The 110,540-nt window shown below is 62.1% G+C and carries 121 protein-coding genes and 5 tRNA genes (2 of these 126 only partly in view); 89 read left to right on the plus strand and 37 right to left on the minus strand.

Annotated elements, in window-relative coordinates:
* A protein-coding gene (locus tag J2R99_RS13435) for a class I SAM-dependent methyltransferase (RefSeq protein WP_307154947.1) crosses the window boundary here: on the plus strand, nt 1-114 show its end. It extends 588 nt beyond the left edge of the window; only the last 114 of its 702 coding nucleotides appear in the window; its start codon lies off the left edge, out of view; it ends in the stop codon at nt 112-114.
* Nucleotides 115-143: 29 nt separating this feature from the next.
* Here the strand turns inward: J2R99_RS13435 and J2R99_RS13440 are convergent, their stop codons facing one another.
* Nucleotides 144-1,550, minus strand: coding sequence for an aminotransferase-like domain-containing protein (locus J2R99_RS13440; RefSeq protein WP_307154949.1), 1,407 nt, complete (start codon nt 1,548-1,550; stop codon nt 144-146).
* Nucleotides 1,551-1,632: 82 nt separating this feature from the next.
* Here J2R99_RS13440 and J2R99_RS13445 point away from each other — a divergent pair, with 82 nt between their 5' ends.
* Nucleotides 1,633-1,860: a DUF1127 domain-containing protein gene (locus tag J2R99_RS13445; protein ID WP_307154950.1), complete on the plus strand. Its 228-nt coding sequence runs from the start codon at nt 1,633-1,635 to the stop codon at nt 1,858-1,860.
* Between the two features lie 113 nt (nt 1,861-1,973).
* On the opposite strand, the gene J2R99_RS13450 is transcribed toward J2R99_RS13445, so the two are convergent.
* The 5 genes from J2R99_RS13450 to purC form a co-directional block, all read right to left on the minus strand.
* Nucleotides 1,974-2,414: a hypothetical protein gene (locus J2R99_RS13450; protein ID WP_307154951.1), complete on the minus strand. Its 441-nt coding sequence runs from the start codon at nt 2,412-2,414 to the stop codon at nt 1,974-1,976.
* Nucleotides 2,411-3,094, minus strand: a complete 684-nt coding sequence (purQ, locus tag J2R99_RS13455; RefSeq protein ID WP_307154952.1) for a phosphoribosylformylglycinamidine synthase subunit PurQ — start codon at nt 3,092-3,094, stop codon at nt 2,411-2,413. Before purQ ends, J2R99_RS13450 begins: the two co-directional genes overlap by 4 nt.
* A gap of 16 nt (nt 3,095-3,110) precedes the next feature.
* Nucleotides 3,111-3,851: a DUF4336 domain-containing protein gene (locus J2R99_RS13460; RefSeq protein ID WP_307154953.1), complete on the minus strand. Its 741-nt coding sequence runs from the start codon at nt 3,849-3,851 to the stop codon at nt 3,111-3,113.
* A 109-nt stretch (nt 3,852-3,960) separates the two neighbouring features.
* Nucleotides 3,961-4,194, minus strand: a complete 234-nt coding sequence (gene purS, locus J2R99_RS13465) for a phosphoribosylformylglycinamidine synthase subunit PurS (protein WP_307154954.1) — start codon at nt 4,192-4,194, stop codon at nt 3,961-3,963.
* Between the two features lie 156 nt (nt 4,195-4,350).
* Nucleotides 4,351-5,115 carry a phosphoribosylaminoimidazolesuccinocarboxamide synthase gene (purC, locus tag J2R99_RS13470; RefSeq protein ID WP_128291678.1) on the minus strand — a complete coding sequence of 255 codons (765 nt, stop codon included), beginning with the start codon at nt 5,113-5,115 and terminating at the stop codon, nt 4,351-4,353.
* A 200-nt stretch (nt 5,116-5,315) separates the two neighbouring features.
* On the opposite strand from purC, the gene J2R99_RS13475 reads away from it, so the two are divergent.
* Together J2R99_RS13475 and J2R99_RS13480 are read left to right on the plus strand one after the other, a co-directional pair.
* A complete protein-coding gene (locus J2R99_RS13475) occupies nt 5,316-5,639 on the plus strand; it encodes a DUF1476 domain-containing protein (protein WP_307154955.1) in 324 nt (107 codons plus the stop codon).
* The gene (locus J2R99_RS13480) at nt 5,636-6,430 is read left to right on the plus strand and encodes an HpcH/HpaI aldolase family protein (protein WP_307155715.1); all 795 of its coding nucleotides are present in this window, start codon (nt 5,636-5,638) and stop codon (nt 6,428-6,430) included. The genes J2R99_RS13475 and J2R99_RS13480 overlap by 4 nt, the downstream gene beginning before the upstream one ends.
* Nucleotides 6,431-6,501: 71 nt before the next feature.
* On the opposite strand, the gene J2R99_RS13485 is transcribed toward J2R99_RS13480, so the two are convergent.
* The 4 genes from J2R99_RS13485 to purB all read right to left on the minus strand — a co-directional run bounded on the left by J2R99_RS13485 (nt 6,502) and on the right by purB (nt 11,671).
* Nucleotides 6,502-8,106, minus strand: a complete 1,605-nt coding sequence (locus J2R99_RS13485; RefSeq protein ID WP_307154956.1) for an inorganic phosphate transporter — start codon at nt 8,104-8,106, stop codon at nt 6,502-6,504.
* Between the two features lie 148 nt (nt 8,107-8,254).
* Entirely contained in the window at nt 8,255-9,673 is a 1,419-nt protein-coding gene (gad, locus tag J2R99_RS13490) for a glutamate decarboxylase (RefSeq protein WP_307154957.1), read from the minus strand.
* Nucleotides 9,674-9,773: 100 nt separating this feature from the next.
* Nucleotides 9,774-10,322 carry an RBBP9/YdeN family alpha/beta hydrolase gene (locus J2R99_RS13495; protein ID WP_307154958.1) on the minus strand — a complete coding sequence of 183 codons (549 nt, stop codon included), beginning with the start codon at nt 10,320-10,322 and terminating at the stop codon, nt 9,774-9,776.
* 41 nt (nt 10,323-10,363) lie between these two features.
* Nucleotides 10,364-11,671 (minus strand): adenylosuccinate lyase, encoded by a 1,308-nt coding sequence (gene purB / locus J2R99_RS13500; protein ID WP_307154959.1) that lies wholly within the window; start codon nt 11,669-11,671, stop codon nt 10,364-10,366.
* A gap of 229 nt (nt 11,672-11,900) precedes the next feature.
* On the opposite strand from purB, the gene J2R99_RS13505 reads away from it, so the two are divergent.
* The gene (locus J2R99_RS13505; RefSeq protein ID WP_307154960.1) at nt 11,901-12,521 is read left to right on the plus strand and encodes an HAD-IA family hydrolase; all 621 of its coding nucleotides are present in this window, start codon (nt 11,901-11,903) and stop codon (nt 12,519-12,521) included.
* A 310-nt stretch (nt 12,522-12,831) separates the two neighbouring features.
* On the opposite strand, the gene J2R99_RS13510 is transcribed toward J2R99_RS13505, so the two are convergent.
* From J2R99_RS13510 to pcaD, 10 genes are all read right to left on the minus strand, one after another.
* A complete protein-coding gene (locus J2R99_RS13510; RefSeq protein ID WP_307154961.1) occupies nt 12,832-13,320 on the minus strand; it encodes an Lrp/AsnC family transcriptional regulator in 489 nt (162 codons plus the stop codon).
* A gap of 46 nt (nt 13,321-13,366) precedes the next feature.
* Entirely contained in the window at nt 13,367-14,422 is a 1,056-nt protein-coding gene (locus J2R99_RS13515; RefSeq protein WP_307154962.1) for a P1 family peptidase, read from the minus strand.
* Between the two features lie 84 nt (nt 14,423-14,506).
* Nucleotides 14,507-15,646 (minus strand): branched-chain amino acid ABC transporter substrate-binding protein, encoded by a 1,140-nt coding sequence (locus J2R99_RS13520; RefSeq protein ID WP_307154963.1) that lies wholly within the window; start codon nt 15,644-15,646, stop codon nt 14,507-14,509.
* A 145-nt stretch (nt 15,647-15,791) separates the two neighbouring features.
* On the minus strand, nt 15,792-16,157 hold the full coding sequence (locus J2R99_RS13525) for a DUF6867 family protein (RefSeq protein WP_307154964.1): 366 nt from the start codon (nt 16,155-16,157) through the stop codon (nt 15,792-15,794).
* Nucleotides 16,154-16,897, minus strand: a complete 744-nt coding sequence (locus J2R99_RS13530) for an ABC transporter ATP-binding protein (RefSeq protein WP_307154965.1) — start codon at nt 16,895-16,897, stop codon at nt 16,154-16,156. The genes J2R99_RS13525 and J2R99_RS13530 overlap by 4 nt, the downstream gene beginning before the upstream one ends.
* Nucleotides 16,894-17,907 carry an ABC transporter ATP-binding protein gene (locus J2R99_RS13535; protein ID WP_307154966.1) on the minus strand — a complete coding sequence of 338 codons (1,014 nt, stop codon included), beginning with the start codon at nt 17,905-17,907 and terminating at the stop codon, nt 16,894-16,896. Before J2R99_RS13535 ends, J2R99_RS13530 begins: the two co-directional genes overlap by 4 nt.
* Nucleotides 17,907-19,358 (minus strand): high-affinity branched-chain amino acid ABC transporter permease LivM, encoded by a 1,452-nt coding sequence (gene livM / locus J2R99_RS13540; RefSeq protein WP_307154967.1) that lies wholly within the window; start codon nt 19,356-19,358, stop codon nt 17,907-17,909. Before livM ends, J2R99_RS13535 begins: the two co-directional genes overlap by 1 nt.
* Nucleotide 19,359: 1 nt before the next feature.
* Nucleotides 19,360-20,286, minus strand: a complete 927-nt coding sequence (locus J2R99_RS13545) for an ABC transporter permease subunit (RefSeq protein ID WP_307154968.1) — start codon at nt 20,284-20,286, stop codon at nt 19,360-19,362.
* A gap of 169 nt (nt 20,287-20,455) precedes the next feature.
* Entirely contained in the window at nt 20,456-21,712 is a 1,257-nt protein-coding gene (locus tag J2R99_RS13550) for an outer membrane protein (RefSeq protein ID WP_307154969.1), read from the minus strand.
* 237 nt (nt 21,713-21,949) lie between these two features.
* Nucleotides 21,950-22,735 (minus strand): 3-oxoadipate enol-lactonase, encoded by a 786-nt coding sequence (pcaD, locus tag J2R99_RS13555; protein WP_307154970.1) that lies wholly within the window; start codon nt 22,733-22,735, stop codon nt 21,950-21,952.
* A 235-nt stretch (nt 22,736-22,970) separates the two neighbouring features.
* Here pcaD and J2R99_RS13560 point away from each other — a divergent pair, with 235 nt between their 5' ends.
* From J2R99_RS13560 to J2R99_RS13600, 9 genes are all read left to right on the plus strand, one after another.
* Nucleotides 22,971-23,891 (plus strand): AAA family ATPase, encoded by a 921-nt coding sequence (locus tag J2R99_RS13560; protein ID WP_307154971.1) that lies wholly within the window; start codon nt 22,971-22,973, stop codon nt 23,889-23,891.
* Nucleotides 23,888-25,102 carry a vWA domain-containing protein gene (locus J2R99_RS13565; RefSeq protein WP_307154972.1) on the plus strand — a complete coding sequence of 405 codons (1,215 nt, stop codon included), beginning with the start codon at nt 23,888-23,890 and terminating at the stop codon, nt 25,100-25,102. The genes J2R99_RS13560 and J2R99_RS13565 overlap by 4 nt, the downstream gene beginning before the upstream one ends.
* Nucleotides 25,103-25,113: 11 nt before the next feature.
* On the plus strand, nt 25,114-25,440 hold the full coding sequence (locus tag J2R99_RS13570) for an XdhC family protein (protein WP_307154973.1): 327 nt from the start codon (nt 25,114-25,116) through the stop codon (nt 25,438-25,440).
* Complete coding sequence (locus J2R99_RS13575; protein ID WP_307154974.1) at nt 25,440-26,135, plus strand: XdhC family protein; 696 nt, start codon at nt 25,440-25,442, stop codon at nt 26,133-26,135. The genes J2R99_RS13570 and J2R99_RS13575 overlap by 1 nt, the downstream gene beginning before the upstream one ends.
* The gene (locus tag J2R99_RS13580) at nt 26,132-27,754 is read left to right on the plus strand and encodes an NTP transferase domain-containing protein (RefSeq protein ID WP_307154975.1); all 1,623 of its coding nucleotides are present in this window, start codon (nt 26,132-26,134) and stop codon (nt 27,752-27,754) included. The genes J2R99_RS13575 and J2R99_RS13580 overlap by 4 nt, the downstream gene beginning before the upstream one ends.
* 43 nt (nt 27,755-27,797) lie before the next feature.
* Entirely contained in the window at nt 27,798-28,148 is a 351-nt protein-coding gene (locus J2R99_RS13585; protein ID WP_307154976.1) for a c-type cytochrome, read from the plus strand.
* A gap of 102 nt (nt 28,149-28,250) precedes the next feature.
* Complete coding sequence (locus tag J2R99_RS13590; RefSeq protein ID WP_307154977.1) at nt 28,251-28,532, plus strand: usg protein; 282 nt, start codon at nt 28,251-28,253, stop codon at nt 28,530-28,532.
* Between the two features lie 90 nt (nt 28,533-28,622).
* Nucleotides 28,623-29,015 carry a Cu(I)-responsive transcriptional regulator gene (gene cueR, locus J2R99_RS13595; protein WP_307154978.1) on the plus strand — a complete coding sequence of 131 codons (393 nt, stop codon included), beginning with the start codon at nt 28,623-28,625 and terminating at the stop codon, nt 29,013-29,015.
* Nucleotides 29,012-29,416, plus strand: a complete 405-nt coding sequence (locus J2R99_RS13600; protein WP_307154979.1) for a c-type cytochrome — start codon at nt 29,012-29,014, stop codon at nt 29,414-29,416. Before cueR ends, J2R99_RS13600 begins: the two co-directional genes overlap by 4 nt.
* A gap of 18 nt (nt 29,417-29,434) precedes the next feature.
* On the opposite strand, the gene radC is transcribed toward J2R99_RS13600, so the two are convergent.
* Both radC and map read right to left on the minus strand, forming a co-directional pair.
* Nucleotides 29,435-30,148 carry a RadC family protein gene (gene radC, locus J2R99_RS13605; RefSeq protein WP_307155716.1) on the minus strand — a complete coding sequence of 238 codons (714 nt, stop codon included), beginning with the start codon at nt 30,146-30,148 and terminating at the stop codon, nt 29,435-29,437.
* Entirely contained in the window at nt 30,145-30,948 is an 804-nt protein-coding gene (map, locus tag J2R99_RS13610) for a type I methionyl aminopeptidase (protein WP_307154980.1), read from the minus strand. The genes radC and map overlap by 4 nt, the downstream gene beginning before the upstream one ends.
* Nucleotides 30,949-31,100: 152 nt before the next feature.
* Between map and J2R99_RS13615 the strand changes: the two genes are divergently transcribed.
* From J2R99_RS13615 to J2R99_RS13630, 4 genes are all read left to right on the plus strand, one after another.
* Nucleotides 31,101-31,850, plus strand: coding sequence for a competence/damage-inducible protein A (locus tag J2R99_RS13615; protein WP_307154981.1), 750 nt, complete (start codon nt 31,101-31,103; stop codon nt 31,848-31,850).
* A gap of 24 nt (nt 31,851-31,874) precedes the next feature.
* Complete coding sequence (gene gpt / locus J2R99_RS13620) at nt 31,875-32,372, plus strand: xanthine phosphoribosyltransferase (protein WP_307154982.1); 498 nt, start codon at nt 31,875-31,877, stop codon at nt 32,370-32,372.
* Between the two features lie 22 nt (nt 32,373-32,394).
* A complete protein-coding gene (locus J2R99_RS13625; RefSeq protein WP_307154983.1) occupies nt 32,395-33,843 on the plus strand; it encodes a TrkH family potassium uptake protein in 1,449 nt (482 codons plus the stop codon).
* A gap of 50 nt (nt 33,844-33,893) precedes the next feature.
* Nucleotides 33,894-33,980: transfer RNA gene (locus J2R99_RS13630), tRNA-Leu, on the plus strand.
* A 241-nt stretch (nt 33,981-34,221) separates the two neighbouring features.
* On the opposite strand, the gene J2R99_RS13635 is transcribed toward J2R99_RS13630, so the two are convergent.
* The 3 genes from J2R99_RS13635 to J2R99_RS13645 all read right to left on the minus strand — a co-directional run bounded on the left by J2R99_RS13635 (nt 34,222) and on the right by J2R99_RS13645 (nt 37,468).
* Nucleotides 34,222-35,910, minus strand: a complete 1,689-nt coding sequence (locus J2R99_RS13635; RefSeq protein WP_307154984.1) for a PRC-barrel domain-containing protein — start codon at nt 35,908-35,910, stop codon at nt 34,222-34,224.
* A 139-nt stretch (nt 35,911-36,049) separates the two neighbouring features.
* Nucleotides 36,050-37,186, minus strand: coding sequence for an FAD-dependent monooxygenase (locus tag J2R99_RS13640; RefSeq protein ID WP_307154985.1), 1,137 nt, complete (start codon nt 37,184-37,186; stop codon nt 36,050-36,052).
* A gap of 45 nt (nt 37,187-37,231) precedes the next feature.
* The gene (locus J2R99_RS13645) at nt 37,232-37,468 is read right to left on the minus strand and encodes a zinc-finger domain-containing protein (RefSeq protein ID WP_307154986.1); all 237 of its coding nucleotides are present in this window, start codon (nt 37,466-37,468) and stop codon (nt 37,232-37,234) included.
* A 172-nt stretch (nt 37,469-37,640) separates the two neighbouring features.
* Between J2R99_RS13645 and J2R99_RS13650 the strand changes: the two genes are divergently transcribed.
* The 5 genes from J2R99_RS13650 (at nt 37,641) to J2R99_RS13670 (ending at nt 40,736) form a co-directional block, all read left to right on the plus strand.
* The gene (locus tag J2R99_RS13650) at nt 37,641-38,405 is read left to right on the plus strand and encodes an alpha/beta fold hydrolase (RefSeq protein ID WP_307154987.1); all 765 of its coding nucleotides are present in this window, start codon (nt 37,641-37,643) and stop codon (nt 38,403-38,405) included.
* A 240-nt stretch (nt 38,406-38,645) separates the two neighbouring features.
* On the plus strand, nt 38,646-39,491 hold the full coding sequence (gene cysE, locus J2R99_RS13655) for a serine O-acetyltransferase (RefSeq protein ID WP_307154988.1): 846 nt from the start codon (nt 38,646-38,648) through the stop codon (nt 39,489-39,491).
* 62 nt (nt 39,492-39,553) lie between these two features.
* Nucleotides 39,554-39,766 (plus strand): DUF3126 family protein, encoded by a 213-nt coding sequence (locus J2R99_RS13660; protein WP_092816236.1) that lies wholly within the window; start codon nt 39,554-39,556, stop codon nt 39,764-39,766.
* A 29-nt stretch (nt 39,767-39,795) separates the two neighbouring features.
* Nucleotides 39,796-40,212 (plus strand): DUF6949 family protein, encoded by a 417-nt coding sequence (locus J2R99_RS13665; RefSeq protein WP_307154989.1) that lies wholly within the window; start codon nt 39,796-39,798, stop codon nt 40,210-40,212.
* The gene (locus J2R99_RS13670; protein ID WP_307154990.1) at nt 40,209-40,736 is read left to right on the plus strand and encodes a gamma carbonic anhydrase family protein; all 528 of its coding nucleotides are present in this window, start codon (nt 40,209-40,211) and stop codon (nt 40,734-40,736) included. The genes J2R99_RS13665 and J2R99_RS13670 overlap by 4 nt, the downstream gene beginning before the upstream one ends.
* Before the next feature lie 125 nt (nt 40,737-40,861).
* Here the strand turns inward: J2R99_RS13670 and J2R99_RS13675 are convergent, their stop codons facing one another.
* Nucleotides 40,862-41,527, minus strand: coding sequence for a transglutaminase-like cysteine peptidase (locus J2R99_RS13675; RefSeq protein ID WP_307154991.1), 666 nt, complete (start codon nt 41,525-41,527; stop codon nt 40,862-40,864).
* 228 nt (nt 41,528-41,755) lie between these two features.
* Nucleotides 41,756-42,421, minus strand: coding sequence for a PilZ domain-containing protein (locus J2R99_RS13680; protein ID WP_307154992.1), 666 nt, complete (start codon nt 42,419-42,421; stop codon nt 41,756-41,758).
* 219 nt (nt 42,422-42,640) lie between these two features.
* On the opposite strand from J2R99_RS13680, the gene J2R99_RS13685 reads away from it, so the two are divergent.
* Complete coding sequence (locus J2R99_RS13685; RefSeq protein ID WP_307154993.1) at nt 42,641-43,336, plus strand: rhomboid family intramembrane serine protease; 696 nt, start codon at nt 42,641-42,643, stop codon at nt 43,334-43,336.
* 113 nt (nt 43,337-43,449) lie between these two features.
* On the plus strand, nt 43,450-43,878 hold the full coding sequence (locus J2R99_RS13690; protein ID WP_307154994.1) for a CBS domain-containing protein: 429 nt from the start codon (nt 43,450-43,452) through the stop codon (nt 43,876-43,878).
* 9 nt (nt 43,879-43,887) lie between these two features.
* Here the strand turns inward: J2R99_RS13690 and hisI are convergent, their stop codons facing one another.
* Together hisI and folE are read right to left on the minus strand one after the other, a co-directional pair.
* Nucleotides 43,888-44,295, minus strand: a complete 408-nt coding sequence (hisI, locus tag J2R99_RS13695) for a phosphoribosyl-AMP cyclohydrolase (RefSeq protein WP_307154995.1) — start codon at nt 44,293-44,295, stop codon at nt 43,888-43,890.
* A 19-nt stretch (nt 44,296-44,314) separates the two neighbouring features.
* The gene (folE, locus tag J2R99_RS13700; RefSeq protein WP_307154996.1) at nt 44,315-44,935 is read right to left on the minus strand and encodes a GTP cyclohydrolase I FolE; all 621 of its coding nucleotides are present in this window, start codon (nt 44,933-44,935) and stop codon (nt 44,315-44,317) included.
* 123 nt (nt 44,936-45,058) lie between these two features.
* Here folE and J2R99_RS13705 point away from each other — a divergent pair, with 123 nt between their 5' ends.
* From J2R99_RS13705 to thrS, 3 genes are read left to right on the plus strand one after another with little or no spacing between them, the layout of a single operon-like run.
* Nucleotides 45,059-45,556 carry an iron-sulfur cluster assembly scaffold protein gene (locus J2R99_RS13705; RefSeq protein WP_307154997.1) on the plus strand — a complete coding sequence of 166 codons (498 nt, stop codon included), beginning with the start codon at nt 45,059-45,061 and terminating at the stop codon, nt 45,554-45,556.
* A gap of 4 nt (nt 45,557-45,560) precedes the next feature.
* On the plus strand, nt 45,561-45,914 hold the full coding sequence (gene yidD, locus J2R99_RS13710; RefSeq protein ID WP_307154998.1) for a membrane protein insertion efficiency factor YidD: 354 nt from the start codon (nt 45,561-45,563) through the stop codon (nt 45,912-45,914).
* Nucleotides 45,915-45,951: 37 nt separating this feature from the next.
* Nucleotides 45,952-47,943: a threonine--tRNA ligase gene (thrS, locus tag J2R99_RS13715; protein ID WP_307154999.1), complete on the plus strand. Its 1,992-nt coding sequence runs from the start codon at nt 45,952-45,954 to the stop codon at nt 47,941-47,943.
* 17 nt (nt 47,944-47,960) lie between these two features.
* Here the strand turns inward: thrS and J2R99_RS13720 are convergent, their stop codons facing one another.
* A complete protein-coding gene (locus tag J2R99_RS13720) occupies nt 47,961-49,094 on the minus strand; it encodes an RgsD C-terminal domain-containing protein (protein ID WP_307155000.1) in 1,134 nt (377 codons plus the stop codon).
* Between the two features lie 77 nt (nt 49,095-49,171).
* Here J2R99_RS13720 and J2R99_RS13725 point away from each other — a divergent pair, with 77 nt between their 5' ends.
* Nucleotides 49,172-49,783, plus strand: a complete 612-nt coding sequence (locus J2R99_RS13725; RefSeq protein WP_307155001.1) for a nitroreductase family protein — start codon at nt 49,172-49,174, stop codon at nt 49,781-49,783.
* 9 nt (nt 49,784-49,792) lie between these two features.
* On the plus strand, nt 49,793-50,410 hold the full coding sequence (locus J2R99_RS13730; RefSeq protein WP_307155002.1) for a flavin reductase family protein: 618 nt from the start codon (nt 49,793-49,795) through the stop codon (nt 50,408-50,410).
* On the opposite strand, the gene J2R99_RS13735 is transcribed toward J2R99_RS13730, so the two are convergent.
* Nucleotides 50,376-51,296, minus strand: a complete 921-nt coding sequence (locus J2R99_RS13735; RefSeq protein WP_307155003.1) for an HpcH/HpaI aldolase/citrate lyase family protein — start codon at nt 51,294-51,296, stop codon at nt 50,376-50,378. The two genes, J2R99_RS13730 and J2R99_RS13735, sit on opposite strands and share 35 nt — an antisense overlap.
* A gap of 111 nt (nt 51,297-51,407) precedes the next feature.
* Between J2R99_RS13735 and J2R99_RS13740 the strand changes: the two genes are divergently transcribed.
* Complete coding sequence (locus tag J2R99_RS13740; protein WP_307155717.1) at nt 51,408-52,550, plus strand: DUF2336 domain-containing protein; 1,143 nt, start codon at nt 51,408-51,410, stop codon at nt 52,548-52,550.
* A gap of 3 nt (nt 52,551-52,553) precedes the next feature.
* Here the strand turns inward: J2R99_RS13740 and J2R99_RS13745 are convergent, their stop codons facing one another.
* The gene (locus tag J2R99_RS13745; RefSeq protein ID WP_307155004.1) at nt 52,554-53,333 is read right to left on the minus strand and encodes an NAD kinase; all 780 of its coding nucleotides are present in this window, start codon (nt 53,331-53,333) and stop codon (nt 52,554-52,556) included.
* Between the two features lie 144 nt (nt 53,334-53,477).
* Here J2R99_RS13745 and cutA point away from each other — a divergent pair, with 144 nt between their 5' ends.
* Nucleotides 53,478-53,843: a divalent-cation tolerance protein CutA gene (cutA, locus tag J2R99_RS13750; protein WP_307155005.1), complete on the plus strand. Its 366-nt coding sequence runs from the start codon at nt 53,478-53,480 to the stop codon at nt 53,841-53,843.
* Nucleotides 53,840-54,364 carry a P-loop nucleotide/nucleoside kinase family protein gene (locus J2R99_RS13755; RefSeq protein ID WP_307155006.1) on the plus strand — a complete coding sequence of 175 codons (525 nt, stop codon included), beginning with the start codon at nt 53,840-53,842 and terminating at the stop codon, nt 54,362-54,364. Before cutA ends, J2R99_RS13755 begins: the two co-directional genes overlap by 4 nt.
* A gap of 20 nt (nt 54,365-54,384) precedes the next feature.
* Here the strand turns inward: J2R99_RS13755 and J2R99_RS13760 are convergent, their stop codons facing one another.
* The 3 genes from J2R99_RS13760 to J2R99_RS13770 form a co-directional block, all read right to left on the minus strand.
* Nucleotides 54,385-56,559, minus strand: coding sequence for a putative bifunctional diguanylate cyclase/phosphodiesterase (locus tag J2R99_RS13760; protein ID WP_307155007.1), 2,175 nt, complete (start codon nt 56,557-56,559; stop codon nt 54,385-54,387).
* Between the two features lie 158 nt (nt 56,560-56,717).
* Nucleotides 56,718-58,367, minus strand: a complete 1,650-nt coding sequence (locus J2R99_RS13765) for an alpha-amylase family protein (protein WP_307155008.1) — start codon at nt 58,365-58,367, stop codon at nt 56,718-56,720.
* 28 nt (nt 58,368-58,395) lie between these two features.
* Entirely contained in the window at nt 58,396-59,988 is a 1,593-nt protein-coding gene (locus J2R99_RS13770; protein ID WP_307155009.1) for an alpha-amylase family glycosyl hydrolase, read from the minus strand.
* A 298-nt stretch (nt 59,989-60,286) separates the two neighbouring features.
* Between J2R99_RS13770 and J2R99_RS13775 the strand changes: the two genes are divergently transcribed.
* The 11 genes from J2R99_RS13775 to J2R99_RS13825 all read left to right on the plus strand — a co-directional run bounded on the left by J2R99_RS13775 (nt 60,287) and on the right by J2R99_RS13825 (nt 73,337).
* The gene (locus J2R99_RS13775) at nt 60,287-61,402 is read left to right on the plus strand and encodes a transporter substrate-binding domain-containing protein (protein WP_307155010.1); all 1,116 of its coding nucleotides are present in this window, start codon (nt 60,287-60,289) and stop codon (nt 61,400-61,402) included.
* Between the two features lie 181 nt (nt 61,403-61,583).
* Complete coding sequence (locus J2R99_RS13780; RefSeq protein ID WP_307155011.1) at nt 61,584-62,807, plus strand: hydantoinase/carbamoylase family amidase; 1,224 nt, start codon at nt 61,584-61,586, stop codon at nt 62,805-62,807.
* A gap of 14 nt (nt 62,808-62,821) precedes the next feature.
* Nucleotides 62,822-63,073, plus strand: a complete 252-nt coding sequence (locus J2R99_RS13785) for a hypothetical protein (protein ID WP_307155012.1) — start codon at nt 62,822-62,824, stop codon at nt 63,071-63,073.
* A gap of 219 nt (nt 63,074-63,292) precedes the next feature.
* Nucleotides 63,293-63,436, plus strand: coding sequence for a hypothetical protein (locus J2R99_RS13790; protein WP_307155013.1), 144 nt, complete (start codon nt 63,293-63,295; stop codon nt 63,434-63,436).
* A 3-nt stretch (nt 63,437-63,439) separates the two neighbouring features.
* Complete coding sequence (kdpF, locus tag J2R99_RS13795) at nt 63,440-63,529, plus strand: K(+)-transporting ATPase subunit F (RefSeq protein ID WP_307155014.1); 90 nt, start codon at nt 63,440-63,442, stop codon at nt 63,527-63,529.
* A 9-nt stretch (nt 63,530-63,538) separates the two neighbouring features.
* Nucleotides 63,539-65,260: a potassium-transporting ATPase subunit KdpA gene (gene kdpA, locus J2R99_RS13800; RefSeq protein WP_307155015.1), complete on the plus strand. Its 1,722-nt coding sequence runs from the start codon at nt 63,539-63,541 to the stop codon at nt 65,258-65,260.
* A 95-nt stretch (nt 65,261-65,355) separates the two neighbouring features.
* A complete protein-coding gene (kdpB, locus tag J2R99_RS13805; protein WP_307155718.1) occupies nt 65,356-67,392 on the plus strand; it encodes a potassium-transporting ATPase subunit KdpB in 2,037 nt (678 codons plus the stop codon).
* Nucleotides 67,393-67,400: 8 nt separating this feature from the next.
* Complete coding sequence (gene kdpC / locus J2R99_RS13810) at nt 67,401-68,012, plus strand: potassium-transporting ATPase subunit KdpC (protein ID WP_307155016.1); 612 nt, start codon at nt 67,401-67,403, stop codon at nt 68,010-68,012.
* The gene (locus J2R99_RS13815; protein WP_307155017.1) at nt 68,009-70,708 is read left to right on the plus strand and encodes an ATP-binding protein; all 2,700 of its coding nucleotides are present in this window, start codon (nt 68,009-68,011) and stop codon (nt 70,706-70,708) included. The genes kdpC and J2R99_RS13815 overlap by 4 nt, the downstream gene beginning before the upstream one ends.
* Nucleotides 70,705-71,397 carry a response regulator gene (locus J2R99_RS13820; protein WP_307155018.1) on the plus strand — a complete coding sequence of 231 codons (693 nt, stop codon included), beginning with the start codon at nt 70,705-70,707 and terminating at the stop codon, nt 71,395-71,397. Before J2R99_RS13815 ends, J2R99_RS13820 begins: the two co-directional genes overlap by 4 nt.
* A gap of 806 nt (nt 71,398-72,203) precedes the next feature.
* On the plus strand, nt 72,204-73,337 hold the full coding sequence (locus J2R99_RS13825) for a 1-propanol dehydrogenase PduQ (RefSeq protein ID WP_307155019.1): 1,134 nt from the start codon (nt 72,204-72,206) through the stop codon (nt 73,335-73,337).
* Between the two features lie 303 nt (nt 73,338-73,640).
* Here the strand turns inward: J2R99_RS13825 and J2R99_RS13830 are convergent.
* A tRNA-Thr gene (locus tag J2R99_RS13830) sits at nt 73,641-73,716 on the minus strand.
* A 472-nt stretch (nt 73,717-74,188) separates the two neighbouring features.
* Between J2R99_RS13830 and J2R99_RS13835 the strand changes: the two genes are divergently transcribed.
* Complete coding sequence (locus tag J2R99_RS13835; protein WP_307155020.1) at nt 74,189-74,620, plus strand: BA14K family protein; 432 nt, start codon at nt 74,189-74,191, stop codon at nt 74,618-74,620.
* A 6-nt stretch (nt 74,621-74,626) separates the two neighbouring features.
* Here the strand turns inward: J2R99_RS13835 and rlmB are convergent, their stop codons facing one another.
* Nucleotides 74,627-75,439: a 23S rRNA (guanosine(2251)-2'-O)-methyltransferase RlmB gene (rlmB, locus tag J2R99_RS13840; protein WP_307155021.1), complete on the minus strand. Its 813-nt coding sequence runs from the start codon at nt 75,437-75,439 to the stop codon at nt 74,627-74,629.
* A gap of 165 nt (nt 75,440-75,604) precedes the next feature.
* On the opposite strand from rlmB, the gene J2R99_RS13845 reads away from it, so the two are divergent.
* The 44 genes from J2R99_RS13845 to J2R99_RS14060 form a co-directional block, all read left to right on the plus strand.
* Nucleotides 75,605-75,689, plus strand: a tRNA-Tyr gene (locus J2R99_RS13845).
* Nucleotides 75,690-75,708: 19 nt separating this feature from the next.
* Nucleotides 75,709-75,782 (plus strand) — tRNA-Gly (locus J2R99_RS13850).
* A gap of 229 nt (nt 75,783-76,011) precedes the next feature.
* Nucleotides 76,012-77,187 (plus strand): elongation factor Tu, encoded by a 1,176-nt coding sequence (gene tuf / locus J2R99_RS13855; RefSeq protein ID WP_307155022.1) that lies wholly within the window; start codon nt 76,012-76,014, stop codon nt 77,185-77,187.
* 192 nt (nt 77,188-77,379) lie between these two features.
* Nucleotides 77,380-77,455 (plus strand) — tRNA-Trp (locus tag J2R99_RS13860).
* A gap of 132 nt (nt 77,456-77,587) precedes the next feature.
* Entirely contained in the window at nt 77,588-77,785 is a 198-nt protein-coding gene (secE, locus tag J2R99_RS13865) for a preprotein translocase subunit SecE (protein ID WP_092816647.1), read from the plus strand.
* A gap of 19 nt (nt 77,786-77,804) precedes the next feature.
* Complete coding sequence (gene nusG / locus J2R99_RS13870) at nt 77,805-78,335, plus strand: transcription termination/antitermination protein NusG (protein ID WP_307155023.1); 531 nt, start codon at nt 77,805-77,807, stop codon at nt 78,333-78,335.
* A 169-nt stretch (nt 78,336-78,504) separates the two neighbouring features.
* Nucleotides 78,505-78,933, plus strand: a complete 429-nt coding sequence (rplK, locus tag J2R99_RS13875; protein ID WP_092816651.1) for a 50S ribosomal protein L11 — start codon at nt 78,505-78,507, stop codon at nt 78,931-78,933.
* Nucleotides 78,934-78,937: 4 nt separating this feature from the next.
* Nucleotides 78,938-79,636 (plus strand): 50S ribosomal protein L1, encoded by a 699-nt coding sequence (gene rplA, locus J2R99_RS13880; protein ID WP_307155024.1) that lies wholly within the window; start codon nt 78,938-78,940, stop codon nt 79,634-79,636.
* Between the two features lie 328 nt (nt 79,637-79,964).
* The gene (rplJ, locus tag J2R99_RS13885) at nt 79,965-80,483 is read left to right on the plus strand and encodes a 50S ribosomal protein L10 (protein ID WP_307155025.1); all 519 of its coding nucleotides are present in this window, start codon (nt 79,965-79,967) and stop codon (nt 80,481-80,483) included.
* A 51-nt stretch (nt 80,484-80,534) separates the two neighbouring features.
* Nucleotides 80,535-80,915, plus strand: coding sequence for a 50S ribosomal protein L7/L12 (rplL, locus tag J2R99_RS13890; RefSeq protein ID WP_307155026.1), 381 nt, complete (start codon nt 80,535-80,537; stop codon nt 80,913-80,915).
* A gap of 150 nt (nt 80,916-81,065) precedes the next feature.
* Nucleotides 81,066-85,220, plus strand: a complete 4,155-nt coding sequence (gene rpoB / locus J2R99_RS13895) for a DNA-directed RNA polymerase subunit beta (protein WP_307155027.1) — start codon at nt 81,066-81,068, stop codon at nt 85,218-85,220.
* 102 nt (nt 85,221-85,322) lie between these two features.
* On the plus strand, nt 85,323-89,540 hold the full coding sequence (gene rpoC / locus J2R99_RS13900; RefSeq protein ID WP_307155028.1) for a DNA-directed RNA polymerase subunit beta': 4,218 nt from the start codon (nt 85,323-85,325) through the stop codon (nt 89,538-89,540).
* A 988-nt stretch (nt 89,541-90,528) separates the two neighbouring features.
* Entirely contained in the window at nt 90,529-90,900 is a 372-nt protein-coding gene (rpsL, locus tag J2R99_RS13905; RefSeq protein ID WP_026381892.1) for a 30S ribosomal protein S12, read from the plus strand.
* A gap of 11 nt (nt 90,901-90,911) precedes the next feature.
* Entirely contained in the window at nt 90,912-91,382 is a 471-nt protein-coding gene (rpsG, locus tag J2R99_RS13910; protein WP_307155029.1) for a 30S ribosomal protein S7, read from the plus strand.
* Between the two features lie 21 nt (nt 91,383-91,403).
* Nucleotides 91,404-93,494: an elongation factor G gene (fusA, locus tag J2R99_RS13915; RefSeq protein ID WP_307155030.1), complete on the plus strand. Its 2,091-nt coding sequence runs from the start codon at nt 91,404-91,406 to the stop codon at nt 93,492-93,494.
* A 41-nt stretch (nt 93,495-93,535) separates the two neighbouring features.
* Entirely contained in the window at nt 93,536-94,711 is a 1,176-nt protein-coding gene (tuf, locus tag J2R99_RS13920; protein ID WP_307155022.1) for an elongation factor Tu, read from the plus strand.
* A gap of 62 nt (nt 94,712-94,773) precedes the next feature.
* Entirely contained in the window at nt 94,774-95,082 is a 309-nt protein-coding gene (gene rpsJ / locus J2R99_RS13925; RefSeq protein WP_307155031.1) for a 30S ribosomal protein S10, read from the plus strand.
* A 27-nt stretch (nt 95,083-95,109) separates the two neighbouring features.
* Nucleotides 95,110-95,835 (plus strand): 50S ribosomal protein L3, encoded by a 726-nt coding sequence (rplC, locus tag J2R99_RS13930; RefSeq protein ID WP_307155032.1) that lies wholly within the window; start codon nt 95,110-95,112, stop codon nt 95,833-95,835.
* Nucleotides 95,835-96,455 carry a 50S ribosomal protein L4 gene (gene rplD / locus J2R99_RS13935; protein ID WP_307155033.1) on the plus strand — a complete coding sequence of 207 codons (621 nt, stop codon included), beginning with the start codon at nt 95,835-95,837 and terminating at the stop codon, nt 96,453-96,455. The genes rplC and rplD overlap by 1 nt, the downstream gene beginning before the upstream one ends.
* Nucleotides 96,452-96,745: a 50S ribosomal protein L23 gene (locus J2R99_RS13940; RefSeq protein WP_307155034.1), complete on the plus strand. Its 294-nt coding sequence runs from the start codon at nt 96,452-96,454 to the stop codon at nt 96,743-96,745. Before rplD ends, J2R99_RS13940 begins: the two co-directional genes overlap by 4 nt.
* Before the next feature lie 3 nt (nt 96,746-96,748).
* Complete coding sequence (gene rplB, locus J2R99_RS13945; protein ID WP_307155035.1) at nt 96,749-97,585, plus strand: 50S ribosomal protein L2; 837 nt, start codon at nt 96,749-96,751, stop codon at nt 97,583-97,585.
* A 36-nt stretch (nt 97,586-97,621) separates the two neighbouring features.
* The gene (gene rpsS / locus J2R99_RS13950) at nt 97,622-97,900 is read left to right on the plus strand and encodes a 30S ribosomal protein S19 (protein WP_092816569.1); all 279 of its coding nucleotides are present in this window, start codon (nt 97,622-97,624) and stop codon (nt 97,898-97,900) included.
* Between the two features lie 2 nt (nt 97,901-97,902).
* Complete coding sequence (rplV, locus tag J2R99_RS13955) at nt 97,903-98,283, plus strand: 50S ribosomal protein L22 (RefSeq protein WP_092816571.1); 381 nt, start codon at nt 97,903-97,905, stop codon at nt 98,281-98,283.
* A 17-nt stretch (nt 98,284-98,300) separates the two neighbouring features.
* Entirely contained in the window at nt 98,301-98,999 is a 699-nt protein-coding gene (gene rpsC, locus J2R99_RS13960) for a 30S ribosomal protein S3 (protein WP_307155036.1), read from the plus strand.
* A gap of 41 nt (nt 99,000-99,040) precedes the next feature.
* The gene (gene rplP / locus J2R99_RS13965) at nt 99,041-99,454 is read left to right on the plus strand and encodes a 50S ribosomal protein L16 (protein WP_092816575.1); all 414 of its coding nucleotides are present in this window, start codon (nt 99,041-99,043) and stop codon (nt 99,452-99,454) included.
* 10 nt (nt 99,455-99,464) lie between these two features.
* Nucleotides 99,465-99,668: a 50S ribosomal protein L29 gene (gene rpmC / locus J2R99_RS13970; protein WP_307155037.1), complete on the plus strand. Its 204-nt coding sequence runs from the start codon at nt 99,465-99,467 to the stop codon at nt 99,666-99,668.
* Nucleotides 99,669-99,678: 10 nt separating this feature from the next.
* Entirely contained in the window at nt 99,679-99,924 is a 246-nt protein-coding gene (gene rpsQ, locus J2R99_RS13975; protein WP_092816579.1) for a 30S ribosomal protein S17, read from the plus strand.
* Nucleotides 99,925-99,984: 60 nt separating this feature from the next.
* On the plus strand, nt 99,985-100,353 hold the full coding sequence (rplN, locus tag J2R99_RS13980; protein WP_092816581.1) for a 50S ribosomal protein L14: 369 nt from the start codon (nt 99,985-99,987) through the stop codon (nt 100,351-100,353).
* A 13-nt stretch (nt 100,354-100,366) separates the two neighbouring features.
* Nucleotides 100,367-100,684 carry a 50S ribosomal protein L24 gene (gene rplX / locus J2R99_RS13985; RefSeq protein WP_092816583.1) on the plus strand — a complete coding sequence of 106 codons (318 nt, stop codon included), beginning with the start codon at nt 100,367-100,369 and terminating at the stop codon, nt 100,682-100,684.
* Entirely contained in the window at nt 100,677-101,249 is a 573-nt protein-coding gene (gene rplE / locus J2R99_RS13990; protein WP_307155038.1) for a 50S ribosomal protein L5, read from the plus strand. Before rplX ends, rplE begins: the two co-directional genes overlap by 8 nt.
* A gap of 44 nt (nt 101,250-101,293) precedes the next feature.
* Complete coding sequence (rpsN, locus tag J2R99_RS13995; RefSeq protein ID WP_092816586.1) at nt 101,294-101,599, plus strand: 30S ribosomal protein S14; 306 nt, start codon at nt 101,294-101,296, stop codon at nt 101,597-101,599.
* Nucleotides 101,600-101,609: 10 nt separating this feature from the next.
* On the plus strand, nt 101,610-102,008 hold the full coding sequence (gene rpsH, locus J2R99_RS14000) for a 30S ribosomal protein S8 (RefSeq protein ID WP_092816588.1): 399 nt from the start codon (nt 101,610-101,612) through the stop codon (nt 102,006-102,008).
* Nucleotides 102,009-102,036: 28 nt separating this feature from the next.
* Nucleotides 102,037-102,570: a 50S ribosomal protein L6 gene (gene rplF, locus J2R99_RS14005; protein WP_307155039.1), complete on the plus strand. Its 534-nt coding sequence runs from the start codon at nt 102,037-102,039 to the stop codon at nt 102,568-102,570.
* A 39-nt stretch (nt 102,571-102,609) separates the two neighbouring features.
* The gene (rplR, locus tag J2R99_RS14010; RefSeq protein WP_307155719.1) at nt 102,610-102,957 is read left to right on the plus strand and encodes a 50S ribosomal protein L18; all 348 of its coding nucleotides are present in this window, start codon (nt 102,610-102,612) and stop codon (nt 102,955-102,957) included.
* 62 nt (nt 102,958-103,019) lie between these two features.
* A complete protein-coding gene (gene rpsE / locus J2R99_RS14015; RefSeq protein WP_092816594.1) occupies nt 103,020-103,604 on the plus strand; it encodes a 30S ribosomal protein S5 in 585 nt (194 codons plus the stop codon).
* Nucleotides 103,605-103,606: 2 nt separating this feature from the next.
* Nucleotides 103,607-103,795 (plus strand): 50S ribosomal protein L30, encoded by a 189-nt coding sequence (gene rpmD / locus J2R99_RS14020; RefSeq protein WP_170130574.1) that lies wholly within the window; start codon nt 103,607-103,609, stop codon nt 103,793-103,795.
* A 31-nt stretch (nt 103,796-103,826) separates the two neighbouring features.
* A complete protein-coding gene (gene rplO, locus J2R99_RS14025) occupies nt 103,827-104,333 on the plus strand; it encodes a 50S ribosomal protein L15 (protein WP_307155041.1) in 507 nt (168 codons plus the stop codon).
* Between the two features lie 40 nt (nt 104,334-104,373).
* Nucleotides 104,374-105,711: a preprotein translocase subunit SecY gene (gene secY / locus J2R99_RS14030; RefSeq protein ID WP_307155042.1), complete on the plus strand. Its 1,338-nt coding sequence runs from the start codon at nt 104,374-104,376 to the stop codon at nt 105,709-105,711.
* Nucleotides 105,708-106,364: an adenylate kinase gene (locus J2R99_RS14035; protein ID WP_307155043.1), complete on the plus strand. Its 657-nt coding sequence runs from the start codon at nt 105,708-105,710 to the stop codon at nt 106,362-106,364. The genes secY and J2R99_RS14035 overlap by 4 nt, the downstream gene beginning before the upstream one ends.
* A 184-nt stretch (nt 106,365-106,548) precedes the next feature.
* Complete coding sequence (gene rpsM / locus J2R99_RS14040) at nt 106,549-106,917, plus strand: 30S ribosomal protein S13 (RefSeq protein ID WP_092816613.1); 369 nt, start codon at nt 106,549-106,551, stop codon at nt 106,915-106,917.
* A gap of 22 nt (nt 106,918-106,939) precedes the next feature.
* Nucleotides 106,940-107,329 (plus strand): 30S ribosomal protein S11, encoded by a 390-nt coding sequence (gene rpsK, locus J2R99_RS14045; protein ID WP_307155044.1) that lies wholly within the window; start codon nt 106,940-106,942, stop codon nt 107,327-107,329.
* Between the two features lie 82 nt (nt 107,330-107,411).
* Complete coding sequence (locus J2R99_RS14050; RefSeq protein WP_307155720.1) at nt 107,412-108,428, plus strand: DNA-directed RNA polymerase subunit alpha; 1,017 nt, start codon at nt 107,412-107,414, stop codon at nt 108,426-108,428.
* Between the two features lie 50 nt (nt 108,429-108,478).
* On the plus strand, nt 108,479-108,904 hold the full coding sequence (gene rplQ, locus J2R99_RS14055; protein ID WP_307155045.1) for a 50S ribosomal protein L17: 426 nt from the start codon (nt 108,479-108,481) through the stop codon (nt 108,902-108,904).
* A 202-nt stretch (nt 108,905-109,106) separates the two neighbouring features.
* Nucleotides 109,107-110,540: the 5' portion of a DegQ family serine endoprotease gene (locus tag J2R99_RS14060; RefSeq protein ID WP_307155046.1), read on the plus strand. It continues 15 nt past the right edge of the window; the window shows 1,434 of its 1,449 coding nt (coding positions 1-1,434); its start codon is at nt 109,107-109,109; the stop codon falls past the right edge of the window.

Genomic DNA, 110,540 nt, shown 5'->3' on the forward strand with positions numbered 1-110,540 from the left:
CTCGACCTTTGCAATCCCGAGAAGGATGCCGGCATCCTCAGTGCGGCCGGGTTCCAGGGTGTCAGTCTGTTTTTCGCCGCCTTCACCTGGCGCGGCTGGGTTGGCTATGCCTGAGCCTGCCCCGCCGGGCCGACGGCTCTGCTTCAATTGTAGCTGTCGTAGGCGGCCGGGCCTTGATCGAGAAGGCGGCGGAGCGTGCGGAAACCCTCGGCCGTGCGATCGATGTCCGGCACGGTGGTAAAACCGACGCGCACGCCATGGAAAGAGGTGTCGGAGCGGACCGGCTTGTACTCGTCCTCCTCGTCGATGCGGATGTTCTCGCCCAGAGCGGCGTTCTTGAACGTGCCGGAAAGCCAGGGCTCCGGAAGATTGAGCCACAGGAACGGGGAAACATCGTCCAGATAGACGTCGAGGCCTGAGAAAATCTCGCGCGCCAGGGCGACCCGCCGCGCGATCTCTGCCTGTGTTTTCGCCATCAACTCGAAAGCCTCGCCGGAGGCGATCAGCCGAGCGACGAGCTCGGCCATCAAGAACGGCTTTCCGCCAGTCAGCATCTTGTGGGCGATGTTGATGCGATTGGCGAAATGCGGAGGGCAGGCGACGAAGCCGCCGCGCAGGCCGGCCGCGACGGCCTTCGACAGGCTGCTCACATAGAAGACACGCTCGGGTGCAATCGATGCAATCGGTGGCGGCCCCCCGTGCGACAGGACCCCATAGACCGCGTCTTCGATGATGTAGGTCTGGTGGCGATAGGCGATGTCGGCGATCTCCCGCCGCCGTGTCTCGCCCATCATTGCGAGAGTGGGGTTCTGCAAGGCGGGCATGACGAAGAGGATTTTCGGGTGCTGCTGCGCGCAGAGGCGCTCAAGGTCCTCCGAGATCGGTCCTTCGCGATCGGCCGCCACTTGGATCGGGCGCCGGCCGAGCAGCGCTATGCTGCGGGCGATCGAGGCGTAAGTGAGAGGTTCGAAGGCGATGCGGTCGCCCGGCGACGTCACCGCGGCGACGATGGTCATGATGGCGGCATGGGCGCCGAATGTCGGTACGACATCTTCGGCGCACGGCGCCCAGTCGACTCGCGTCAGCCAGTGGACGCCTGCCTCGGCCCATCGTTGCGGCACGTCGCGAATGTAGTTGGAGACCGAGTTCGGATGATCACGGCAGATTTCGCCTGTCAGCCGGGCCATCACAGCTGCCGCGCCGTTCTCCGGTGCGGCCGTTGTATCGAAGCGGAGAGCACCATCCGGCCCCGGCCGATCGCCGGTGGCATAGGTGATCGTGGGCGGCAGAGGCGCCTGGCGCGCATGCGCGGCCTGCACATAGGTGCCACGACCGACTTCACCGGACACGAGGCCTCGCTCCCGGGCGAGGGAATAGGCGCGGCTCACCGTGCCGATGGTCACGCCGATGTCGTAGGCGAGATTGCGCTGCGGCGGCAGCCTTGTGCCCGCGGGGAGCTGACCCGCATCGATTGCCCGCTCGAGCTGATCGGCGAGGCGGACATAAAGCGGCCCCTGGCCGGAGGAGAGATCGGGAAGCCAATTTGTCATGGTGTCAATGTTGTATATTGCACCAATCAGCGGGGTCAATCAAAACATTACCTGTCGCAAGTCGTACCGATGGAGACGAACGATGGGTTCAATTGCTACATTTTCCAGTGTCAGGCTTTCCCGCTTTCATCAGGCGCAGCTGGGCATGCGAATTGTTGTGGTGCGCCTGTCGAGCCGGCTTGCGCTGATCATGCAGAGGCGGCGCACGAGGCGGGCGCTCCTGTCGCTGACCGACGACCAGTTGAAGGATATCGGTGTCTCAAGAGCCGATGCGTATCGCGAGGGACTTCGCCGTCCCTGGGATGTCTAGGCTTCGCGCTCGCGCCCTGGCAGGTGCGTCGCCGCTCGGCGGGCGCCCGCTGCCGCGTCAGCGGAAACCGAGAGTCTTTTGAGAGGCTTCGGCGTCTTGATTGAGATATCGAATCAAGCTGTGCAGGCGCTGGAACCGGCGGACCAGCGTGCGATGTCGGCCCGTATCCTCGGGGCCGCCTCGGTGGCGAGGAGCGGACCGAAGAGTTTCACCTCGGCGCCGCGGCCTTCCTCCTGCGCCTGGATGACGAGCCGCGGCAATCCGCCGGGCTCGTTCTTCGGCAGGACGAGAATGCGTGGCTGTCCCGAATAGGAGTTGAGTTCCGGGGCATAGATGTAGGAGGTGAAGGTCGCGTCGCCTGCGAACCAGCATTGCCCCATGGCGCGGGCGATGCGGGTCGAGGCATCCAGAGGCCGGTCGCTCGCCGAATAGCTCAAATAGTCTTTTTGAGGTTGGGTGCAGCCAGCCGCGACGAGCGCGGCAATGGCGATCCCGGCAAATCCGCGCAAGGTGGGGCGGATTTGCAGTGCCTTGCGGCCGGATGTGCCGCTCAAGCGGCTTTCTCCTGCAGGCCTTCCACGAGCCCCTTGAAAAGGGCGAGCCCATCGTCGCCGCCATGTGCGGCTTCCACGAGATCTTCCGGATGGGGCATCATGCCAAGCACGTTGCGGCGCTCATTGGTGATGCCGGCAATGTCGCGCTGCGAGCCGTTGGGATTGGTGCCGTCGGCATAGCGGAACACGACGCGCTCCTCGGCTTCGAGCCGATCGAGCGTCTCGGCGTCGGCAAAATAGTTGCCGTCAGCATGGGCGACGGGGCAGCGGATCACCTGGCCGGGACGGTAGAGGCTCGTGAAGGGGGTCGCCGTGTTCGTCACCTTGAGCTTGACCTCGCGGCAAACGAATTTGAGCGAGGCGTTGCGCATCAAAGCGCCGGGCAGAAGGCCGGCCTCACACAGGGCCTGAAAGCCGTTGCAGACGCCGAGCACCATGACGCCGTCTTCGGCGCGCTTGGCCACATCGCGCATCACCGGAGAATGGGCGGCGATCGCGCCGGAGCGGAGATAATCGCCGAAGGAGAAGCCGCCGGGGAGCACGATCAGGTCCACGCCGGCCGGCAGGCTCGTCTCTCCGTGCCAGACGATATCGGCGTCGCGCCCGGAGACGAGGCGGAGTGCCGCCGCCATGTCGCCTTCGCGGTTGGTGCCGGGAAACTGAATGATGGCGGCCTTCATGCGTCTATCCGATTTGTCAAAGAAGCCAGCGAAAGGCGCGACGAAGCTCCGCCTCCGCATTCGCTAGATAGCATCGGCCATGGGCGAGAAGAACCCGTTCCGGTTTGCGCTCCAGCATTTCTTTCACGGTCTGGCGCAGCTTTTTCTTGTGACCGAGAAAGGTGAGGCGAACGTCGCGCGGCGTGGAGCCGTTGGGATCGAGCACGCCGCCGATCTTCAGAAGCGGCGGCAGGTGGCGGCAGGTGACGCGGTCCTTCTCGAAGTTTTCGATCATGTCGGTCAAAACGAGCGTCTTTGACGGAACATGGAAGAGTTCGAGCTCTGTCATGAAGCCGCCGATGAGCGGAAACAGCTCGACTTCACCGGCCCATGCCGCCGGGGCTTCCTCGCAGAGTTCGGCATCGAAGCCAGAAAAGCGGTCTTTCGCGGCTTCGCGCACGCCGGGAGCGGCGTAGGCGACCGCGTTCGGGAAGCGGGCCTTCCATTCGCCGATCCACCAATAATGCAGCCGGTTCGGCGCGACGAGGAAGCGGACCTCTCCGAGAGCCGCGAGGGCTTCGACGAGGTCTTCGCTGAGCGGGGTCGGGGAGTGCAGAAGAAGGGCACCGTCTGCGAGCCGGATCACGGTCATGCGGGTCGTGAACGGCAGCGTGCCGACGACGTAGCCCATGGCGATCTCTGGCCCGTCGACGATCCACACATTGTCGGCAACGGGTTTGAGAGCGTTGAGCGGTTCGTAAGGGATAAGGCAGGGCATGGGACAACTCCTCGTCGGGCGCCCGCTATGTCTCAGCTCAACCCGGCAGGTATGTGACGGTGGTTGCGGCGCCTGGTCGCCGCTTTCTCGTCGTCACATCATCTCACCGTCACAGCATTTCGATGCGGTAGTCTTCGATCACGGTGTTGGCGAGAAGCGTCTCGCACATCTCGCGGATGCGGTCTTCGGAGGCGCCCTCCGGTGCGAGCTCGATGTCGATGACCTTGCCTTGGCGCACCGATTCGACCCCGGAGAAGCCGAGTGCGCCGAGCGCGCCCTGAATGGCCTGGCCCTGCGGGTCCAACACGCCGTCCTTCAGCGTCACGAAAATGCGGGCTTTCATGCCATCTTCCGCGCCGGCTCGGCCGGGCGGCCCCTCTATGCTGCGGTGCTGCCGACTGCGTCGGCTCCGTCTGAATAAACAAAAACGCGGCGCCGGGGCGAGCCCGCGCGCCGCGCGATCAACATGTCTTTTTGAGGCCCACGGACGGTGCCGAGCCTACTGAACCAGGACAGGGCCCGTGCCGGTGACACGCTCGTTGGAGTTCAACAGGCCGAGCCGGCGAGCAACTTCCTGATACGCCTCCAGAAGGCCGCCGAGATCGCGGCGGAAGCGGTCCTTGTCGAGCTTCTCGTTGGAGCTCATGTCCCACAGACGGCAGGAATCGGGCGAGATCTCATCGGCGACGACGATGCGCATCATGTCGTTCTCGAAGAGGCGGCCGCATTCCATCTTGAAATCGACGAGGCGGATGCCGACGCCGAGGAAGAGGCCGGACAGGAAGTCGTTCACGCGAATCGCGAGCGACATGATGTCGTCCATCTCCTGGGGAGTCGCCCAGCCGAAGGCCGTGATGTGTTCTTCCGACACCATCGGATCGTCGAGTTCATCGTTCTTATAGTAGAATTCGATGATCGAACGCGGCAGCGGCGTGCCTTCGTCGATGCCAAGCCGCTTCGAAAGCGAGCCTGCGGCAACGTTCCGGACAACGACCTCGAGCGGGATGATCTCCACCTCGCGAATCAACTGCTCGCGCATGTTGAGGCGTCGAATGAAATGGGTCGGGATGCCCATGTCATTGAGGTTGTTGAAGATGTACTCGGAGATGCGGTTGTTCAGAACGCCCTTGCCATCAACAATTTGATGTTTCTTGGCGTTGAACGCGGTCGCGTCATCCTTGAAATGCTGAATGAGCGTTCCCGGCTCCGGCCCCTCGTAGAGGATCTTGGCCTTGCCTTCGTAGATGCGGCGACGACGGTTCATAGGTTTCAGTCTGACGATCATGATGAGGAAAGATGGGCTGGCGAGTGTCGGCTCCGAAGCGGCGATCCGCCATTTGCTGTCGGAACCTAGCCGAAAGCTCGAGGAAGCACAATGTCGTGTTGGAGGCGGCGGTTGGCGGCATTGCGGAGCGCATGCTCTCCCGCTAACAGAGCCGTAGTCGTGGGAGGGAGTGAGCGGCTATGACAACATTCGACGATCGCGAAAACGCTTATGAGAATAAGTTCGCGTATGACGAAGAGCTGAAGTTCAAGTCGATCGCGCGGCGTAACCGTCTTCTTGGCCTCTGGGCTGCTGAAAAGCTCGGAAAAAGTGGCGAAGATATGGAGGCTTACGCTCGCGAGGTGGTGAGGGCAGATTTCGCCGAACCTGGCGAAGAAGATGTCTTCCGCAAGGTGAAAGCCGATTTGGAGGCGGGCGGCGTGGCCTGCTCCGATGAAGAGCTGCGTCAGCTGATGCGCCGTTTCCTGGTGGAAGCGGCCGAGCAGATCGAGGCAAAACGCTGAGCGAGGACGATAACGCCAGGAGGCAGCCGACGCTCGCGGCGCGACTGCGGGCGGGCGAGAAACTCGTTTCCGCCTGGTCGGGGCTTCCTGATCCGCTCGTGGCCGAGATGCTTGCAAGGCTCGGCTTCGACGCGGTCACGCTCGATATGCAGCACGGCTTTCACTCGACCGAAAGCGTGCTGCGGGGAATTGCCGGAGTGGCGCTCGCCGGCAAGCCCGCGATCGTCCGCATCCCAGTCGGCCGCTTCGACATGGCGAGCCGCGCGCTCGATATGGGCGCTTCAGCGGTGATCGCGCCGATGATCAACGATGTCGAAGATGCGCGTGCCTTCGCGGCGGCGATGAAATTTCCTCCGCTCGGCGAGCGCTCGTGGGGGCCGCATCGTGCCGTGCAGCTCTCCCGACATGAAGACGTTTCGACGTTCATGCGGACAGCGGATCGGGAGACGCTCTCTTTCGCCATGATCGAAACCCGCAAGGCCTTCGACCGTCTCAACGACATTCTGGACGTCGACGGGATTGACGGGGTCTTCGTCGGTCCGGCCGATTTTTCAATCGCCTGGAGTGAGGGGGCACAGGTCGATCCAGGCCTCAAGGAGATGATGCCGGCGATCGAGGCGATCGCAGCCGCCGCGGAGAAGAACGGCAAGCTCGCTGCCATCTTTGCCGCAGATCCGGGACGTGCCGGGCGCTACCGCCAGATGGGTTACCGGCTCGTGGCGACCGCATCCGATACGGAAAGCCTGGTTTTGGGAGCAGCAACCCTTCTGGAGCGCGCGAAGGCGGGCTAAAGCCGGCCGCCCCCGCCACTCAAAGGCTCTCAAGGGACCTTCGGGCGGCTCTACCTCGGCGTCGAGCCGGCTTAAAGAACCTGGCGCAGGATGACGAAACCGATCGCCGAGAGGATCCCGGCGGCCGGCAGGGTGACAACCCACGCAAAGGCGATCGGCCGCATGAGCTTCCAGTTCGTCTGACGGTTGACGAGGCCAATGCCCAAGACCGAGCCGATCAGGATATGCGTGCTCGACACCGGCAGGCCGAAGATCGAGGCGAGCAGGACGACTGCGGACGCCGACAGCTCGGCGGAAAATCCGGAGGCCGGATGCATCGTCGTCAGATTGTGTCCGACCGTCTGAATGACATGCTTGCCGATGAACCAGAGGCCGGCCACGAGAGCGACGCCGAACGTGATCATGGCAATCGTGGGCACCGGCACATTCTGTTCGATCGAGCCGCTGCGCAAAACGTCGAGGATGGCGGCGAAGGGGCCAATGGCGTTGGCGATGTCGTTGGAGCCGTGGCTGAAGGCGAAGCCGGCGGCGGTGAAGACCTGCATCCAACTGAACAAGAGGAAAGTCGCGCGTCCGAGCGGCTGACTTTTCAAAAGCCTGGCAACGACGAAAACGGCCATCCACACGGCGATCCCGGCCATTGCGATGATCAGAAGGTCTTCGACGAGGCTGAGGCCGAGATGGAGATTCTCCAGGCCTTTCAAGAGAAGCACCGCGGCGATCACCATGGCGCCGAAAGATGCGATCGGCGGGACCAGCTTTTCGAGCGCGCGGTGGGGGTGGAGCTGTTCGCGCTGTTGTTTGATGCGCTGGAGCTCACGGTAATAGTCGGTCTCCAGGTTCTCCGGGCCGAGATCCTTGTCGGTGACGACGTTCATGTCGCGCGTCATGGCGTGGGTGTAGGAGAGCTGCTGGATTTCCGACAGACGCTCGAAGGCTTCCTTGTGTTTCTTGTTGTGGTCGATCTTCGCCTGGCGGATCTGATCGAGCTTGGCGTTCATCGTGTCGTTGTATGAGAGAATGCGCTTCTTGATCTGCCAGAAGAGCAGATAGGCGACGGCACCGCCGAGAAGCGGTGAGAGCACCCAGGAGACCACGATCTGGCCGACCTTCGTCCATTGGACGAGAGAAAAGGCAGCTTCCGGCCCGCTCATCAGGATACCGAGCGTGATCGAGCTGCCGACGATGGCGCCCACGATCGAATGCGTGGTCGAAACGGGAAATCCGCGCGTGGTGGCGAAGAGCAGCCAGAGTGCGGCGGCGATCAAGGCCGACATCATGATGAAGACGAAATCCGCAGGGGCGACGTCGAGATTGCCCAGTTCGACAATGCCATCGCGGATGGTGTCGGTGACGGCGCCGCCGGCGATGATGGCGCCGCTGACTTCGAAGATCGCGGCGACCGCGAGCGCCTGGCGGATGGTCAAAGTTCCGGCGCCGACGCTGGTGCCGAACGAATTGGCGACGTCATTGCCGCCAATATTGAAGGCCATGAAAACCCCGAAGAGGGTGGCCGCGACGAGGACGGTGCTGCGATGGCCGTCCGTGTAGCCATTTGCCCAGAAGAGAAAATACCCGGTTACGCCGACAAGGAGGACGAGAAAGACGATGCTGAGCCAGGAAAGCTCGTCGCGCAATCGTGTCTGCGGCTCGCTTGTATGGATCTCTGTCGCCATTCGATCGCTCTGCCTTTCCGGCGACCGTTTGCGAGGGGAAAATCCTCAATCTTCGTCATAAGTTGTCGCCGCTTCTAGGACTAAGCGGCCGGCGATTACATACGTGTGACGCCTGATTTGATGCGGCGCGTGAAAATACTTTCGCGGCTTAAGAAGTTGCGCGTCCGCTGTGGTCGAAGCCACCGGCCTCGGCCCCCGTCATCGGAGCGGCAACCGGATGCTTCTGGAAAAACGCCAGCGCGTCTTTGATGTCGCGGAGGAGAAGTCTGCCGAGATCGGCGCTGAAGCCATGGCGGACGAGAATGCGCTGCACAGCGAGGTCTTCGCGCTCGTGCGGCATGGAATAGGCTGGAACCTGCCAGCCGCGTGTGCGCAGGCGATCGGCGAGATCGAAAAGCGTGAAGCCAGGCTCGAGGCCGGGCTTCATCGACCAGGAGACGGCGGGGATGCCGTCGGTGCCGCCTTTGTGGATCATCTCGAAGAGGCCGAAGCCAGCAATGGCCTCGGCAAGGGCCGCAGCATTGGCGTAACACGCCTCCTGCACGCGGCGGTAGCCTTCGCGGCCGAGGCGCAGGAAGTTGTAATATTGGCAGATGACCTCACCGCCGGGCCTGGAGAAGTTGAGCGCGAAGGTGGGCATGTCGCCGCCGAGATAGTTGACCCGGAAGACGAGATCTTCCGGCAGATCTTCGGCCGTGCGCCAAAGCGCCCAGCCGACCCCCAGGGGCGAGAGCCCGAATTTGTGGCCGGAGGCGTTGATCGATTTTACGCGCGCGAGGCGGAAGTCCCAGGCGAGGCCAGGCACCACGAAGGGGGCGAGAAAGCCGCCGCTTGCCGCATCGACATGCACGGGAATATCGAGCCCGGTTTCGTCTTCCAACGCGTCGAGTGCCGCACAGACGCCGGCAACGTCCTCATACTGGCCCGTAAAGGTGACGCCGAGTGTGGGAACGACGCCGATCGTGTTCTCGTCGCAGCGCTTGATCACCTCGTCGGGGGAGAGGATCAGCCGATCGCCCTGCATCGGGATCTCGCGCAGCTCCACATCCCAATAGCGGGCGAATTTGTGCCAGCAGACCTGCACCGGTCCGGTGACGAGGTTGGGTCGGTCCGTCGGCCTGCCGGCCTGCCGGCGCCTTTCACGCCAGCGCCACTTCATCGCCATGCCGGCAAGCATTGCCGCCTCGCTCGAACCGGTGGTCGAGCAGCCGACGGCGGCGCCGTCCGGGGCGTTCCAGAGATCGGCCAGCATGCGGACGCAGCGGCCCTCGATTTCGGCCGTCTGCGGGTATTCGTCCTTGTCGATGATGTTCTTGTCGGCCGTTTCCGCCATCAGACGGGCGACTTCAGGCTCCATCCAGGTGGTGCAGAAGGTCGCGAGATTCTGGCGCGAATTGCCGTCGAGCATGAGCTCGTCGTGGATCGCCGCATAGATGTGGCGGGGATCGTGTTCGGCCTCAGGCAACTGCATCTTTGGGAGCTCGCGGATTAAATCCGACGAGGCATAAATGTCGTCGATCTCCGACGAGGAGATTTTGTGCCGAGGCTTCTGGTCGTGGAGGGGCATATCGGCCTCCCTGGTGGCGCAGCGTCGTTTCGTCCGCAGAGCTTCGCCGCTTCGGGTTGCCAGAAAATGACCGGTCGCGGTTTTTGCGACCGGGAGGCCGTCAGAGCTGTCCCATCATGCGGGCGAAGACCATCAGGCCCTCCGGCCAGGGCCCGTGGCCGGAGTCTGAGTTCATATGCCCGGAATCGCCGCCGTCGATGAAAAGAGCGCCCCAGGCAGCGGCCCAGTCCTCCGACGTCTCGAAGGCGCAATAGGGATCGCTGCGGCTTGCGACGACCAGGGTGGGGAAGGGCATTGGCTCTCTTGGAACCGGGAGAAATGTGCGCCCCTCCGGGAGCTCGTCGCCGCAGAGATCAAAGTCTGGCGGGGTCACCAGAAAGGCCGCGCGCACCGCCGTACCAGAGAGATGCGCAGCCGCATGCACGATGGTGAGCGCGCCGGCGGAATGGCCGACGAGCACGACCGGTCGTTTGGCGAGCTTCACCGCGGCAATCAGATTGGCCGTCCAATCGGACCGGTCGGGTCGCGACCAGTCCTGCTCGATCATCTCCGCAGTCCCGATCTGCCTCGCCCAACGCGCATACCAATTGTCGGGCTTCGGACCGTAGAGGCCGGGGTGGATCAGAATATCGGCTTCGCGGGCTTTCATGCGCTCGGGACTCGGTGAGGCTTGGGAGGGCGTCGCGCAGCTCAGCTGGCGCCAAAGACGCGGGCGAAGATCGTGTCGACATGCTTGGTGTGGTAGCCAAGATCGAACATCGCCTCGAGCTCGGAAACCGGAATCTTTTGAGTCACCTCCGGGTCGGCCTTCAACTCCGACAGGAAGTCGGCGCCGCGCTCCCATGTCTTCATGGCGTGCTTCTGGACGAGGCGGTAGGAATCTTCTCGCGACATGCCGGCCTGGGTGAGGGCTAGCATCACGCGCTGCGAATTGTGCAGGCCGGCAAGCTTGTCGAGATTCTGCTGCATGCGCTCGGGATAGACGACGAGCTTCTCGATGACGCCGGCGAGGCGGGCGAGAGCAAAATCGAGCGTGATCGTGGCGTCGGGGCCGATCATGCGTTCGACCGAGGAGTGCGAGATGTCGCGCTCATGCCAGAGCGCCACGTTTTCCATGGCTGGTACGGAGAAGGCCCGCACCATGCGGGCGAGACCCGTGAGATTTTCCGACAGAACCGGATTGCGCTTGTGCGGCATCGCCGAAGAGCCCTTCTGCCCCGGCGAGAAATATTCCTCCGCCTCCAGCACTTCAGTGCGCTGCAGATGCCGGACCTCAGTCGCGACGCGCTCCACCGAGGAGGCGATGACGGCGAGCATGGCGAAGAAGGCGGCGTGGCGGTCGCGCGGGATCACCTGCGTGGACACCGGCTCCGGCTTCAGCCCCATTTTCTCGGCGACGTATTCCTCCACCTTCGGGTCGATATTGGCAAAGGTGCCGACGGCCCCGGAAATGGCGCAGGTAGCGATCTCCGCGCGTGCGGCAACGAGACGTTCGCGATTGCGGGCGAATTCCGCATAGGCCTGGGCGAGCTTCAGCCCGAAGGTCGTCGGCTCGGCATGGATGCCGTGCGAGCGGCCGATCGTCGGCGTATCCTTGTGCTCGTAGGCGCGCGTCTTCAGCGCCTCAAGCAGACGGTCGAGATCCGCGAGAAGGAGGTCCGCGGCGCGCGCAAGCTGCACCGACAGACAGGTGTCGAGAACGTCGGATGAGGTCATCCCCTGGTGTACGAACCGCGCCTCTGGCCCGACGATCTCCGAGAGATGCGTGAGGAAGGCGATGACGTCGTGCTTCACCTCGCGCTCGATTTCGTCGATGCGTTCCACATCGAAGGTGGCGGCGCCGCCCTTTTCCCAGACTTTTTCTGCCGCGTCCTTGGGCACACGTCCCATCTCGGCCATCGCTGAGAGGGCATGCGCCTCGATCTCGAACCAGATGCGGAATTTCGTCTCGGGCGACCAGATCGCCACCATTTCGGGGCGTGCGTAGCGCGGAATCATGGGAAGGCTCCTTCAATCGCCTTCCCGTTTAATGACGGTATGGAGCTGGGGCAACGGCAACGGCGCCGCTGGTGGCGCCTCCGGCCTCGCAACAGGGATGAAGGCAGGCGGATAACTGACGAGAATGCGCCTGCACGGGAAAATGTAAGCTGCGATTCTTGCGGGAACGACAGGGGATGGTAGAGGCGGAGGCGCCGGCAGCGGGTCGTCTGCTTGAAGGAGAAAAAGCGTGAAGCCGTGTCTCATGCTCGACGTCGATGGCGTTTTGGTCCACGGGCGTCCGAAGGGGGAGTCCTGGGTCGAGAACGTTGAACGCGATCTCGGTGTCACGCCGGAGATCCTGGAGACCTGCTTCTTCGAGCCCCACTGGGCCGATGTCATCGTCGGCAAAAAGCAGCTTATGGATGTGCTTGAGAGGTGTCTGCCGCCCGTGGCGCCCTGGCTCGCACCGCAGGACTTCGTCGATTACTGGATTGCGAACGACAGCGTTCTGGACGAGGACTTGTTGTCGGAGGCCGACGCTCTGCGCCGCCATGGGATGCTCGTGTTTCTCGCGACAAACCAGGAGCATATGCGGGCCCGCCATCTGATGGAGCGCCTTCGCCTTGCCGAGCATGTGGACGGGATTGTCTATTCGGCCGCGGTTGGTGCCAGAAAGCCCGAGCCGGCCTTTTTCGACGCCGCTTTGAAGCTGAGCGGAACGGCAGCCCGGGACACCGTTCTGGTGGACGATATGCGCGCAAATGTCGAAGCCGCCCGCGAGGCCGGTTGGCTGGCGATCCAATGGACGCGGGGCGGGAGCCTCATCCGCCGTCTTGGGGCGGAGTGCCGCTGCATCGCTGAGGTTTGAGGGCAGCGGTCAGAGAGTTTGAGGGCTTTCCGCGACCCTTGAGACAGCTCGGCGTTTTGTCTGCAATGTCACCATTCGGGAGCGTGCGTCCGTCTTCCAATCCAACGCGCGTCGAGCGGGTGATCGCAAAAGCGCGTTGGACGAAGTGACTGCCGGCGACATCAAAGCCATGCAAGAGAAGCGGGCGGTGAATATCTGCCGCTTCCCAAGACCTGCGTGGTCCCGGTTGCGACAGCGTCTGCCTCATCGGCCTCTCGTTCCTCGATTTTGATGAAAATGCAGAAGGGGGCGGAGATGTCGGAGGTCGCCCTTACGCCTCCCTGATCGGCAGGGACGGGGTGTCCTTCACGGTGGCGACGACAATGCGCGACTGCACATCGGTGACGAGTTCGTTGTCGAGGAGCTTGGAGCGCAGGAACCAATCATAGGTGTGGATGTCGGTCGTAACGATCTTGAGGAGATAGTCGACGGCACCCGTCACCCGCTCGCAGACGAGCACCTCCGGCCAGGAATTCACCAGCTTGTCGAATTTCTCCATGTTCTGTCGGCTCGGCACGCCGAGTTTGACGAAAGCGTAGGCGACGAAATCGAGCCCGACTGCGTTGCGTTCCACCAGCGCCACCACCGCGCGGATGATGCCTTCTTCTTTCAATCTCTTGATGCGCCGCCAGGCCGGCGTCTGGCTCATCCCGGCTTCGCGCGCGATGTCTGCCACCGATAACGAGGCATCACGTTGCATGATCCGCAGAATGCGGATCTCACCTGGGTCGAGTTCAATCTCCTGGGGGCTCTGAACCATTTTTTCTCCTCCCGCCGCGGAAGCTAATTTTCAGGTTTCCGGCCGCTCATCCCGCATTGCCAAAACGCCCTTTCCAGTTCGGGAGACGATCGCTTTCTGTTTCTGTCGCCCAATAGACGGCGCGAGCGACCGCTCGTGCCAAAACCGCTGGGGCGGCAGCACAAAGCTCCAACATCATGGAAAGGGGCTCCATGTTCGGATCAGTTTCAGCTTTGCCTGTGGACAATGCGAAGACCGTGTCGCCGTCGAAGGGTGTGTGGGCCGGATAGATCGACAGAGCAAATCCGTCATGTGCGACGATAGCAAGGCGCTTCGCCTGTGCCTTCGTCAAAGGCTGATCTGTCGCGATGACGGCGATTGTTGTGTTGGCGGCCGGCACCTGATCGAATTTCGTGATGCGCGCGGCGGTCTCCGGCGTCGCCGTGGCAGGAAAACCGAGGCCGCCGAATTCGTGGTCGACCTCAAACGGGGCGGCGCGGAAATGGGGGCCGTCGCCGAAAGTCACGGCGCCCACGGCGTTGACCGCGACGAAGGCGGCGATGGTGGCTCCCGAGGAGAGTTGCTCCCCGGCATGGCCGAAACCGCCTTTGAGGTTGGCGGTCGTCGCACCCGTGCCGGCTCCGAGAGTCCCCACTTCCACCGCTCCTGCTGGCGTAGAGGCCTGGGCGGCACTGCAGGCTCGATATGCCAAGTCGGGGTAGGGGTTGGCCGCAGCGGCCCGTTCTCTTGCCGGAAGAAAGCTTTTGTCGCCGCCATTGGCGAGATCGAACAAAATCGCTGTGGGAACGATCGGAACGCGAAGCCCCGCCACCTCGAAGCCGCGGCCATTTTCGGCAAGAAAAGACATGGCCCCGTCTGCCGCGGCGAGCCCGAAGGCGGAGCCACCAGACAAGACGATGGCATCGACTTCCGAGACGCTGGCTTCCGGTTCGGCAAGTCCGAGCTCGCGCGTTCCAGGCGCGCCGCCACCGATATGCGCGCTCATCACGGCAGGTTCATCCGGCAGGAGAACGGTGACGCCCGATTTCAGAGTTTCATCGGAAGCGTGGCCAATGCGCAGACCTGCCGGCATTCCAGAAAAGGGTACCGGATAACGATTCATGCCGGATCAAAACGCAGCAGCAGGCAAAAGAAAAGCCCCGGCGGAGATACCGCCGGGGCCGATCGAAAAAGCGGGTTAACGCGCTTACGATTTCTTCTCTTCGGTGGCTTTTTCGTCGCCGGCGTTGAGGTAATCGTAGGTGCCGTCGTGCCATTCGTAGAAGACGTAGCCCGGCAGCGACACGTCGCCCTTGTCGTCGAAGGAAAGTTCACCCAGCACCGTGTCGAAGGTGCCGGTGTTCAAAGCTTCATTGACTTCGTCATAGTCGGGCGCGCCGGCTTTTTCTGTCGCTTCAGCCCAGGCCTGAATAGCGGCGTAGGTGTAGAGCACGTAGCCCTCGGTCGGCTTGCCGGCATCTTCCAGCTTCTTCACGATCGGGGCGGCCGTCTCGCTCTTTCGCGGATCGGGCGAGAAGGTCATCAACGTGCCTTCGCCGGCATCGCCGGTGATGGCCCAGTATTCGTCGGTGACGAGGGCGTCGCCGGAGATCAGCTGCACATCCATGCCCTGATCCTTCATCTGGCGCGCCATCAGGCCGGCTTCGGTGTGATAGCCGCCGACATAGAGAACGCCGATGCCTTCCTGCTTCAGCTTGGAAACGAGGGCCGTGTAGTCCTTTTCACCGGCCGTGTAGGCCTCGTACATGTCGGCCTTCTTACCGGCCGCTTCCATCGACGCCTTGGTTTCGTCGGCGAGACCCTTGCCGTATGCGGTCTTGTCGTGGATGACGGCGACCTTCTTGTCCGGATAGTGCTCGGCGATGAATTCGCCGGCGACCTTGCCCTGCTGGTCGTCGCGGCCGCAGACGCGGTAGGTGCCGCCATCCGGGTTCGGGCGCTCATCGGTGAAGGTCGGATTGGTCGAAGCCGGTGAGATCTGAACGATGCCTTCTTCCGCGTAGACGGCGGAAGCCGGAATCGACGAGCCCGAGCAGAAATGGCCCGCTACGAAGACCACGCCCTTGCCGGCCATCTGGTTGGCGACGGCCACAGCCTGCTTCGGGTCGCAGGCGTCGTCGCCGACTTCAAGAACGAGCTTCTCTCCGAGAACGCCGCCCTTCTCGTTGATATCTTCCACCGCCTGCTCGGCGCCAGCTTTCATCTGCTCGCCGAAAGAGGCGTATTGGCCGGTCATCGGTCCGACCGTGGCGATGGTGATGTCGGCCCATGCCGCACCCGTCATTGCGAAGCTCAAAGCGACGCTTGCCAACATTGCTTTTTTCAATGGATTCTCCCTCTTTCTTAGATGGCACCATGATCTAGAAGACCCGCGGTGCGCGTGCGGGTGATTGAGGCGAACCTCAATTGTCTCGATCTAAGCTCATTTTTCTCTCGGATGGTACGGCTTTCGCCAGCATCCTCCTGCATGCCTAGACCCTGGGTTTCCAGCCAAACGGTCCTGAGCGATCGTAAAGGAAACTATACTGCTCGCTCATCTGGTGCGAGCGATTCATCTGCCGGGCCGCGGCTGCAATCAGCATCAACGCGATGAAGTCGACGACGTAATAGTGAAGACCCGTCGCAAAGCCCGCGGGCGGCAAGAAAAACGTGCCGCCGAACAGGCTGTAATGGATGAAGCGTACTGCCAGGGACAGAAGCGCAATATAGACGGCGAGACGCAGCCAGGAGCCCCAGGTGAGCGCGACAGCGCGCCCCGTCATCCAGGCTGCAAGCCCGCCGAGCACGAGTGTGACGAGCGTGAATTCCGTGAGCGAAACTTCCCAGATCAGATTCATTCGGCCGCCTCTTTTCTGCCGCCCTCAAGATAGGCTGCACGAACTTCCGGGCGTGCCAGAAGCTCTGCCCCCGTGCCCGACATCGTGATCTGCCCGTTGACCATGACGTAGCCGCGGTGGGCGAGGCGCAGGGCATGAAACGCGTTCTGCTCGACGAGAAAGACCGTCAGACCTTCTTCGCGATTGAGCTCCTTGATCACTTCGAAGATCTGTTTGACCACCATCGGGGCGAGGCCGAGGGAGGGTTCGTCGAGAAGCAGCAGGCGAGGCCGGCTCATCAAGGCGCGCCCGATCGCCAGCATCTGCTGTTCGCCGCCGGACAGCGTGCCCCCGCGCTGGTGCTGGCGCTCCTTGAGGCGCGGGAAAAGATCGAACACCCGCTGAAGGTCAGCATCGAAGCTCGCGCCGTCGGTGACGAGAGCGCCCATCTGCAGGTTCTCCATCACCGTCATGCGCGGGAAGATGCGACGGCCTTCCGGAGATTGCGCGATGGAGCGCTGCATGATGTCATGCGTCGGCAGATGGGTGATGTCCTCGCCAGCATAGACGATGCGTCCCTTGCGGGCCTGCGGATTGCCGCAGATCGTCATCATCAAGGTGGACTTGCCGGCGCCATTGGCACCGATCAGCGTCACGATCTCACCTTCGAAGACGGCGATATCCACGCCGCGCAGGGCGATGATGTTGCCGTAATAGGTCTCGACGCCTTCAACGGCGAGAAGCGGATTTTGGGCCGTCATGGCTTCGTCTCCTGCTCGCCCGCGGGCTCGCCGTCAGATGTCGTCTGCCCAGCCGCCGCGGCAGCTGCGGCTGCCGCTACCGCCTCGGCCTCGGCGACTTCCTCGTCCTCGACGCCGAGATAGGCGGCGATCACCGAGGGATCGTTCCTGACGTAGTCGGCAGAACCGTCGGAAATTTTCTCGCCGTAATCGAGCACGACGACATGGTCGGAGATCTCCATCACCACGCCCATATCGTGTTCGATCAGGAGAACGGACGTGCCGGATTCCGATCGGATGAACTGAAGCAGCTCGTTGAGCTCGCTCGATTCGCGCGGATTGAGGCCCGCCGCCGGCTCGTCGAGGCACAGAAGCTGCGGGTCGGTGCACATAGCGCGGGCGATCTCAAGCCGGCGCTGGTCGCCATAGGGCAGGGCGGCCGCGGGTTCGTCGGCGCGCTCCTTCAGGCGAATGTGCTCCAGCCAATAGACGGCCTTGTCGATCGACTTCTGCCTTGCCTTGCGAAACCCCGGCAGGTTGAAGATCCCGCCGATGGTGAATCCCGACGCGGCCATCAGCGCGTTGTGTTGGGCGACGAGTAGATTTTCCAGAACCGTCATGCCCCCGAAGAGGCGAATGTTCTGGAAGGTGCGGGCGACCTTTGCATCCCGTGAGATGCAGAAATCGGGCATCCGCTCCAGCAGGAAGATCGCTCCCTCGGCGGTGCTCATCGATTGCTCGCCGCTCTCCGTCAGCTTGCGGACCTCCGCGTCGGAGATGGTGTTGCCGTGGCGCATGATGATCCGCCCTTCGGTCGGTTTGTAGAACCCGGTGACGCAGTTGAAGACCGTCGTCTTGCCGGCACCGTTTGGTCCGATGAGGGCGGTGATATCGCCCCGACCGACGTTGAAGGAGAGATCGTCGACGGCCACGAGGCCGCCGAAGCGCATGGTCAGGTTTTCGACCGTGAGAACCGGGTTGTCGTCCCAGCGTCCCGGCTCGCTGACATTGTCTTTGAGTGCTGCAGACATCAGTGGCCCTCGCCTTGAGCGACCATATCGGCGCTGATCGTCTGACGTTCCTTCAAAATGGCGGACGGCTCGCGCGTTGCGATGAGGCCGCGGGGACGCCAGACCATGATGATCACCATCAGGAGACCGAAGATCAGCATGCGGTATTCGGCGAAATCACGGAAGAGCTCGAAGCCGCCGATCATGACGATCGAGGCGATGACGACACCCATCTGCGAACCGAGCCCGCCGAGTACCACGATCGCCAGAATAAGCGCCGATTCCATGAAGGTGAAGCTTTCCGGCGAGATGAAGCCCTGACGTGTGGCGAAGAAGGCGCCGGCAAAGCCACCGAACATGGCGCCGATGGCAAAGGCCGTCAGCTTCGTATTGGTGGTGTTGATGCCGAGAGAGCGACAGGCGATCTCGTCTTCGCGCAGCGCTTCCCAGGCACGTCCCAGCGGCAGTTTGCGAAGCCGCAGCGTCACCAGGTTGGTGATCATCGCAAGCGCCAGGATGATGTAGAAGAAGTAGGCCTGCTTGTAGGCGGAATCGTAGGCGAAGCCGAGGAGGCCTGGCAGATTTTCGGCTCCGCGTTTGAATTCGAGGCCGAAGAATGTCGGATCCGGAATGCCGGAGATGCCGTTCGGTCCGCCGGTGAAGGTGTACCAGTTCAACAGCACGACGCGGATGATCTCACCGAAGGCGAGCGTGACGATGGCGAGATAATCGCCTCTGAGCCGCAGCACCGGGAAGCCGAGAATGAGGCCCCAGCAAGCCGCCAGGAGGCCCGCGATCGGAAGAGCGAACCAGAAGCCGACTTCGAAGAACTGCGCGAACAGGGCAAAGGAATAGGCGCCCACCGCGTAGAAGGCGACGTAACCGAGGTCGAGCAGGCCGGCGAGGCCAACGACGATGTTCAGCCCCCAGCCGAGCATGATGTAGGTCAGAACGAGCACGCCGAGATCGATGAATTGCTTATCCTTCATCGGGAAGAGCGCGAGGATGATGACCGGGTAGAGGACGGCCGCCACCAGTGCCAAGACGCCGACCGATTTCGAATGGCGGGCGAAATGCTCAGATAAGGGCGTGCCTTCGCCGGAGCCGAAGGCACGCAGAAGAAGCGGCCGCGTTCCAGCCTTGGTGGCCGGCCGCCACAGCAAAATGCGAAAGGCGAGACGGCCGACGAAAACCACGACGATGGCGGTGCCGAAGGCTTGCCAGCGGGTGGTCAGGTCCAGTCCGCCGATCTCGATGTCGGTGCGGAAGCCGATGAAAAAGAGGAAAAGAGCGGCTGCGATCGCGGCGGCGATGGCAGCGTCCTTCAAGGCAGCGGCGATTGCGGAAAGACGCTGCGGTTCTTCGACGAAGGGGGGCTCACCGGCATAGCCGGCGACGCGCTGTTCCCACTCCACCAAGGCGCCCGGCGCCTGCTGTTCGTCGGCGCTGCCTGCCTGGTTTGTGTTGGACATGTCAGACTTTCTCGACTTCCGGTTTGCCGAGGAGCCCGGAGGGCAGGAAGATGAGCGTGATCGCCAGGATGGAGAAAGCCGCCACGTCTTTGTACTCGACCGAGAAATAGCCGGACCAGAAGGTCTCGATGAGACCGATGGCGAGGCCTCCGAGCATGGCGCCGGGCAGTGAGCCGATGCCGCCGAGAACCGCCGCGGTGAAGGCTTTCACGCCGGCGATGAAGCCGATGTAGAAGTCGATCACGCCGTAGTAGAGCAGGAACATGACGCCGGCGACGGCGGCGAGGGCTGCCCCCATGACGAAGGTCAAAGAGATCGTGCGGTCGACATTGACGCCCAGCAGCGAGGCCATTTTGGCATCCTGCTCGCACGCCCGCTGAGCACGTCCGAGCGAGGTCTTGGAAATCAGCATCGAGAAGCCGGCCATCAAGACGACTGTCGTGACGATGATGATGATCTGCATGTAGGAGAGCTGCACCACGATGCTGCCGGTCTCCGCATTGCCCTGCATCAGGGTGATACCGCCGGTGATCTGTGGCGGCAGCGGCTTGACGCGCGCACCTTGCGTCAGCTGCACGAAGTTCTGCAGCGTGATCGACATGCCAATCGCGGTGATGAGCGGCGCCAGACGGAAGGAGCCCCGAAGCGGCCGGTAGGCCAGGCGCTCAACTGTCCATCCCCAGACGGAGGTGAAGATCATCGCGATGATGAGGACTGCAAGCAGGATGAGCGGCAGTGCCGTCACTCCGATTGCCAGCATAATCAAGAATACGGTGAGGGCGATGAACGCACTCACCATAAAAATATCGCCGTGGGCGAAATTGATCATGCCGATGATGCCGTAGACCATCGTATAGCCGATGGCGATTAGGCCGTAGATCGAACCGAGCGTGACCCCGTTGATCAGCTGCTGAACGAAATATTCCATCGTTCTTTAATTGTACCCCTCTTATGGCCATTATTTTATTATTGGCTCACGGCCGAGTGCGGAACACTCGAACGCCAAAGAGGTCAATCGTTTAGCAAGCCCTTACACTGTGCACAATATGTGGCTGTGGACGGTGTGACGGTTTCGACGAAAGTCTGAAATATTCAGATTATGGAAGACGAACGGCGATGCCGGCGCGCACCGTGTCTACGGAGGGTTCAAAGCTCGCAGCACCTGCGACGACGTCGCCGGTCACGTCTTCGAATTCGTCATGAAGATACTCGAGCCGCCCGAACACGTGATCGGTAATGGCGACATCGACACCTGCGCCGATCGTCCAGCCTTTTGCCGGCTCGACATTGAGTGACGAGGTGCCTTCCTGTTGGAAGTGGACCTGAGTGATGGCGAAACCACCCGCGAGGTAAGGCAGGAACCGGTCCCAGGCGTAGCCGATACGGCCGCGCACATGCGCGTCCCACATCGGTTCCTTGTCGAGGGTCACACCGACGATCGTCGTGCTCGATTCGCCCTGGCGCAGGCTGAGATCGGCGTCGAGACCCGTGACGACATTGCCGAACTGGTAATTGGCGCCGAGGAACATGCCGGTGCCGAAGCTGCCGTCGCTCGCATCGTCGCTGCCGAGGCCGGCAATTGCTGCGTCGTCCTGGAGCAACGCGGCGCTGATCATCGCGCCGCCGTAAAAGCCCGACCAGGTGTTTCCGGGCCTCGTCAGGAAGCTTTCGGGATAGGCCTTAAAGCCGTTGCCGAGAGCGAAGATGATGGCGCCACGAAATTGCTGCGCCTCCGGCTCGAACCTCGTCGAGCCGCCGCTGAAGACGTAATCCTCGGCGCCGAACCTGGTGTAGAGGTATTCGGCACGCAGGCGGATTGGGTAGAAGACCGCGACTTCGAGACCGGCGCCGACCGACCAGCCGAGATGGCGGGTCACATCGCCCTCGGTCATCGGCGCGAGCGAATGGCCATGGATTTCCGCCACGCGGCCGCCAGCCATGACGTACGGCATGAAGCGGCCCCAGGTATAGCCGAGGCGCCCATAGACGCCGGCATCCCAGATGTAATCGCTGCCCACAGAGACCGATGCATTTTCCGTCTTCGTCTCGTGGATGGTGATGTCACCTTCCAGGCCTAGGACGACATTGCCGAAGAGCCAGTTGTAGCCGCGCAGTCCGCCGCCGGAAAACCCGCCATGGTCGCTCATGGAGAAGTCGGTGCCGGCGGGGGTCCGTCCGTCGATATTGTCCGAAGACCAGCCGAAATGCATGCCGGTGTAGAAGCCCTCCCATTGCGACACGGATACCGGTGAGGTGACCGGAACATAGGGCGCGGGAGCTTCCGGAAGATCAGCGGCGAGAGCGGGAGTTGCGAGGACGACCATGCCGAAGACGGCTGTTCCAAGACCACGCATCCAAATCCCCTCAATCTTCCGCGAATTTCGCAACGGAGGGCAGCTATCTCCCCCCAACGCCGGGCGTCAATTGAACGGGCTCCCCGGGGTGCAGTTCACGAAACGGTGTTGCCGATCGGCCATAGAGGCCGCGAAGCTGGTCCACAGACCTTCTGACCTCACCCGCTGCGCAGGGAGGGGGCGGCGAATTTTGCCGTCCCCCGTAGCACAAACGCCGATATCTCTGGCGACCCTCGCTCAGTTTTCGCGGAAATACGAGAAGACGGCGCGGTTGAATTCCGCTGGAGATTCGACGGCCGACAAATGCGCCGCGTGCACGATCTCCTTGCGGGCACCCGCGATGTTGTCGGCGATGAGTTCGCCGTCCTGGGGAGGCGTTGAGGGATCGCTGTCGCCGATGAGGACCAGGACGTCAGCCCTGATCGAGGAAAGGGTCGGGCGCAGATCCATGTCGCGGATCGCGGCGCTGCAGCCGGCATAGCCGGCGGGTTCGGTTGCGCGGATCTGCTCGGCGATACGCTCGACCTCATCCGGATGGTCACGCCGAAAGCCGGCCGTGAACCAGCGTTCTGTGATGCCCCCGACGAGCGCCTCCATGCCGTTCTCGGTGACGGCCTTGATGCGCTCGTTCCAGAGATCGGCCGGCGGCATGTGGGCGGAGGTGTTGCAAAGAGCGAGTTTGCCGAACCGCGCCGGGTGATCACGCGCCACGACGATGCCGGTCATGCCGCCCATGGAGAGGCCGCAGAAATCGGTCTTTTCGATCTTCAGCAGGTCCAAGAGCTCGACGACGTCCTGGCCGAGGCGTTCCATCGAGAAGGCTTCTGCCGGGACGGGCGAGCGGCCGTGCCCGCGCTGGTCGTAGCGGATGACCCGAAAATCGGCCTCCGCCTCGTCGACCTGGGCGTCCCACATGGCGAGGTTGGTGCCGAGCGAATTGGAAAAGACGAGGGGCGGCGCCGAGCGGTTGCCGGCTTCCTCATACCAGATGCGGGCTCCATCGCTTAACTCACAAAACGGCATTCGGATTCTCCTTTGCGCGATTGTCGTGGAACGAGAAGGGTTTGGGGGGCAGGTCTGAGAGTTCGATTCCGCTTTCAGCCGCCGGCGAAACGATCCTCTCGTCGCTCGGGCCGGTCGCAGACTTAGGCTGGGCCTGCGGCATAGGAAAGGCGGCTCGGGCGTTTTCATCAGGCGGATGGTCTGGGGAGCGGCTTGATCTATACTGATAGCGAGAGCCCAAGCCGATAGGAGCCCCATGTCCGTCCGACCCTTGCCGCAATCGATCGACGAGACGCTCCAGCTTTTGAACGGTGCCGGATATGTCGCCGACCGTTCGCTCGCGACCGTCCTCTTCCTGTCGCTCAAGATGGGCAGGCCGCTTTTCCTGGAGGGCGAGGCGGGCGTCGGCAAGACGGAAATCGCCAAGGTGTTGTCGAAGACACTCGATCGCCGTCTGATCCGTCTGCAATGCTACGAAGGCCTCGACGTCGCCAGCGCCGTCTATGAATGGAATTACACGGCGCAGATGATCGAGATCAGGCTCGCCGAGGCAGCCGGCGACAGCGACCGGCGTATGCTTGCCGATGATGTCTTCTCCGAGCGGTTTCTCATCAAGCGCCCGGTCCTGCAGGCGCTGGAGCCGGATTTGAATGGGCCGCCGATTTTTCTCATCGACGAACTCGACCGCGCCGACGAGGCATTCGAAGCCTTTCTCCTGGAGGTTCTTTCCGACAATCAGGTCACGATCCCAGAGATCGGGACGATCCGCGCTCCCGAGCCACCGGTGGTGGTGGTGACCACAAATCGGACACGTGAGATCCACGACGCTCTGAAGCGGCGCTGTCTCTATCACTGGGTCGACTATCCGGATGCCGAGCGGGAACTGCGCATCGTCAACGAGCGCGTGCCGGGTGTCCGCGAGCGGCTTGCCCGTGAGGTCGTCGGCTTCGTGCAGCGGCTGCGCCGGGAAGACCTCTTCAAGAAGCCGGGCGTTGCGGAGACGCTCGACTGGGCGAGCGCGCTCACCGAGCTCGACATGGTGGCGCTCGATCCGGAGGTGATTTCCGATACGCTCGGCGTGCTTCTCAAATACCAGGACGATATCGGTCGGATCGAGGGCAGCCGCTCGAAGCAGCTCCTGGACGAGGCGCGGGCCGAGCTGGCCGCTGCCGAGTGACGACGGGTCGCGCCGTGACGGAGACAGGCGGCAAAATTGCCGACAACATCGTTTATTTCGCACGGGCGCTTCGACGTGCGGGCCTGCCGGTCGGCCCGGCTGCGGTCGTCGATGCGATCCGTGCGGTCGAGGTCGCGGGCATTTCTTCGCGCGACGACTTCTACTGGACCCTGCATGCGGTTTTCGTGAACAAGCGCGCCGATCGCCCGGTCTTCCATGAAGCGTTCGAGCTGTTCTGGCGCGAGCGTGGGCTTGTTGAGAAGATGCTGGAGCTCTTGTCGCCTGTGGCACCGCCACGGCCCGCGGAGACGGAAAAGCCGAAGCCCGGGCAGCAGCGCGTCGAGGAGGCGATGCAGGCGCTGAAAGAGCGCCGCGAGGAAGAGGTCTTTCCCGAAATCGAGATCGACGCGCGCATGACGGTGAGCGAGAAGGAGATCCTGCGTCGCAAGGATTTTGCGCAGATGAGCGCCGAGGAGATCGCCTCTGCGATGCGTGCGCTCGCCTCCCTGCAATTTCCCGACGATCAGATCGTGACCCGGAGGCTCGTTGCGGCCACGCGGGGTAAGGTCGATCCGCGGCGTACGGTGCGTGCCACCATGCGCTCGGCCGGCGATCTGATCCTGCCGCAGGCACGCAAGCGCAAGGTGCAGGAGCCGCCGCTCGTGGCGCTTGCCGACATTTCCGGCTCGATGAGCGAATATTCGCGCGTGATGCTGCATTTCCTGCATGCGCTGTCGTCGCGCCGAAAAGTCTACTCGTTCCTCTTCGGGACGCGGCTCAGCAACGTGACACGGCAGCTGCGCTACAAAGATCCCGACGAGGCGCTTGCGGGCTGCTCCGACGCGGTCGTCGACTGGTCGGGGGGCACGCGCATCGCCGACGCGTTGCATGTCTTCAACCGCGACTGGTCGAGACGGGTGCTGGGGCAGGGCGCGACGGTGCTTCTCATCACCGATGGGCTGGAGCGGGAGGAGGGAGCGGATCTTGGGGCAGAGGCTGCAAGGCTCGGCCGCTCCTGCCGTCGTCTGATCTGGCTCAATCCGCTCCTGCGTTTTGAACATTTCGAAGCGAAGGCCCGTGGCATTCGCGCGATTCTGCCCCATGTCGATGACTTTCGGCCGGTGCATTCGTTGGAGGCGATCGAGGATCTGGTGAAGGCGTTGTCGACACCGGCAAAGAGGCCGCGCCCGGCATTGCGACGGGCCGCCTGAGGGAGAGGACCATGGCAGAGATGTTGGAGCGCGATGCGCTTGAAATCGCTGAGGCCTGGCGGGAGGCCGGGCGAAAGGTGGCGCTTGCGACCGTCGTCGAGACCTGGGGCTCGGCGCCGCGGCCTGTCGGCAGCCACCTCGTCATCGACGAAGAGGGCAATTTCGAAGGCTCGGTCTCAGGCGGTTGCGTCGAAGGTGCCGTCGTCGGTGAAGCGCTCGAGCTTCTGGAAAGCGGGACAACGAAAATGCTCGAATTTGGGGTCGCCGATGAGACGGCCTGGCGGGTCGGTCTGTCCTGCGGGGGCCGCATCCGCGTTTTCGTCGAACCGGTGGCGTGATGGAGCTGTCGCTTCTCAAGGCGCTCAACGAAGAGCGTGCCGCGCGTCGCGCGGCCGTCCTCGTCACCAATACGGCAAGCGGCGAGGCGCGCCTCGTCAAGGAGAGTGAGGCTGCCGGGGATTCGCTGGCAGATGAGATTTCAAAGCATCTTCGCTCCGGCCGATCCGGGATGCTGGAGGATGGCCACACCTTTCTCACCGTCGCGGTGCCGCCGCCGCGGCTCGTTGCGATCGGGGCCGTCCATATCAGCCAGGCCCTGGCGCCGATGGCGAAACTTGCCGGCCTCGACGTCACGATCATCGATCCGCGCACAGCCTTTGCGAGCGAAGAGCGGTTTCCGGGCGTCGCGCTTGTCGCCGAGTGGCCTGAAGAAGCCCTGAAGAATATCCCTTTCGACGCCTATACGGCGGTTGCAGCGCTTACCCATGATCCGAAGATCGACGATGTCCCGCTGCGGGAGGCGCTTGCCGCCGGCTGCTTTTACGTCGGGGCGTTGGGTAGCCGTAAGACGCACGGCAAGCGCGTGGAACGGCTTTTGGAGGCAGGCGTCAGAGAGCACGATGTCGAGCGCATTCACGCGCCGATCGGTCTCGACATTGCCGCCGCTTCTCCTGGCGAAATAGCCGTCGCCGTTCTGGCGGAGGTGATCGCGGCGCTCCGCAAGGGCCCGTCGATGGCACGTGAGGCCGCTTGAAGTTCGGCCCGATCGCGGTCGCAGGGGCCGAAGGTGCCATCCTGGCGCATAAGATCCGCGCAGGTGACCTGTCGCTGAAGAAGGGTGCGCGGCTGAGTGCAGAGGACGTTGCGCGGCTTTTGTCTGCTGGCGTTTCTGACGTCGTGGCGGCGCGGCTCGAAGTGGGCGATGTCCATGAAGACCAGGCCGCCGAACGCGTCGCCCGGGCGATGGCCGGCGGGCATCTCCGCATCGAGGCGCCGTTCACAGGGCGCTGCAACCTTCACGCGGAAGCCTCTGGGGTCGTTAGAGTCGACAAAGATCTGATCGACGCCCTCAACCGGATAGATCCGGGGCTGACGGTGGCGACGCTTGCGCCGTTCGAAGCTGTCGAAGCCGGGCGCATGGTCGCGACGGTAAAGATCATCCCCTTCGCGCTTTCCGAAAAAGTTCTCGAGACTGCCGAGAGGCTTCTGGAAAGCCGCGAGCCGCCCCTGTCTGTGGCGGCGTTCCGCCCTTGCCGGGTCAGTCTCGTGTCGACATGCCTGCCATCCACGCAGGCGAAAATGCTCGACAAGACGCGGCGGGTGCTGGAAGCCCGACTCGAGAAGGCGGGAGCGAGCCTAACCGACGAGACGCGCGTCGCGCATGTGACCGCATCTTTGGCCGAGGCGTTGCGGGAGCCGGCGTCGGAAGGTGCGGACATCATCGTCGTCTTCGGGGCTTCCGCGATCACCGATCAGAACGACATCATCCCGGCGGCGCTGCGGATGGCCGGCGGGCGGGTTCTGCATTTTGGAATGCCGGTTGATCCGGGCAATCTTCTCCTCATCGGAGAGCTCGGTGGGCGCCCGGTGATCGGAGCCCCCGGCTGCGCACGCAGCCCGAAGGAAAACGGATTCGACTGGGTGTTGAATCGCTTCCTTGCGGGACTTGAGGTCAAGCCTGAAGACATCATGGGTATGGGTGTCGGAGGTCTTTTGTCGGAGATCGTGTCGCGGCCGCAGCCTCGGCAGCCGGCCGACGGTGACGGCGATGTTGCCGCCATCGTGCTTGCTGCCGGTCGTTCGCGGCGTATGGGCGGGCCGAACAAGCTTCTTGCCCGGTTCGACGGCGTGCCTCTCGTGCGCCGGACTGTGGAGACTGTCGCAGCCGCCGATGTCTCGGAGGTGGTGGTGGTCACCGGCCATATGCGCGAGGCGGTTGAAGAGGCGCTTCAAGGACGGGGCGCGCGCTTCGTCCATAACGCCGATTTTGCCGAAGGGCTCGCAAGCTCTCTGAGGGTCGGGTTGCGTGCGCTGCCCGAGGGCGTATCAGGGGCACTCATCGTCCTCGCCGATATGCCGGCTCTGACACGCGAAGCGATCGGCCGGATGCTTGCGGCCTTCGAGCCCGAAGCCGGCCGCAGCATCGTGCTTGCGACCGCGTCGGGCAAACGCGGCAATCCGGTTCTGTGGGCGCGCCGCTATTTTGATGAGCTGCTGCAGGTGAGCGGAGATACCGGTGGCCGGCATGTGATCGGGCTTTATCCCGACGAAGTTTTTGAGGTGGAAATCGGCGCGGCCGCGCGGCTCGATGTCGACACGCCCGAGGTGCTGCATGCCGCCGGTGGTGTAATCGATCCAGCCCGCGAGGGTTGATCCTGGTCATGGTGAAGTCGGAAGTCGTCGCTATTCTGCGCTCATGAGGGGATCGATCGCATTTGCCGGCATGCTGTTGCTGGCAACCGCGCAGGGCGCTGCGGGCCAGAACATCGCCCGCGGCGAAGCGCTGGCGGAGGAATATTGCGCCCGCTGTCATGCTGTCGGATTGATGGGCACGAGCCCGATGCCGCCCGCACCGGCCTTTCGCGACCTGTCGGAGCGCTATCCGATCGACACATTATGGGAAGCGCTTGCCGAAGGCATCGTCACCGGCCATCCGGCCATGCCGGAATTCCGCTGGCCGCCCGCCGATATCGACGACATTCTTGGCTATATCACGTCGATCCAGCCGCCGGAGGACGGACCAAGGGCTGGCAGCACTCTTGAGTGAAGGCTGCTAAGTCTTTGTTCAACCTCATGATTTCGACCAAGTACTAGTAGACTTTTAATCTCTGAGACGCAATCATTGCACCTCCTGACCAAGGAGGAGAGCATGCAGCAAAGTCGCGAGGAGAGTGATCTTGGTCTTCAGCTCGCCGGTTACGGCCTGACGACCGCCAATGTTCTCTACTACATGCCGGAGCGTCCGACGCTCATTCAGAGCTTCGTCTGGCAATTCTACGATGTGGCGCCTGACCATCCGCGGTTGGAGCGCTTCCTCGATTACTGGCGGCGCGAGATCGACGCGGCCATTCATTCCGTTGAGATCGCACATGAGCGGCTGATCAAGCCGTCGGAATGGCGTCTCGCGACTTTCGAAGGGCGGCTCAACTAAAAGCCCGACGAGGAATAGAAGCGCCCGGCCTTCCCTTGACTTTCCAGTGGCTGGAACCCTTATCCAGTGGGAAAGTGTGGGAGTTGGCGCATGAATATCGGCGATGCGGCGCAGGCCTCCGGCCTGCCCCCAAAAACCATCCGCTATTACGAGGATATCGGCCTCGTGCAGCCGGACAGGCGCGGCAACAATTACCGCGACTATTCCGATACTCACGTCCACAGCCTGCAATTCCTGGCGCGGGCCCGCTCCCTGGGTTTCTCCATCGAGGAATGCCGTCAGCTTCTGTCGCTCTATGGCGATCACTGCAGGGCGAGCGGCGACGTGAAGGCGATCGCGATCCGCCACATCGGCGAGATCGAGCGCAAGATCGCCGAACTTCAGGCGATGCACGATACGTTGTCCAATCTCGTCGAGGCCTGTCATGGCGACCATCGTCCGGATTGCCCGATCCTCAAGGATCTGGCCGGGGGTGGGACGTGACGTCGAAGGCGATCTCTTTCGTCGTCCTGGCTCTTGCGATCGTCGCTTTCCTCGCCATCCGGGCGTTTGTGCCTGGCAATGGCGATGCCCGGATTGCAGACGTCAAGGTGCCGGAGCTTTCGTCCGACGCTCAGACGGGCAGGGCGCTTTTTGAAGAGAACTGCGTCGCCTGTCATGGCGAGAGTGCCGCCGGGACAGAAGCCGGGCCGCCGCTCGTGCATGCGGTCTACGCGCCTGAACATCATAGCGACCAGGCGTTCCAGCTCGCCGTGGCCCGCGGGGTGACCGCGCATCATTGGAGTTTTGGCAATATGGCGCCGGTGGAAGGTCTGTCTCAGACGGAGGTCGACAAGATCGCCGTCTATGTGCGCGCATTGCAGCGTGCAAACGGGATTATGTGAGCGGAGCCCACGCCATCGCTACATCAGCCCCATGCCGCGAAAGCTCGCATGCCCGTCGCGACCGATGATGATGTGGTCGTGCACGGTCACCCCCAAAGGCTTGCCGACGTCGACGAGCGTCTTTGTCATCTGAATGTCGGCGCGAGACGGTGAGGGGTCGCCCGATGGGTGGTTGTGCACCAGAATGAGGGCTGTTGCTGAGAGCTCGAGGGCACGACGCATCACTTCGCGGGGATAGACCGGGGTGTGATCGACCGTGCCCCTCTGCTGCACTTCGTCGGCGATGAGGGCGTTCTTCTTGTCAAGGAAGAGGATACGAAACTGCTCACGATCCTCAAACGCCATCGCCGTGCGGCAATAGTCGAGAAGCGTCGACCAGGAGCCCAAAACCTGACGGCTTCTGACTTCGTGCCGGCCGAGGCGCTCGGCGACGGCGCGCATCAATTTCAACTGCAGGATGACGGCGTCGCCCACGCCATCGATCTCCTTGAGGCGTGTCGGCGACGCAGCCAGAACTTCTCCGAGCGAACCGAAGGTGGCGAGTAGAGCCTTGGCGATCGGCTTCGTGTCGCGCCGGGGCAGGGCGCTGAAAAGAGCAAGCTCCAGAAGCTCGTAATCCGCCAGCGCGTCGGCTCCTGCCTCGCGAAAACGGTTGCGCAGACGGTCACGGTGGCCGTGATAATGGACCCGGGCTGGGCCGGCTTCTTCGAAATCAAAGCCCACGGACGTCAGGGCCGGCCGTAGCCGGCCGGCGACAGCGTGAAGACTTCGACCCCGTCCTCCGTGACGCCGACTGCGTGCTCGTATTGGGCGGTGAGCGACCTGTCGCGGGTCACTGCCGTCCAGCCGTCGTTGAGGAGTTTCACATGCGGACGGCCGAGATTGATCATCGGCTCGATCGTGAAGATCATCCCGGGTTCGAGCGTGAGCCCTTCACCAGGACGCCCGTAATGCAGGATATTCGGCGGCTCGTGGAAGGCCAGCCCCACGCCGTGGCCGCAGAAATCGCGCACCACCGAACAGCGCTCGGCCTCCGCATAGCTTTGGATGGCGTGTCCGATATCGCCGAGCATTGCCCCGGGTTTCACTGCGTCGATCCCGCGCATCAGGCATTCGTAAGTGACTTCCATCAGCCGCTCGGCCGCACGCTTGACCTGACCGACCGCATACATGCGGCTGGAATCGCCATGCCAGCCGTCGAGAATGAAGGTGACATCGATATTGGCGATGTCGCCCTCTTTCAGCGGTTTGTCGTTCGGGATGCCGTGGCAGACGACATGGTTGAGGGAAATGCACGAGGCTTTGCGGTAGCCGCGATAATTGAGCGTGGCTAGGAGCGCATCATGCTGGAGCGCGAAATCATAGACGAAATCGTCGAGCTCCTGCGTGGTGACGCCGGGTTTGACGCGCTCGGTCAGTTCATCGAGGCAGGTGGCAACGAGCTGCCCGGCCCGGCGCATGCCGGCAAAACCTTCCTCGCCGTAGGTATGGATGGAGGCCTTTTCGCGCTGGCCTGAAAGTGCGTTCTGCATAGGATGGAACCGTCTTTATTCGGCGACAAGCTAGCCGATTGAGGCGCCCCTTTTAAAGGGGAGATGGAGATTTCGCCTTCCATATGGGGAAGGGGAATGCGGCAAGCCAGATTGGACTTGCCGGCAGCTACGACAAAGGGCACTCAGTCTCAATGAGCGAGATCGAAGCGAATACCGCACACCCGCCCCGGGCAGCCATGCTGGTGATCGGCGACGAGATCCTGTCGGGCCGCACCAAGGACAAGAATATAGGCACGCTTGCCGATTTCTGCACCGACCTCGGTATCGACCTTGAGGAAGTGCGGATCGTCGGCGATCAGAAGTCCGCAATCGTGGCGGCGTTGAAGGCGCTCTCGGCGGCCTATGACATCGTCTTCACCTCCGGTGGCATCGGACCGACGCACGACGATATCACTGCCGATGCGGTCGCGAGTGCGTTCGATCGTCCGCTCATTCATCATCCCGAGGCGGTTCGAATCCTGCGTGAGCGGGCCGAGGCGCGCGGCTGGGAGCTCAACGAGGCGCGGCTGAGAATGGCGCGAACGCCGGAAGGCGCCGACCTCATTGCCAATGCGGTCTCGGGTGCGCCCGGCTTCAAGATCGGCAACGTCTATGTGATGGCGGGCGTGCCGGCCGTGATGGAGGCGATGCTTGCCGCACTCGCGCCCACGCTGCCGCATGCCGCGAAGATCTTGTCCGTCACGATCGAGGCGGGACGTGGGGAAGGAGAGATCGCAGATTGGCTCTCCGATCTTCAGGACGAGCACCCTGAAGTGCGTTTCGGATCCTATCCTTACCAGGACGGGACCCGCTTCACGACCCGTATCGTGATCCGCTCGCGCGATGAAGAGGCGCTAAAAAAGGCAGCCGAGGCCGTGGCAAGCCGCCTGCAAAGCGGATAAGAGGCCGGAAGAAACGAGAGAGATATGGTTCAAGAAAAGGCCTTCCCGGTTTCCTGGGAGCAGTTTCATCGCGACGCGCGGGCGCTGACCTGGAGGCTCGCGGGCGCTGGCCCGTTCGAGGCGATCGTGTGTATTACGCGCGGCGGCCTCGTGCCGGCGGCTGTCGTATCGCGCGAACTCGAAATCCGTTTGATCGAGACTGTCTGTGTCGCGTCCTATCACGACTACAAGACCCAGGGGACGACCCAGGTCCTGAAACCGATCTCGGAGCAGGTGCGCCATCTCGGCGGGGAGGGCGGCAAGGGTGTGCTCATCGTCGACGATCTCGTCGATACCGGCAAAACGGCCGCGATCGTCCGGGAGATGCTGCCGGATGCGCATTTCGCCACGGTCTATGCCAAGCCCAAGGGGCGCCCACTGGTCGATACCTTCGTCACGGAAGTGTCCCAAGACACATGGATCTATTTCCCGTGGGATCTCGGGTTGAGCTTCCAGCCGCCGATCTTCGGCGCACCGAGCTGACGCCACAGGCGCAGGCGACATCTTGCTTCGGTATCAACCCATCCTGGCGATAACCGGCCTCCTTCTGGTGGCGCTCGGTGTGGTGATGATTTTGCCGGCGCTTGTCGATCTGTCGGCCGGCAACCCGGACTGGATGGTGTTCGCGCTCTCAGGCGTTGTGACCGCGCTCGTCGGTGCGGTCTTCGCCATTGCGGGGCGCGAGGAAGAGCCGCTCGGTCTCAATCTCAAGCAGGCCTTCATTCTGACCACGGTGTTGTGGTTCGTGCTGCCGGGGTTTGCGGCCCTGCCGTTCCTCGGCCTCGATGTCGATTATGCGGACGCCTTCTTCGAGACGGTCTCCGGCATGACGACCACGGGTTCCACCGTCCTCACTGGCCTCGACAGCCTGCCGCCCGGCATCCATCTCTGGCGCTCGCTTCTGCAATGGATCGGCGGCGTCGGCATCGTCGTCATGGCCATCATCATGCTGCCGTTCCTGAAGGTCGGCGGTATGCAGCTCTTCCATGCCGAGAGTTCCGACCGTTCGGAAAAGGTTTTGGCGAAGTCGTTCGACCTCGCCGCCTGGATCGGTGGCATCTATGTCGGTCTGACGCTTTTGTGCGCGCTCGCCTATGCGGCCGGCGGTATGACCTTCTTCGACGCGATCTGTCATGCGATGACGACGCTTTCGACCGGTGGGTTTTCCACCCACGACGCGTCCTTCGGCTATTTCGGCGACAATCCGGAGCTTCTTTGGACCGGAAGCTTCTTCATGCTGGCCGGGGCCATGCCATTCGTTGCCTATATCGGTGCGTTGCGTGGTCGTCCTTACGAGATCGTGCGCGACCCGCAGGTGCTCGCCTTGGTCGGTCTCCTGCTGATCGTGTGCACGGGCCTTGCGGTCCAGCTGACGCTGACGGGCGAGTTCACCTTCGGTCAGGCTCTGCGGCACTCGACCTTCAATGTCGTTTCCGTGGTGACGACCACCGGCTACGCCTCGCTCGACTACACGCAGCTCGGCACGTTTTCGGTCGGCCTCTTCTTCGTGCTCACCTATGTGGGGGGCTGCACGGGGTCCACGGCAGGCGGCATCAAGATCTATCGCCTGGTCATCCTTTGGGAGATCATTCGCCGCCAGATCAGGCTTCTCGCCCATCCCTCGCGCATCGATCCTCTGCGCTATGCCGGTCGTCGTATCCCGGCCGACGTGCCACCTTCGGTTCTGGCATTCCTGACGCTTTATGTCGGGACCACGGTGATCATCACGATGATCCTGGCGGCGCTCGGCCTCGATTTCGTGACCGCCATTTCCGCCGCTGTGACTGCGGTCGGCAATGTCGGTCCTGGACTTGGCGAGATCGTGGGCCCGGCCGGCAATTTCTCTTCGCTGCCCGATGCCGCGAAGATCGCACTCACCTTTGCGATGGTCCTCGGGCGGCTGGAGCTCTTCACGGTCTTGGTGCTTTTCGACCCGGCCTTCTGGCGCTGGTAAGAAGCGCCTCTTGCCGGCTGTTATAAGCGCGGCTAGGCAAAGTGCTACGTGCGGGCGTGGCGGAACAGGTAGACGCAAGGGACTTAAAATCCCTCGGTTGGAAAACCATGCGGGTTCGAGTCCCGCCGCCCGCACCATTCTTCGTTATCACTCTGCCTCGCCGCAGCTCTGTGAATGAAAGGGGCGGAAGCCTGTGCGCTCATAGCGGCGGCGTCAGGAGCTGTCTCACAACACGATCCGGCTTTCGCTCCCGCCTTTTATCTGGAAAGGGCAGGGTAGGGCTCACCCACGCTCAGGCAGGATTTCGTAGAGAGGGCCAAAGAAAAACCCGCCGGCCGGAGCCGACGGGTCGTATCTGTCTGAGTGAACGCTGGGTGGTTACTGCGCTTTTTCGTATTCCGGCGCGTCTTCCAGCTGGTTCTCGGTGGCGTTGATCGAATAGCGAGTTTCGCCGTTCGAATCCTTCTGGATGTTGAGCGTATCGTACTCAACCGCGACCGGCTTCTCGCCGATGCCCAGGAAGCCGCCGACATCGATGATCACGGCACGGACATCACCGTTCTGGCCGACGATGACGTCGTCGATATCCCCGACGCTCTCGTCGTTGCTGCCGTAAACAGTGGCGCCCATGATGTCCTCGGCGCTCAATCCGCTGGGCTGTGCGCCACCGGGAACGGACTTGCTGGAGCCCATGTCGTTCTGATCACGCGAGGCGGTGGTCATCGAACCGGTGCCGTCCGTCGTACCTGTCTTGGTCGTGTCGGACTGGCTGTTCTGTGCCGTCTGCGAGCCCGTCGTATCGCCACTCATGTCGCTGCTGTTGCTGGCGACATTGCCTTCTCGACCAGACATATCCCACTTCGGCGCGTTTTCGAGTTCAGCACGCGTCATCGGGATCGTCAGACGCGGCTCATCCTCGTTCGGTGCCTTGGCCATTTCGACCTGATCGAATTTGATGGCGACCGGCTTTTCGCCCACGCCGAGGAAACCGCCGACGTCGATCACGATCGAATCGATCTTGCCATTATCGGCAAGGATGACGTCGTTGATCTCACCGACGCTCTGCTGCTGATCGGCCGGGTTTGCTGCGAGCTGGTTGTTCTGGCCGGCGTTGTTGCCCGTCGCGGACTCGCCTGTCGCAGAAGCCGGACGGTTCGTCGCCATCTTCTGGTTGGCGTTGTCGCCAGAGGTCGTCCCGCTCGTGCCCATGGCCGTTGTCTGGCCGCTGGCGTCGGTCTTCACCCGATCCTGCATATTGGTGACCGGCTCGCCGCTCGCCATGGTGTTGGTTTTACCCATGGAGCCGCGTGCCTGACCGCTGTCGGCATTGTTCTGCATAGCCTGCTGCTGGCGCTCGCCCGTCGCATCCTGGCTGCTTACCGACGAATAGACCTCGCGGCCGAGCCACTCGCTCAGGCGGGTTTCACCCTGCTCAGGCTGGGCAAAGGCGGTCTGGCGATCCTGTCCGCTCATCGCACTGTCGGTTGTGGTCGTCGTGCTGGCGGCGGTCTGTTTCGACTGATCGTTCGTCATCGAACCGCTTGCTGCGCCATCCGAAGAGGCGGTTGTGGAGGCGCCCGTCGTTGAACTCTCGCTCTTGGCGGTGCCGCCTTCTTTCTGCATCTGCGCATAGCTGCGCTGATCATCTTTCGCCTGGAATTCCGGAGCATTCTTCAGCTCTTCCTCGGTGGCGTCGACGACCAGGCGCATTTCGCCGTTCTGGTCCTGCGTCACCTGGAACTGATCGTAGTCGAGAGCGACCTCTTTTTCGCCCAGCCCGAGAAATCCGCCCACGCCAATAATGGCGGCGGTGATATTGCCGTTCTCGTCGACCAGAAGATCGTCGACATCGCCGACTTCTTCGGCGTCCGGTCCGGCTGACGAGTAAACGGTCTGGCCAATCCAGGTGGAAGCGAGATCTTCGCCCTGCTTCTGCTGCGTCTGGACGCCCTGGGTGGTGGACTGAGCCTGCGTGGTCTCGTTCGGCTTGGCCGGCTGCGTCTGGGCGATCGCGCCGGTGGTCAACAGTGCGGCAATCGCCGTACTCGCCATCAATGTGCGGATCATATAGTAATCTCCTTGCATCTCGGATGCTATTGAGGCCGCGCGGATGTGTGTGGAAGCCGTTCGCGCGGCCGTTACCACCTGACAACGTTAAGTGGTCGATCAGGTTCCGATTTCGGAGATGTATAAATCGTCGAAATGCTTAGGCGGTAAAAGAATATAGCCAGTCCTGGCGGCGCATCAAAACTTCGCCGGGAAGGGCCAGGAGCGCTGTGTTCCTGAGGCCTGCGACGAGACTGGGCATCGTGTAGATCTGTAGATTGCTCTCCGCCATGGACACAACCTTACGGACGCGTGGTTTGCGTGTAAGCTCGTAGCGGGCGAGTTTTCCGGGCAGCGACCCGTCTCCTGCGATCTCCGCAGAAAGCACCGCGGCATCTTCGATCCCCATCGCGCCACCCTGGGCGGCTGTCGGCAGCATGGCATGGGCTGCATCGCCGAGGAGAACGGCTCGGTTTTTTGCCCAAGCGAGGTTTGGGTCCACGGTCTGGAGCGGCCAGGGCAGCCATTTTTCGCGCAGCGCCTGAGAGGCAAAAAACGTGGCGATCTCAGGTGCAGCATGGGGGAGCTTGGGTCCTGCCGAACCGGTTGCTCTCTGTGGCTCGATCGCCACGATGTTGAGGCGCTCGCCCCGCCTGATGGGATAGTGAACGACATGCCAGCCGGGGCCCATCCATAGGGTGGTGCAGCTCGTGTCGAGCCAGCCGGGTGTGGCCGAGATGTCGATGCTCACGCGCCAGGCGACATGCGTGGAGGGGGACGGCTCAGCCCCGGAGACGAGCTGTCGGCGGACGACCGAGCGAAGCCCGTCGGCCCCGACGATGAGATCGGCATGGTGTTTTTCGCCGACGGCTTGGAAGGTGACGTCGCGGTCTTGCTCGCTGAACGCATCCACGCCTGCTCCGAGATGAAGGTGGATCGCCGTCTCTCGACGAACCGCCTTCAGCAGGATGTCCTGCAGGTCGGCGCGGTGGACCAGCCAATAGGGGGCGCCGTAGCGCGCCCGCGCCCAGTCTCCCAAGGGCAGGGTTGCAAGCAGGTTGAGGCGCTGACCGTTGCCGATCTGAAGCTTGTCGGGCGCAACGATGCATTTGCTCAATTCCTCGCCCAGGCCGAGTGCGAGGAGAACGCGAGAGGCGTTGGGCGACAATTGTATGCCGGCGCCGACTTCTTCCAGCGTTTCGGCACGCTCGAAGAGATCGAGCTCGAAGCCCTTGCGTGCCAGCGAAAGCGCAAATGTCAGGCCTGAAATGCCGGCCCCGATGACGGCGATGCGCATCCTATAAGGAAGGGCAGGGGCAGGTGCCCATGCGCCTCTCCAGCCTCATTCCTGGTAAACGGCTTCGGTCGGACGCGCCTGCTTGGGGCTGAGCGAACGATCGAGCTTGTAGAGGGTCGAGCAGTACGGGCAGATGATTTCGTGCTCGTCGCCCATGTCGAGGAAGACGTGCGGATGGTCGAAGGGCGGCAGGGCGCCGATGCACATGAACTCGGTGGCGCCCACCGAAATCGCCTCTACCCCGCCGGTATTATGAAAATGCGGAACCACGTTCTCCGCCATCGTCACTCGTCCTGTCCGTTGTTGCTGGTTTACGAAACATAGGCGTGCAGAGGCGGCGGGCCAATGTCAAAATTCCAGTGTCGAGAACGTAGAGGCTCGTCCTACGCGTTGACCGTTTGCGGCGCGAGGGGCTAAGCGGCGGGAATGATCCATTCGCACTTCCATCATTCTCATGCCCTCCTTTGAAGCGTCAGACGGCGTCGCGATCGCCTATCTCGATCAGGGGGAGGGCGAACCGCTCCTTCTCATCCATGGCTTTGCCTCGAGTCACCGGGTCAATTGGCAGTCCACCGGCTGGGTCTCGGCCTTCAATGAGGCGGGATACCGTGTCATCGCGCCGGACAATCGGGGGCATGGCTGGTCCGACGCGCCGCACTCGGCCGATGCCTACGGCATGGACCGGATGGGGCGGGACATGCTGGAGCTTCTCGATCATCTCGGGATCGAACGAACCCTCATGATGGGCTATTCGATGGGCGCGCGGATTGCGACGCATCTTGCTGTCGGCGCACCCGAGAAGGTCGAAGCTCTCATCATCGGCGGGCTCGGCGATCAACTGGTGCAGGGCTTCGGCGAAGCTGACGAAGTTGCAGCCGGTATGCGCGCGGCCTCCACGGAAGAGGTCGTCGGCGAAACCGCAAAAGGATTTCGCGTCTTCGCCGAACAGACCGGCTCGGATCTTTTGGCGCTTGCGGCCTGTATGGAGGCCGGCCGCGAGAACCTCACTCCCGGTATGCTCGGCAAGCTCACCATGCCGGTCCTCATCGTCGTGGGGTCCGAGGACGAGGTGGCTGGCGACCCGGAAGCGCTCGCAAAGCTCATCCCCAGTGCCAAGACCGCGATCATTCCGCGCCGTGACCATATGCGCGCCGTCGGGGACAAGATGACCAAGGCTGCCGTCCTGGAGTATTTGGAGAGCCTCCGCAAAGCCGCCTAGCGGTGTCTGCACGATCCGCGAGCGGTCTGAACCGGCGTCAATCCGGTTGGTCGGCTGTTGACCCTAGGTTACGCCGGCATATGCTGATTTTGATTGGAAGCTATATAACAAGGTGTGTGGCCCGCGGGAGCAGCGTTGCAGGCAAAGAGATCGTGCCCGATCTCTCTGGCAAACAGCGCGTGCCGCACCAGATATCCGGGCGCCGGAGAACCGGATTGTGACGCAGCGAGAGGAGCCGATATGGCTGTCGAACAAACCCGTCTGAGCTCGGGCGCCGAAACGGTCGATCCGGTCTGGGCGCAGCTTCGCCGCGAAGCCGAAGACATCGTCGCGCGCGAGACCGTGCTTGCGGCCTTCATCTATTCGACGATCTTGAACTATCCCCGGCTGGAAGATGCGGTCGCCCACCGCGTCGGAGACAGGCTGCGCCATCCCGGCATTTCCACAGGGCAAATCATTCGGTCTTTCGGCGAGATGTATGAGGATCAGCCGGAACTCTCGGAGGTTCTGCGTATCGATCTGATGGCCGTCTATGACCGCGATCCGGCTTGCGAGCGGCTGATCGAGCCGGTGCTTTATTTCAAGGGTTTCCACGCGATCCAGTCGCACCGGCTGGCTCATTGGCTCTGGCAGCAAGGTCACAAGGATTACGCCCTCTATCTGCAAAGCCGTGCATCGGAAGTGTTCCAGGTCGATATTCATCCCGCCGTTCCTCTGGGACGTGGGATCTTCATCGATCATGCCACCGGTATCGTGATCGGCTCCACGGCCGTCATCGAGGACGATGTCTCGATCCTCCAGAATGTCACGCTCGGCGGGACAGGGAAATCGTGTGGTGACCGGCATCCCAAGATTCGTCACGGCGTCCTCATCGGCGCCGGCGCCGAGGTCCTCGGCAATATCGAAGTCGGCCATTGCTCTCGCGTGGCGGCCGGATCGGTCGTGTTGAAACCGGTGCCGCCCATGGTGACGGTTGCGGGCGTGCCGGCGCGAATCGTCGGCAAAGCGGGCCGCGACGAACCCGGCCGTTCCATGGACCAGCTCCTGCGCGAGGCGGAACAGGGGAGCGACGACGTTTCCGGTTGAGCCGGTTGAGATCGGGTCCCCGTTATGTCAGGACGGGCCAAACCAAGTTAAAGGGTGTCGTGTTGAGCATCGACGAACTGAAAAAACTCCAGGCCTACCTGCAGCGGCTTTTCGACAACGAGAAGATCCAGGTGAAGGCGCGGCCGCGCAAGGACGATTCGGCGGAGGTGTTCGTCGGCGAGGAATTCGTTGGCCTCATTTTCCGCGACGATGAGGATGAGGATCTCTCCTACAATTTCTCGATGGCGATCCTGGATTTCGACCTGCGCGCCTGAAGGCGCTCCGAGACGAAGCTGATCTGAAAATGCGGGCGGTCGCGGTAAGCGGCCGCCCGTATCTTGTCGGGCCTATTCGAGCCGGTTACGTTTACCAAACGTTAACTGATGCCGGACGGGTGGGCGCCGTGTCTGATTTCGAAGTGCTGCTGTTTTGCGTTCTGACAGGCTTCGTGACGGCCGGAACGGCTGCAAGCTTCTACCAGTTGCTCACCTCGCGCCCGCCTGATTTTGAACTGCGGGATTTCACCTTCCCCGCGATCGCGACCTGCACCTTGATGTGCTTTACGGCGGGACCGTTCATCGTGGTTCGCCGAATTTGCGGAGCCTTGCGCGTCAAAAAAGCAGGGCTGGAGATCGTGGTCCTCGGGCTTGCGGTGGCGGGTCTGTGGAGCGCATGTTCGGGCACATTGTTTCTCAGTTTTCTGGTGGCTGTCCGCGCATGAGCATTTATTGTCTGAAGGAACGTAAGCCTGATCTGCCGGAGAGCGGGGCCTATTGGATTGCACCCTGCGCGAGCGTGATCGGCGATGTGCGACTGTCCGAAGACGCGAGCATCTGGTTCGGCGCGGTTCTGCGGGGCGACAACGAGCCGATTTCCGTCGGCCCGCGTTCCAATGTCCAGGATCTCAGCGTTATCCATACCGATCCTGGGTTCCCCTGCACGATCGGCAGCGATTGCACGATCGGCCACCGCGCCATTCTGCACGGCTGCACGATCGGGGATTTCTCTCTCGTCGGTATGGGAGCGATCGTCCTGAACGGTGCAAAGATCGGCCGTTTCTGCCTGATCGGTGCGGGTGCCCTCATCACCGAGGGCAAGGAGATCCCGGATTATTCACTCGTCGTCGGCTCTCCCGGAAAAGTCGTGCGGACGCTCGACGAGACAGCCAAGGAAGGGCTGCGGGAATCGGCAGCGAAATATGTTGCCAACGGCCGCCGGTTTCGGGAATCGCTCGGCCAAATATAGGTCGCTCCCGGCCGGCGCCGGACATCCCTCAGCCGGATAAAGCGCCGGCCGGCCTCCTTTCGGAGACCGGCCGCTGAGCCCGGTTGGGGACGGGAGAGTTTGGAGGCGACCAGGCTAGCTCAAATTCAACGCAGACGACCTGTGGCGTCGAGCGGCTGCCAACGGGAATCGTCGATGGCGACCCATCTCTTCGGGTCTGCCGTGTCCTGCCGTTTCACGTAGCGGTAGCCGGTTTGGCTCCACAGGCGGATATCGGAGACCTTGTTGTCGAGCACGTAGTCACCGCGATCGGTGCGCACGACGAGCACGGCATGGCCGGCGCCGACTTCGTCGAAGACCACGGCGACCAAGAGGTCGGAGGTGGGCCAGCCGCGTGTGACGAGCTGCTTGCGCTTCAGAAGGACATAGTCCTCGCAATCGCCGTAGCCTTGCGGGAGCGTCCAGACTTCTTCCTGCCCATAATACTCTTCGTCCGTCACTGCCTTGACGCTGTCGTTGACGTAATTGTTGATCCGAACCAGATCCTGCCAACGTGAAGGCGTCAGCTGCATGGGCGAGCGCCCGCCGTGGACCTGGCATTCGCCCGGAAAGGACTTGCAGAAGGCACGATGTCCGATTGGTGGCGAGGCATAGCGACCCGTGCGCATGACCGGCGCGCTGATGCTTCCCGTGATCCTGATGCCAAGACCGGAGCTTGTCTGTTGGGCCTGGGCCTCTGCCGGTGCCGCCATGAAGGCGGCGAGGGCGAAGGCTGCCCCAAGCATTGTTCCGGTCACTCTGTTCAACCGCATATCGCGATCCCCCGTTTTGGGAGACCGTATCCCCGGCGGCTTAGGCGCGGGCTAAGCGGTTCTTTCGGAGTTTCACTCTCGCGGCAAGCTCTTCTTTACGCTGCCTACGATTTGGTTGAAATCAGGAAGTTTTCCTGAAATCGTCGGCAAGTTGAAGAGCTTTTACATAAGAGTCGATTGTCGGTCTGGTTAAAAAGATGTTGTTGTGGAGGTAAGGAAAGAGCGGTGTCACAGGCTTCCGTCTGTGAAGAACTCTTCCTCGATAATTCGCTCGATCTCTTCTTCCGACATGATGCGCATAAACTCGATGGCGACGCCGTCGCTGAAATGGCGCACGACGCGGCCTCCAAGCCGGCCGAGGTTGACGCGCGAACCAATCGGAGGGCGCTCTGAAATCGCGATGGCGGCGCCCGTCTTCGACATATCGATGATCTTGCAGTCGACCTGCCTGCCCCCGGGCAGCGTCACCCGCGTTTCCGTGGTGGCCGGCACACGCCGCACGGAGCGGCGGTCGTCTCGGAGCTTGAGCACGTCGCGGCGTCCAAGCCAGGCGAGGGTGTTCGCGAGCTTTTCCCGCTTGCGCGCCGAAGCCGTGATCGTGATGGCGAAACCATTTTGCGTGTGACGCGTGATGATGCCTTCAATGCGCCCGATCTGTTCGGCATAGATGATGATCTTCTCGCCGACGTTCCCTTTGACGGGACTGATGATCGCGGCTCCGCCCGCGGACACGTTGCGCATCTCGCACGGGTTCTCTTGCTGATCCGCAAACATGCAACGGCCAAGCAGGCTGACCTCGACGCGCTCGTGCTGACGACGATTGCTGTCGGGATCCTCCACGGTGAGTTCCACCGTCTCTTTGGGCGTTTCAGTGTTTGTGGAAGCGATGGTCATTGCTCGTGAAGCCAGGAGCCTGATGCAAAACTATCATGGTGCAAGTTAACCATCTGTAAGCGTGTGTGGCAGAAAGAAACAGTGTTTTTCCAAGTCTTTTCCTTGCCCGGACGCTCTGTGCTTGCGAAGGGATGAAGCGTAATCCCCTCGGATGCTCCCCTTTTCGCCTTTCACCGAAGAAGCGATCCCACCCCCATGGAAGAACGAGAACGAGAGAGAATGTTCAACCTGCCGACGGTCCTCGTATGGACGGTCGGCGTGCTCCTGATCGTGCACATCATCCGCGCCCTGCTGCCTTATCAGAGCGATGTCGAAGTGCTGATGATGTTCGGCTTCGTGCCGGTGCGCTACACGGGTGCGGCTTCGTTCCTGCCCGGAGGGATCGCGGCCTGTTGGTGGACGCCTCTCACTTATGCACTCCTGCACGCCGACTGGCTGCATCTTGGCGTGAACGTCCTCTGGATGCTGAGCTTCGGCAGCGCCGTCGCCCGGCGTTTCGGAACGTCACGCTTCCTCGTCCTGCTGCTGGTGACGGTTGCAGCCGGGGCGCTTGCACAGTTTCTGGCGATGCCTGGGAACGAAACGCTCGTCATTGGAGCTTCCGCCGGTGTCTCCGGAGTGACGGCCGCGGCCGCGCGCTTCGCCTTTGCGCCGGGTGGTCCTTTGGCAGGTGGCGGCGTCCGCCCGGAGGCCTACCTTGTGCCAGATCCGGGGCTGAAAGCGAGTCTTCTCAATCCGTACTCCGCCTTCTTCATTTTGATGTGGTTCGGCATCAATCTCTTATTCGGTGTCGGAGGCCAGATGCTCCCGGGCGTGGGCGGTGCAATCGCCTGGCAGGCCCATGTCGGCGGATTTCTCGCGGGCCTTCTTCTATTTCCCCTGTTCGATCCGGTCGGACGCGGAGCCCGTTCATAGGATTTTGGTTCTTCGAGAAAACTCAATCTCAGAAGAGTTCAAACTTATGCCGTCTCGCTCTAGGATACTGATAAACGGACCAAGCAAAGGTCCGCATTCGGGGAGGACTAGAGATGCATGTACGGCAATTGCTGGAGAGCAAAGGCAATGACGTCGTGACGTGCCGGCCGCAGATGAGCCTGCACGAAGTCGCTGTCACATTGTCAGAACATCGTATCGGCGCGGTCGTTGTGACCGAGGGCGCGGTCATCAAAGGTATTCTGTCGGAGCGGGACATCGTGACGGCGGTCGCGCGCGAGGGAACTGGTGCGCTCAGCCAGCCGGTGGCGAATTTCATGACAGCGCGCGTGCGTATCTGCCGAATGCATCATACGACCGATGATCTCATGGAGATGATGACCAATGAGCGGTTTCGCCATTTGCCCGTCGAGGAGGATGGCAAGCTCGTCGGAATCGTGTCGATCGGCGATGTCGTCAAGCGGCGGATCGCAGAGATTCAAAACGAAGCCGAAGCGATCCGGGAATACGTGACGCAGGGCTGACCCGACCGCCTAATCGCGCATACGGAGGTGGAGACCGTCGGGCCTTGCCTCCGCAACGCGGTAGAAGCAATCGGTACGACCGGTGTGGCAGGTCTTGGCGCGATCTTGGACGGCAACGCGTGCGAGAAGACAATCCTGGTCGCAGTCGATCCTGAGCTCGATCAGCTTCTGGATCGCGCCCGAAGTCTCGCCCTTCTTCCAGAGCCTGTTCCGGGAGCGGCTGAAATAATGCACCTCGCCGGTGGCGAGTGTGAGATCCATAGCCTCGCGGTTCATCCACGCCATCATCAGAACGTCGCCGCTCGCCGCATCCTGCGTGATGCAGGGCAGGAGGCCTGCTTCGTTGAAGCGCGGCCGAAAATCCTGCGTCTCTTCGATGGCGGCCAAAGGAGAGGCCGTAGCTTGATCATCCCGCATCGACATCGCCGTTCGTGGATCAGCGGCCTGTCGGACGCACGAGATTGAGGAATTTTTCGCGTTCTGCCGCCTCGTCATGGAAGAGACCGGTGAAGCGCGATGTCATGGTGGAGGAGCCTTGCTTCTGCACACCGCGCATCGACATGCACATATGTTCGGCTTCCACCATCACGGCGACGCCACGTGGGCTGAGCGCATTTTCGAGCGCATCGGTGATCTGAGCCGTCATCGTCTCCTGCGTTTGCAGGCGGCGCGCATAGGCTTCCACGACCCGCGCCATCTTCGACAGGCCGACGACGCCGTCGTTCGGGTAATAGGCGATATGCACATGCCCGAAGAACGGCAGCATGTGATGCTCGCAGTGCGAGTAGAAGGCGATGTCGCGGACCAGCACCATGTCGTGATAGCCGCCCACATCTTTGAAGGTGCGCGCGAGCAATGTCCCCGGATCCTGAGGGTAGCCGGAGTAAAGCTCTTCATAAGCCGAAACCACGCGCCGCGGCGTGTCGCGCAAACCCTCGCGATCGGGGTCGTCCCCGAGCCAGGCGATCAGCGTTCGCACGGCAGCTTCTGCCTCCTCTCGGCTCGGCCTTCGACCCGCCACCGCGGTCGAGGAGAAGAGCTTCAACGTGCTGTCCATCTTGCGTCCTTTCGAGACGTGCCGGCCGCTCTCGGGTGGAGGTGTGACGCCGGCCTGTCGAACCTATATAAGGCGAAGTAATGATTTTGCCCAAGCTCGGCCACCCCCCGAGCGGAGTGACCTATGATCGACGACGTCTATAACGCCAAAATTCTGGAATTCGCAGGGAACATTCCCCGGATCGGCCGGCTTGCCGATCCCGACGCAAGCGCCAAGGCGCATTCGCGCTTGTGCGGCTCGACGGTGACGGTCGATCTGAAGCTGCAGGATGGCCGGATCGCGGATTTCGCGCACGAGGTGAAAGCCTGTGCGCTCGGCCAGGCCTCCTCATCCATCATGGCGCGGACGGTGATCGGTTCGACGCCCGAGGAGTTGCGGCAGGTCCGTGAGGAGATGCGCGCCATGCTCAAGGAGAACGGGCCGCCACCACAAGGGCGCTGGACCGATCTTCGTTTTTTGGAGCCGGTCCGCGATTATAAGGCGCGGCACGCCTCGACCATGCTGACTTTCGACGCCGTCGTCGATGCCCTCGATCAGATCGAGGCGGTGGGCGTGGAAAGTCCCTCTTCGAGCGAGACGGGGCAGCACCAGGCATCGGCTGGCGCCGGTCAGGCTGCGTGACATTATGGCGAGGGCCGAAGGATCAGACGGCGGGCACCTGAAGCCGCGCCGCTTCTCGCCTGTCGCCAGTGGGCTCCTCGGACTGATCAGGATCTATCAGCTTTCGCTTTCCTCGATCATGGGGCGCACCTGCCGGCATTTGCCGAGCTGTTCAGATTATACGAGCGAGGCGATCCGCAACTTCGGCGCCTGGCCCGGGCTTTGGATGGGGCTTGCCCGCTTCTCGCGGTGTCATCCTTTCGGCAGCAATGGGCTCGACCCGGTGCCAGCCCGCTTGCCCGACAATGCCCGCTGGTATACGCCGTGGCGCTACGGCCTGTGGACTGGCCGACACATCACCGAACGCTTTTCGGATTGAACTATGGAGCGGGCCGTTGGGCCCGGACTTTGCTGTCATGAGCCGGATTAGACTTCCCGACGGCCAGGAGCGCAGCTTGCCCGAAGGGGCAAGCGGTGCCGATCTCGCTGCGTCGATCTCCAAATCTTTGGCGAAGAAGGCCGTTGCCGTCGAAGTCGACGGGCAGCTTGCCGATCTCGCCGACAGGCTGCCGGAAGGCGCCACGGTGAAGATCGTCACGCGCGAGGACCCCCAGGCGCTTTCCCTCATTCGTCACGATTGTGCGCATGTCCTCGCAGAGGCCGTGCAGGAGCTCTTTCCCGGCACGCAGGTCACGATCGGGCCTGTGATCGAGGACGGCTTCTATTACGATTTCTTCCGTCAGGAGCCATTCTCGACCGAGGATTTCACGGCGATCGAAGCGAAGATGCGTGAGATCATCGCGCGCAACCACCCCTTTACGAAAGAGGTGTGGGGTCGCGATGAGGCGAAACGGGTCTTCGGCGAAATGGGCGAGCAGTTCAAAGTGGAGCTCGTTGATGCGATTCCGGAAGGCGACGACGTCAAGATCTATCGCCAGGGCGACTGGTTCGATCTTTGCCGTGGCCCGCATATGGATTCGACCGGCCGGATCGGGGAAGCCTTCAAGCTGACGAAACTCGCCGGTGCCTATTGGCGCGGTGATTCCAGTCGCCAGCAGCTCCAGCGCATCTACGGCACCGCTTGGGCTTCGAAGAAGGAGCTCGACGCCTATCTCACCATGATCGAGGAGGCGGAAAAGCGCGACCACCGCCGTCTCGGGCGCGAGATGAACCTGTTTCATCTGCAGGAAGAGGCGCAGGGGTCGGTCTTCTGGCATCCGAAGGGCTATGCCGTGTGGCGGGTCCTGGAGGATTACATTCGCCGGCGCCTCGATGAGGATGGCTATGTGGAGGTGAAAACTCCGCAGCTCCTCGATTCGAGCTTCTGGGAGAAATCCGGGCACTGGTCGAAATTCCGCGAAAACATGTTCGTGGTTCCCGACCAGACCCCGAATACGGAAGAAGACGGGCCGGTCCTCTCCGACGAGGTCGATACCTGGCTGGCGCTCAAACCCATGAACTGCCCGGCGCATGTTCAGATCTTCAAGCACGGGATCAAATCCTACCGCGACCTGCCGATCCGCATGGCGGAATTCGGCTGCTGCCATCGCAACGAAGCGCATGGCGCGCTGCATGGGCTGATGCGCGTCCGGCAGATGACGCAGGATGATGCGCACATCTTCTGCACGGACGAGCAGGTGGTGAGCGAAACCGAGCGTTTCCTGAAGCTGTTTGCGCGCGTGTATACCGATATGGGCCTCACCAATATCCGCTATAAGCTCGCGACCCGGCCGGAGACGCGGGCGGGTGATGATGCCACTTGGGATCGTGCCGAGAAGTCTCTCGCCGATGCTCTCACCGCGGCCGGCGTGGAGTTCGAGATCGCCGAGGGCGAGGGAGCGTTCTACGGCCCGAAGCTTGAGTTCCACCTGACCGACGCGATCGGTCGGACCTGGCAGTGCGGCACCTATCAGCTCGATTACGTACTGCCGGAGCGGCTTGATGCGTCTTACGTCGGTGAGGATGGCGAACGTCACCGTCCGGTGATGCTGCATCGTGCCGTCTTCGGAACCTTCGAGCGCTTCATCGGCATCGTTCTGGAGCATTATGCCGGGCGCCTGCCGCTGTGGCTCGCTCCGGTGCAGGCGGTCGTCGCGACGATCGTTTCGGAAGCCGACGATTACGCGCGTGAGGTGGAGGAGAAGCTGAAGGCTGCAGGCCTTCGTACTGTCGCCGACCTCAGGAACGAGAAGATCAATTACAAGGTCCGCGAACATTCGGTTGGCAAGGTGCCGGCGATGCTCGTCGTCGGCCGCCGCGAAGCGGAAGAGGGCACGATCTCCCTGCGCCGTCTCGGCCAGAAAGATCAGATGACCTTGCCTCTCGAAGAGGCGCTCCGTCGTCTGAAAGAAGAGGCGACACCGCCGGACCTTCGGCCAGCCGGCGAAGCCCAAGCCGCCGCGGCATAAGTCTCAGCTGCCTGGCTCTAGCGAGCCAGGCGCATCCCTTCCGGTCGAACGAGGTCGGTCAGCCGCACTTCCACGTCGCGGTTCATTCCCGCTTTGATTTCGAAATCGCGGGCATAGGTCGTGTCGTCGTGGCGCGCGACCGCGGTGTAAGTGCCTTCCGCAAGGATGATGTGCGGGAAGGCGCCGACCGATTCGTGAATCGTATCGCCGCCTTGCGTCAGCACCGTCCAGCGTGTGTTGGCGAGAGCTTCGCCGCCTTCCTGTTCCACGAGCTTGAGCGTCACTTCGGCACCAGCATGGTGGATGATCGCCTCGGTCAGCTCGCCGGGCTTCACCTCTATTTCCGCACGCACGATGGCGTTGAGTGTGCCGTACCGGCTGACGACGCTGTAGGTGCCGGCATGCAGACGCACGATGTGGCCGGCTTCCGCGTCGGGCGTGACGAGCTCGCGCTTGTCGTTTTCCGCCTCATAGAAGATCTCGAAGGTGACCTTGTCCTCGTCGACGGGGAAGTCGTCACCGACCACGGCCGACAGGCGAAGGCCGCCCGCCTCCAGCACCAGATCTTCGGTTTCCGGAATGCCGTTCAATTCGATGCGCTGCGTCGCGCCCGCCCGGCCGAAGGCGGCGTGCACATAATAGGCGCCGTCGGGCAGGGTGAGTCTCGCCGTCCCACCGGACGAGGTTGCGATCAACGGCAGGCTGCCGTCTTCGCCCGGAGTGGTGCCGAAGATCCTCCAGGTCAGACCCTGGGTGAGGTCGGGTCCGTCATCTGTCAGGCGCGCATTCAGCGTGAGAACGTTACCCCCGAGCAGCAATCCCTTCGCATCGCCGTCCGGATTGTTCGGAAAGATGATGGTTTCTTCCGGCCCGGGAAGGTTGAACTCTTCTGATGGCGCGATGAAGTCGAGCTTGTGGGGCGGATCTTCCTGCCGGGGCGGCGGAGGGCCGTCTTTGCGAAAGAAGCTCTTCGGATCGCCTCTCTGCGGAGGGGCGCCCGGGCCCAGATCTGAGGGGCCGGGTCCGAAGAAGCCCGCTCCGCCGCCGCCCGGACCTTCCTGAGCGAAAGCTGTTGCGGACACGATGGGTCCGCCAAAGGCGGTCGCCGCAGTCGCGAAAGCTAGGACAATTGCCGGGGTGAAGCGGATCATCTGCTCATGCTGTTGGAGGTTCACTGTGGTCGTAAGCGGCGAACCATGTCGATTTCAAGGTTGAAACGGCCGAGGCCATGATGGAAACCGTTCGGCGCAAAGGCAAAATGACACAGGCGACGATGCACGACCTTCTCGACCATCTGCGCAAACGTCGGAGTACACCCTCCGTCCAGCTTGGCGATCCGGGACCGGATCCAGATACGTTATCCGATATTCTGACCATCGGCGCGCGGGTGCCCGACCACGGCAAACTCGCACCCTGGCGCTACATTATCTATAGCCGTGAAGACCGGCAACGTTTGGCGGAAACGCTGAAGGCGTTGGTCCTGGAGAGCGGCGATCCGGAGGCGGAACGAAAAGCGGGAAAGGCCGTCCAGTTTGCGGTTGCGCCGCTCGTCATCGGCGTCATCTCGACAGCGGCTGCGCATGCGAAAGTGCCAGTCTGGGAGCAGGAGCTGACGGCGGGTGCCGTTTGCATGAACCTCCTTCATGCCGCCGCGGGTCACGGTTTCGGCGCCCAATGGCTGACGCAGTGGTTCGCCTTCGAGGCGGAAGCGCTTCGTACGCTCGGCGTCGGCGAGGATGAGAAGCTTGCCGGCTTCATCCATATCGGGACGGCGAGCCAGGAAACGCCGGAGCGCGACCGGCCGGATATCTCCGCGCTCACCACTTTCTTTTCCAACTGAGGATTTCAGATGCGTTATACGCCGCGCCTGCGGGACCACGGGCTTGCACATGATCCGTTCAAGGCCATTGTTGCGCCGCGCCCGATCGGCTGGATCTCCAGCCTCGATCCGGAAGGGCGTCTCAATCTCGCGCCCTATTCCTTTTTCAACGCCGTCTCCAACGACCCTCACATCGTGATGTTCTCGTCCTTTGGTGAGAAAGACAGCGTGAAGAACATCGAGGCGACTGGTGAGTTCGTTTGCAATCTCACGACGTTTGATCTCCGCGAGGAGATGAATGCGACCTCTGCCGCCTATCCGCGCGGGGTGAGTGAGGCGGAAGAGGCGGGGCTCGCCATGGAGGAGAGCGCCGTCGTCAAGCCGCCGCGCGTTCGCGATGCCCCGACAGCGCTCGAATGCCGGCTTCTCAAGGCGGACCGTCTCGCCGGTCTCGACGGGCAGTGGTCCGGCAACATCGTCGTTTTCGGGGAAGTCGTCTCGATCTATGTCGATGACCGCTTCATCCGCGACGACCGCTTCGACATGGCGGCGGCCCGAACGATCGCGCGCTGCGGCTATTTCGACTATGCCGTGGTCGATGGTCTCTTCGAGATCATTCGCCCGAAGGACCCGGAGGTGACGGGCTGACGATCTTACGGATCTGGGTGATCTGAGCGGCGCGTGCGACAAGGCGTTCGGCTCGTCGCAGATCGCTCTGATCGCAGGCAAGCCCCTCGATCGCGAGCGCGCCCGGATTTCCTGCAGCTCGGAAAGCGGCAATGAGGGCTTCGGCCGCCGCGATCTCGTCGGGGCCTGGCGTAAACGCATCGTTGATGGCCGCCACCTGTGAGGGATGAACGGCGATCTTCCCCGCGAAGCCCTCCTTTGCGCCCTTGGCCGCTTCGGCGGCAAGCCCCCCTGAGTCGGCAAAGTCGTGATAGGGGCGATCGATGGCATCGACATGTGCTGCACCGGCGGCAAAAAGGCACAGATTGCGTGCGAGCGCAGACGGGTTTCCCCAGTCGCCGTCTTCATCGCTCTCCCTCTGGCGCCCGATTCCCGCCGCAGACCTGTCGCCGCACCAGACAAGGCCGCAGAGGCGCGCAACGTCGCCGGCATAGCTTCCGAGCGCCAAGACGGAATCGGGCCGATCTCCTGCGACTGCGAGAATGCGTGTGCCGCCGTCGGGGAGACCGTGAAGCGCTTCGCGAACGGCGATGCGCGCGCCGAGGAGCACGACATCGTCTTTTCCCGCCGCGGCCGACTGCACGATGCCGGTGGGCGCACCGGTCATGACGTGGTCGAGATCGCCCTCGCTCAGAGGGCTCTCGAGATCGTTGATGCGCACGAAGAGGCGAGGGTGCATGAGACCGATATGCCTGCGCAAAAAATCTGTCGCCAGCTTTCGGGCCGTGCCCTTGTCCGGCGGCGCCACCGAATCGGCGAGGTCGAGAATGAGCGCGTCGGCGCCGCTCGTCAGCGCCTTCGCAAGCTTCCTGTCGCTGTCTGCGGGCACGAGAAGATAGGAGCGCATGATTTTCACCCATAGTTGGGGACAGAGGAGGGCGCTGCGCCAAAGCCGACGCTATGGTGAACCGATCATTAATCATCCCTGTGCACGATCGACATGCAGGAGATTGTCTTGATGATCGTCGAACGGTTTTTGACCTGGATCGAAAGTGCCGCACCGAGGCGACGTGTGGAAGCCGCGAGTGCTTTGGCGCGCGCTTTTCTCACCTCCGAATTGTCGCCGGAGGAGCATGACGGCCTCGAAGCGGCCATGACCATCCTGCTCGACGATCCGAATCGCCGTGTGCGCCTGGCGCTCGCGGAACAGCTCGCAGACAGCGAGATGGCGCCGCACCACGTGATTCTTGCGCTCTCGGCGGATCATTTCGAAGTCGCGACGATCGTGGTCGAGCATTCGCCACTTCTCCTCGATGGCGAACTCGTAGATCTCGTGGCGACGCGGGAGCCGGAAGTGCAGGCGGCGATCGCGCGTCGCAGAACCGTATCGCGTGCGCTTGCCGCCGCGATCGCGGAAGTCGGCTGCCTGGAAGCCGTGATGGATCTCCTCTGCAACGACGGGGCCTGCGTGGCGCGCTTCTCCCTCGACCGTATCGTCGCGCGCTATGGCCACGAGGCGGAGCTGCGCGAGATGCTTCTGGCACGCAGCGATCTGCCTGTGGGCGTGCGTCAGGTTCTTCTGGAAGATCTGGCTGACAGCCTCTGCGCCTTTGTCACGGCGAAGGGCTGGCTTTCCCCGGTGCAGGCGCGTGCGGTAGCCGACGAAACGCTCGAACGGGCAGCGCTCGTTCTGGCCGAAGACGCCGGGCCTGCGGGCCTAGTGCAACTCATCAACCGACTTCTCGATTCGGCGCAGCTGACCCCCGTGCTTCTCGTGCGAGCGGCGGTTTGCGGACAGATCGATTTTTTCGAGCAAGCGATCGCCGCGCTTGCCGATATGCCGCGGCGGCGGGTTTCCGCTCTCGTGGCCGCCGGGCGCTCCTCCGGGCTCGGCGCACTTCTTCGAAAGGCTGGACTGCCCGCGAGCGCCGTGCCCGTCATCGTGACTGTCATGGAGGTTCTGCGCGACCTCGATTGCGAGGTCGGGTCGGGCCACGATTATCGGCGCGCCACCAGGCTGATCGACGCCGTTCTCCTGCGTTACGGAGCCCAGCCGACAGGCGAGCTCGACGATCTTCTCGCCTTGCTGCGGCGTCTCGCGATGGATGCAAAGCGTGATGCCGCGCGCGGCTACGCCCTCCAGATCAAGGCTGCCGCCTGACCCTCAGTAGCGGAACTGCTCGGCCAGGATGCGCTCGTCCCAGCCGTGGTCCGGATCGAACATGATAAAGCCGGTCAGCGTCTTGTCTTCGACGATCGAAACCTGACGCACGCTCTTGAACTCCGTGTGGTCGGCGACCGCATTGACCGGCCGCTTGTCGGTTTCGAGCACTTCGAGCGTCACTTCGGCCCGATCTGGCAAAAGGGCGCCGCGCCAACGACGCGGCCGAAACGGGCTGATCGGGGTCAAGGCCAACAAAGGCGCATTGATCGGAATGATGGGCCCGTGGGCGGAGAGGTTGTAGGCCGTCGAGCCCGCCGGTGTCGCGAGCAGGATGCCGTCGCAGATGAGCTCTTCGAGGCGCACATGGCCGTCGATGGTGATCTTTAGCTTTGCGGCCTGATAGGATTGACGGAAGAGTGCCACTTCGTTGACGGCGCGCGCCGTGATCGTCTCTCCGTCCGAGGTGAGGACGCTCATACGCAGCGGGTGGACCGGTTCCACCTTTGCTTCCGAAATGCGTTCCATCAGGCCTTCCGGCCGGTATTCGTTCATGAGGAAGCCAACGGAACCGCGGTTCATGCCATAGATCGGCTTGCCCGAATCCATGTGCGCATGAAGCGCCTGCAGCATCAGCCCGTCGCCGCCGAGAGCCACGACGACATCGGCGTCGTGGGGCGGGACCTCGCCATAGGTTTCGCGCAAAAGGTCTGCCGCCCCCACGGCCTCGGGCGAATCGGAGGACATGATGGCGATCTTCTTAATCGGCGATACGATCGTCATGACGGGCTGTCGGTAGCGGCGGTTGTGGCTGGCCCATGTTCAGGCCACGCTTCGCCTAGCACGGAGCCGGCCGCTTCGGCAAAGCTGTAGTTGTGGGTGAAACCGACCGAGCCCTGTGAAGACGCGAATCAAAGGCGAACGATCATGAACGAGGAAGCGCAGCGGAAACACGCGCCGGGTGGATCGCAAGAGAGCGGGCAGTTGATGCTTCTCTATATTCCCTGCCCGGACATGGGGACGGCGAAAGAACTCGCCGCAGCCGCGGTTTCTGAAAGGCTGGCAGCCTGCGCCAATATTCTCCCGACAATGGTCTCTGTCTATCGCTGGCAGGGCGCCATCGAGGACGAGGAGGAGACGGTGCTGATCCTGAAGACACCGCCGGAGAGAGAGGCGGAGCTGCGTCGCCTCATCGAGGCGAGGCACCCTTATGACGTTCCGGCCATCCTGACGCTTGCCGCGGTGCGGGTGAACACACCTTATCTTGAATGGGCGCAGGCAGAGACTGCATGAGCCGCGGGCAAAAACGGGGGCTCCTCGTGTCGTTCTCCGGTCTTCCTGGCGTCGGCAAATCGAGCATCGCGCGTATGCTTGCCGCGGAGATCGCGGCCATCTGGCTTCGCATCGATTCCATCGAGAGTGCCATTCGCGCGTCCAGCGTCGTGGAGGGCGATATGAAGGATGCCGGCTACCGCGCGGCCTATGCCGTCGCCGCGGACAATCTCGCCCTCGGTCATCGCGTCATCGCCGATTGCGTCAATCCGTGGATGCTGACGCGCGATGCATGGCGCAATGTCGCGTTCGCGGCCGATGCAGAGCTTTTGGAGGTGGAGATCGTCTGCACCGATCGTGACGCGCACCGCAATCGGGTCGAAACCCGGAGGTCGGCGGCGAACAACTGCGCAGGACCGACCTGGCAAGAGGTTGTGGAACGGGACTATCGGCCCTGGATACGTCCCGTCGGGATCGTCGAAACCGCGGAGAGAGAGGTGGGCGACTGTGCCGCAGAAATCCGGCACATGCTGGCGCTTTAAGCGGCTCGAAGCATACGAAATCAGGCGGCGCCGCGTTGCCTTTCTTCAATCAACATTTCGCTGATCGCTTCTGGCGGCACCGGCCCGGAAAATAAGAAGCCCTGGATTTCGTCGCAGCCGATGAAACGCAGATATTCGCGCTGCCGCTCGGTTTCGACGCCTTCGGCCGTCACCAAAAGTCCGAGCGCGTGGCCGAGCTCGACGATCGCGTCCACGATCGCGGTCGAATCGGCCGTTTCTCCGATTGGTTGAACGAAGGAGCGGTCGATCTTCACTTTGTCGACCTTCAGCATTCTGAGCCGGTTGAGGCTCGAATAGCCCGTGCCGAAATCGTCGAGCGCGACCCGCACGCCCTGGCTTCTCAGATGCAGCAATTCCTCAGCAGCACTTTTGCCTTCCTTGAGGAGGACGCTTTCCGTGATTTCGATTTCGATCTGGTTCGGATTCACCCTCTCCTCGCGCATGATCCGGAGCAAGCGCCCGGCAAGTCCATGCCGCTCGAAAGAGCAGGGGGAAATGTTCACGGCGACGGTTAGCTCCGGCCATTTTCGGGCCTGACGGCAGGCGTGGCGCAGAACCCACTCGTCGAGCTTTGCCACGAGACGGGTGTCTTCGGCGAGACCGATGAAGGCGCCGGGCAGAAGGAAGCCGAGCCGCGGGTGACGCCAACGCAGGAGCGCCTCCACCCCGCAAATCTCGCCGTCGCGCCCTGACACTTGCGGCTGATAGTGGAGAACGAGATCACGGCCGCCTCGCGCGAGTGTCGCTGCCAATTCTTCTTCTATGAGATGGCGGGCGCGCAAGGCTGCGTCCATCTCCTGAGAGAAGGCGACGAAGCGGTCGCGGCCTTCGCGCTTGGCCGCATAAAGAGCGATATCGGCGCGCCTCAGAGATTCGCTTCGGGGCAGGTCCGGATGAAGAAAGGTGTAGCCGATCGATACGCCGACATGGGCCGTGCCTCCTTCGATCGTGAAGGGCGCGCTGGCGCATGAGAGAATGCGCTCGCATATCGTTGAGATGTCTTCTCGCGTGCCGAGATTGCGAAGAAGGATGGCGAACTCGTCGCCGCCGAGGCGTCCGAGCATATCCTTTTCGTCGAGCAGGCGTGTGACCCGGACCGCGAACTGTCGGATGACATCATCGCCTGCGGGATGACCGTAGGTATCGTTCACTTCCTTGAAGCGGTCGAGGTCGGCGAAAAGGAGCGCGATGGTCTCTTCGCCTGCCAGGGGGAGGACGCGTTCCAGCCGTTCGATCAGGCCCGAACGGTTCGGCAGACCGGTCAGCCCGTCATGTGACGCGAGATGGAGCGCTCGAAGTCGTCCAGCCTCGATCTCGGCCGAGCTGCGGTAGATACTGCGCGCATAGAAGGCGATGAGAGCGAGCATAGCGAGGCCCGCGATCACAGCTGTCGGGAGCACCTGGTTGAGGATTTCGCGACCGGGCAGTTCGGGTTTCCAGGTAAGATAGGCGAGCGTGTTGCCGTTGTCGTCGAGAACCGGGAGAGACGTTTCGTCGAACCTCTCCGCCTCGTTGGGCTGGATGCGCGCCTTGGCCAGGAGGTAGCCGTCACGGATGTGGTCGAGGAAGGCACGATCCACGAACTGCACGCTGACGAGTACGTATTCCTCGCCTGGCATGACACGCAGCGCTTCCGAGTAAGACAGGAGCGGCAGGAGGCTGATGATCGCGGGCCGCCCACCGACCATCTTGACACTGCGCTCGACGACAGCGTCGCTTCCTTCGACTTCTGCGAAACGACGGTGAAGGTTTGCCAGTTCGGGCGCCATGATGGGCAGCACCTCTGAGGCTGTCTCGAGGTCCGCCGCCATGCCTTCTTCCATGACGTAGATCGGGCGGCCGTCAGGAGCCACGACAAGGGTCCGATCGTGGCCGAAAAAGGCATACATCCATTCGCCGAGATTCTCGTGAATCCAAGGCATATCTCGGGCTTTGACCGCCTCCACGGCCTCATCCCACCATGTGACGCTTTTCTGCTCCTCTGAGACACGCGCCGTCTGAGCCTCCATGGCATGGCGCACGAGCTGCTGCTGTCTTTCGATGGAGACGTGGTCCGTCCCCACGAGCGCTTGCAGCACGACGAACAACATCCCGCCGACAGCCAGGAGGGCGAACAGGCTCATCACCCACAATACGTGGGTGGAAAGCGCTTTCGCCTTGCGGATAGCTCCCATATTGCGACCTCTTTCAACCGAGACCTAATGAGATAGCTATCTGAGCTGAAGCTGGTGTCCTGAACGCCAGCGGGCCGGGCAGGGCGAAACGTGGTTAAAAAAAGACGAATTTTGCGCGGGACTTTGTGCATCCGCGAGGCGGCCTCTGCGGCTCGCTGTCAGCGTCGCTCCTGGTCTGGCCGCAGCCAGGCGAAGCCGTAGGGAGGGAGCGTCAGGCTCGTGCCCGGCTTCAAATTGCGAGGGGGCACGCCTTGCCCGAAGAGAACGGAGGTATAGGCGGTCTCGTCGGTGTCGGTTCCCTGAACGGGTTCGAGTGTCACCTCTACAGCCTCGTCGGAAAGGTTGTGATAGGTGAGGGTGACGTTTCCCTTCCATTCGCTGCGCATTGCAAGAATCCGCGTGTCGCCGTCCATCACTGTCCATATTCCCCATCCGATTTCGGGCAAGGAACGGCGAATGCGCACGAGTTCGCGAACGAAGGAGAGCAACGAGTCCGGGTCGTGCATGGCGTCGGCGATGTTCACCTTGTCGTAGGCGAAGGGTCCATCGTTCAGGACAGGGCGGACCAGATCGTCGGGATCGGCTGAGGAAAAGCCGCCGTTCTTGCGGTCCGACCATTGCAACGGCGTGCGCACCGAATTGCGCTCCTCAAGGCTCTGATCGTCGCCCATGCCGATTTCCTCGCCGTACCAGATGACGGGTGTCCCGGGCAGAGCGAACATGAGGGCGTAGGCAAGCTTGAGGCGGCGGATATCTCCCTCGAGCATTGGCGCGAGGCGGCGACGGATACCTCGGTCATAGACGATCATTCCGGGGTCCGGCGCCATGGCGTCGAAGACCTCCTGGCGCTCCTGCGAGGACAATCGGCCGAGATCGACCTCATCATGATTTCTGAGGAAGGAGCCCCACTGACCTTCGACCGGCAGATCCGGCATGATCGACATAATGCGGCGGATCGGCTCGGCATCCTTGCGCGTCATGGCCAGGAACATGTGCTGGTTCAGCATGAAATTGAAGACCATGTGCATACGGTTGCCGTCTTCGCCGAAATAGCTCGTCACCTCCTTCATGCTGACGTTGGCTTCGGCGAGAAGGACCGATTCCGCCTTCCGCCATGAGAGAAAGCGGCGCATGTCGGAGAGATATTCGGCCGGATCGCGGGCCGGAGCGTGATCGAGGCCGAGATATTCGATCAGGAAGGGCACGGCATCGATACGGAAGCCGGAGACGCCGAGCTGCAGCCAAAAACCCATGATCTTGTCGATCTCTTCGCGCACGGCCGGGTTGGCGATGTTGAGATCGGCCTGATGCTTGTAGAAGCGGTGCAGATACCAGGCCTTCGCCTTCTGGTCGTAGGTCCAGATGGCCTCCTGCACGCCCGGGAAGACGATGCCGTCGTGGATGTTTTCCGGTTTTTCCTCCGACCACACATACCAGTCGCGATAGGGCGAGTTCGGGTCGGAACGGGCGGACTGAAACCACGGATGGTCCGTCGAGGTGTGGTTGACGACGAGGTCGACGAGGACACGCAGACCTCTATCCGCCGCTGCGCGCGTGAAGGCGACAAAATCCCCGAGGGATCCGAGACGCGGATCGACATTGTAGAAATCGGAGATGTCGTAGCCGTTGTCGCGGTTGGGGGAGGGGTAAAACGGCAGGAGCCAGATGCAGGTCGCCCCCAGAGCCTCGATGTGGTCGAGACGATCGGCAAGCCCCCGGAAATCACCCACGCCGTCGCCATTGCCGTCCATATAGGCGTCGACATCAAGGCAATAGATGACAGCGTTCTTGTACCAGAGATCGAGCATTGCGTGGGTTCCTGCCTGAGAATGGAGGTCAGTTGGTGAGGTCGACGATGAGGCCTTCGTTTGCGGAGATCTCGAGGGCGCCCGAGATCTCTTCGCCCGCCTTTCTCCCGAGGCAAGAAAGCACGACGCGGCCACGTGTTCCTTCATCGAGCATCAGGCGATGCGCGGCGCTGCCGAGGTTGAGGACGATGAGTATGCTCTCGCCTTCGTGCTCGCGACGGAAGGCGAGGATGTCTCCTTCGGCCGTCACGGGCCTGTATCGTCCAACCGAAAGAGCCTTTCGTTGGCGCCTCAACTCGAGCAATTGCTTATAGAGGCAGAGAAGCGAGGATCGATCCTGCTTCTGTGCAGCCACGTTGCGAGTTGGCTCGCGGTGGTCCACCGGCAGCCATGGCTCGGCGTTCGAAAATCCGACGCGGTCGCTGTCATCCCATTGCATCGGCGTGCGAGCCGGATCGCGGTTGAAGCCGAGGCCGGGCTCGTTCTTCTCCCATGGATCCTGGACCCGCTCGGGAGGGATCGGAACCTGTACCATGCCGATTTCGTCGCCGTAATAGAGCGTCGGCGTGCCACGAAGAGTGAGAAGGAGCATAGCCGCGACCCGCGCCTGATCCGGACCGAGACGGTCGGCGATGCGCGCCTGATCGTGGTTTCCGAGCACCCAATTCGGCCAGCCACCTTCGGGAAGTGCCGTCTCGTATTCCTGGATAAGACTGTCGATGTGGCGGGCATCCCAGGCCGATTGCAGCAGCTGGAAATTGAACGGGAGATGCGCGCCTTTGAGGTCGGAGCCGTAATAAGCCATCAACCGCTCGATCGGCAGATAGATTTCGCCGATTAGAACGCGGTCGTCGTATTCCTCCAGCACGGCGCGCATCTCAGCGATCACCTCGTGCACTTCCGGCTGGTCGCAGGAATGAACCTCGAGCAGACGGTTGAGTTCGCGTTGATGCGGCTCGTAAGCGGGGTTGATCGGGTTGTCGCGGAGCTCCTGGTCCTTGATCAGATGCCAGATGACGTCGACGCGGAAGCCATCGACGCCGCGGTCGAGCCAGAAGCGCAAGGCGTCGTGCATGGCCCACCGCACTTCCGGGTTTCTCCAGTTGAGGTCAGGCTGCTCCTTCAGGAAGGCATGGTAGTAGTATTGCCCGGTCGCTTCATCGAACTGCCAGGCGCTGCCACCAAAATTGGAAATCCAATTGTTCGGCGGGCCGCCGTCCGGCGCGGGATCGCGCCAGATATACCAGTCCCGCTTTGCGCTATCGCGCGAAATGCGGCTTTCCTGGAACCAGGGATGCCGGTTCGATGTGTGGTTCGGCACGAAGTCCAGGACGAGTTTCATCCCCGCCGCATGGATGTCGGTGCTCAGGCGATCGAAATCCTCAAGCGTGCCGAAGATCGGATCGACATCGCAATAATCGGCAACGTCGTAGCCGAAATCGGCCATGGGCGAGGGATAGAAGGGCGATATCCAGACAGCGTCGACGCCGAGCCAGGTGAGATAGGGAAGGCGCTGGCGGATGCCTTCCAGGTCGCCGATGCCGTCGCCATTCGAATCTTGAAAAGACCGCGGATAAATTTGGTAAATCGTTCCATGCTGCCACCACAGAGTGTCGGACATCTCGCCTCTTTCTCTCGCTCTTTCTTTGCTGTGAAACCGTCGTCGTCCGTCGCAAGCTGAACGCGCGAGGCCGGCTGAGGTTCGCATCTTCGGAAAACCGATTTCGCTTGGAGGATAGCGGGTTTCGCGGACCGGAAAGCTGCTGTCCCCAGATCGTGTTAGGCGGCGGCTAAGACATCTTGACGAAGATGTGGCCGGAGCAATCGAAAACCCGAAGAAGGCCACCCAGGGGACAGTTTCAGTGAATTCATCAATTTGCTTTGTTTTCGAGAGACGGGGTGCTGCGCTGTCTCATCTCGTGAAATTTGCGCTTGTTCTCGTATTTATGAGTTTTGCAAGCAGCGCTTTTGCCCAGACCTCGGATGGCGAACCCACTGCACTTGATCAAGCGACGGGGGATCTTGCATCGCCGCGCGCGGTCGATGTCGGGCTCTACATGAGCCCGCCTTTCGTCATGGAAAAGGACAAGCGTTATGAGGGCATGGCGATTGATCTCTGGGAGACAATTGCCGGCCGTCTGAACTTCAAAACGGACTATCAAACCTATCCGACGATTGCGGCGCTTCTCGATGCGACGGCCTCCGGTGAGATCGACGTTGCGGTCACAAATCTCTCCATCACCGAACAGCGTGCCCACCGGATCGACTTTACCTATCCCTGGTTCGATGCCGGTCTTCGGATCATGATCAACGAGGATGCCGGCGCTGGGTTCAGCGAGGTCGTGTCAGGGTTGAGAGACAGCGGCTATCTGAGAGCCTATCTCTGGCTCGCCTTCGTCATTCTCGCGGCCACGGTGGTGACCACTATCTATTATCGCCGCTTCGATCCGGAATTTCCGAAGACGTGGCCAGATTCGCTTGCCGAGGGCTTTTACTCCGTCATGTCGGTGGCGACATCCGGCCGCGCTCCGATCCGAAAGAATCTGTTCGGCTGGGTCGGCCGGGTGTGGGCGGCTCTTTGGCTCGTCTGCGGTGTCGCTGTCGTCGCCTATCTGACGTCGACCGTCACGAGCGTCATGACGGCGATTTCGATCAATAGCCAGATCGATAGTCTTGCCGATCTGCCGGGAAAGACCGTCGGGGTGTTCAAGGGTGGCGTGTCGGAGGCTTTCGCCCAGCAGGCCTTTCTCGAGACGCGGGCCTACAATGATCTCGACGACGCTGTCGCTGCTCTCCTCGACGGGGACGTCGACGCGATCATCGCCGATGCGCCCGTCCTGGAATACTACGCCCACACGCATCAGGACGAGCCGCTCGACGTCGTCGGGCCGATCTTCGAACCGGACAAATACGGTTTCGGCGTAAGTCGAAATTCCGGTCTGACGCGGGATTTGACCGTCGAGGTCATCTGGGCCGAAGAGAGCGAGTTGGTGGAACGTTTGCGCACGCAGTATTTCGGCGACGATCCCTCCTGAGTTTTCTGCATCGTGGTCGGTGTGCTCTGCTGCCGCCGGAGGTGCCGATGTGCGTGGTAGTGCCGCTGGCGCTCGACGCCGGCTGCGATCCGCGCCATGAAGGTGCCTTTATTTGTTCGCGGCAGTCGGGGCGACGCATCGATCGCTCTGGCTTCGTCAGCGCCAGAATGAAGAGCCGGCAGTGGTTGAGATCAAAAGTGAGCGACTGATCGCCGATTTGCGGCGCCTGGCCGAATTCGGAAAGTACAGGACCGGTGTCGATCGGATCGCCTTTTCGCAGGCCGATGTTGCCTCGCGTGACTGGCTCAAGCAGAGACTGGGCGAAATCGGCCTCGTCGTGCAGCAGGATCGTTTCGGCAATGTTTACGGCGCGTGGCCGGACGTCGACCGGGCGCTGCTGCTCGGTTCGCATTCCGACACGGTGCCGCGTGGCGGCTGGCTCGATGGTGCCATGGGCGTCATCTACGCGCTCGAAGTCGCGCGGGCATTTCGCGAGAGTGGCATGAGCGTGCCTGTCGGTATCGACGTGATCGCCTTCCAGGATGAGGAGGGTACCTATCTGCCTCTCCTCGGCTCCAAGAGCCTCGCCGGGCTCCTATCGGAGGGTGACGTTGGGCATGCGCACCGATCGGATGGCGAGGCGCTCACCTCTGCCATCGCATCTGCAGGTTTTTCGGGCGATCCGATCGTCGCCGACAGACATCGCCTCATTGGCTTTCTTGAGGGCCACATAGAACAGGGCCCACGGCTTCTCGCCGCCGGGCGGAGGATCGGCATCGTCACCGGCTTTGCCGGCACACGCCGAATGAGCGTGAAGGCGGAGGGGCGTGCAGATCACGCCGGAACCACGCCAATGACGATGCGCCGCGATGCCGGCCGCGCGATCTTCGCTTTCGCGTCCTGGGTGGATTCGGCCTTTCTGGAACTCTCCGGAGCGGAGACCGTGTGGAATATCGGCAGTGTGGCGCTGAGGCCGGGCGCCCCGAACGTCGTGCCGTCTCGGGCCGAACTTGCGCTGGAATTTCGCGACGGCGACCTGGGGCGGCTGGAGCGGATGGAAGCGGCCGTGCACGACAAGGCGGCGGCCCTTCAGCGCGAGACGGGTCTCACGGTCTCTGTCGATGTGACCACGCGAGTGCCTCCGACGACGACCAATTCGCAGCTTGCGGAGGAGCTTGCCGCGGCGGCTGTCGATCTCGGCGAACAGCCGATGAGGCTTGCAAGCGGGGCCGGTCACGACTGCATGATCATCGGCCAGACGATGCCGGCGGCGATGTTCTTCGTGCCGAGCATCGGTGGGCGCAGCCATGATATCGACGAAGATACGGCGGAAGAGGATATCGTCTTCGGCTGCCGGGTGCTGGCTCGTGCAGTCGAGCGACTGATTTCAAACGAGCTGCCGTGACGAGAGGAGCAACGATGCGCGCCATTCACCGTCGACAGGACACTTCCGCTTCGAACGTCACCTCGAAGGTCGTGACGCAAGCTGCCTTGGCGCTTGGTCTTTTCGCCTTTCTCGGAACACTTGGCGGGTGCGGGATGGGGCGCACGGTGTCGGATACCTCCAACACTTTCGATGACCTTTCCGGTCTCGCTCAGAAATGGCACGAGCCGGACGGGAAGGCAGGCGACGGGAGCCCGGCTTCCGAAACGGAGCCCGCATCGCGCTAGCCTCGGGCGAGGCAGTCCGACTGAGAAGTCCGGAGTCGTCTCAACAACTTCGGCTGAAACGTTCATCCATCATCGCGGCTGAGAGCGGGCAGGGCGCTTCGCCTGTGAAGTGCTGACGGCTTGCCGGCTGAGATTTGCACGACGTCCTGGTCTTCCGAAGGAGGCTCGACGTCACCTCCTTCATTTATGTCTCGTTGATGCGACCCGCCAAAAACGCGAATGGCCCGTTTATGGCCTCTGCTCCCATCCTCCGGTCACGTTCCGGATGATGGAGATGAAATGCTCGACGTCTTCTTTGTCGGCCTTGCCCTCGGCTTTTTCGCTGTCGCGGCGCTCTCGCTGCGCATCATCGAGAGGCTTTGAGCGATGGCTTTCGACCTTGTGCTCGGTGCCATCGTGGCACTCGCCCTTCTCGCCTATCTCGTCTGGGCGCTCCTCAATCCCGAAAAGCTCTGAGGCGCGGCCATGTCTTCCGACATCCTACTCTTTATCGTCTATGGCCTCGTCGTCACGGCGCTCGCCTGGCCGCTCGGGCTCTTTATGGCGCGGCTCTTTTCGGGAGAACGAACACTCCTGACGCCGGTCCTCGGCCCGATCGAGCGGCTCTTCTACCGCGCTGGCGGCATCGATCCTGACACGGGTCAGAATTGGGCACGCTATGCGGCCGCCTGCCTCGCATTCAACGCGGTCGGCTGGCTGATCCTTTATGCGATCCTTCGGCTGCAAGGTCACTTGCCGCTCAACCCGCAAGGCTTTGGGGGGCTTGCGCCCGATCTCGCCTTCAACACGGCGGTCAGCTTCGTCACCAACACCAACTGGCAGGCCTATGGGGGCGAGACGACGCTCTCGTATCTCAGTCAGATGGCGGGTCTGACGGTGCAGAACTTCGTCTCGGCCGCGACCGGCATCGCCGTCGGCGCCGCCGTCATCCGTGGCTTCGCCGGGCGTGGCTCTGCCGGCGGGGATGCACGCAGTCTCGGCAATTTCTGGGTCGATATCACCCGGGCGGTCCTCCACCTGCTCTTGCCGCTCTCGATCCTCTTCACGCTCTTTCTCGTCTGGCAGGGCGTGCCGCAAAACCTTTCCGCCTATGTGGACGCCACGACGCTTGAAGGCGCGCGGCAGACGATCGCACAGGGTCCAGCCGCGGCGCAGATTGCCATCAAACAGCTCGGCACCAATGGCGGCGGTTTTTTCAACGCCAATTCCGCAGTGCCTTACGAAAATCCAACGCCGCTTTCGAATTTCGTCGAGATGGCGGCAATCCTACTCATCCCGGCGGCCTTCACGTTCATGTTCGGGCGTATGGTGCGCGACATGCGCCAGGGCGTGGCGATCTTTGCCGCCATGGGCATCCTCTTCCTCGGCGCGCTGGCGCTCACCTATGGGGCGGAAAGCGAAGGCAACGCGCTCTTCGCGAATCTTCCCGTCGAGCAGGCAACCGGCAACATGGAGGGAAAGGAAGTTCGCTTCGGCGTCGGCGAATCGGCGCTTTGGGCGACGGCGACGACCGCCGCGTCCAACGGCTCCGTCAATTCCATGCACGACAGCTTCACGCCGCTCGGAGCGCTCGCGCCGATGCTGCTCATGCAGGTCGGGGAAGTGGTCTTCGGCGGTGTCGGCTCCGGCTTCTACGGCATGCTCGCTTTCGTCGTGCTGACGGTCTTCCTTGCCGGATTGATGGTCGGGAGAACGCCTGAATATCTCGGACGCAAGATCGAGACGAAAGAGGTGAAGCTCGCCGTCATTGCCTTCCTGGTGATGCCGCTCGGCGTCCTCGTTTTCGGCGCCGCGGCCGCGACGATCCCGGTGGCGCTCGCCTCGCTCCAGGACAAAGGCCCGCATGGGCTTTCTGAGATCCTCTACGCCTATTCCTCGGCGACGGGGAATAATGGCTCCGCCTTTGCGGGATTTAGCGCCGCCACGCCCTTCCACGACACTCTCCTCGGCATTGCCATGCTCCTCGGCCGCTACGTCTTCATCGTGCCGATGCTGGCGATCGCCGGCTCGCTGGCGGCCAAGAAGAAGGTCGCGGCCTCGGCCGGCACATTTCCGACGGATGGTCCTCTCTTCGTCACGCTTCTCGTCGCGGTCGTCCTGATCCTCGGCGGGCTCACCTTCTTTCCGGCGCTCGCCCTCGGGCCGATTGCCGAACACACGGCGATGCTCGCCGGGGAGACGTTCTGATGCCGCGAGCTCCTTCGCATGCCGCAAACCACGGCAATCTTCCGAGCGCCGACACTGCGGCCCTCCATCAGCAGCCTGTCAGAAAGCCTGGCGCCATGCGCAGAAAGCCCGACATTTCTCTCTTCGACATGCAGGTGACGGGACCGGCGATGCGCGTCGCGCTCGTCAAGCTCGACCCACGTCATCTGATGAAGAACCCCGTCATCTTCGTCACGGAGGTCGCGGCGGCGCTTTCGACGCTCCTCTTCCTGCGCGGCCTCGTGAGCGGTGCCGGCGAGACGGCGGTGGTGGGCCAGATCGCAGCCTGGCTCTGGTTCACGGTCTATTTCGCGACGTTTGCTGAAGCGATGGCGGAAGGTCGTGGCAGGGCGCGAGCCGACACGCTGCGGGCGACGCAGACCGAAACGCCAGCGAAGCTTCTCGTCTCCCTCGATGCGACGGAGACGCGGACGGTTTCGAGCCACACGCTGAAACCCGGCGATCTCGTTCTCGTCGAAGTGGGAGACATCGTCCCGGCGGACGGCGAGATCGTCGACGGCATCGCATCGGTCGACGAATCGGCGATCACCGGCGAATCCGCCCCGGTCATTCGCGAGGCGGGCGGCGACCGCTCCGCCGTCACCGGCGGCACGCGCCTCGTGTCGGACTGGCTCAAGGTCAAAGTGACGTCGAAGCCGGGCGAGACGTTTCTCGACCGCATGATCGCGCTCGTGGAGGGAGCGGAGCGGCAGAAGACCCCGAACGAGGTGGCGCTCGGGATCCTGCTTGCCGGCATGACCATCATCTTTCTGATCGTCACCGCGACGCTCGAGCCCTTCCTCCTCTATTCGGGGGCGACGGTGCCGGTGGCCTTCCTGATCGCGCTTCTCGTGACCCTGATCCCGACGACGATCGGAGGTCTTCTCTCGGCGATCGGGATTGCCGGAATGGACCGGTTGGTGAAGGCGAACGTCATTGCCAAGTCCGGTCGGGCCGTGGAGGCGGCAGGCGATGTCGACACGCTCCTTCTCGACAAGACCGGAACGATCACTTTCGGCAACCGGATGGCCGACGATTTTCTGCCGGTTTCAGGGACCGACGAACGGCAACTTGCCGAGCTGGCCCATCTCGCTTCGGCGGCAGACGAGACGCCGGAAGGAAAATCGATCGTCGACCTTGCCCGCAAGCGCCTCGGCCGGCAGATCGATCACGACGATCGCGTCGTGACGACCATTCCGTTTAGCGCGCAGACCCGTATTTCAGGGGCTGATCTGAAAGACGGACGCGAGATCCGCAAAGGGGCGAGCGACGCGATCCTCGCCTGGTGCGATAAGGCCGCGACGCCGGAACTCTCGCGCTTCATCGAACGCATCGCCCGCTCCGGCGGTACTCCTCTCGTCGTTGCGGCCGACCGCAAGCCGATCGGCGTCGTGCATCTGAAGGATGTTGTAAAACCCGGTATCCGAGAACGTTTCGCCGAGCTTCGGCGCATGGGGGTGCGCACCGTCATGGTGACGGGCGACAATCCGCTGACGGCGGCCGCGATCGCGGCCGAAGCCGGCGTCGACGACTTTCTGGCGGAAGCGACTCCGGAAAAGAAGCTCGAACTCATTCGTGCCGAGCAGGCGGGGGGCAAACTCGTCGCCATGTGCGGCGACGGCTCCAACGATGCGCCGGCGCTGGCGCAGGCCGATGTCGGCGTCGCGATGAATTCCGGGACACCCGCCGCCAAGGAGGCCGGCAATCTCATCGATCTCGACAGCGATCCGACGAAACTCATCGAGATCGTGCTGGTCGGTAAGCAGCTCCTGATCAGTCGAGGCTCGCTCACGACCTTTTCGATCGCCAATGACGTAGCGAAATATTTCGCGATCCTGCCGGCGATTTTCGTGGCCGCTTATCCCGGTCTCGCAGCGCTCAACGTCATGCGACTGGAAAGCCCGGCAAGCGCCATCCTCTCGGCGGTGATCTTCAACGCGCTCGTCATCATCGCGCTCATTCCGCTCGCCTTGAAGGGCGTGCGCTATGCGCCGGCGACGGCCGCGAGCCTCTTGCGGCGCAACCTTCTCATCTACGGCCTCGGGGGGCTCATCGTGCCCTTCATCGGCATCAAGGCCATCGACCTTCTCATCACCTCCATCGCCATCGTCTGAGCAAAGCCATGATCGACCAGCTTCGTCCCGCCATCGTTTTTTCGCTCCTCATGACCGTCCTTCTTGGCGTCTGCTATCCGCTCGCCATGACCGGTCTCGCTCAGACGTTGTTTCCGGCCGAGGCCGCCGGCAGTCTCGTCGAGCGCAACGGACAGGTCGTGGGCTCCAGTCTGGTTGCCCAGACATTCTCCGCTCCGGGCTATTTCCATCCGCGGCCGTCCGCGGGCGATGTCGATGCCGGCGCGTCCGGAGGCAGCAATCTCGGCCCCACCAGTGCGGCCCTTCTCAAGCGGGTTTCGGCCGATGCCGAAAGGCTCAGCCGCGAGGCAGGCGGTGCGCGCGTGCCCGTCGATCTCGTCACGACATCCGGCAGCGGCCTCGATCCGCACATCTCTCCAGAAGCGGCCTTCTTTCAGGCGCCGCGCGTCGCCAAGGCGCGAGATCTTCCCCTGCAGCAGATGCGCGACCTGGTCAGGCATCATGTCGAGGGGCGCAGCCTCGGACTTTTCGGGGAGGCGCGCGTGAATGTTCTTGCGCTCAACCTGGCGCTCGACGAGCTTCGGCCGGCCGGGAATAACGGCGTGCCGGTGGCGGAAGGGGCGAGCAGCAGGACACAATGAACGAGCCGGATAACCGTCCCGAGCCCGAGGCTCTTCTCGCGGAAGCGTCGCGGGAAGGGAGGGGGCGGCTCAAGATTTTCCTCGGTGCGGCGCCCGGCGTCGGCAAGACCTATTCCATGCTCGAAGCGGCGCGCGAGCGCCGCACCGCGGGTCTCGACGTTGCTGTCGGCGTCGTTGAGACGCATGGCCGTGCCGAGACGGAACGTCTCGCAGCCGGGCTTGAAACCATCCCGAGACGGCGTGTCCTCTATCGCGGCCGGTTTCTCTCTGAGATGGACGTCGATGCGATCCTGAAGCGCCGCCCAGGCTTCGTCCTCGTCGACGAGCTTGCCCACACCAACGTTCCCGAAAGCCGCCATCCGAAGCGCTGGCAGGATGTGGAGGAACTGATCGGCGCGGGCATCGACGTCTATACGACGCTCAACATCCAGCACCTGGAGAGCCTGAACGACGTCGTCGCGCGCATCTCCGGCGTGCGTGTGCGCGAGACGGTACCCGACCGCGTCGTCGAACTGGCGGATGAGATCGAGCTGATCGACCTGCCGCCTGACGAGCTGATCGAAAGGCTGAGAGAGGGCAAGGTCTACGTTCAGGACCAGATCGCGCGGGCTATCCAGAATTTCTTCTCCAAGGGCAATCTGACGGCTCTGCGCGAGCTTGCCATGCGCGTTGCTGCCGACCGCGTCGATGCGCAGATGATGGCGCATATGAAGAGCCACGCGATCCCTGGGCCGTGGCCGACGCAGGAGCGAATCCTCGTCTGCGTCAACGAATCGCCGGTCGCCGGAGCGCTGGTGCGTGCGGCCAAACGGGCTGCCGATCGTGGCCGCTTCCCGTGGATCGCCGTGAACGTCGTCACCCCCGCTTCGGAGAGCCTGCCGGAGGCTGCAAAGGACCAGATCGCCGAGACGCTAAGGCTCGCCGAGACCCTCGGTGGCGAAGTCGCCTCGCTCAACGCGGAATCGCGTATCGCGCAAGAGATTCTCTCTTTCGCCCGCTCGCGCAATGTGAGCCGTATCGTCGTCGGCCGCCCGCGCATGCGCACTTTTTCGGCACGGTTCTTTCGCGAGAACGTGGCGAACGAGATTATCCGGGCCGCGAGGGATTTCGAGGTTACGGTGATTGCCTCGGATGCCACGCAAGCGCGCCGCGACAAGGTGAGGGCGCCGCATCTCTTTCCGACCTGGGAGGCGGAAGCCTATGGGGTGGCGACCCTCGCCGTTCTTGCGAGCAGTGCGATCGGTGCGGCGGTCCATAGGGCGCTGCCGGTCGAGAGCCTGTCGCTCCTCTATCTCGCTTCGGTGATCGCCATCGCCACGCGCTACGGGCTTTGGCCTTCGATCTATGCGAGCGTCCTGTCCTTCCTCGCCTACAATTACTTTCTGACCGAGCCGTATTATACGTTCAGCGTCCACAGCGAGACTGTGGTCCGCACCCTTTTTCTCTATCTCGCCGTGGCGATCGCGACCGGAAATCTCGCGGCACGGTTGCGGGCGCAGGTGAAGGCACAGCGCAACATCGCGCGCCGTACGGCCGCGCTCTACGATTTCAGCCGCAAAATCGCGAGCGCGGCGTCTCTCGACGACGTCGTCTGGGCGGCCGTCCATCACGTCGCCTCGACGCTGAACTGCTCGTCGCTCATCCTCGGGCCAGGCCCGGAGGGGCAGCTGACCATCCTCGGCGGCTATCCGCCTGAGGATCAGCTCGAGGCGAAGGACCGCGGAGCGGCCGAATGGGCCTGGGAGCACGGTGAAATCGCCGGCTGGGGCTCGCCGACGCTGCCGGCGTCCTCCTGGCTTTTTCTGCCCTTGAAGACGGCACATGGCAGGGAAGGGCTGCTTGGCGTCAGCTTTGCGCGCTCACAGCCGCTCGCCCCCGACGAACGTCGTCTTCTGGAAGCGCTGGTCGATCAGGTGGCGATCGCCGTCGAGCGCACCCGTTTGGCGGCCGACATGGAGGAGACGCGGCTTCTCTCTGAAACGGAGCGGCTTCGCGCGGCGCTTCTGTCGTCCGTCAGCCATGATCTGCGCACACCGCTCGTTTCCATCATCGGAGCCGCGTCGGGTCTCCTGGAGGCCGATGAAGCCCTTGGCCCATCCGGTCGCGTGGCGATGGCCGAGACCATCCGCGACGAGGGTGAGCGGCTCAACCGCTACATCCAGAACCTCCTCGATATGACGCGTCTCGGCTATGGCGCATTGCAGGTCCGGCGCGACTGGGTCGACATGCGGGAAGTGGTGGGGCGCGCCGTTCGTCAGCTTCGGCGGCGCCTTGCGGGACACCGGCTCGCCATCGAGCTGCCGCGTGACTTGCCTATGGCTGCGGGCGATCCCGTACTTCTGGAACAGGTCGTTGCGAATCTTCTCGACAATGCCGCGAAATACGCCGAGCCCGGCACGGAGATCGTGGTTTCGGGCCGCGTCGAGGCCGGACAGCTTCATCTGTCGGTGCGCGACGAAGGCCCCGGAATCCCGATCGAGGATCGCGCCAGAGTGTTCGACATGTTCTACCGTGTGCGTGCCGGTGACGCGCAAAGAGCCGGCACCGGCCTCGGGCTCGCCATCTGCAAGGGCATCGTGGAGGCACATGGCGGCGAGATCGCCATCGGTGCGGGCTCGGGCGGCCGCGGAACCGTCATAAATGTGAAGCTCCCTCTCGCTCCCGAGATGCCGAAGAAGGCGACGGCAGAACCATGAGCGCCACGCGTATCCTGATTGTCGACGACGAGCCGCAGATCCGGAAGTTCCTCCGGGTGGCGCTCGGAGCGCATGGTTTTGAGGTTTTCGAGGCGGAGAATGGCCGCAAGGGGGTGGAGGCTGTCGCCTTGAAGGAGCCCGACCTCGTCATTCTCGATCTCGGTCTGCCCGACATCGATGGCAAGGAGGTGATCAGGCGCCTTCGCGAATGGTCGAACCTGCCGATCCTCGTCCTCTCGGTCCGGGAAGGCGAGGACGAGAAGGTCGCCGCCCTCGATGCCGGGGCCAATGATTACGTGGTCAAGCCTTTTGGGATTCCCGAGTTTCTGGCACGCGTGAGGGTCCTCCTGCGTCCTGCGCGAAAAGCCGGGGAGGACAGCGCGGAAATCGTCGTCGGGGATCTGAAGCTCGATCTTGCCCGCCACGAGGTGTCGCTGGCGGGAGAGAGGCTCCGACTGACGCCGAAAGAATTCGAGCTTCTCGCCTACCTGATGCGCAATGCCGGTCGCATCCTCACCCACCGGCAGATCCTGACGAGCGTCTGGGGGCCTGCGAATGCCGACGACGTGCAGTATCTGCGCGTCTTTGTCGGGCGTCTGCGGCAGAAACTCGGCGATGATCCGGCGAGCCCCCGCTACATCCTGAACGAGCCCGGGGTCGGCTATCGCTTCCTGCGGCCGGACGAGTGAGCGCGGCGTGCTGGGGGATTGTCTGAAACGCAATCCGCTAAGATATAAAAAATAAATAAAACAATATTTTATGTGCCATTTCTGAGTTTTCGCCCGAACAAAATGCCTGCGGAATTGGGCCCGTGACGACACTTTTGGGGACCTCTCATCATGAGGAACCTGCGCGGTGCCAGACAACGTCGGATGCCGCCGCGGGCGTTGCGGCGGCGACATGAAAATTGTCCCCGATCCAGCCTAGGCGGCGAGGGCGCATGGTCTCAGATCGACATTCCCCTGCATTTTTTCGTGATTCAATTGAGGGTTGTTGGCATTCGGGTGCCAACCGTCGCGTTGGGGACCGATTGCGGCCTGACGACTGATGTCCTGCTGACGGACGGTTAGCGCGCCAGCCTTAAAAAGACGAGGAAACACAGGGGCATAATGCCGCGGATGGACGCCGACACGATGCGTGGCGAGGCCCGATCGATTGCAGGCGAGCCATTCGAGATTGTCGAAAGCGACGGGAAAATACCCGGGATTGCGTGCTTCTCGCGATCATCCGAGCGATTCCGGTTCAGGCCGGTCACGCGATCGTGCCGGGGCGCCACTGTGCGACGGCTGCCATCGCGCGGCTCATTCGACCGACATACTACCCCTCATCGCTAGACGGAGCTCGGTCGACGCGCCAGATGATGGCGCACTGATCCGAAACTGGATGCGATGTCGCTTGGGGCTTGATGCGACGGCGCGAAGGGACCGGTTTTCAGCTCCGGGCAACGCCGGACCTAAAAATGCGGGGGAGCTCTTCGGCTAAGGAGGCCAAGACGATGAGCGCCATGCATACGTTTTCACTCAAGACGGAGGTCGTCTCCGGGGTGGGTACCCTCGAGCGGCTTCGTGAGTTCCACAACGAGCGGATCGGTATCGTCACCGATGCGCTTATGGTGAAGCTCGGCGTCGCGGACCGGGTACGGCAATACCTCTCCGACAGCGCTGTCACGATCTACGACAAGGTCACTCCCGATCCGCCCATCGCCAGCGTCAAGGAAGGGGCGAGGGAGCTTTCCTCCTTTCGTCCGACGATCATCATCGGCCTCGGCGGCGGTTCGGCCATCGATGCGGCGAAAGCGATTCTGGCGATTCTGCGCGAGATGAACAGTCGGCGTCGGATCACGTTCATCGCCATTCCGACGACGAGCGGGACTGGCTCTGAGGTGACGGCTTATTCGGTCATTTCCGATCCGGAGAAGGGCACGAAGTTCCCGCTTGTGTCCGACGAGCTCATTCCGGATATCGCGCTCCTTGAACCGGAGTTCGTGCGCACTGTGCCGCCGCAGATTACGGCGGATACCGGCATGGACGTGCTGACCCATGCTCTGGAGGCCTATGTCGCCCATTGTGCGACCGATTTTTCCGATGCTCTTGCCGAGAAGGCTGTCAGCCTGACCTTCAAGAACCTCCCCGTGGTTTTCGCCGATGGCCAAAACGTGGAAGGCCGGATTGCGATGCACAACGCCTCGTGCATGGCGGGCATGGCGTTCAACTCGGCCGGGCTCGGTCTCAACCACGGGCTCGCGCATGCCATCGGAGGCCGCCTGCATATTCCGCACGGGCGCATCAACGCTATGCTCCTGCCGTATGTAATCGCGTTCAACGCCGGCCTCGACAAAAACTCTGCTGAGCCCGCAGCCGAGCGCTACGCGCGGTTGGCCCGGCTTCTCGATCTTGACGGCGAGACGGCACTGCAAGGCACGCAGAATTTGATCGATGCGATTGTGGGACTGAACAAGCGCTTCGGAGTTCCGCTGACGCTCAAGGCTTTGGGTGCTGACATGGATGTGCTGACGCAGGCCAAGGATGCGCTGGTTGCTTCCGCGTTGGCGGATTTCTGCACGTCCGGAAATCCGCGCAAGCCGAGCGCGGAGGATGTTCGGCGCCTCATCGACAAGGTTGCCGGCTGAGATGCTGGACCGTTCGACCTCAGCATCGTTTGGGTGCTGTCGACAGGCCTGAGCGGCCTACTGCGTCGTCTTGGCGGCCCTTCCTGGCGTTGCAATCTTACGGAAAGGTGGGGAGCGAAATTGGCGCTTACTTCCCCAGAGACTGCGCTTGCGCGGTCCCTGTCGCCGGACAAAGGCCGCGCCGTTCAGGCGCGGCCGAGCCTCTCTGAGGTGAGAGGCGTCGTGCTCGCGAATGAGCGCTTGCCGACGATCGCGTGAGTCGGAGACCGGCTGACTCAGAATCAAGTGTTTTTAAAGTGAAAATGGTGCCGGCTGAGGGACTCGAACCCCCGACCCCCTGATTACAAATCAGATGCTCTACCAACTGAGCTAAGCCGGCACGGCGCACGACAGCGGACTTTTTTCGTGCCATTCGATGCGCTTGCAAGGCTCCAATCCGGCAGTTTGAAGCCGCTTGGAACGAATATTCCCTAACCGCTCCTTCTGGCAGGTGCAACAGCTTCGTAGGCGCGCTCGCGAGCCCATCGCAACGATGGCTTTCTGGACGATCATGCGAGACGAAACGCGTCGAGAGATCGACCGCGATTCCTCTCATGCGCGCACAACAGGGGCTGCGAGGGCGGCGAGAATCGACCGTGTTCACGGAGCTTTCCGGTAAAAGAAACGTGATCGGACCTTTTCAATGGGGAACGCGCGGCTGCTGAATTTGTTAGCGTTCTAAGAACGGTTGGCCGCAGGACGATCTTGTTGTGCGGTCCGCAGGAGATTTCGTTATGCAATCCAGGTCTACTCGGACAGCAATCGCTATCGCGGCAGGGCTTTCGATGGTGATTGCGTCTCTTTCGCCGACAATGGCAGCGATGCCTCGGGCGCCGCAGACGTCGCCGGCCAATGCCGTCGAAGCCCCTCTGATTAAGGTGCAGGATCGTCACTGGCGCGGCGGCCACCGCATCGGGCCTCGCGCCCCGGGGCGGTATTATCGCGACCACCGATATCGGGGGCATCATTACCGCGATCGGCACTATCGTTATGGGCGGCACTATTACCGGCATCGCCATAGGAATGGCTTCGGTGCGGGTGTCGCCGGCTTCGGCCTTGGGCTGGCTCTCGGCGGCGCCATGGCGCAGCCGCGTTATTATGCGGCTCCTCCAGCCTATGCCGGTGCGAGGCCTGCGCCTTGGACGCGCGAATGGTATGCCTATTGCGCCTCCAAATACCGCAGCTTCGATCCGCGCAGCGGCACGTTCCAGCCGTATAACGGTCCGCGCCGCCTCTGCCGCTGAGGCGATTCAGCGACGTTCGGAGCGGCCTGCCTCGTAAAGCGCGATGGCTGCGGCATTGGAAACGTTGAGACTTGCGATCGGCGGACGTGTGGGAAGCCGCACCAGCCGGTCGCATGTCGCTGCGGTTTTTTCCCGCAGGCCTTTGCCTTCCGCGCCGAGAACGAGAACAGCGGGTTTGGGCACAGGCTCATCGCCCAACGCGTCCGCGGCCTCACCGTCGAGCCCGAGCAGGTGGAAGCCTGCGTCTCGCAGCTCCTCCAACGCATTTGAGAGATTGCGCACGCGCACGATTGCGACGTGTTCCAGCGCGCCGGAAGCGGTTTTCGCAAGAACGCCGGTTTCGGGCGGTGAATGGCGGTCTGTCATGATCAGAAAAGTCGCGCCGAAGGCGGCCGCAGAGCGAAGAACCGCACCGACATTGTGCGGGTCCGTCACCTGATCGAGCGCAACGATCATGTCGGCGCCGATGCAGTCGGAAAGTTCTGGCTCGGCTAGGGGATCGCAGAAAAGCGCGACGCCTTGATGCACCGTGTCGGAGCCGAGCAATTTGTCCATCTCGCGCGTTGTGGAGGGTTCCGGCCATTCCATGTCCGGGACGAGCCCTTTGAGCCGGTTGAGCGCATTGGCCGTTGCGACGAGGCGATGGATCTTTCTTTCCGGATTCTTCAACGCTTCGCTGACGGCGTGAAAGCCGTAGATGGCCGAAGGGGAATCGGCAGGAGGCGTGCGCGGGCTTCGCCGGCCGGACCGTCCGGCGTTCTCGCCGGGGCGCCGGCGCCTTCTCATATTCGTATCGTTGGACATCGCTTGCTTGCTCAATTGACCGTCTTCTCCCATCGCACCGAACTTCACGAAATGGCAACGGTGGGCTTTCGTGCTGCGGGCGTTGACAGGCCGGGGCGCCACCTGCATATACGCCGCCACCGACGGTTTCGGTTTTCCAACCGAGACCTCGCTTTCGCCAGTCGTTTCGACGGCCGCACCGGAGGGGTGCCCGAGTGGCTAAAGGGGACGGGCTGTAAACCCGTTGGCTATGCCTACGTTGGTTCGAATCCAACCCCCTCCACCAGCGGCCCGCGAAACGCTGTGCGGGTATAGCTCAATGGTAGAGCAGCAGCCTTCCAAGCTGAATATGCGGGTTCGATTCCCGCTACCCGCTCCAGATTTCGTTCAAGACCCGAAACCAGAGGCGCTTGTGGCGCATCGATGCCCGGCCGCTTTCGGGCTCGGCTGCGCGACCTCCCTGGCGTTTTGGCGCGAGATCTTGGCTCCGCCTTCCCGGGATCTTTCTTTGTGGCGTGCATGTGACGCACGGCCTCTTGCACCATCGCGCGTACCATCGTACTAGGCGCGCCGAAAATCCCCGTCGAACTCAGCCTTGGTAGAGGGAAATGGCAAAAGAGAAATTTTCGCGCACGAAGCCGCATGCGAACATCGGGACGATCGGTCACGTCGACCATGGCAAGACGACGCTGACGGCAGCGATCACGAAGTTCTTTGGCGAGTATCGGGCTTACGACCAGATTGATGCGGCGCCGGAAGAGAAGGCGCGCGGCATCACGATCTCGACGGCGCATGTCGAGTACGAGACGGAAGCCCGTCACTACGCGCATGTCGACTGCCCTGGGCACGCGGACTATGTGAAGAACATGATCACGGGCGCGGCGCAGATGGACGGCGCGATCCTGGTGGTGTCTGCGGCGGACGGTCCGATGCCGCAGACGCGCGAGCACATTCTGCTCGCCCGTCAGGTCGGTGTTCCGGCGCTGGTCGTTTACATGAACAAGGTCGACCAGGTTGACGACGAGGAGCTTCTTGAGCTCGTCGAGCTCGAGGTTCGCGAGCTTCTGTCGTCCTACGAATTCCCGGGCGACGACATTCCGGTGATCAAGGGCTCGGCGCTTGTGGCGCTCGAGGACGGCGACAAGGCGCTTGGCGAGGATTCGATCCGGGCGCTGATGGCGGCGGTCGACGAGTACATCCCGACGCCGGAGCGTCCGATCGACCAGCCGTTCCTGATGCCGATTGAAGACGTGTTCTCGATCTCCGGCCGTGGCACGGTTGTGACGGGTCGTGTGGAACGCGGGCAGATCAAGGTCGGCGAGGAAGTCGAGATCGTCGGCATCCGCGACACGCGCAAGACGACGGTGACGGGCGTTGAGATGTTCCGCAAGCTGCTGGACTCGGGCCAGGCGGGCGACAACATCGGCGCGCTTCTTCGCGGCATCGACCGTGAGGGCGTGGAGCGCGGGCAGATCCTGTGCAAGCCGGGTTCGGTGACGCCACACACGAAGTTCAAGGCGGAAGCGTACATTCTGACGAAGGAAGAGGGTGGGCGGCACACGCCGTTCTTCACCAACTACCGTCCTCAGTTCTACTTCCGTACGACGGACGTGACGGGTGTCGTGACGCTGCCCGAGGGCACCGAGATGGTGATGCCGGGCGATAATGTAACGATGGACGTGACGCTGATCGTGCCGATCGCGATGGAAGAGAAGCTGCGCTTCGCCATCCGTGAAGGCGGCCGCACCGTCGGCGCCGGCATCGTCTCCGAAATCATCGAGTAACCGCGATCGGGCGTGAAGACGGGCCGACCGTGACGGATTGCTGCGGATCGGCCTTTCACGCTCGAAGGTTGCTCGGTTGCGCTTGCGCCGGCCGCCGCATCTGTGTAGTTCCAGCGGCAGACGAGTCGGCCGCCACGGTCACTCAAGCGAATTTCGATCCGGCAAGTCGCATTCGGCGATGATGCCGGGTGAAGGGGTGTAGCTCAGCTGGTAGAGCACCGGTCTCCAAAACCGGTGGTCGGGGGTTCGAATCCCTCCGCCCCTGCCAGATTACAGACGGGATCGCGATCCACTCTTAAGGGAGCCTTAATGAGGGGGTTGCGTCGACGGATGAAACTGACTAACTAGAAGGTTCGGAGGCGCGCGGTCAGGGTGATCGCGCGCCTTTGAGTTCGGCGGCATGGCGAAAACCAATCCTTTTCAATTCCTACAGCAGACGCGGACCGAGGTCGGCAAGGTCACCTGGCCAACTCGGCGCGAGACGCTGATCACAACCGTGATGGTCTTCGTCATGGTATTTCTGGCGGCGATTTTCTTTTTCGTCGCGGACCAGATTATGAGCTGGGGCGTCGGGTTGCTGCTCGGCGCTGCCGGCTGAGCCCGCAAGGCAGAGATTGATGGCGAAACGCTGGTATATCGTCCACGCCTACTCGAATTTTGAGAACAAGGTCGCTGAGTCCATTCGCGAAAAAGCGGAGGCGGCGGGGCTCGATCATCTGATCGATGAGATCCTGGTTCCGAAGGAGAAGGTTGTCGAGGTGCGCCGTGGCCGCAAGGTCGACGCAGAGCGCAAGTTTTTTCCGGGCTATGTGCTCGTGAAGATGGATATGACCGACGAGGCGTTCCATCTCATCAAGAACACGCCGAAAGTGACCGGCTTTCTTGGCACGGACAACAAACCGACGCCGATTCCCGATTCGGAAGCCGAGCGCATCATGGCGCAGGTGCAGGAAGGCGTCGATCGTCCGAAGCCTTCCGTCAATTTCGAGATTGGCGAACGAATTCGTGTTGCCGACGGACCTTTCGCGTCCTTCGAGGGCAATGTCGAGGAGGTCGACGAGGAGAGGGCGCGCGTCAAAGTGGCGGTGTCGATCTTCGGGCGTTCGACCCCGGTCGAGTTGGAATACGGGCAGGTCGAAAAGCTCTGACCCGAATGGCCGCCGGTCGGTGCGATCCGGCGGTCGAGCGGAAGACCCAGGTCTTCCAGTTGAAGTGTGGAAGGTCGGGACGGTGGCCACAGCGTCCCATCAAGGCCGTACCACGCGTCGCGCCGCGCCGCCGGGGTCGGTCTCCGGGCGGCACATAACGGAGTGAAAGATGGCAAAGAAGATTACGGGGTACCTGAAGTTGCAGGTGCCGGCGGGTGCGGCTAATCCGTCTCCGCCAATCGGACCGGCGCTCGGTCAGCGCGGTTTGAACATTATGCAGTTCTGCAAGGATTTCAACGCTGCTTCTCAGGAAATGGAGAAGGGCTCGCCGGTGCCGGTGGTGATCACCATCTTCGCCGACAAATCCTTCACCTTCGCGATGAAGACGCCGCCGGTGTCCTACTTCCTGAAGAAGGCCGCCAAGGTCCAGAAGGGCTCGAAGGCGCCGGGCAAGGATGGTGCTGGCAAGGTGTCGCGCGATCAGGTGCGCGAGATCGCCGAGCAGAAAATGAAGGATCTCAATGCTGCCGACGTCGAGGCAGCGATGCGTATGGTCGAGGGCTCTGCGCGCTCGATGGGCCTGGAAGTGGTGGGCTGACGTCATGGCAAAAATGGCAAAGCGTATGCAGTCGATCTCGGAAGGCGTCGACCGCGAAAAGCTCTACCCCGCAGAGGATGCGGTTCGCATGGTCAAGGAGCGCGCCAGGGCTAAGTTCGACGAAACGGTCGAGGTGGCTTTCAATCTCGGTGTCGATCCTCGGCATGCCGACCAGATGGTTCGTGGCGTCGTCTCTCTGCCGAACGGCACGGGCCGCACGGTGCGCGTCGCCGTCTTCGCTCGTGGCGAAAAGGCTGACGAAGCGCAGAAGGCGGGTGCCGATGTCGTGGGCGCTGAAGACCTTGTAGAACAGGTTCAGAATGGCCAAATCAACTTCGATCGGGTCATCGCCACACCGGACATGATGCCGCTCGTCGGTCGTCTCGGTAAGATCCTCGGGCCGCGCGGCATGATGCCGAACCCGAAGGTCGGAAGCGTGACCATGGATGTTGCCAAGGCCGTCAAGGACGCCAAGGGCGGTTCGGTCGAATTCCGCGTCGAGAAGGCGGGTATCGTTCACGCCGGCATCGGGAAGGCCTCGTTCAGCGAGCAGGCGCTCGTCGAAAACCTGCGCGCGTTCACCGATGCGGTCAATCGCGCCAAGCCGAGCGGCGCCAAGGGGTCGTATCTGCAGCGCGTCACGCTCGCCTCGACCCAGGGACCTGGCGTCAAGATCGACGTCAGCTCGCTTTCCGCGAGCTGATCAGAAATTCCAGCCGGAGCGATCCGGCCGGAAAGGCCGCCGGCAAGCCGGCGGCCGACCTGTCCGAGACTGCAGGTGAGGAATTTACTCCTCTTAAGCCCGCGTTTTTACAAAGGGCCTGCATGAGACGGTGATGGGCCGAACTCGCCGCAAGGCTGTCGGTTCGAACCTCAGCCCCCGGTTCTCCGGGGCCCGCGCCTTCGTCGCGAAGGCAGGGGGACAGGCGTTCACCGCCGCCCTCTCCGCAAGGAGTGGCCCGCAAGGGCAGGGCGGCAGAAGCGAAGCCGTCTCCCTGTCCAAAGATGGGGAGGCAGATGAGGAAGAGGCAGTGGATAGAGCGCAGAAAAGCGAAATGGTCGACAGCCTCAACGGCGTGTTTTCGGACACGGGCGTTGTGGTCGTTGCCCACTATTCCGGCCTGACCGTTGCGGACATGACCGACCTTCGCGGTCGCATGCGCGCTGCGGGCGGGAGCCTCAAGGTGGTCAAGAACCGCCTCGTCAAGCTCGCTCTGAAGGGCACGGACGCCGAGCATATCAGCGATCTGTTCCAGGGTCCGACGGTCATCGCCTATTCAGACGATCCCGTCGCTGCTCCCAAGGTTGCCGCAGACTTCGCCAAGGCGAAGGACAAGTTTGTCATTCTCGGCGGCGCCATGGGCGCAACCAACCTGGACAAGGACGGAGTGGAGGCGCTGGCCAAGCTTCCGTCGCTGGATGAGCTGCGTGCCAAGCTGGTTGGCATGATCAATACGCCTGCCACTCGCATTGCGGGTGTCACGCAGGCGCCTGCCGCACAGCTTGCCCGGGTTTTCGGAGCGTACGCGAAAAAGGACGAGGCGGCTTGAGGCCGGCCTTGAAGAGACCAATCCGGTTCGAACCGACAAGGAACTGAGTAAATGGCTGATCTTGCTAAGATTGTGGACGATCTGTCCAACCTGACCGTGCTGGAGGCCGCCGAGCTCTCCAAGATGCTGGAAGAGAAGTGGGGCGTCTCCGCCGCCGCTCCGGTTGCCGTTGCGGCTGCCGGTGGCGCTGCTGGCGGTGAGGCCGCTGCGGAAGAGGAAAAGGATGAATTCGACGTCATCCTCGCCTCTGCCGGCGACAAGAAGATCAACGTCATCAAGGAAGTCCGCGCCATCACCGGCCTCGGACTGAAAGAGGCGAAGGATCTCGTCGAAGGCGCTCCGAAGCCGGTCAAGGAAGCGGCCTCCAAGTCTGAGGCCGAAGAGATCAAGAAGAAGCTCGAAGAAGCCGGCGCAACCGTCGAGCTCAAGTAAGCTTCTGTTGGCGCACAGAAATTTGTGCGTTTGAGATTGGGCGGTCCCGCGTAAAGCGGGGCCGCCCGCAGGCTTTCTCGATGGTCGCCCGTCAAGGCGACCCTCCAGACAGCCGTCAACATCCGCTCCGAGCGAGGACGAGGACCATCCATGGCGAACACTGCCGTTCAGACCGCAAGCTTTTCCGGCCGCCGCCGCATCCGCAAGTTCTTTGGTCACATCACCGAAGCGGCCGAGATGCCGAACCTGATCGAGGTGCAGAAATCCTCCTACGATCAGTTTCTCATGGTGGAAGAGCCAGAGGGCGGCCGCGGCGACGAAGGCATCCAGGCCGTATTCAAGTCCGTTTTCCCGATCACGGACTTCTCCGGCCAGGCGATGCTGGAGTTTGTGCGCTACGAATTTGAGCCGCCGAAATACGATACCGAGGAATGCCGGCAGCGTGACATGACCTACGCCGCGCCGCTCAAGGTGACGCTGCGGCTGATCGTCTTCGATGTGGACGAGGATACGGGTGCAAAGTCCGTCAAGGACATCAAAGAGCAGGACGTCTATATGGGCGACATGCCGTTGATGACGGACAACGGCACCTTCATCATCAACGGCACCGAGCGCGTCATCGTCTCGCAGATGCATCGCTCGCCGGGCGTCTTCTTCGACCACGACAAGGGCAAGACGCATTCCTCCGGCAAGCTTCTGTTTGCCGCCCGCATCATCCCGTATCGCGGCTCCTGGCTCGACATCGAGTTCGACGCCAAGGACGTGGTGCATGCCCGCATCGACCGTCGCCGCAAGATTCCGGTCACGTCGCTTTTGATGGCGCTCGGGATGGACGGCGAGGAGATTCTGTCGACCTTCTACGACATCGTGACGGCGACGCGCGGGGACAATGGCTGGATCGTGCCTTTCGATCCGGAAAAGCTGCGCGGCACCAAGGCGAGCGAAGATTACGTCGATGCCGCGAGCGGCGAGGTTGTCGTCGAGGCTGGCAAGAAGATCACCGCCCGCCTGGCGCGCCAGCTTGTGGAAAAGGGCGTCAAGTCACTGATGGTCTCTGACGAGCAGGTGCTCGGCCGTTATCTCGGCGAGGACATCGTGAATTTCGAGACCGGCGAGATCTATGCGGAGGCCGGCGACGAGATTTCCGAGAAGATGCTCGACCAGCTTCGTGAGCTGAACCGCGACGAGCTCGCGCTTCTCGAGATCGATCACGTCAATGTCGGCGCATATATGCGCAACACGCTTGCCGCCGATAAGAACGAGAGCCGCGAAGACGCGCTTTTCGATATCTATCGGGTGATGCGTCCGGGCGAGCCGCCGACGATCGAGACGGCGGAGGCGATGTTCCAGTCGCTGTTCTTCGATCCGGAGCGCTACGACCTCTCCGCCGTCGGTCGCGTGAAGATGAACATGCGTCTCGACCTCCAGACCGAGGACACGATGCGGGTCTTGCGCAAGGAGGATATCCTTGCCGTCATCCGCATGCTGCTCGACCTGCGTGACGGTCGCGGCGAGATCGACGATATCGACAATCTCGGCAACCGCCGTGTGCGTTCGGTCGGCGAGCTGATGGAAAATCAGTACCGCGTCGGTCTTCTGCGCATGGAGCGGGCGATCAAGGAGCGCATGTCGTCGGTCGAGATCGATACGGTGATGCCGCAGGATCTGATCAACGCCAAGCCGGCCGCTGCCGCTGTGCGCGAGTTCTTCGGTTCCTCGCAGCTGTCGCAGTTCATGGACCAGACGAATCCGCTGTCGGAAATCACTCACAAGCGGCGCCTGTCGGCGCTCGGACCGGGTGGTCTGACGCGTGAGCGGGCCGGCTTCGAAGTGCGCGACGTGCATCCGACCCATTACGGTCGTATCTGCCCGATTGAGACGCCGGAAGGCCCGAATATCGGCCTCATCAACTCGCTCGCGACCTTCGCTCGGGTCAACAAGTATGGCTTCATCGAGAGCCCGTACCGGCGCATCGTCGAAGGCAAGGTGACCGACGAGGTCGTCTATCTCTCGGCCATGGAAGAGGCGAAGTACACGGTCGCCCAGGCGAACGCTCAGCTCGACGAAGATGGACGTTTCGCCAACGAACTCGTCACATGCCGCCACAGCGGCGACGTCTCGATGGTGTCACGCGACAAGGTCGATCTCATGGACGTGTCGCCGAAGCAGCTCGTTTCGGTGGCGGCGGCGCTCATTCCGTTCCTGGAAAACGATGACGCCAACCGCGCGCTCATGGGCTCAAACATGCAGCGGCAGGCCGTGCCTCTGGTGCGCGCCGAGGCGCCGCTGGTCGGCACGGGCATGGAGCCGATCGTGGCACGCGATTCGGGCGCTGCGATCACGGCACGGCGTACCGGCGTCGTCGATCAGGTTGACGCGACACGTATCGTCATCCGGGCCACGGAAGAGATCGACACCTCGAAGTCCGGTGTCGACATCTACCGGCTGCAGAAGTTCCAGCGTTCCAACCAGAACACCTGCATCACGCAGCGTCCGCTGGTGCGGGTCGGTGAGCAGGTACGCAAGGGCGAGGTGATTGCCGACGGTCCGTCGACGGATATCGGCGATCTTGCGCTCGGGCGGAACGTGCTCGTCGCGTTCATGCCGTGGAACGGCTACAACTTCGAGGATTCCATCCTTCTGTCGGAGCGGATCGTTCGCGACGACGTCTTCACTTCGATCCACATCGAAGAATTCGAGGTGATGGCGCGCGATACGAAGCTCGGTCCGGAAGAGATCACGCGCGATATTCCGAACGTCTCGGAAGAGGCGCTTCGCAATCTCGACGAGGCGGGCATCGTTTATATCGGTGCGGAAGTGCAGCCGGGCGACATTCTGGTTGGTAAGATCACGCCGAAGGGCGAGAGCCCGATCACGCCGGAAGAGAAGCTTCTGCGTGCGATCTTCGGCGAGAAGGCTTCGGATGTGCGTGACACCTCGCTCCGCATGCCGCCAGGAACCTACGGCACCATCGTCGAAGTGCGCGTCTTCAACCGCCACGGCGTGGAGAAAGACGAGCGCGCGATGGCGATCGAGCGCGAAGAAATCGAACGCCTTGCCAAGGACCGCGACGACGAGCAGTCGATCCTAGACCGCAATATTTATGGCCGTCTGGCCGACATGCTGCGCGGTGAGGCGGGTGCTGCCGGACCGAAGGGCTTCAAGAAGGGGACTGAAATCACCGACGAGGTGATGGCAGAGTATCCCCGCTCGCAGTGGTGGCTGTTTGCCGTCGGCGACGACAAGAAAATGTCGGACATCGAGGGTCTGAAGCAGCAGTACGACGAGAGCCGCAAGCGTCTTGAGAACCGCTTCATCGACAAGGTGGAGAAGCTGCAGCGCGGCGACGAGCTGCCTCCCGGCGTCATGAAGATGGTCAAGGTCTTCGTCGCTGTGAAGCGCAAGATCCAGCCTGGCGACAAGATGGCCGGCCGACATGGCAACAAGGGTGTCGTGTCGAAGATCGTTCCGGTCGAGGACATGCCGTTCCTAGCAGACGGGACGCATGCCGATATCGTGCTCAATCCGCTTGGCGTGCCAAGCCGCATGAATGTCGGACAGATTCTCGAAACGCATCTCGGTTGGGCTTGTGCTAATCTCGGCAAGCAGATCGGTGAGCTTGTAGAAGTCTATCGCAAGAGCGGCGACGTTCAGCCTTTGCGCTCACATCTGTCGGGCATCTACGACGACAACGAGAAGAACGAGAAGATCTCGTCGTTCGACGATGAATCCGTCGTGCGGCTCGGTCATCAGCTCACCTCCGGCGTGCCGATCGCGACCCCGGTCTTCGACGGCGCCAAAGAGGCCGATATCGACGAGCTTCTGGAAAAGGCGGGTCTCAACCGCTCGGGCCAGGCGCAGCTTTTCGACGGCAAAACCGGCGAGGCGTTCGATCGTAACGTGACGGTCGGCTACATCTACATGCTGAAGCTGCACCATCTCGTCGACGACAAGATCCATGCGCGCTCCATCGGCCCGTACTCTCTCGTCACCCAGCAGCCGCTGGGCGGTAAGGCACAGTTCGGCGGACAGCGTTTCGGCGAAATGGAGGTGTGGGCCCTGGAAGCTTACGGCGCGGCCTATACCTTGCAAGAGATGCTAACGGTGAAATCGGACGACGTCGCGGGCCGGACCAAAGTCTACGAAGCGATCGTCAGAGGCGACGATACCTTCGAAGCGGGTATCCCGGAGAGCTTCAACGTTCTCGTCAAAGAGATGCGTTCGCTCGGCCTTAGCGTCGATCTGGAAGATTCCGAGAAGATGCGTTCTCTGCCACAGAGTTACGACAAGGATGCCGCAGAATAGTGCGGCATCCCATTGCCTCGACCAGACTAACCCAGCCGCTTCCCCCGGCGGCGCGGCGTCGCTTGGTGCGGCGCGAGGAACATTGGCAAGGAGAATGACCCTATGAACCAAGAGGTCATGAACATCTTCAGCCCGCAGGCGCAGCAGCAGACGTTCGATCAGATTCGGATTTCGCTCGCGAGCCCTGAGAAGATTCTGTCTTGGTCTTACGGCGAGATCAAAAAGCCGGAAACCATCAACTACCGGACGTTCAAGCCTGAACGCGACGGTCTGTTCTGCGCGCGCATCTTTGGCCCGATCAAGGACTATGAGTGCCTGTGCGGCAAGTACAAGCGGATGAAGTATAAGGGCATCATCTGCGAAAAGTGCGGTGTGGAAGTGACGCTCGCCCGTGTTCGGCGCGAGCGGATGGGCCATATCGAGCTCGCCGCTCCGGTTGCTCATATCTGGTTCTTGAAGTCGCTTCCGTCCCGCATCGGCCTCATGCTCGACATGACGCTGAAGGACATCGAGCGCGTCCTCTATTTCGAGAACTACATCGTCGTTGAGCCGGGCATCACGCCGCTCCAGGAGAAGCAGTTGCTCTCCGAAGACGAGTATCTCGAGGCGCAGGATCAGTACGGTGCCGACAGCTTCACCGCCATGATCGGCGCGGAAGCGGTGCGCGAGTTGCTGATGGCGATCGATCTCGAGACGGAGGCCGTGCGCCTGCGTCAGGAGATCGCCGAGGCGACGACGGAGCTGAAGCCGAAGAAGCTCGCCAAGCGCCTGAAGGTGATCGAGGCGTTCATGGCGTCCGGCAACCGTCCCGAATGGATGGTGATGACGGTCGTTCCGGTCATTCCGCCGGATCTGCGCCCGCTCGTCCCGCTTGATGGCGGTCGCTTTGCGACGTCGGATCTCAACGATCTCTATCGCCGTGTCATCAACCGCAACAACCGCCTGAAGCGCCTGATCGAGCTTCGTGCCCCGGACATCATCATCCGCAACGAAAAGCGGATGTTGCAGGAATCCGTCGATGCGTTGTTCGATAACGGCCGTCGCGGTCGCGTCATCACGGGCACCAACAAGCGCCCGCTGAAGTCGCTCTCCGACATGCTGAAGGGCAAGCAGGGCCGTTTCCGGCAGAACCTTCTTGGCAAGCGCGTCGACTATTCCGGCCGTTCGGTCATCGTGGTCGGCCCGGAGATGAAGCTGCATCAGTGCGGCCTGCCGAAGAAGATGGCGCTCGAGCTGTTCAAGCCGTTCATCTATTCGCGTCTCGACGCCAAGGGCTATTCGGCCACGGTGAAGCAGGCGAAGAAGCTGGTGGAGAAGGAGAAGCCGGAAGTCTGGGATATCCTGGACGAGGTCATCCGTGAGCATCCGGTGATGTTGAACCGGGCGCCGACTTTGCACCGCCTCGGCATTCAGGCTTTCGAGCCGGTGTTGGTGGAAGGCAAGGCGATCCAGCTTCATCCGCTCGTTTGTGCGGCCTTCAATGCCGACTTCGACGGCGACCAGATGGCAGTCCACGTGCCGCTGTCTCTGGAAGCGCAGCTCGAAGCCCGCGTCCTGATGATGTCGACCAACAACATTCTGCACCCGGCAAATGGTCAGCCGATCATCGTGCCGTCGCAGGATATCGTTCTTGGTCTCTATTATCTCTCGGTGATGCAGGACAACGAGCCGGGCGAGGGAATGCTGTTCGGTTCGATCAACGAGTTGCATCATGCACTCGAGGTCGGTGCGGTGACGCTGCACACGAAGATCAAAGGTCGCTACAAGGGCATCGGCCCCGATGGCGAGCCGAACTCGAAGATCTATGAGACAACGCCTGGACGCATGCTGATCGGCGAGCTTCTTCCGAAGCATCCGGCCATCCCGTTCGACATCTGCAACAAGCTGATGACGAAGAAGGAGATCAGCCGGACGATCGATACGGTTTACCGGCATACGGGGCAGAAAGAGACTGTGATCTTCTGCGACCGGATCATGCAGCTCGGCTTCCGTCAGGCGGCTCGCGCCGGCATTTCGTTCGGCAAGGACGACATGGTCATTCCGGAGGCGAAGACGGCGCTCGTCGAAGAGACGCGTCAGCTCGCGGCTGAATATGAGCAGCAGTACAACGACGGCCTGATCACTCAGGGCGAGAAGTACAACAAAGTCGTCGACGCGTGGGCGAAGTGCACCGATAAGGTCGCCGACGAGATGATGAAGAAGATCCAGGCGGTCGAGTTCGATGAAGAGACCGGACGCCAGAAGCAGGTCAACTCCATCTATATGATGTCGCATTCTGGTGCGCGTGGTTCACCTGCGCAGATGAAGCAGCTTGCCGGTATGCGTGGTCTGATGGCCAAGCCGTCGGGTGAGATCATCGAAAGCCCGATCATCTCCAACTTCAAGGAGGGTCTGTCGGTTCTGGAGTACTTCAACTCCACGCACGGTGCCCGAAAGGGTCTGGCCGACACCGCTTTGAAGACGGCGAACTCGGGTTATCTTACGCGCCGTCTCGTCGACGTGGCCCAGGACTGCATCATCACCGAGACGGATTGCGGCTCGGAGAACGGCCTCACCATGCAGGCGATTGTCGATGCGGGCCAGGTTGTCGCGACGATCGGCCAGCGCGTCCTTGGACGTACGGCAGCCGAAGACGTGACGGATGCGGCAACGGGCGAGGTCATTGTTCCGAAGGGCGAGCTCATCGAAGAGCGGCATGTGGAAGCGATCGAAGCGGCGGGCGTGCAGTCCGTGCTCATTCGTTCGGTTCTCACCTGCGAGACCAAATACGGCGTCTGCGGCAAGTGCTACGGTCGCGATCTGGCTCGCGGCACTCCGGTCAATATGGGTGAAGCCGTCGGCGTCATTGCGGCACAGTCGATCGGCGAGCCGGGAACGCAGCTCACTATGCGTACCTTCCACATTGGTGGTACGGCACAGGTGGTCGACCAGTCGTTCCTGGAATCGACGTTCGAGGGCACGGTCGAAATTCGCAACCGTTCTGTGGTGCGCAATTCCGATGGCCGGCTCATCGCCATGGGCCGCAACATGCAGGTCGCCATTCTCGACGAGAAGGGCAAGGAGAGGTCGAGCCATCGCGTTCCGTACGGCGCCAAGCTGTTCGTGGACGAGGGCGACAAGATCAAGCGCGGGCAGCGGATCGCCGAATGGGATCCGTACACTCGGCCGATCGTCACCGAAGTCGGCGGCAAGGTGTCGTTTGAGGATATGGTCGAAGGCGCGTCCGTCACGGAGACGGCCGACGAATCGACCGGCATCACCAAGCGTGTCGTCATCGACTGGCGGGCGAGCCCACGTGGCGCGAATTTGAAGCCTGCTCTCGTTGTCTTCGATGCGAACGGCGAACCGGCCAAGCTCGAGCGCGGCGGCGACGCCCGCTACCAGCTGTCGGTCGATGCCATTCTCTCGGTTGAGCCGGGAGACGAGGTTTCGCCGGGCGATGTGCTGGCACGTATCCCGCTTGAAAGCGCCAAGACGCGCGACATCACCGGCGGTCTTCCGCGGGTGGCGGAACTCTTCGAAGCGCGGCGTCCGAAGGATCACGCTATCATTGCCGAGCAGGCAGGCATGGTTCGTTTCGGCCGCGACTACAAGAACAAGCGGCGTATTGTGATCGAGCCTGTCGATGGCGAAGGCGAGCCGGTGGAATACTTGATCCCGAAGGGACGGCCGTTCCATCTGCAAGAGGGAGACGTCATCGAGAAGGGCGACTTCATCCTCGACGGTCTGCCGGCCCCGCACGACATCCTGGCGATCAAGGGCGTGGAAGAGCTTGCTGCCTACCTCGTCAACGAGATCCAGGAGGTCTACCGGCTGCAGGGCGTGTTGATCAACGACAAGCACATCGAGGTGATCGTTCGCCAGATGCTGCAGAAGGTTGAGATCACCGAGCAGGGCGACAGCGACCTCATCTCGGGCGAGCAGGTCGATCGTATCGAGCTCGATGCCATCAATGCGCGGCTCCACGAGGAAGGCAAGCGGACGGCGGAAGGCGTGCCGGTTCTGCTGGGTATCACCAAGGCGAGCCTGCAGACCCGCTCGTTCATCTCCGCGGCCTCCTTCCAGGAGACCACTCGGGTGCTCACCGATGCTGCCGTCAACGGCAAGATCGATACGCTCGAAGGCCTCAAGGAGAACGTCATCGTCGGCCGCCTCATTCCGGCTGGTACCGGTGGCGCGATCGCGCGGCTGCGGGCGATCGCCCAGCGGCGTGACGAGCTCATTGCCGAGGACGAGCGCAAGCGGGCGGAGATCTCCGCCAAGGCGGCTCTCGTCGATCTCAGCGGTGGCGAGGGTGCCCCTGTCGACGCGGCTGAATAGCCTCTCGCAGGCTCTCTGTTGAGTTTGAAAGCCCCGGCCGAGTGCCGGGGCTTTTCGCGTCTGAGGGATGGGTCCGCGTGCCGGTGACATGGCCTCTGTGGCCGGCGGAACACATGCCTCTGCGAACTGCGCCCCGTTTACTTCCTCGACATTTTCTCGCGTGAAAATCGCTTGTGCAGGCCGGCGATTCCTTTAGAGCAGCGCGGCCGGCGAAGAACCGCCGCAAGGCTCACAAGATCAGGCACTGGGGAATGAACCTTTTCGGCCGCCCGCCGTTAACGGGGCCGAGGGGAACCAGAACTCAACGGAACAGGATAGATGGCCGGACACCTAGTCAAACGCACCCTGCTGTTTTTCGGGTTGACGTTCGGGTACGCGACGATCGCTGCGATCCCGTACCTCAACTGAGGCAGATTTTCAGTTCACCAAAAGGGCCGGCCGTTGCGCCGGCCTTTTTTCGTTTGGGGATGGTGCGAGGGCGCTCGGGGAATCGCGGCGGGACGCCAATGGGATAGGCCGACGATTCGCCTTAGGCGAATTTCGCGCGCTGAAGGCCTTGCGGCCGCGATTCTGTTTCGATTAGAATCACTTGGCGTCAAATTTCTCAGGCAATCGTGCCATACTTCGCCTTGCAGCGAACGATATGACGATCGAGGCGACCCGGATGGGAGCTTCTGAGCCGCCGTTTCCGGGCTCTATGCCGCAAACGTTAAGAAAACCCGGGCCTCGGGGTTGACGTAGTCCCTGCCACTGGCTAGATGAGCATCACCCAAGGGGCAGGCGGTAAGCCAAGCCCTGTTTCGTGCGTCCATTGCGCGAGACTACAAGGCTTAAACGCTGCCCGGGTTTGAATGCGATACGAGTTTTGGATCATGATTGCGGTATCCCGCAATCCTCTGTTTCGAGCGCTGCAACCTTCAAAAGGTGATGCGGCGCGATTCGCGTCGTGTTCGTGAGGGATTCGTTAGAACGGAAGCCGGACATATTAATGCCGACGATCAACCAGCTCATCCGCAAGCCGCGTCACGACAAGCCGCGGCGTAACAAGGTGCCGGCGCTCGAGGCCAATCCGCAAAAGCGCGGTGTGTGCACGCGCGTCTACACGACGACGCCGAAGAAGCCGAACTCCGCGCTGCGTAAGGTCGCCAAGGTGCGCCTCACCAACGGCTACGAAGTCGTCGGCTACATTCCGGGCGAGGGTCACAATCTTCAGGAGCACTCCGTGGTGATGATCCGCGGCGGTCGCGTGAAGGACCTTCCGGGTGTTCGCTATCACATTCTGCGCGGCGTTCTCGACACGCAGGGCGTCAAAGACCGTCGCCAGCGTCGTTCGAAGTACGGCGCGAAACGGCCGAAGTAAGGAGAGGGGCGATGTCGCGACGCCGTCGTGCAGACAAGCGGGAAATCAATCCCGATCCGAAATATGGAGATCGCGTGATCTCCAAGTTCATGAACTCCGTGATGTATCACGGTAAGAAATCGGCCGCTGAATCGATCGTCTACGGGGCGCTCGAGAGTGTGGAAGGTCGGATGCGCCAGGATCCTGTCGCGATCTTCCATCAGGCGCTCGACAACGTCATGCCGCATGTGGAAGTGCGCTCCCGCCGTGTCGGTGGTGCGACCTACCAGGTGCCGGTCGAGGTTCGGGTGGATCGTCGGCAGGCGCTGGCCATTCGCTGGCTGATCACGGCCGCACGCGGCCGTAACGAGCGGACCATGAAGGAGCGCCTTTCCGGCGAGCTCATGGACGCTGCCAACAACCGCGGAAATGCGGTGAAGAAGCGCGAAGACACGCACCGCATGGCGGAAGCGAACCGCGCCTTCTCCCATTACCGCTGGTAACCGCAAGAAACGGGGCCGCATATGCCACGCGACTATAAGATCGAGGACTACCGCAATTTCGGCATCATGGCGCACATTGATGCTGGAAAGACCACGACTACGGAGCGGATCCTCTTCTACACCGGCAAGAGCCATAAGATGGGCGAGGTCCATGAGGGCGCCGCCACCATGGATTGGATGGAGCAGGAGCAGGAGCGGGGCATCACGATCACGTCGGCTGCGACGACCACCTTCTGGGCGGGTCGCGACGGCAAGAAGCGGCGCCTCAATATCATCGACACTCCGGGCCACGTGGACTTCACGATTGAAGTCGAGCGTTCCCTGCGCGTGCTCGATGGTGCGATTGCCCTCCTCGACGCCAATGCCGGCGTCGAGCCTCAGACCGAGACGGTTTGGCGTCAGGCGGACAAATACAAAGTCCCGCGCATGATCTTCGTCAACAAAATGGACAAGATCGGTGCCGACTTTTACCGCTGCGTTGAGATGATCGAAGATCGTCTTGGTGCTCAGCCGCTGGTCCTCCAGCTGCCGGTCGGCGCTGAAAGCGACTTCAAGGGCGTCGTCGATCTCATTGAGATGAATGCACGCCTGTGGCGCGACGAGACGCTTGGCGCGCAGTGGGACGACGTGGAGATCCCGGAAGATCTTCGCGATAGGGCCGAAGAGTGGCGCGAGAAGCTGATCGAGACCGTCGTCGAGCTCGATGACACCGTCATGGAAGCCTATCTGGAAGGCAACGTTCCGGATAACGACACGATCCGCCGGCTCGTCCGTAAGGGCACCTGCGCCGTGCAGTTCTTCCCGATCCTCGCTGGCTCTGCGTTCAAGAACAAGGGCGTCCAGCTTCTGCTCGACGCGGTGGTCGATTACCTGCCGAGCCCGGTCGAAGTGCATGCCATCCGTGGCATCGACCCAAAGACGGGCGAAGAGGTCAAGCGGGTTTCATCTGACGACGAGCCGCTTTCGATGCTCGCCTTCAAGATCATGAATGACCCGTTCGTCGGTTCTCTGACCTTTGCGCGCATCTATTCCGGCAAGCTGGAATCGGGTGCGAGCCTTATGAACACGGTGAAGGAGAAGCGGGAACGCATCGGTCGTATGCTTCTCATGCACTCCAACAACCGCGAAGAGATCAAGGAAGCGTTCGCTGGCGACATCGTCGCGCTCGTCGGTCTTAAGGACACGACGACGGGTGATACGCTTTGCGATCCGGTGAAGCCGGTCATCCTGGAGCGGATGGAGTTCCCTGATCCGGTCATCGAGATCGCGATCGAGCCGAATTCCAAGGCTGACCAGGAGAAGATGGGTCTCGCTCTCAACCGCCTGGCGCAGGAGGATCCGTCCTTCCGCGTGAAGACGGACGAGGAATCCGGGCAGACGATCATCGCCGGCATGGGCGAGCTTCACCTCGACATTCTCGTCGATCGCATGAAGCGCGAATTCAAGGTCGCTGCGAATGTCGGTCAGCCGCAGGTGGCGTATCGCGAGACCATCACGCAGGCCGCCGAGATCGACTACACGCATAAGAAGCAGAGCGGCGGTTCGGGCCAGTTCGCCCGCGTCAAGATCGTGTTCGAGCCGCAGGAGGCCGGTGCTGGCTTTGCGTTCGAATCCAAGATCGTCGGCGGCAACGTGCCGAAGGAATATATCCCGGGTGTCCAGAAGGGCCTCGAGAGTGTTCTGGGGAACGGCGTGCTCGCCGGCTTCCCGATGGTCGACCTCAAGGCAACGCTCCTCGACGGCGCGTACCATGACGTTGACTCCTCGGTGCTGGCGTTCGAGATCGCGGCGCGTGCTGCGTTCCGCGAAGGTGCCCAGAAGGCCAAGCCGGTTCTTCTTGAGCCGGTCATGAAGGTCGAGGTGGTGACGCCGGAGGATTACACCGGATCTGTGATCGGTGACCTCAATTCCCGGCGAGGGCAGGTGCAGGGCCAGGAGATGCGGGGCAATGCCACCGTCATCAATGCCATGGTGCCGCTTGCCAACATGTTTGGTTACGTCAACACGCTGCGCTCGATGAGCCAGGGGCGTGCTCAGTACACCATGCAGTTCGACCATTACTCACCGGTGCCGAGCCAGGTCGCCCAGGAAATTCAATCGAAATACGCCTGATTTCTTCAGAAACAGGTTGAGAAGTCAGACGGAGAGAGCTGATGGCAAAAGAGAAATTTTCGCGCACGAAGCCGCATGCGAACATCGGGACGATCGGTCACGTCGACCATGGCAAGACGACGCTGACGGCAGCGATCACGAAGTTCTTTGGCGAGTATCGGGCTTACGACCAGATTGATGCGGCGCCGGAAGAGAAGGCGCGCGGCATCACGATCTCGACGGCGCATGTCGAGTACGAGACGGAAGCCCGTCACTACGCGCATGTCGACTGCCCTGGGCACGCGGACTATGTGAAGAACATGATCACGGGCGCGGCGCAGATGGACGGCGCGATCCTGGTGGTGTCTGCGGCGGACGGTCCGATGCCGCAGACGCGCGAGCACATTCTGCTCGCCCGTCAGGTCGGTGTTCCGGCGCTGGTCGTTTACATGAACAAGGTCGACCAGGTTGACGACGAGGAGCTTCTTGAGCTCGTCGAGCTCGAGGTTCGCGAGCTTCTGTCGTCCTACGAATTCCCGGGCGACGACATTCCGGTGATCAAGGGCTCGGCGCTTGTGGCGCTCGAGGACGGCGACAAGGCGCTTGGCGAGGATTCGATCCGGGCGCTGATGGCGGCGGTCGACGAGTACATCCCGACGCCGGAGCGTCCGATCGACCAGCCGTTCCTGATGCCGATTGAAGACGTGTTCTCGATCTCCGGCCGTGGCACGGTTGTGACGGGTCGTGTGGAACGCGGGCAGATCAAGGTCGGCGAGGAAGTCGAGATCGTCGGCATCCGCGACACGCGCAAGACGACGGTGACGGGCGTTGAGATGTTCCGCAAGCTGCTGGACTCGGGCCAGGCGGGCGACAACATCGGCGCGCTTCTTCGCGGCATCGACCGTGAGGGCGTGGAGCGCGGGCAGATCCTGTGCAAGCCGGGTTCGGTGACGCCACACACGAAGTTCAAGGCGGAAGCGTACATTCTGACGAAGGAAGAGGGTGGGCGGCACACGCCGTTCTTCACCAACTACCGTCCTCAGTTCTACTTCCGTACGACGGACGTGACGGGTGTCGTGACGCTGCCCGAGGGCACCGAGATGGTGATGCCGGGCGATAATGTAACGATGGACGTGACGCTGATCGTGCCGATCGCGATGGAAGAGAAGCTGCGCTTCGCCATCCGTGAAGGCGGCCGCACCGTCGGCGCCGGCATCGTCTCCGAAATCATCGAGTAACCGCGATCGGGCGTGGCTTGTTCGCACCCGCGGACACCACGCCCCGTCTGTGAGGCAATGAAATGAACGGACAGAACATCCGGATCCGGCTTAAGGCCTTCGATCACCGCGTTCTCGATTCGTCGACGGCGGAAATCGTCTCGACGGCGAAGAGGACCGGGGCGCAGGTCCGCGGGCCGATCCCGCTGCCGACCCGGATTGAGAAGTTCACGGTGAACCGGTCGCCGCATGTCGACAAGAAAAGCCGCGAGCAGTTTGAAATCCGCACGCACAAGCGCCTGCTCGATATCCTCGATCCCACACCGCAGACGGTCGATGCTTTGATGAAGCTCGACCTCGCGGCGGGCGTCGACGTCGAGATCAAGCTCTAGCGGATACCTGACGAAGGGAAGACCAGGATGCGTTCTGGCGTCATCGCAAAAAAACTCGGCATGACCCGGGTCTACACGGAAGCCGGCGAGCAGGTGCCGGTCACCGTTTTGAGGCTCGATAATTGCCAGGTCGTCGCTCAGCGCACAGCGGAGAAGGACGGCTACACGGCCGTGCAGCTCGGTGTCGGGCGCGCCAAGCCGAAGAATACCGTGAAGGCCATGCGCGGCCACTTCGCCAAGGCCGAAGTGGAGCCGAAGCGTAAGGTCGCCGAATTCCGCGTAAGCCCGGAAAACATGATCGAAGTCGGGGCCGAGATTACAGCCGAGCATTTTCTGCCCGGTCAGTATGTCGACGTCACCGGCACCTCGATCGGTAAGGGTTTTGCGGGTGCCATGAAGCGGCACAATTTCGGTGGTCTGCGTGCCACCCACGGCGTGTCCGTGTCGCACCGTTCTCACGGTTCGACCGGTAACCGCCAGGATCCGGGCAAGGTCTTCAAGAACAAGAAGATGGCCGGTCATATGGGCGACACGCGGGTGACGACGCAGAATCTGCAGATCGTCCGCACCGACGCGGAGAAGGGCCTTCTTCTCGTGCGGGGCGCTGTCCCGGGTGCCAAGGGCGGTTGGCTTTTGGTTCGCGACGCGATCAAGAAAGCGGCGCCTGAGGGTGTTCCGACGCCGGCCGCGCTGCGCAAGGCTGATGCTGGTGCTGCCGCAACGCCCGAGACCGCCGAAGGGGGCGCAGAATAATGGAACTTCAAGTCACCACGCTCGCCGGTGAAGCTGCCGGGCAGGTGTCGGTATCGGATGAGGTCTTTGGCCTCGAGCCGCGGCAGGATCTGCTGCAGCGCATGATCCGCTACCAGCTCCTGAAGCGTCAGGCGGGAACGCATAAGGCGAAGGATCGCGGCGAGGTCTCCATGACGACCGCCAAGATGTATCGCCAGAAGGGCACTGGCCGCGCTCGGCACGGTTCGAAAAAGCCTGGTGTGTTTCGCGGCGGCGGCAAGTCGCACGGGCCGGTCGCTCGCAGCCATGCGATCGAGCTGCCGAAGAAGGTTCGCGCTCTTGCTCTGAAGCACGCTCTTTCGGTGCGTGCCCGGACCGAGACGCTGATCGTCATCGATGACGCCAAAGCCGGCGAAGCGAAGACCAAGGGTCTTGCCGCTCAGTTTGCCGAGCTCGGGCTGAGGAGCGTCCTCATTGTGGGCGGCGCTCAGCTCGATGACAATTTCGCCAAGGCGGCTCGCAATCTGCACAATGTCGATGTGCTGCCGGTTCAAGGCATCAACGTCTACGACATCTTGCGTCGCGAGAAGCTGGTTTTGACGAAATCCGCGATCGAGGCGCTGGAGGAGCGGTTCAAATGACCAGCCTCAAACACTACGACACAATCCTGTCGCCGGTGATCACGGAGAAGTCGACCTTTGCGTCTGAGAACAATCAGGTCGTCTTCAAGGTGAAGAAGGATGCCACGAAGCCGGAGATCCGTGCTGCCGTGGAAGAGCTCTTCAAGGTCAAAGTGACGGCGGTGAACACGCTTCTCCGTAAGGGTAAAACCAAGCGGTTCCGCGGCATCAAAGGCCGCCAGAGCGATTTCAAAAAAGCGATCGTGACCCTTCAGGAAGGGCACTCGATCGACGTGACGACGGGTCTTTAAGCGATGGCTTTGAAAACCTTCAATCCGCGTACGCCGGGCCAGCGTCAGCTGGTCATCGTCGACCGCTCGGGCCTCTGGAATGGCAAGCCCGAGAAGAGCTTGACGGAAGGTCTGACGAAGTCGGGCGGGCGCAACAATCTCGGTCGGGCGACAGCGCGTCGGCGTGGCGGTGGTCACAAACGCAGCTATCGCATCATCGATTTCAAGCGTCGCAAGTTCGACGTGCCGGCAACGGTTGAGCGTCTCGAATACGATCCGAACAGATCGGCTTTCATCGCGCTGGTGCGTTACGAGGACGGCGAGCTTTCGTACATTCTCGCGCCGCAGCGTGTGGCCGAGGGCGACACGATCGTTTCGGGCCAGGCAAATGTCGACGTGAAGCCGGGCAACGCCATGCCTTTGCGTGCGATGCCGGTTGGCACGATCGTCCATAACGTCGAGTTGAAGCCGGGCCGTGGCGGCCAGATGGCGCGCTCGGCAGGTGCCTATGCCCAGATCGTCGGACGCGACCAGGGCTATACGGTTCTTCGGCTTGGGTCTGGCGAGCAGCGTCTCGTTCAGGGCGTGTGCATGGCGACAGTCGGCGCCGTCTCCAACCCGGACCATTCCAATGTGAGCCTCGGCAAGGCCGGGCGGTCGCGTTGGCTCGGACGTCGGCCGAGTGTTCGTGGTGTGGCGATGAACCCGATCGACCATCCGCACGGCGGTGGTGAGGGACGCACTTCGGGCGGCCGTCATCCGGTGACGCCCTGGGGCAAGCCGACAAAGGGCAAGCGCACGCGGTCCAACAAGGCATCGCAGAAATACATCGTCCGCTCTCGCCACGCCCGCAAGAAGTAACGGGCCGGCACAGGCAGGATCAGGAGTTCAATCGAAGTGGCACGTTCAGTCTGGAAAGGTCCGTTCTTTGACGGCTTCCTCCTCAAGAAGGCGGAGAAGGCCCGCGAGTCCGGCCGCAAGGAAGTGATCAAGATCTGGAGCCGTCGCTCCACCATTCTCCCGCAGTTCGTCGGGCTCACTTTCGGCGTCCATAACGGGCACAAGCATATCCCTGTGCTCGTGACGGAAGACATGATCGGGCACAAGTTCGGCGAATTCGCTCCGACCCGCACCTATTACGGTCATGCGGCGGACAAGAAGGCGAAGAGGAAGTAACCATGGGTAAGCCCAAGCGTGAGCGGGCGCTCGGCGACAACGAGGCCAAAGCGGTTGCGCGCATGATGCGTATTTCGCCGCAAAAGCTGAACCTGGTTGCCGGCCTCATCCGTGGCAAGAAGGTGTCGACGGCGATCGCCGATCTCACCTTCTCGCGCAAACGCATCGCGATTCAGGTGAAGAAAACCTTGGAGAGCGCGGTTGCGAATGCGGAGAACAATCACGACTTGGACGTCGACAACTTGGTTGTCGCGGAAGCTCACGTCGGCAAGGCGCTCGTGATGAAGCGCTTTTCACCGAGAGCGCGCGGCCGGGTCGGACGTATCACCAAGCCGTTTTCCAATCTCACCATCGTCGTGCGCGAAGTCGAGGACGCGGCCTAAGCGCCGGGGAGTAAGGTATGGGACAGAAAGTCAATCCGATCGGCCTCAGGCTCGGCATCAACAAGACCTGGGATTCTCGCTGGTTCGCCAGTGACGCAGAATACGGGCCCTTGTTGCACGAGGATCTCCGGATCCGCCGCGCTCTGATGGAAGATCTCAAGCAGGCCGCGGTGTCGCGCATCGTGATCGAACGTCCGCACAAAAAGTGCCGCGTGACGATCCAGACGGCGCGTCCGGGCATCGTCATCGGCAAGAAGGGCGCCGATATCGAGAAGCTGCGCCGCAAGGTGGCGCGGATGACCGACTCGGAAGTGCACATCAACATCGTTGAAGTGCGCAAGCCTGAGACCGACGCGGCCTTGATTGCACAGTCGATCGCGCAGCAGCTGGAGCGGCGCGTCGCGTTCCGCCGGGCTATGAAGCGCTCGGTGCAGTCGGCGATGCGTCTTGGCGCCCAGGGTATTCGGATCGCATGCGGTGGTCGTCTCGGCGGCGCTGAGATTGCGCGGGCGGAATGGTATCGCGAAGGTCGCGTTCCGCTGCACACGCTGCGCGCGGACATCGATTTCGGTACGGCCACGGCGCATACCGCCTATGGCACGATCGGTATCAAGGTGTGGGTGTTTAAGGGCGAGATCCTCGAGCACGACCCGTTTGCATCCGAGAAGCGGCTCCTTGAAGGGCCTGATGCCTCGCGCCGTGGCGCGTCGGCCTAAACAAGCCGCGGCTGATCGGACAAGGGAATTGAGAGAAGAACATGCTGCAACCCAAACGCACCAAGTTCCGCAAGGCGCATAAGGGCCGCATCCACGGAGCGGCAAAGGGCGGGACGGATCTGAACTTCGGGTCCTTCGGTCTTAAGGCGATGGAGCCGGAGCGGATTACCGCAAGGCAAATCGAAGCGGCCCGTCGGGCGATCACGCGTCATATGAAGCGTGCCGGCCGAGTATGGATCCGCATTTTCCCGGACGTGCCGGTGTCGTCGAAGCCGACCGAAGTTCGTATGGGTAAAGGCAAGGGCTCGCCGGAATACTGGGCGTGCCGCGTTCATCCGGGCCGCGTTATGTTTGAGATCGACGGTGTCGGCGAGGCGACTGCGCGCGAGGCGCTGCGTCTTGGAGCTGCAAAGCTGCCGGTGAAGACGCGCGTCGTCACCCGGATCGGCGAGTGAGGAAGAGGCCATGAAGGCGAGCGAACTTCATACCAAATCGGTGGACGAGCTTAACGACGAGCTCGGCCGCTTGAAGAAGGAGCAGCTCAATCTGCGCTTCCAGCAGGCATCCGGCCAGCTGGAGAAGACCGCCCGCATCCGCGAGGTCCGCCGCACGATTGCGCGTATCAAAACCATAGCGGCGCAGAAGCATGCCGCCGCGGCGAAGGCTTGAGGAGCGAAGAATGCCGAAACGCGTGTTGCAAGGCACGGTGGTAAGCGACATCTCCGACAAGACGGTCACCGTCGACGTCGAGCGGCGCTTTACACATCCGCTCCTGAAGAAGACGGTCCGTCGGACGAAGAAGTATCAGGCGCATGACCCGAACAATGAGTTCAAGGTCGGCGACGTGATCTTCATCCAGGAGACCCGTCCCATCTCGAAGAACAAGTGCTGGCTGGCGATCGGCCGCGAAGCACCGACCGAATAGCGCACAGAAACAACTGTCGGAACAGCGGTTCCGGATGAAGAACAAGAAGGACGTCGGGCCATGATCCAGATGCAGACCAACCTCGATGTGGCGGACAATTCCGGCGCGCGCCGCGTGCAGTGCATCAAGGTGCTCGGCGGCTCGAAGAGAAAGTACGCACATGTCGGCGACATCATCGTCGTCTCTGTCAAGGAAGCCATTCCGCGCGGTCGCGTGAAGAAGGGCGACGTGATGAAGGCGGTCGTGGTGCGCACCGCGAAGGACATTCGTCGCGCGGACGGCAGCGTCATCCGCTTCGACAAGAATGCGGCTGTGCTGGTGAACAACCAGAAAGAGCCGGTCGGCACGCGTATCTTCGGCCCGGTTCCGCGCGAGCTGCGCGCGAAGAACCACATGAAGATCATCTCGCTGGCACCGGAAGTGCTGTGAAAAGGGTTTGTTGATGGCCGCGAAGATCAAAAAGGGTGATCGGGTCATCGTTCTTGCGGGCAAGGATAAGGGCCGCAAGGGCGAAGTGATCCGGGTGATCCCGAAAGAGAACCGGGCGCTGGTGCGCGGAGTGAATATGATCACTCGCCATCAGCGTCAGACCGCGAGCGAAGAGGGCGGTATCGTGCGCAAGGAAGCGCCGGTGCATCTGTCCAATCTCGCGCTCGAAGACAAAGAGACGGGCGGCCCGACGCGGGTTGGCTTCCGGGTTCTGGAAGACGGCCGCAAGGTCCGCTACGCCAAGCGCTCAGGAGAAACGATCGATGGCTGAGGCTGCTTTCGATATCGACAGCTACTCGCCGCGGCTGCAGGCCCAGTACCGCGACGTGATCGTGCCGAAGCTGAAGGAAGAGTTCGGCTACGCGAATCCGATGGTGGTGCCGCGGCTCGACAAGGTCGTCCTCAATATGGGCGTTGGCGAAGCCGTTGCGGACTCCAAGAAGGTTCAGTCGGCGGCCGAGGATCTTGCCCTGATCGCAGGTCAGAAGCCGGTGATCACGCGGGCGCGGAAGTCGATTGCGACGTTCAAGCTGCGTGAGGGTATGCCGGTCGGCGTCAAGGTGACGCTGCGCCGCGAGCGGATGTTCGAGTTCATCGATCGTCTCGTCAATGTCGCTCTGCCGCGTGTGCGTGACTTCCGTGGCCTTAATCCCAAGAGCTTCGACGGTCGCGGAAACTATGCGCTCGGCATCAAAGAGCACATCGTTTTCCCGGAAGTGAACTACGACAAAGTCGATCAGATCTGGGGCATGGACATCATCGTCTGCACGACAGCGCAGACGGACGATGAGGGGCGGGCGCTCCTCAAGGCATTCAACTTTCCCTTCCGGCAGTAGCAGGCGCGGCCTGCTAGACGCGGTTAGGGCGTGAAGAGGTAAGTATGGCGAAGAAGAGCGCAATCGAGAAGAACCGGCACCGCATGAAGCTCGTGAAGCAGTATGCGGCGAAGCGGGAGGCGCTGAAGGCGCTGGCGGCGGACGAATCGCTGTCGGACCAGGAGCGTTTCGCGGCCCGGCTTAAGCTTGCGAAGCTGCCGCGGAACTCGGCGCCAAGCCGGGTGCGGAACCGCTGCGAGGTGACGGGTCGTCCGCGTGCGTTCTACCGCAAGCTTCAGATGAGCCGTATTGCCCTTCGCGAGCTGGGCAACGAGGGCAAGATCCCCGGCCTCGTCAAGTCGAGCTGGTAGGAGCGATATCATGCTTATCAATGATCCTCTCGGCGATATGCTGACCCGTATCCGCAATGCGCAGGGGCGCCGGCGGACCTCGGTCAGCTCTCCGTCCTCGAAGCTCAGGATGCGAGTGCTCGACGTCTTGCAGGCGGAAGGTTACATTCGCGGCTATTCGGAAGTCGATCACGCCAACGGTATTTCGGAGCTCGAGATCGAGCTGAAGTACAACGAGGGCGAGCCGGTCATCCGCGAGATTCAGCGCGTCTCCACGCCGGGGCGGCGGGTCTACGCGTCTGTGAAATCGATCCCGACCGTTCACAAGGGCTTGGGCGTTTCGATCCTCTCCACGCCGAAAGGTGTCATGGCGGATTATGACGCTCGCGAGCAGAATGTGGGCGGCGAGGTGCTGTGCCGCGTCTTCTAGGCGCGGCTGAAGAAGCGAGTAAGAGATCATGTCGCGAATTGGCAAGAAGCCCGTTACGATCCCGTCCGGCGTGACGGCGTCCGTTGACGGCCACACGGTCAAAGCGAAGGGCCCGAAGGGCGAGCTTTCGGTGGTCCTCGTCGATGACGTCGATGTCGCCATGGATGATGACGGCATCAAAGTCGATCCGGTCAACAAGTCGAAGAAGGCCCGCTCAGCTTGGGGGATGTCCCGTACCTTGGTGCAGAACATCGTTACCGGCGTGAGCCAGGGCTTTGAGAAGCGTCTGGAGATCAACGGCGTTGGCTATCGTGCGCAGGCCCAGGGCCAGGCGCTGAGCCTTTCGCTTGGCTACAGCCACGACGTCACCTATCCGGTGCCGGAAGGTATCCAGATTCAGACGCCGCGTCCGACGGAAATCGTCATCAGCGGTATCGACAAGCAAATGGTCGGCCAGGTGGCCGCAGAAATCCGCGATTGGCGCCCGCCTGAGCCCTATAAGGGCAAGGGTGTCAAATACGCAGAGGAACGTATCTTCCGCAAGGAAGGTAAGAAGAAGTAACGGAGCGCAACGATGGGAACCTCAACGACGCGTCAACGGATGCGCACTGAGCGCCGCAAAGGCCGTGTGCGGGCGGCGCTGAAGCGGGTTGCTTACGGGCGGCCGCGGCTTTCCGTGTTCCGTTCTTCGCAGCACATCTATGTGCAGATCATCGATGACACGCAGGGGCGGACTTTGGTTTCCGCTTCGACCGTGGACAAGGATCTGCGTGAGACGCTGAAGAGCGGCGCGAATGTCCAGGCCGCGACTGCTGTTGGCAAGCTTCTAGCGGAGCGGGCGAAGGCAGCCGGTATTGAAAAGGTGCAGTTTGACCGCGGTGGCTATATCTATCATGGGCGAATCAAGGCCCTGGCGGATGCCGCTCGCGAAGCCGGACTGGACTTTTAGGAATATGAGACAGGTCGTCGGGCCGACCCGGCAGTCGAGCAAACAGACGGACGAAGGTTAAAATGGCGCAAAGAGAACGTTCACAGCGCGGTGGCGGCGGACGCCGGGAGCGCGAGGAGAAGGTCGACAGCGAATTCGTCGACAAGCTCGTGCATATCAACCGCGTCGCCAAGGTCGTGAAGGGCGGTCGGCGCTTTGGTTTCGCCGCCCTCGTCGTGGTTGGCGATCAGCGTGGTCGGGTTGGCTTCGGTCACGGCAAAGCGCGCGAGGTTCCGGAAGCAATTCGCAAAGCCACGGAAGCGGCGAAGCGGTCGATGATCCGGGTTCCGCTGCGCGAAGGCCGGACCTTGCATCACGACATTCACGGTCGTCACGGCGCCGGACGTGTCCTGATGCGCGCGGCTCCGGCCGGTACCGGCATCATCGCCGGCGGTCCGATGCGCGCCGTCTTCGAGACGCTCGGTGTCCATGACGTGGTTGCGAAGTCTCTCGGGACGTCCAACCCGTACAACATGGTGCGTGCGACGTTCGAGGCGCTTAAGAAGCAGGACAGCCCGCGCTCCGTCGCGGCACGTCGCGGCATCAAAGTGTCGACACTGCAGGCTCGTCGCCAGCACGAAGTCGGCAGCGAGGCGCAGGGAGCCTGATCATGGCTGAGAAGACCATCACTGTGGAGCAGACGGGCAGCCCGCTGCGCCGCCCAGGCGTGCAGCGGCAAACGCTGATCGGGCTTGGACTGAACAAGCAGCGTCGTCGGTCCGTTCTGCCTGACAATCCGGCAACCCGCGGCATGATTGCCAAGGTTCAGCATCTCGTTCGCGTCGTCGACGAGAACTGACACAACGATTTCGAATCGGGGCTTAAACCCAATGAAACTCAACGAACTTTCCGATAATCCGGGAGCCGTCAAAGAGCGCAAGCGCGTCGGACGCGGCATCGGGTCGGGCCTCGGCAAGACCGGCGGCCGCGGCGTGAAGGGTCAGACCTCGCGTTCGGGCGTCGCAATCAAGGGCTTCGAGGGCGGCCAGATGCCGCTGCATCGTCGTCTGCCGAAGCGGGGCTTCACCAACATCTTCGCCAAGGACTTCACGGAAGTGAATGTCGGGCGTCTGCAGCAGGCAATCGATGCCGGCAAGCTGGACGCAAAGGCCGACGTGGATGCGGCTGCGCTCAAGGCCGCCGGTGTGATCCGTCGGACCAAGGACGGTGTTCGTATCCTCGGCGATGGCGAGCTCACGGCGAAGTTGACCCTCAAGGTTGCTGGCGCTTCGCGCGCGGCCATTGAGGCTGTGGAGAAGGCTGGCGGCTCGGTCACGATCATCGAGCCTGTCCCGGCCAAATCCCAATCCGGCACGAGCGAAGACGCCTCCGCCTAAGCGAAGACGGCTCCCTGCCTCAACCGCATTCGGAGTTCCAATGGCTTCTGCAGCCGAACAGCTTGCCGCGAATTTGAACTTCGGCGCCTTTTCGAAGGCGACGGAGCTCAAAAAGCGGATCTGGTTCACTCTCGGTGCGCTGCTCGTTTATCGGCTCGGCACGTATATCCCGCTGCCGGGCATCAACATCGAAGCCCTGCAGCAGGCGTTCGAGCAGCAGTCGCAGGGTATCCTGGGCGTCTTCAACATGTTTGCCGGCGGTGCCGTCGGCCGCATGGCGATCTTCGCGCTCGGGATCATGCCCTATATCTCGGCGTCGATCATCATTCAGCTGATGACGACGGTTATCCCGACGCTCGAGACGCTGAAGAAAGAAGGCGAGCAGGGCCGAAAGGTCATCAACCAGTACACGCGGTATCTGACCGTCGTGCTGGCTGCGTTCCAGTCCTATGGCATCGCGGTTGGGCTCGAGGGCTCTTCGAGCGGCATCGTTGCAGATCCGGGCTGGTTCTTCCGGTTTACCGCCGTCGTGACGCTGACCGGTGGCACGATGTTTCTGATGTGGCTCGGCGAGCAAATCACCTCGCGGGGCATCGGCAACGGCATTTCTCTGATCATCTTCTCAGGCATCGTCGCCAATCTGCCGAACGCTTTGGCGGGTACGCTTGAGCTCGGGCGTCAGGGCGCGTTGTCGACGCCGGTGATTTTGACGGTGATGACGCTCGTCGTCGTCGTCATTGCTTTCATCGTGTTCGTCGAGCGTGCGCAGCGGCGATTGATCATTCAGTATCCCAAGCGTCAGATGGGCAACCGGATGTTCCAGGGCGATACCTCGCACCTGCCGCTGAAGCTCAACACCTCGGGCGTCATCCCGCCGATCTTCGCTTCGTCGCTGCTGCTTCTGCCGATCACGGTCGCGAATTTCTCGGCCGGGCAGGGACCGGCCTGGCTCGCCCAGGTGACGGCGATGCTGGGGCGGGGTCAGCCGCTGCATATGGCCATCTACGCGGCGTTGATCATCTTCTTCGCGTTCTTCTACACGGCGATCGTGTTCAATCCGAAAGACACGGCCGACCAGCTGAAGAAGCATGGAGGCTTCATCCCGGGCATCCGCCCAGGCGAGCGCACCGCGGAGTATATCGACTACGTGCTGACGCGGATCACGGTTGCCGGTGCGGCCTACCTCGTCATCGTGTGTCTTCTTCCTGAATTTCTGATCGCAGAGCTCTCTGTGCCGTTCTATTTCGGCGGCACGTCGCTCCTCATCGTTGTCAGTGTGACTATGGATACTGTTTCACAGGTGCAGGGCCATCTGCTCGCGCACCAGTACGAAGGGTTGGTCAAGAAATCGAAGCTGCGCGGGAGCCGGCGTCGATGAGACTGATCATTCTGGGACCTCCCGGAGCCGGGAAGGGCACCCAGGCCCAGCGCCTTGTAGAGAAGCACGGCCTCGTGCAGCTTTCGACCGGTGATATGCTTCGCGGCGCGGCCGCTGCGGGCAGTGACGTCGGCCTCAAGGCGAAGGCCATTATGGACAACGGCAATCTCGTCCCTGACGAGGTTGTCATCAACATCGTGTCTGAGCGGCTCGACGAGCCGGACGTTCAGAAGGGCTTCGTGCTCGACGGCTTCCCGCGGACTTTGCCGCAGGCGGATGCACTTGAAGTTCTGCTCGCGGAAAAGGGCATGCCGCTCGACGGTGTCGTGCTTTTGACCGTCGAAGACGAGGCTCTGGTCGAGCGCGTGGCTGGTCGGTATTCTTGCGCCAAATGTGGCGAGATCTACCACGACAAGACGAAGAAGCCGGCGAAAGAAGGCGTCTGCGACGTTTGCGGCTCGACCGAATTCCGGCGGCGCGACGACGACAACGCGGAAACGATTCGCCGGCGGCTCTCGGCCTATTATCGGGATACGGCACCCCTCGTTGGCTATTACTGGGCGAAGGGAAAGCTCCGTCAGGTCGACGGAATGACGTCTGCAAAAGACGTTGCAGCCGCGATTGAAGACGTTATGGGCGATTTGAAGGGCTGATCTTCTGTCGTTGCGGTTGACGGGCGGCCGCGTAAGGACTATCTCCGGCGCAATCCTGAAGTGCGGATAACGGCGCCGAAGCTCGGATGAAGCTTGGGGCGTCGTTTTTTGGCGTTTCGTCCCGAATAGGTGAAGCCGGGGCGCTCCGCGGATGCGGTCTGCGCCAGACAAAGAGGAGAAAGACGTGGCACGTATTGCTGGCGTCAACATTCCGACCAACAAGCGCGTCGTGATCGCGCTGCAGGCCATCCATGGAATTGGACCGGCCATGGCGCGTGAAATCGCTGAAAAAGCGAACATCGACTTGTCACGTCGCGTCAACGAGCTGTCGGATGCGGAGATCTTGCAGATCCGCGAGGCGATCGACCGCGACTACATCGTCGAGGGCGATCTGCGTCGTGAGGTGGCAATGAACATCAAGCGGCTGATGGATCTCGGCTGCTATCGCGGGCTGCGCCATCGGCGCGGGCTGCCGGTGCGTGGACAGCGTACCCATACCAATGCCCGGACTCGTAAGGGACCGGCCAAGGCAATCGCCGGCAAGAAGAAATAACGCCAAGGAAGGCCTGACTTAGATGGCGAAAGATACCACCAGGGTGCGTCGGCGCGAACGTAAGAACATTACGTCGGGCATTGCTCACGTGAGTTCGACGTTCAACAACACGATGATCACCATCACGGATGTTCAGGGTAACGCGATTTCGTGGTCCTCTGCCGGCGCGATGGGGTTCAAAGGGTCGCGCAAGTCGACGCCCTATGCCGCTCAGATTGCGGCTGAGACTGCTGCCCAGAAGGCGCAGGAGCATGGCATGCGGACGCTCGAGGTCGAGGTTTCCGGCCCAGGGTCCGGCCGCGAATCGGCGCTGCGCGCGCTGCAGGCTGCGGGCTTCACCATTACCTCGATCCGTGACGTGACGCCGATCCCCCATAACGGCTGCCGTCCCCCGAAGCGGCGCCGCGTCTGATCTCGCATTTGAGGTTTATGCGGCTCGCTGATGCGAGTCGCGTCTGCATGCGAGAGCACAAAACGAAAGGTTCGTCCCCGTGGTGATACAAAAGAACTGGCAGGATCTCATTAAGCCGAACAAGCTTGATGTGAAGCACGGGTCCGATGCGAGCCGCATCGCTACCGTCGTCGCAGAACCGCTTGAGCGCGGCTTCGGCCTGACGCTCGGCAATGCGCTGCGTCGCGTGCTGTTGTCGTCGCTGCAGGGTGCGGCGGTGACCAGCTTGCAGATCGATGGCGTGCTGCACGAATTTTCCTCCATCGCCGGCGTTCGGGAAGATGTCACAGACATCGTCCTCAATGTGAAAGAGATCGCCATCAAGATGGAGAGCGAAGGTCCGAAGCGGCTGACGCTCAGGAAGTCCGGCCCGGGCGTGGTCCTGGCTGGCGATATCCAAACTGTCGGCGACATCGAAGTCCTCAATCCTGATCACGTTCTGTGCACGCTCGACGAGGGCGCCGATATCCGCATGGAGCTGACGGTCGATACGGGTAAGGGCTACGTTCCTGCTGATCGGAATCGCCCGGAAGATGCGCCGATCGGGCTCATCCCGGTCGACAGCCTCTATTCGCCGGTCAAGAAGGTGTCCTATCGCGTCGAGAATACGCGCGAAGGCCAGGTGCTCGACTACGACAAGCTGACGTTGTCGCTGGAGACCGACGGTTCGGTTTCGCCGGACGATGCGGTCGCCTACGCTGCGCGGATCCTGCAGGATCAGCTTTCGATCTTCGTCAACTTCGACGAGCCGAAGAAGGAAGAGGTCCACGAGGCTACTCCGGAGCTCGCCTTCAATCCGGCGCTTCTGAAGAAGGTCGACGAGCTCGAGCTTTCGGTTCGTTCGGCCAACTGCTTGAAGAACGACAACATCGTCTATATCGGCGACCTCATTCAGAAGACCGAGGCGGAGATGCTGCGCACTCCGAACTTCGGCCGCAAGTCGCTGAATGAGATCAAGGAGGTTCTCGCCTCCATGGGCCTGCATCTCGGTATGGAAGTGGCCAATTGGCCGCCCGACAATATCGACGATCTCGCCAAACGCTTTGAAGATCAATACTAAGCTTTGATGAACAGCGGCGGGAGCCGCCGTTCGAATGAGGAGACAGGGCCATGCGCCACAGAAAGACCGGCCGTAAGCTGAACCGGACGTCGAGCCATCGTCAGGCGATGTTCGCCAACATGGCAGCGGCGCTCATTCGCCACGAGCAGATCGTGACAACCCTGCCGAAGGCGAAGGAGCTCAGGCCGTTCGTGGAGAAGCTCGTCACGCTTGGAAAGCGCGGCGACCTGCATGCGCGCCGTATCGCGATGTCGCGGCTGCGTGACGAAGAGATGGTCAAGAAGCTCTTCGAGACGATCGGGCCGCGCTACGGCGAGCGCAACGGCGGTTACACGCGCGTGCTCAAAGCTGGGTTCCGTTATGGTGACAGTGCGCCTGTGGGCGTGATCGAATTCGTCGATCGCGACGAGGATGCGCGCGGCGCCGGAGATCGGGCTCGCATGGAAGCGGCCGAGGTCGCGGAAGCTGCGGCGTAAGGCTCGCTGTCCTTCCTGAATTTTGAAAGGGGCCCCTGCGGCCCCTTTTTTGTTGGTTTCGCCGAAACGCGGCCGATCATTGCGTGCGCGACCATAGAATTTCCGGATTTAGCCGTTTCCTGGCTCACTCTTTCGCAAGCGAGAACGAACACGGGCTGCGCCCCGATCGCTCCCGTACCCCGTTGCCATATTGGAGGCTCTCGTGACGTCGTTTCGTCAGTTTCGCCTTGCCTGCTGTGTCCTGCTCGCCTCTGCCGGTTTCTCGAGCGGTATCCTCGTCGCCGTGCCCCCGGCGCATGCCCAGGACGTGCCTCAAAGCCGGGAAGAGATTTCTCTCTCCTTTGCGCCCATTGTGAAGAAAGCTGCACCGGCCGTCGTCAACGTTTATGCGAAGCAGATCGTGCGCACTGCGCCGTCGCCCTTCGCGGACGACCCGTTCTTCCGGCATTTCTTTGGTGATGGGGGAGGCTTCGGCTCACCTTTCGGTGTGCCGCGCGAGCGGGCGCGCAATTCGCTCGGCTCCGGCGTCATTGTCGATGCGTCCGGTCTCGTCGTCACGAACTACCACGTCATTCGCGGCGCCGACGAAGTGAAGGTGGCCTTGTCCGACGGACGCGAGTTCGAAGCCGAGATACTTTTGCGTGACGAGCAGAGCGATCTCGCGGTCCTGAAGATCTCGGACGGCGAGGCAGACTTCCCAACGCTCGCCTTCGCCGATTCGGACGATCTCGAGGTGGGCGATCTCGTGCTCGCGATCGGCAACCCTTTCGGTGTGGGACAGACGGTGACGAGCGGCATCGTTTCGGCGGTGGCACGTACCGAGGTCGGCATCTCCGACATGTCATTCTTCATTCAGACCGATGCGGCGATTAACCCGGGCAATTCCGGTGGCGCATTGATCGATGTGAAGGGGCGCCTCGTCGGCATCAATTCGGCGATCTTTTCGCGCTCCGGTGGGTCGAACGGGATCGGTTTTGCTATTCCCTCCAACATGGCGCAGGCCGTGGCCGCTCAGGCGCTTGCCGGGGGCACGGAAGTGGTGCGGCCGTGGATCGGCGCGACCTTCCAGAAGGTGACGCCTGATATTGCCCGCTCACTTGATCTGCCGCGTCCGCAGGGCGCGCTCGTCGTCAAGGTGTTCGAGGGCTCTCCTGCCGAAAAGGCCGGTCTTGCGGTCGGCGATCTTGTTTTGTCCGCCGATGGCTACGAGGTGGCCAATCCTCGCTCGCTTGAATATCGGCTGACGATCAAGGGCATCGGGGAGACGGAAAAACTCGTCGTCCTTCGCGATGGCGCACAGCAGACCCTGACGGTTTCTCTCGAATCAGCGCCGGAGACGGTGCGGGCCGACGAGCAGCTTCTCGAAGGCTATTCGCCGCTCACCGGCGCGACGGTCGCCAATCTTTCGCCGAGGCTTGCGGAGAGACTGCGGCTGCCGAGCGATCAAGAGGGCGTCGCGGTGACAAAGGTGGAACCGCGTTCACCTGCCGCACAGCTCGGTCTGCAGGCTGGCGATATTGTTGTTGCCGTGCAGGGGCACGCTGTTGAATCGTCTCGCGAACTGAAGCGCATGACGAGCCGAAAGCAGCGCCTGTGGCGGCTTACGATCAACCGCGGCGGTCGGGTGTCGCGGCTT

The sequence above is a fragment of the Rhodopseudomonas julia genome, from assembly GCF_030813515.1.
In the GTDB taxonomy this organism is placed as follows: Bacteria; Pseudomonadota; Alphaproteobacteria; order Rhizobiales; family Afifellaceae; genus Afifella; species Afifella julia.

Bases quoted from the DNA above. Each gene is read 5' to 3' on its own strand.
- rplV (WP_092816571.1), top strand. From the start codon at position 97,903: ATGGGTAAGCCCAAGCGTGAGCGGGCGCTCGGCGACAACGAGGCCAAA.
- cysE (WP_307154988.1), top strand. From the start codon at position 38,646: ATGGCTGTCGAACAAACCCGTCTGAGCTCGGGCGCCGAAACGGTCGAT.
- J2R99_RS13535 (WP_307154966.1), bottom strand. From the start codon at position 17,907: ATGTCTGCAGCACTCAAAGACAATGTCAGCGAGCCGGGACGCTGGGAC.
- secE (WP_092816647.1), top strand. From the start codon at position 77,588: ATGGCGAAAACCAATCCTTTTCAATTCCTACAGCAGACGCGGACCGAG.
- rpoB (WP_307155027.1), top strand. From the start codon at position 81,066: ATGGCGAACACTGCCGTTCAGACCGCAAGCTTTTCCGGCCGCCGCCGC.
- rplK (WP_092816651.1), top strand. From the start codon at position 78,505: ATGGCAAAGAAGATTACGGGGTACCTGAAGTTGCAGGTGCCGGCGGGT.
- rplQ (WP_307155045.1), top strand. From the start codon at position 108,479: ATGCGCCACAGAAAGACCGGCCGTAAGCTGAACCGGACGTCGAGCCAT.
- gad (WP_307154957.1), bottom strand. From the start codon at position 9,673: ATGCCCCTCCACGACCAGAAGCCTCGGCACAAAATCTCCTCGTCGGAG.
- J2R99_RS13765 (WP_307155008.1), bottom strand. From the start codon at position 58,367: ATGCTCGATCTCTGGTACAAGAACGCTGTCATCTATTGCCTTGATGTC.
- rpsC (WP_307155036.1), top strand. From the start codon at position 98,301: ATGGGACAGAAAGTCAATCCGATCGGCCTCAGGCTCGGCATCAACAAG.
- J2R99_RS13570 (WP_307154973.1), top strand. From the start codon at position 25,114: ATGGCAGAGATGTTGGAGCGCGATGCGCTTGAAATCGCTGAGGCCTGG.
- rpsQ (WP_092816579.1), top strand. From the start codon at position 99,679: ATGCCGAAACGCGTGTTGCAAGGCACGGTGGTAAGCGACATCTCCGAC.
- rplN (WP_092816581.1), top strand. From the start codon at position 99,985: ATGATCCAGATGCAGACCAACCTCGATGTGGCGGACAATTCCGGCGCG.
- J2R99_RS13785 (WP_307155012.1), top strand. From the start codon at position 62,822: ATGCGCGCCATTCACCGTCGACAGGACACTTCCGCTTCGAACGTCACC.
- rpsK (WP_307155044.1), top strand. From the start codon at position 106,940: ATGGCGAAAGATACCACCAGGGTGCGTCGGCGCGAACGTAAGAACATT.
- J2R99_RS13460 (WP_307154953.1), bottom strand. From the start codon at position 3,851: ATGCCCTGCCTTATCCCTTACGAACCGCTCAACGCTCTCAAACCCGTT.
- tuf (WP_307155022.1), top strand. From the start codon at position 76,012: ATGGCAAAAGAGAAATTTTCGCGCACGAAGCCGCATGCGAACATCGGG.
- rpmD (WP_170130574.1), top strand. From the start codon at position 103,607: ATGGCTGAGAAGACCATCACTGTGGAGCAGACGGGCAGCCCGCTGCGC.
- rplL (WP_307155026.1), top strand. From the start codon at position 80,535: ATGGCTGATCTTGCTAAGATTGTGGACGATCTGTCCAACCTGACCGTG.
- J2R99_RS13740 (WP_307155717.1), top strand. From the start codon at position 51,408: ATGATCGTCGAACGGTTTTTGACCTGGATCGAAAGTGCCGCACCGAGG.
- livM (WP_307154967.1), bottom strand. From the start codon at position 19,358: ATGTCCAACACAAACCAGGCAGGCAGCGCCGACGAACAGCAGGCGCCG.
- cutA (WP_307155005.1), top strand. From the start codon at position 53,478: ATGAACGAGGAAGCGCAGCGGAAACACGCGCCGGGTGGATCGCAAGAG.
- kdpF (WP_307155014.1), top strand. From the start codon at position 63,440: ATGGCTTTCGACCTTGTGCTCGGTGCCATCGTGGCACTCGCCCTTCTC.
- rplD (WP_307155033.1), top strand. From the start codon at position 95,835: ATGGAACTTCAAGTCACCACGCTCGCCGGTGAAGCTGCCGGGCAGGTG.
- J2R99_RS13745 (WP_307155004.1), bottom strand. From the start codon at position 53,333: ATGACGATCGTATCGCCGATTAAGAAGATCGCCATCATGTCCTCCGAT.
- purS (WP_307154954.1), bottom strand. From the start codon at position 4,194: ATGAAAGCCCGCATTTTCGTGACGCTGAAGGACGGCGTGTTGGACCCG.
- purQ (WP_307154952.1), bottom strand. From the start codon at position 3,094: ATGAAGGCCGCCATCATTCAGTTTCCCGGCACCAACCGCGAAGGCGAC.
- J2R99_RS13475 (WP_307154955.1), top strand. From the start codon at position 5,316: ATGACAACATTCGACGATCGCGAAAACGCTTATGAGAATAAGTTCGCG.
- J2R99_RS13615 (WP_307154981.1), top strand. From the start codon at position 31,101: ATGAGCGAGATCGAAGCGAATACCGCACACCCGCCCCGGGCAGCCATG.
- rplC (WP_307155032.1), top strand. From the start codon at position 95,110: ATGCGTTCTGGCGTCATCGCAAAAAAACTCGGCATGACCCGGGTCTAC.
- J2R99_RS13770 (WP_307155009.1), bottom strand. From the start codon at position 59,988: ATGTCCGACACTCTGTGGTGGCAGCATGGAACGATTTACCAAATTTAT.
- J2R99_RS13440 (WP_307154949.1), bottom strand. From the start codon at position 1,550: ATGACAAATTGGCTTCCCGATCTCTCCTCCGGCCAGGGGCCGCTTTAT.
- rplO (WP_307155041.1), top strand. From the start codon at position 103,827: ATGAAACTCAACGAACTTTCCGATAATCCGGGAGCCGTCAAAGAGCGC.
- J2R99_RS13685 (WP_307154993.1), top strand. From the start codon at position 42,641: ATGTTCAACCTGCCGACGGTCCTCGTATGGACGGTCGGCGTGCTCCTG.
- J2R99_RS13545 (WP_307154968.1), bottom strand. From the start codon at position 20,286: ATGGAATATTTCGTTCAGCAGCTGATCAACGGGGTCACGCTCGGTTCG.
- purB (WP_307154959.1), bottom strand. From the start codon at position 11,671: ATGATTCCGCGCTACGCACGCCCCGAAATGGTGGCGATCTGGTCGCCC.
- J2R99_RS13675 (WP_307154991.1), bottom strand. From the start codon at position 41,527: ATGCGGTTGAACAGAGTGACCGGAACAATGCTTGGGGCAGCCTTCGCC.
- kdpC (WP_307155016.1), top strand. From the start codon at position 67,401: ATGATCGACCAGCTTCGTCCCGCCATCGTTTTTTCGCTCCTCATGACC.
- rpmC (WP_307155037.1), top strand. From the start codon at position 99,465: ATGAAGGCGAGCGAACTTCATACCAAATCGGTGGACGAGCTTAACGAC.
- J2R99_RS13815 (WP_307155017.1), top strand. From the start codon at position 68,009: ATGAACGAGCCGGATAACCGTCCCGAGCCCGAGGCTCTTCTCGCGGAA.
- rpsJ (WP_307155031.1), top strand. From the start codon at position 94,774: ATGAACGGACAGAACATCCGGATCCGGCTTAAGGCCTTCGATCACCGC.
- rplF (WP_307155039.1), top strand. From the start codon at position 102,037: ATGTCGCGAATTGGCAAGAAGCCCGTTACGATCCCGTCCGGCGTGACG.
- J2R99_RS13790 (WP_307155013.1), top strand. From the start codon at position 63,293: ATGGCCCGTTTATGGCCTCTGCTCCCATCCTCCGGTCACGTTCCGGAT.
- cueR (WP_307154978.1), top strand. From the start codon at position 28,623: ATGAATATCGGCGATGCGGCGCAGGCCTCCGGCCTGCCCCCAAAAACC.
- rpsL (WP_026381892.1), top strand. From the start codon at position 90,529: ATGCCGACGATCAACCAGCTCATCCGCAAGCCGCGTCACGACAAGCCG.
- J2R99_RS13690 (WP_307154994.1), top strand. From the start codon at position 43,450: ATGCATGTACGGCAATTGCTGGAGAGCAAAGGCAATGACGTCGTGACG.
- gpt (WP_307154982.1), top strand. From the start codon at position 31,875: ATGGTTCAAGAAAAGGCCTTCCCGGTTTCCTGGGAGCAGTTTCATCGC.
- secY (WP_307155042.1), top strand. From the start codon at position 104,374: ATGGCTTCTGCAGCCGAACAGCTTGCCGCGAATTTGAACTTCGGCGCC.
- rpsH (WP_092816588.1), top strand. From the start codon at position 101,610: ATGCTTATCAATGATCCTCTCGGCGATATGCTGACCCGTATCCGCAAT.
- J2R99_RS13485 (WP_307154956.1), bottom strand. From the start codon at position 8,106: ATGGCGACAGAGATCCATACAAGCGAGCCGCAGACACGATTGCGCGAC.
- rplP (WP_092816575.1), top strand. From the start codon at position 99,041: ATGCTGCAACCCAAACGCACCAAGTTCCGCAAGGCGCATAAGGGCCGC.
- J2R99_RS13755 (WP_307155006.1), top strand. From the start codon at position 53,840: ATGAGCCGCGGGCAAAAACGGGGGCTCCTCGTGTCGTTCTCCGGTCTT.
- J2R99_RS13525 (WP_307154964.1), bottom strand. From the start codon at position 16,157: ATGAATCTGATCTGGGAAGTTTCGCTCACGGAATTCACGCTCGTCACA.
- J2R99_RS13645 (WP_307154986.1), bottom strand. From the start codon at position 37,468: ATGGCGGAGAACGTGGTTCCGCATTTTCATAATACCGGCGGGGTAGAG.
- kdpB (WP_307155718.1), top strand. From the start codon at position 65,356: ATGCGCAGAAAGCCCGACATTTCTCTCTTCGACATGCAGGTGACGGGA.
- yidD (WP_307154998.1), top strand. From the start codon at position 45,561: ATGGCGAGGGCCGAAGGATCAGACGGCGGGCACCTGAAGCCGCGCCGC.
- map (WP_307154980.1), bottom strand. From the start codon at position 30,948: ATGCAGAACGCACTTTCAGGCCAGCGCGAAAAGGCCTCCATCCATACC.
- J2R99_RS13445 (WP_307154950.1), top strand. From the start codon at position 1,633: ATGGGTTCAATTGCTACATTTTCCAGTGTCAGGCTTTCCCGCTTTCAT.
- J2R99_RS13730 (WP_307155002.1), top strand. From the start codon at position 49,793: ATGCGTTATACGCCGCGCCTGCGGGACCACGGGCTTGCACATGATCCG.
- J2R99_RS13575 (WP_307154974.1), top strand. From the start codon at position 25,440: ATGGAGCTGTCGCTTCTCAAGGCGCTCAACGAAGAGCGTGCCGCGCGT.
- J2R99_RS13670 (WP_307154990.1), top strand. From the start codon at position 40,209: ATGAGCATTTATTGTCTGAAGGAACGTAAGCCTGATCTGCCGGAGAGC.
- J2R99_RS13635 (WP_307154984.1), bottom strand. From the start codon at position 35,910: ATGATCCGCACATTGATGGCGAGTACGGCGATTGCCGCACTGTTGACC.
- rplA (WP_307155024.1), top strand. From the start codon at position 78,938: ATGGCAAAAATGGCAAAGCGTATGCAGTCGATCTCGGAAGGCGTCGAC.
- J2R99_RS13820 (WP_307155018.1), top strand. From the start codon at position 70,705: ATGAGCGCCACGCGTATCCTGATTGTCGACGACGAGCCGCAGATCCGG.
- hisI (WP_307154995.1), bottom strand. From the start codon at position 44,295: ATGCGGGATGATCAAGCTACGGCCTCTCCTTTGGCCGCCATCGAAGAG.
- rpsN (WP_092816586.1), top strand. From the start codon at position 101,294: ATGGCGAAGAAGAGCGCAATCGAGAAGAACCGGCACCGCATGAAGCTC.
- J2R99_RS13585 (WP_307154976.1), top strand. From the start codon at position 27,798: ATGAGGGGATCGATCGCATTTGCCGGCATGCTGTTGCTGGCAACCGCG.
- rplE (WP_307155038.1), top strand. From the start codon at position 100,677: ATGGCTGAGGCTGCTTTCGATATCGACAGCTACTCGCCGCGGCTGCAG.
- J2R99_RS13760 (WP_307155007.1), bottom strand. From the start codon at position 56,559: ATGGGAGCTATCCGCAAGGCGAAAGCGCTTTCCACCCACGTATTGTGG.
- folE (WP_307154996.1), bottom strand. From the start codon at position 44,935: ATGGACAGCACGTTGAAGCTCTTCTCCTCGACCGCGGTGGCGGGTCGA.
- rplX (WP_092816583.1), top strand. From the start codon at position 100,367: ATGGCCGCGAAGATCAAAAAGGGTGATCGGGTCATCGTTCTTGCGGGC.
- J2R99_RS13825 (WP_307155019.1), top strand. From the start codon at position 72,204: ATGAGCGCCATGCATACGTTTTCACTCAAGACGGAGGTCGTCTCCGGG.
- J2R99_RS13650 (WP_307154987.1), top strand. From the start codon at position 37,641: ATGCCCTCCTTTGAAGCGTCAGACGGCGTCGCGATCGCCTATCTCGAT.
- J2R99_RS13590 (WP_307154977.1), top strand. From the start codon at position 28,251: ATGCAGCAAAGTCGCGAGGAGAGTGATCTTGGTCTTCAGCTCGCCGGT.
- nusG (WP_307155023.1), top strand. From the start codon at position 77,805: ATGGCGAAACGCTGGTATATCGTCCACGCCTACTCGAATTTTGAGAAC.
- J2R99_RS13735 (WP_307155003.1), bottom strand. From the start codon at position 51,296: ATGCGCTCCTATCTTCTCGTGCCCGCAGACAGCGACAGGAAGCTTGCG.
- purC (WP_128291678.1), bottom strand. From the start codon at position 5,115: ATGAACCGTCGTCGCCGCATCTACGAAGGCAAGGCCAAGATCCTCTAC.
- tuf (WP_307155022.1), top strand. From the start codon at position 93,536: ATGGCAAAAGAGAAATTTTCGCGCACGAAGCCGCATGCGAACATCGGG.
- rpoC (WP_307155028.1), top strand. From the start codon at position 85,323: ATGAACCAAGAGGTCATGAACATCTTCAGCCCGCAGGCGCAGCAGCAG.
- J2R99_RS13510 (WP_307154961.1), bottom strand. From the start codon at position 13,320: ATGGTTCAGAGCCCCCAGGAGATTGAACTCGACCCAGGTGAGATCCGC.
- J2R99_RS13560 (WP_307154971.1), top strand. From the start codon at position 22,971: ATGTCCGTCCGACCCTTGCCGCAATCGATCGACGAGACGCTCCAGCTT.
- J2R99_RS13705 (WP_307154997.1), top strand. From the start codon at position 45,059: ATGATCGACGACGTCTATAACGCCAAAATTCTGGAATTCGCAGGGAAC.
- pcaD (WP_307154970.1), bottom strand. From the start codon at position 22,735: ATGCCGTTTTGTGAGTTAAGCGATGGAGCCCGCATCTGGTATGAGGAA.
- J2R99_RS13495 (WP_307154958.1), bottom strand. From the start codon at position 10,322: ATGAAAGCCCGCGAAGCCGATATTCTGATCCACCCCGGCCTCTACGGT.
- rpsE (WP_092816594.1), top strand. From the start codon at position 103,020: ATGGCGCAAAGAGAACGTTCACAGCGCGGTGGCGGCGGACGCCGGGAG.
- J2R99_RS13640 (WP_307154985.1), bottom strand. From the start codon at position 37,186: ATGCGCATCGCCGTCATCGGGGCCGGCATTTCAGGCCTGACATTTGCG.
- J2R99_RS13530 (WP_307154965.1), bottom strand. From the start codon at position 16,897: ATGACGGCCCAAAATCCGCTTCTCGCCGTTGAAGGCGTCGAGACCTAT.
- rplR (WP_307155719.1), top strand. From the start codon at position 102,610: ATGCGCACTGAGCGCCGCAAAGGCCGTGTGCGGGCGGCGCTGAAGCGG.
- J2R99_RS13665 (WP_307154989.1), top strand. From the start codon at position 39,796: ATGCGGGCGGTCGCGGTAAGCGGCCGCCCGTATCTTGTCGGGCCTATT.
- rpsG (WP_307155029.1), top strand. From the start codon at position 90,912: ATGTCGCGACGCCGTCGTGCAGACAAGCGGGAAATCAATCCCGATCCG.
- J2R99_RS13835 (WP_307155020.1), top strand. From the start codon at position 74,189: ATGGCAGCGATGCCTCGGGCGCCGCAGACGTCGCCGGCCAATGCCGTC.
- J2R99_RS13725 (WP_307155001.1), top strand. From the start codon at position 49,172: ATGATGGAAACCGTTCGGCGCAAAGGCAAAATGACACAGGCGACGATG.
- J2R99_RS13680 (WP_307154992.1), bottom strand. From the start codon at position 42,421: ATGACCATCGCTTCCACAAACACTGAAACGCCCAAAGAGACGGTGGAA.
- rplB (WP_307155035.1), top strand. From the start codon at position 96,749: ATGGCTTTGAAAACCTTCAATCCGCGTACGCCGGGCCAGCGTCAGCTG.
- J2R99_RS13550 (WP_307154969.1), bottom strand. From the start codon at position 21,712: ATGCGTGGTCTTGGAACAGCCGTCTTCGGCATGGTCGTCCTCGCAACT.
- J2R99_RS13720 (WP_307155000.1), bottom strand. From the start codon at position 49,094: ATGATCCGCTTCACCCCGGCAATTGTCCTAGCTTTCGCGACTGCGGCG.
- thrS (WP_307154999.1), top strand. From the start codon at position 45,952: ATGAGCCGGATTAGACTTCCCGACGGCCAGGAGCGCAGCTTGCCCGAA.
- J2R99_RS13940 (WP_307155034.1), top strand. From the start codon at position 96,452: ATGACCAGCCTCAAACACTACGACACAATCCTGTCGCCGGTGATCACG.
- J2R99_RS13515 (WP_307154962.1), bottom strand. From the start codon at position 14,422: ATGAATCGTTATCCGGTACCCTTTTCTGGAATGCCGGCAGGTCTGCGC.
- J2R99_RS14035 (WP_307155043.1), top strand. From the start codon at position 105,708: ATGAGACTGATCATTCTGGGACCTCCCGGAGCCGGGAAGGGCACCCAG.
- fusA (WP_307155030.1), top strand. From the start codon at position 91,404: ATGCCACGCGACTATAAGATCGAGGACTACCGCAATTTCGGCATCATG.
- kdpA (WP_307155015.1), top strand. From the start codon at position 63,539: ATGTCTTCCGACATCCTACTCTTTATCGTCTATGGCCTCGTCGTCACG.